This window comes from Marinomonas foliarum, from assembly GCF_003337275.1.
In the GTDB taxonomy this organism is placed as follows: domain Bacteria; phylum Pseudomonadota; class Gammaproteobacteria; order Pseudomonadales; family Marinomonadaceae; genus Marinomonas; species Marinomonas foliarum.
Genome location: NZ_QPJQ01000012.1, coordinates 1 through 99,313 on the forward strand (window position 1 = coordinate 1; position 99,313 = coordinate 99,313).

At 43.9% G+C, this 99,313-nt stretch carries 88 protein-coding genes and 1 pseudogene; 49 read left to right on the forward strand and 40 right to left on the reverse strand.

What is annotated here, in order from left to right:
- Nucleotides 1–68: 68 nt before the first annotated feature.
- Entirely contained in the window at nucleotides 69–641 is a 573-nt protein-coding gene (locus tag DFP77_RS08100) for a TRAP transporter small permease (protein WP_258861088.1), read from the forward strand.
- Nucleotides 638–1,897, forward strand: a complete 1,260-nt coding sequence (locus tag DFP77_RS08105; RefSeq protein ID WP_114411786.1) for a TRAP transporter large permease — start codon at nucleotides 638–640, stop codon at nucleotides 1,895–1,897. The genes DFP77_RS08100 and DFP77_RS08105 overlap by 4 nt, the downstream gene beginning before the upstream one ends.
- 269 nt (nucleotides 1,898–2,166) lie before the next feature.
- Here the strand turns inward: DFP77_RS08105 and DFP77_RS08110 are convergent, their stop codons facing one another.
- The 4 genes from DFP77_RS08110 to DFP77_RS08125 form a co-directional block, all read right to left on the reverse strand.
- Nucleotides 2,167–5,376 (reverse strand): efflux RND transporter permease subunit, encoded by a 3,210-nt coding sequence (locus DFP77_RS08110; RefSeq protein WP_114411787.1) that lies wholly within the window; start codon nucleotides 5,374–5,376, stop codon nucleotides 2,167–2,169.
- Nucleotides 5,373–6,557, reverse strand: a complete 1,185-nt coding sequence (locus DFP77_RS08115; protein WP_114411788.1) for an efflux RND transporter periplasmic adaptor subunit — start codon at nucleotides 6,555–6,557, stop codon at nucleotides 5,373–5,375. The genes DFP77_RS08110 and DFP77_RS08115 overlap by 4 nt, the downstream gene beginning before the upstream one ends.
- The gene (locus DFP77_RS08120; RefSeq protein WP_114411789.1) at nucleotides 6,557–7,933 is read right to left on the reverse strand and encodes a TolC family protein; all 1,377 of its coding nucleotides are present in this window, start codon (nucleotides 7,931–7,933) and stop codon (nucleotides 6,557–6,559) included. The genes DFP77_RS08115 and DFP77_RS08120 overlap by 1 nt, the downstream gene beginning before the upstream one ends.
- Before the next feature lie 137 nt (nucleotides 7,934–8,070).
- Nucleotides 8,071–9,519 (reverse strand): aminotransferase-like domain-containing protein, encoded by a 1,449-nt coding sequence (locus DFP77_RS08125; RefSeq protein ID WP_114411790.1) that lies wholly within the window; start codon nucleotides 9,517–9,519, stop codon nucleotides 8,071–8,073.
- 248 nt (nucleotides 9,520–9,767) lie between these two features.
- Here DFP77_RS08125 and DFP77_RS08130 point away from each other — a divergent pair, with 248 nt between their 5' ends.
- The 4 genes from DFP77_RS08130 to DFP77_RS08145 all read left to right on the forward strand — a co-directional run bounded on the left by DFP77_RS08130 (nucleotide 9,768) and on the right by DFP77_RS08145 (nucleotide 11,436).
- Entirely contained in the window at nucleotides 9,768–9,974 is a 207-nt protein-coding gene (locus DFP77_RS08130; protein ID WP_114411791.1) for a YjiS-like domain-containing protein, read from the forward strand.
- Nucleotides 9,971–10,591 carry a LysE family translocator gene (locus DFP77_RS08135; RefSeq protein ID WP_114411792.1) on the forward strand — a complete coding sequence of 207 codons (621 nt, stop codon included), beginning with the start codon at nucleotides 9,971–9,973 and terminating at the stop codon, nucleotides 10,589–10,591. The genes DFP77_RS08130 and DFP77_RS08135 overlap by 4 nt, the downstream gene beginning before the upstream one ends.
- A gap of 33 nt (nucleotides 10,592–10,624) precedes the next feature.
- Nucleotides 10,625–10,951, forward strand: coding sequence for a GIY-YIG nuclease family protein (locus tag DFP77_RS08140; RefSeq protein WP_114411793.1), 327 nt, complete (start codon nucleotides 10,625–10,627; stop codon nucleotides 10,949–10,951).
- 86 nt (nucleotides 10,952–11,037) lie between these two features.
- Nucleotides 11,038–11,436 carry a VOC family protein gene (locus DFP77_RS08145; RefSeq protein WP_114411794.1) on the forward strand — a complete coding sequence of 133 codons (399 nt, stop codon included), beginning with the start codon at nucleotides 11,038–11,040 and terminating at the stop codon, nucleotides 11,434–11,436.
- Here the strand turns inward: DFP77_RS08145 and DFP77_RS08150 are convergent.
- The 4 genes from DFP77_RS08150 to DFP77_RS08170 all read right to left on the reverse strand — a co-directional run bounded on the left by DFP77_RS08150 (nucleotide 11,411) and on the right by DFP77_RS08170 (nucleotide 16,626).
- Nucleotides 11,411–13,390, reverse strand: a complete 1,980-nt coding sequence (locus DFP77_RS08150; protein ID WP_114411795.1) for a RecQ family ATP-dependent DNA helicase — start codon at nucleotides 13,388–13,390, stop codon at nucleotides 11,411–11,413. The two genes, DFP77_RS08145 and DFP77_RS08150, sit on opposite strands and share 26 nt — an antisense overlap.
- Nucleotides 13,387–14,391 carry a serine/threonine protein kinase gene (locus DFP77_RS08155; protein WP_114411796.1) on the reverse strand — a complete coding sequence of 335 codons (1,005 nt, stop codon included), beginning with the start codon at nucleotides 14,389–14,391 and terminating at the stop codon, nucleotides 13,387–13,389. Before DFP77_RS08155 ends, DFP77_RS08150 begins: the two co-directional genes overlap by 4 nt.
- A gap of 185 nt (nucleotides 14,392–14,576) precedes the next feature.
- A complete protein-coding gene (locus DFP77_RS08165; protein WP_258861089.1) occupies nucleotides 14,577–15,824 on the reverse strand; it encodes a response regulator in 1,248 nt (415 codons plus the stop codon).
- Nucleotides 15,825–15,975: 151 nt separating this feature from the next.
- Entirely contained in the window at nucleotides 15,976–16,626 is a 651-nt protein-coding gene (locus DFP77_RS08170) for a 2OG-Fe dioxygenase family protein (protein WP_114411798.1), read from the reverse strand.
- Between the two features lie 222 nt (nucleotides 16,627–16,848).
- Here DFP77_RS08170 and DFP77_RS08175 point away from each other — a divergent pair, with 222 nt between their 5' ends.
- Nucleotides 16,849–18,420: a methyl-accepting chemotaxis protein gene (locus DFP77_RS08175; RefSeq protein ID WP_114411799.1), complete on the forward strand. Its 1,572-nt coding sequence runs from the start codon at nucleotides 16,849–16,851 to the stop codon at nucleotides 18,418–18,420.
- A gap of 45 nt (nucleotides 18,421–18,465) precedes the next feature.
- On the opposite strand, the gene glgX is transcribed toward DFP77_RS08175, so the two are convergent.
- From glgX to DFP77_RS08195, 4 genes are all read right to left on the reverse strand, one after another.
- Nucleotides 18,466–20,505: a glycogen debranching protein GlgX gene (gene glgX, locus DFP77_RS08180; protein ID WP_114411800.1), complete on the reverse strand. Its 2,040-nt coding sequence runs from the start codon at nucleotides 20,503–20,505 to the stop codon at nucleotides 18,466–18,468.
- A 46-nt stretch (nucleotides 20,506–20,551) separates the two neighbouring features.
- Nucleotides 20,552–22,747, reverse strand: a complete 2,196-nt coding sequence (gene glgB / locus DFP77_RS08185; RefSeq protein WP_114411801.1) for a 1,4-alpha-glucan branching protein GlgB — start codon at nucleotides 22,745–22,747, stop codon at nucleotides 20,552–20,554.
- A 26-nt stretch (nucleotides 22,748–22,773) separates the two neighbouring features.
- Entirely contained in the window at nucleotides 22,774–25,899 is a 3,126-nt protein-coding gene (locus DFP77_RS08190; protein WP_114411802.1) for a phosphorylase b kinase regulatory subunit alpha/beta, read from the reverse strand.
- Between the two features lie 223 nt (nucleotides 25,900–26,122).
- Nucleotides 26,123–27,736, reverse strand: a complete 1,614-nt coding sequence (locus DFP77_RS08195; RefSeq protein WP_114411803.1) for a methyl-accepting chemotaxis protein — start codon at nucleotides 27,734–27,736, stop codon at nucleotides 26,123–26,125.
- A gap of 285 nt (nucleotides 27,737–28,021) precedes the next feature.
- Here DFP77_RS08195 and DFP77_RS08200 point away from each other — a divergent pair, with 285 nt between their 5' ends.
- The 3 genes from DFP77_RS08200 (at nucleotide 28,022) to DFP77_RS08210 (ending at nucleotide 29,910) form a co-directional block, all read left to right on the forward strand.
- A complete protein-coding gene (locus DFP77_RS08200; protein ID WP_181858517.1) occupies nucleotides 28,022–28,396 on the forward strand; it encodes a YqaA family protein in 375 nt (124 codons plus the stop codon).
- A 67-nt stretch (nucleotides 28,397–28,463) separates the two neighbouring features.
- Nucleotides 28,464–29,144, forward strand: a complete 681-nt coding sequence (locus DFP77_RS08205) for an SPOR domain-containing protein (RefSeq protein ID WP_258861090.1) — start codon at nucleotides 28,464–28,466, stop codon at nucleotides 29,142–29,144.
- An 85-nt stretch (nucleotides 29,145–29,229) separates the two neighbouring features.
- Nucleotides 29,230–29,910: a hypothetical protein gene (locus DFP77_RS08210; RefSeq protein ID WP_114411805.1), complete on the forward strand. Its 681-nt coding sequence runs from the start codon at nucleotides 29,230–29,232 to the stop codon at nucleotides 29,908–29,910.
- A gap of 61 nt (nucleotides 29,911–29,971) precedes the next feature.
- Here the strand turns inward: DFP77_RS08210 and DFP77_RS08215 are convergent, their stop codons facing one another.
- The 3 genes from DFP77_RS08215 to argC all read right to left on the reverse strand — a co-directional run bounded on the left by DFP77_RS08215 (nucleotide 29,972) and on the right by argC (nucleotide 34,115).
- Nucleotides 29,972–31,585, reverse strand: a complete 1,614-nt coding sequence (locus tag DFP77_RS08215) for an NAD(P)/FAD-dependent oxidoreductase (RefSeq protein ID WP_114411806.1) — start codon at nucleotides 31,583–31,585, stop codon at nucleotides 29,972–29,974.
- Between the two features lie 107 nt (nucleotides 31,586–31,692).
- Nucleotides 31,693–33,108: an SLC13 family permease gene (locus DFP77_RS08220; RefSeq protein WP_114411868.1), complete on the reverse strand. Its 1,416-nt coding sequence runs from the start codon at nucleotides 33,106–33,108 to the stop codon at nucleotides 31,693–31,695.
- A gap of 68 nt (nucleotides 33,109–33,176) precedes the next feature.
- Nucleotides 33,177–34,115 carry an N-acetyl-gamma-glutamyl-phosphate reductase gene (argC, locus tag DFP77_RS08225; protein WP_114411807.1) on the reverse strand — a complete coding sequence of 313 codons (939 nt, stop codon included), beginning with the start codon at nucleotides 34,113–34,115 and terminating at the stop codon, nucleotides 33,177–33,179.
- Between the two features lie 283 nt (nucleotides 34,116–34,398).
- On the opposite strand from argC, the gene DFP77_RS08230 reads away from it, so the two are divergent.
- Nucleotides 34,399–34,767 carry a Fis family transcriptional regulator gene (locus DFP77_RS08230; protein ID WP_114411808.1) on the forward strand — a complete coding sequence of 123 codons (369 nt, stop codon included), beginning with the start codon at nucleotides 34,399–34,401 and terminating at the stop codon, nucleotides 34,765–34,767.
- On the opposite strand, the gene DFP77_RS08235 is transcribed toward DFP77_RS08230, so the two are convergent.
- The 4 genes from DFP77_RS08235 to aguA form a co-directional block, all read right to left on the reverse strand.
- Nucleotides 34,764–36,632: a cation:proton antiporter domain-containing protein gene (locus DFP77_RS08235; RefSeq protein ID WP_114411809.1), complete on the reverse strand. Its 1,869-nt coding sequence runs from the start codon at nucleotides 36,630–36,632 to the stop codon at nucleotides 34,764–34,766. The genes DFP77_RS08230 and DFP77_RS08235 overlap by 4 nt on opposite strands.
- A 62-nt stretch (nucleotides 36,633–36,694) precedes the next feature.
- Nucleotides 36,695–37,234 (reverse strand): menaquinone-dependent protoporphyrinogen IX dehydrogenase, encoded by a 540-nt coding sequence (gene hemG / locus DFP77_RS08240; RefSeq protein WP_114411810.1) that lies wholly within the window; start codon nucleotides 37,232–37,234, stop codon nucleotides 36,695–36,697.
- A 187-nt stretch (nucleotides 37,235–37,421) separates the two neighbouring features.
- Nucleotides 37,422–38,399, reverse strand: coding sequence for a GTPase RsgA (gene rsgA / locus DFP77_RS08245; protein WP_114411811.1), 978 nt, complete (start codon nucleotides 38,397–38,399; stop codon nucleotides 37,422–37,424).
- Nucleotides 38,400–38,689: 290 nt separating this feature from the next.
- Nucleotides 38,690–39,799 carry an agmatine deiminase gene (gene aguA / locus DFP77_RS08250; protein ID WP_114411812.1) on the reverse strand — a complete coding sequence of 370 codons (1,110 nt, stop codon included), beginning with the start codon at nucleotides 39,797–39,799 and terminating at the stop codon, nucleotides 38,690–38,692.
- 417 nt (nucleotides 39,800–40,216) lie between these two features.
- On the opposite strand from aguA, the gene DFP77_RS08255 reads away from it, so the two are divergent.
- Nucleotides 40,217–40,489 carry a hypothetical protein gene (locus DFP77_RS08255; protein ID WP_114411813.1) on the forward strand — a complete coding sequence of 91 codons (273 nt, stop codon included), beginning with the start codon at nucleotides 40,217–40,219 and terminating at the stop codon, nucleotides 40,487–40,489.
- Nucleotides 40,490–40,557: 68 nt separating this feature from the next.
- On the opposite strand, the gene DFP77_RS08260 is transcribed toward DFP77_RS08255, so the two are convergent.
- Nucleotides 40,558–41,910 (reverse strand): sigma-54 interaction domain-containing protein, encoded by a 1,353-nt coding sequence (locus tag DFP77_RS08260; RefSeq protein ID WP_258861091.1) that lies wholly within the window; start codon nucleotides 41,908–41,910, stop codon nucleotides 40,558–40,560.
- Nucleotides 41,911–42,063: 153 nt separating this feature from the next.
- Between DFP77_RS08260 and DFP77_RS08265 the strand changes: the two genes are divergently transcribed.
- The gene (locus DFP77_RS08265) at nucleotides 42,064–42,540 is read left to right on the forward strand and encodes a hypothetical protein (protein WP_114411815.1); all 477 of its coding nucleotides are present in this window, start codon (nucleotides 42,064–42,066) and stop codon (nucleotides 42,538–42,540) included.
- Nucleotides 42,541–42,618: 78 nt separating this feature from the next.
- Here the strand turns inward: DFP77_RS08265 and DFP77_RS08270 are convergent, their stop codons facing one another.
- Together DFP77_RS08270 and hisA are read right to left on the reverse strand one after the other, a co-directional pair.
- A complete protein-coding gene (locus DFP77_RS08270) occupies nucleotides 42,619–43,410 on the reverse strand; it encodes a hypothetical protein (protein WP_114411816.1) in 792 nt (263 codons plus the stop codon).
- 113 nt (nucleotides 43,411–43,523) lie between these two features.
- On the reverse strand, nucleotides 43,524–44,285 hold the full coding sequence (gene hisA, locus DFP77_RS08275) for a phosphoribosylformimino-5-aminoimidazole carboxamide ribotide isomerase (RefSeq protein ID WP_114411817.1): 762 nt from the start codon (nucleotides 44,283–44,285) through the stop codon (nucleotides 43,524–43,526).
- Between the two features lie 140 nt (nucleotides 44,286–44,425).
- Here hisA and arfB point away from each other — a divergent pair, with 140 nt between their 5' ends.
- From arfB to DFP77_RS08360, 17 genes and pseudogenes are all read left to right on the forward strand, one after another.
- A complete protein-coding gene (gene arfB / locus DFP77_RS08280) occupies nucleotides 44,426–44,839 on the forward strand; it encodes an alternative ribosome rescue aminoacyl-tRNA hydrolase ArfB (RefSeq protein ID WP_114411818.1) in 414 nt (137 codons plus the stop codon).
- Between the two features lie 50 nt (nucleotides 44,840–44,889).
- Nucleotides 44,890–45,345 (forward strand): GNAT family N-acetyltransferase, encoded by a 456-nt coding sequence (locus DFP77_RS08285; protein WP_114411819.1) that lies wholly within the window; start codon nucleotides 44,890–44,892, stop codon nucleotides 45,343–45,345.
- Nucleotides 45,346–45,364: 19 nt separating this feature from the next.
- On the forward strand, nucleotides 45,365–45,568 hold the full coding sequence (locus DFP77_RS08290) for a DUF1289 domain-containing protein (RefSeq protein ID WP_114411820.1): 204 nt from the start codon (nucleotides 45,365–45,367) through the stop codon (nucleotides 45,566–45,568).
- 190 nt (nucleotides 45,569–45,758) lie between these two features.
- Complete coding sequence (locus tag DFP77_RS08295; protein ID WP_114411821.1) at nucleotides 45,759–46,340, forward strand: DedA family protein; 582 nt, start codon at nucleotides 45,759–45,761, stop codon at nucleotides 46,338–46,340.
- Complete coding sequence (locus tag DFP77_RS08300) at nucleotides 46,337–47,470, forward strand: D-alanine--D-alanine ligase (protein ID WP_114411822.1); 1,134 nt, start codon at nucleotides 46,337–46,339, stop codon at nucleotides 47,468–47,470. Before DFP77_RS08295 ends, DFP77_RS08300 begins: the two co-directional genes overlap by 4 nt.
- A 29-nt stretch (nucleotides 47,471–47,499) precedes the next feature.
- Nucleotides 47,500–48,054: a hypothetical protein gene (locus DFP77_RS08305; protein ID WP_114411823.1), complete on the forward strand. Its 555-nt coding sequence runs from the start codon at nucleotides 47,500–47,502 to the stop codon at nucleotides 48,052–48,054.
- Between the two features lie 2 nt (nucleotides 48,055–48,056).
- A complete protein-coding gene (locus DFP77_RS08310) occupies nucleotides 48,057–48,842 on the forward strand; it encodes an NRDE family protein (protein WP_114411824.1) in 786 nt (261 codons plus the stop codon).
- A gap of 19 nt (nucleotides 48,843–48,861) precedes the next feature.
- Entirely contained in the window at nucleotides 48,862–49,305 is a 444-nt protein-coding gene (locus DFP77_RS08315; RefSeq protein ID WP_114411825.1) for a YHS domain-containing (seleno)protein, read from the forward strand.
- 23 nt (nucleotides 49,306–49,328) lie between these two features.
- A complete protein-coding gene (locus tag DFP77_RS08320; RefSeq protein WP_114411826.1) occupies nucleotides 49,329–49,781 on the forward strand; it encodes a hypothetical protein in 453 nt (150 codons plus the stop codon).
- 2 nt (nucleotides 49,782–49,783) lie between these two features.
- On the forward strand, nucleotides 49,784–51,571 hold the full coding sequence (locus tag DFP77_RS08325; protein WP_114411827.1) for a bifunctional lysophospholipid acyltransferase family protein/GNAT family N-acetyltransferase: 1,788 nt from the start codon (nucleotides 49,784–49,786) through the stop codon (nucleotides 51,569–51,571).
- A 313-nt stretch (nucleotides 51,572–51,884) separates the two neighbouring features.
- Nucleotides 51,885–53,459, forward strand: a complete 1,575-nt coding sequence (locus DFP77_RS08330; protein ID WP_114411828.1) for a cytochrome ubiquinol oxidase subunit I — start codon at nucleotides 51,885–51,887, stop codon at nucleotides 53,457–53,459.
- 1 nt (nucleotide 53,460) lies between these two features.
- Nucleotides 53,461–54,597: a cytochrome d ubiquinol oxidase subunit II gene (gene cydB, locus DFP77_RS08335; protein WP_114411829.1), complete on the forward strand. Its 1,137-nt coding sequence runs from the start codon at nucleotides 53,461–53,463 to the stop codon at nucleotides 54,595–54,597.
- A gap of 61 nt (nucleotides 54,598–54,658) precedes the next feature.
- Complete coding sequence (cydX, locus tag DFP77_RS08340; protein WP_110573853.1) at nucleotides 54,659–54,769, forward strand: cytochrome bd-I oxidase subunit CydX; 111 nt, start codon at nucleotides 54,659–54,661, stop codon at nucleotides 54,767–54,769.
- Nucleotides 54,770–54,774: 5 nt separating this feature from the next.
- On the forward strand, nucleotides 54,775–56,550 hold the full coding sequence (cydD, locus tag DFP77_RS08345) for a thiol reductant ABC exporter subunit CydD (protein ID WP_114411830.1): 1,776 nt from the start codon (nucleotides 54,775–54,777) through the stop codon (nucleotides 56,548–56,550).
- Nucleotides 56,510–58,177, forward strand: coding sequence for an amino acid ABC transporter ATP-binding/permease protein (locus DFP77_RS08350; RefSeq protein WP_114411831.1), 1,668 nt, complete (start codon nucleotides 56,510–56,512; stop codon nucleotides 58,175–58,177). The genes cydD and DFP77_RS08350 overlap by 41 nt, the downstream gene beginning before the upstream one ends.
- Nucleotides 58,178–58,887: 710 nt before the next feature.
- Entirely contained in the window at nucleotides 58,888–59,961 is a 1,074-nt protein-coding gene (locus DFP77_RS08355; RefSeq protein ID WP_114411832.1) for a DUF6602 domain-containing protein, read from the forward strand.
- A 68-nt stretch (nucleotides 59,962–60,029) separates the two neighbouring features.
- Nucleotides 60,030–60,128, forward strand: a pseudogene (locus tag DFP77_RS08360) (DfrA family trimethoprim-resistant dihydrofolate reductase); the annotation flags it as partial.
- 131 nt (nucleotides 60,129–60,259) lie between these two features.
- Here the strand turns inward: DFP77_RS08360 and DFP77_RS08365 are convergent.
- Entirely contained in the window at nucleotides 60,260–61,732 is a 1,473-nt protein-coding gene (locus DFP77_RS08365; RefSeq protein WP_181858518.1) for a transporter substrate-binding domain-containing diguanylate cyclase, read from the reverse strand.
- A 409-nt stretch (nucleotides 61,733–62,141) separates the two neighbouring features.
- Here DFP77_RS08365 and DFP77_RS08370 point away from each other — a divergent pair, with 409 nt between their 5' ends.
- The 6 genes from DFP77_RS08370 (at nucleotide 62,142) to trxC (ending at nucleotide 66,932) form a co-directional block, all read left to right on the forward strand.
- The gene (locus tag DFP77_RS08370; RefSeq protein WP_114411834.1) at nucleotides 62,142–62,687 is read left to right on the forward strand and encodes a helix-turn-helix domain-containing protein; all 546 of its coding nucleotides are present in this window, start codon (nucleotides 62,142–62,144) and stop codon (nucleotides 62,685–62,687) included.
- A complete protein-coding gene (locus tag DFP77_RS08375; RefSeq protein WP_114411835.1) occupies nucleotides 62,684–63,406 on the forward strand; it encodes an AzlC family ABC transporter permease in 723 nt (240 codons plus the stop codon). Before DFP77_RS08370 ends, DFP77_RS08375 begins: the two co-directional genes overlap by 4 nt.
- Before the next feature lie 2 nt (nucleotides 63,407–63,408).
- Nucleotides 63,409–63,744 carry an AzlD domain-containing protein gene (locus DFP77_RS08380; protein ID WP_114411836.1) on the forward strand — a complete coding sequence of 112 codons (336 nt, stop codon included), beginning with the start codon at nucleotides 63,409–63,411 and terminating at the stop codon, nucleotides 63,742–63,744.
- A gap of 89 nt (nucleotides 63,745–63,833) precedes the next feature.
- Nucleotides 63,834–65,369, forward strand: a complete 1,536-nt coding sequence (locus tag DFP77_RS19665) for a ParB-like protein (RefSeq protein ID WP_205115270.1) — start codon at nucleotides 63,834–63,836, stop codon at nucleotides 65,367–65,369.
- A gap of 276 nt (nucleotides 65,370–65,645) precedes the next feature.
- Nucleotides 65,646–66,335 carry a hypothetical protein gene (locus tag DFP77_RS08390; RefSeq protein WP_114411837.1) on the forward strand — a complete coding sequence of 230 codons (690 nt, stop codon included), beginning with the start codon at nucleotides 65,646–65,648 and terminating at the stop codon, nucleotides 66,333–66,335.
- A 150-nt stretch (nucleotides 66,336–66,485) separates the two neighbouring features.
- Complete coding sequence (gene trxC, locus DFP77_RS08395) at nucleotides 66,486–66,932, forward strand: thioredoxin TrxC (RefSeq protein WP_114411838.1); 447 nt, start codon at nucleotides 66,486–66,488, stop codon at nucleotides 66,930–66,932.
- Nucleotides 66,933–66,956: 24 nt separating this feature from the next.
- Here trxC and DFP77_RS08400 read toward each other — a convergent pair whose 3' ends face one another.
- The 7 genes from DFP77_RS08400 to rnt all read right to left on the reverse strand — a co-directional run bounded on the left by DFP77_RS08400 (nucleotide 66,957) and on the right by rnt (nucleotide 76,384).
- Complete coding sequence (locus DFP77_RS08400) at nucleotides 66,957–67,214, reverse strand: YfhL family 4Fe-4S dicluster ferredoxin (RefSeq protein WP_114411839.1); 258 nt, start codon at nucleotides 67,212–67,214, stop codon at nucleotides 66,957–66,959.
- A gap of 10 nt (nucleotides 67,215–67,224) precedes the next feature.
- Nucleotides 67,225–68,628, reverse strand: a complete 1,404-nt coding sequence (trhP, locus tag DFP77_RS08405) for a prephenate-dependent tRNA uridine(34) hydroxylase TrhP (protein ID WP_114411840.1) — start codon at nucleotides 68,626–68,628, stop codon at nucleotides 67,225–67,227.
- Nucleotides 68,629–69,067: 439 nt separating this feature from the next.
- The gene (locus DFP77_RS08410) at nucleotides 69,068–71,236 is read right to left on the reverse strand and encodes a TonB-dependent siderophore receptor (protein WP_114411841.1); all 2,169 of its coding nucleotides are present in this window, start codon (nucleotides 71,234–71,236) and stop codon (nucleotides 69,068–69,070) included.
- A 229-nt stretch (nucleotides 71,237–71,465) separates the two neighbouring features.
- Nucleotides 71,466–71,726: an HP1242/YdcH family protein gene (locus DFP77_RS08415; RefSeq protein WP_114411842.1), complete on the reverse strand. Its 261-nt coding sequence runs from the start codon at nucleotides 71,724–71,726 to the stop codon at nucleotides 71,466–71,468.
- A 228-nt stretch (nucleotides 71,727–71,954) separates the two neighbouring features.
- Nucleotides 71,955–75,203 carry a DUF748 domain-containing protein gene (locus DFP77_RS08420; protein WP_114411843.1) on the reverse strand — a complete coding sequence of 1,083 codons (3,249 nt, stop codon included), beginning with the start codon at nucleotides 75,201–75,203 and terminating at the stop codon, nucleotides 71,955–71,957.
- A gap of 42 nt (nucleotides 75,204–75,245) precedes the next feature.
- Complete coding sequence (locus DFP77_RS08425) at nucleotides 75,246–75,686, reverse strand: YbaN family protein (RefSeq protein ID WP_258861092.1); 441 nt, start codon at nucleotides 75,684–75,686, stop codon at nucleotides 75,246–75,248.
- A gap of 29 nt (nucleotides 75,687–75,715) precedes the next feature.
- On the reverse strand, nucleotides 75,716–76,384 hold the full coding sequence (gene rnt, locus DFP77_RS08430) for a ribonuclease T (protein WP_114411844.1): 669 nt from the start codon (nucleotides 76,382–76,384) through the stop codon (nucleotides 75,716–75,718).
- Between the two features lie 95 nt (nucleotides 76,385–76,479).
- On the opposite strand from rnt, the gene DFP77_RS08435 reads away from it, so the two are divergent.
- The 5 genes from DFP77_RS08435 to DFP77_RS08455 all read left to right on the forward strand — a co-directional run bounded on the left by DFP77_RS08435 (nucleotide 76,480) and on the right by DFP77_RS08455 (nucleotide 81,211).
- Entirely contained in the window at nucleotides 76,480–77,367 is an 888-nt protein-coding gene (locus tag DFP77_RS08435) for a flagellar protein MotY (protein ID WP_114411845.1), read from the forward strand.
- 201 nt (nucleotides 77,368–77,568) lie between these two features.
- Nucleotides 77,569–78,801: an argininosuccinate synthase gene (locus tag DFP77_RS08440; protein WP_114411846.1), complete on the forward strand. Its 1,233-nt coding sequence runs from the start codon at nucleotides 77,569–77,571 to the stop codon at nucleotides 78,799–78,801.
- A gap of 178 nt (nucleotides 78,802–78,979) precedes the next feature.
- A complete protein-coding gene (locus tag DFP77_RS08445; RefSeq protein ID WP_114411847.1) occupies nucleotides 78,980–79,873 on the forward strand; it encodes a ribokinase in 894 nt (297 codons plus the stop codon).
- Nucleotides 79,874–79,919: 46 nt separating this feature from the next.
- Nucleotides 79,920–80,861 (forward strand): nucleoside hydrolase, encoded by a 942-nt coding sequence (locus tag DFP77_RS08450; protein ID WP_114411848.1) that lies wholly within the window; start codon nucleotides 79,920–79,922, stop codon nucleotides 80,859–80,861.
- Nucleotides 80,862–80,938: 77 nt separating this feature from the next.
- Complete coding sequence (locus DFP77_RS08455; RefSeq protein WP_114411849.1) at nucleotides 80,939–81,211, forward strand: RNA recognition motif domain-containing protein; 273 nt, start codon at nucleotides 80,939–80,941, stop codon at nucleotides 81,209–81,211.
- A 47-nt stretch (nucleotides 81,212–81,258) separates the two neighbouring features.
- Here DFP77_RS08455 and DFP77_RS08460 read toward each other — a convergent pair whose 3' ends face one another.
- The 10 genes from DFP77_RS08460 to metG all read right to left on the reverse strand — a co-directional run bounded on the left by DFP77_RS08460 (nucleotide 81,259) and on the right by metG (nucleotide 93,041).
- Nucleotides 81,259–81,585, reverse strand: a complete 327-nt coding sequence (locus DFP77_RS08460; protein ID WP_114411850.1) for a hypothetical protein — start codon at nucleotides 81,583–81,585, stop codon at nucleotides 81,259–81,261.
- A gap of 178 nt (nucleotides 81,586–81,763) precedes the next feature.
- Nucleotides 81,764–83,089 carry an omega-aminotransferase AptA gene (gene aptA / locus DFP77_RS08465; RefSeq protein ID WP_114411851.1) on the reverse strand — a complete coding sequence of 442 codons (1,326 nt, stop codon included), beginning with the start codon at nucleotides 83,087–83,089 and terminating at the stop codon, nucleotides 81,764–81,766.
- Between the two features lie 143 nt (nucleotides 83,090–83,232).
- Complete coding sequence (gene nth / locus DFP77_RS08470) at nucleotides 83,233–83,868, reverse strand: endonuclease III (RefSeq protein ID WP_114411852.1); 636 nt, start codon at nucleotides 83,866–83,868, stop codon at nucleotides 83,233–83,235.
- A gap of 242 nt (nucleotides 83,869–84,110) precedes the next feature.
- Nucleotides 84,111–84,878 carry an electron transport complex subunit E gene (locus tag DFP77_RS08475; protein WP_239544272.1) on the reverse strand — a complete coding sequence of 256 codons (768 nt, stop codon included), beginning with the start codon at nucleotides 84,876–84,878 and terminating at the stop codon, nucleotides 84,111–84,113.
- A gap of 9 nt (nucleotides 84,879–84,887) precedes the next feature.
- Nucleotides 84,888–85,505, reverse strand: a complete 618-nt coding sequence (rsxG, locus tag DFP77_RS08480; RefSeq protein WP_114411853.1) for an electron transport complex subunit RsxG — start codon at nucleotides 85,503–85,505, stop codon at nucleotides 84,888–84,890.
- The gene (gene rsxD / locus DFP77_RS08485) at nucleotides 85,505–86,563 is read right to left on the reverse strand and encodes an electron transport complex subunit RsxD (protein ID WP_114411854.1); all 1,059 of its coding nucleotides are present in this window, start codon (nucleotides 86,561–86,563) and stop codon (nucleotides 85,505–85,507) included. Before rsxD ends, rsxG begins: the two co-directional genes overlap by 1 nt.
- Entirely contained in the window at nucleotides 86,564–89,521 is a 2,958-nt protein-coding gene (gene rsxC / locus DFP77_RS08490; protein ID WP_114411855.1) for an electron transport complex subunit RsxC, read from the reverse strand.
- Nucleotides 89,521–90,117, reverse strand: a complete 597-nt coding sequence (rsxB, locus tag DFP77_RS08495) for an electron transport complex subunit RsxB (RefSeq protein WP_114411856.1) — start codon at nucleotides 90,115–90,117, stop codon at nucleotides 89,521–89,523. Before rsxB ends, rsxC begins: the two co-directional genes overlap by 1 nt.
- Before the next feature lie 9 nt (nucleotides 90,118–90,126).
- Nucleotides 90,127–90,708: an electron transport complex subunit RsxA gene (rsxA, locus tag DFP77_RS08500; RefSeq protein ID WP_012069258.1), complete on the reverse strand. Its 582-nt coding sequence runs from the start codon at nucleotides 90,706–90,708 to the stop codon at nucleotides 90,127–90,129.
- Nucleotides 90,709–90,989: 281 nt separating this feature from the next.
- Nucleotides 90,990–93,041 carry a methionine--tRNA ligase gene (metG, locus tag DFP77_RS08505; protein WP_114411857.1) on the reverse strand — a complete coding sequence of 684 codons (2,052 nt, stop codon included), beginning with the start codon at nucleotides 93,039–93,041 and terminating at the stop codon, nucleotides 90,990–90,992.
- Between the two features lie 241 nt (nucleotides 93,042–93,282).
- On the opposite strand from metG, the gene apbC reads away from it, so the two are divergent.
- The 8 genes from apbC to DFP77_RS08545 all read left to right on the forward strand — a co-directional run bounded on the left by apbC (nucleotide 93,283) and on the right by DFP77_RS08545 (nucleotide 99,246).
- Nucleotides 93,283–94,353: an iron-sulfur cluster carrier protein ApbC gene (gene apbC / locus DFP77_RS08510; RefSeq protein ID WP_114411858.1), complete on the forward strand. Its 1,071-nt coding sequence runs from the start codon at nucleotides 93,283–93,285 to the stop codon at nucleotides 94,351–94,353.
- Nucleotides 94,354–94,362: 9 nt separating this feature from the next.
- Nucleotides 94,363–94,950, forward strand: a complete 588-nt coding sequence (gene dcd, locus DFP77_RS08515; protein WP_110573774.1) for a dCTP deaminase — start codon at nucleotides 94,363–94,365, stop codon at nucleotides 94,948–94,950.
- A gap of 911 nt (nucleotides 94,951–95,861) precedes the next feature.
- Complete coding sequence (locus DFP77_RS08520) at nucleotides 95,862–97,067, forward strand: hypothetical protein (RefSeq protein WP_220235528.1); 1,206 nt, start codon at nucleotides 95,862–95,864, stop codon at nucleotides 97,065–97,067.
- Nucleotides 97,068–97,131: 64 nt separating this feature from the next.
- Entirely contained in the window at nucleotides 97,132–97,602 is a 471-nt protein-coding gene (locus DFP77_RS08525) for a hypothetical protein (RefSeq protein WP_147270552.1), read from the forward strand.
- A gap of 39 nt (nucleotides 97,603–97,641) precedes the next feature.
- On the forward strand, nucleotides 97,642–97,935 hold the full coding sequence (locus tag DFP77_RS08530; RefSeq protein WP_114411861.1) for a hypothetical protein: 294 nt from the start codon (nucleotides 97,642–97,644) through the stop codon (nucleotides 97,933–97,935).
- 2 nt (nucleotides 97,936–97,937) lie between these two features.
- Complete coding sequence (locus DFP77_RS08535) at nucleotides 97,938–98,243, forward strand: DUF6804 family protein (RefSeq protein ID WP_114411862.1); 306 nt, start codon at nucleotides 97,938–97,940, stop codon at nucleotides 98,241–98,243.
- A 103-nt stretch (nucleotides 98,244–98,346) separates the two neighbouring features.
- Entirely contained in the window at nucleotides 98,347–98,727 is a 381-nt protein-coding gene (locus DFP77_RS08540; RefSeq protein WP_114411863.1) for a DUF7668 domain-containing protein, read from the forward strand.
- A gap of 120 nt (nucleotides 98,728–98,847) precedes the next feature.
- Nucleotides 98,848–99,246 carry a hypothetical protein gene (locus DFP77_RS08545; protein WP_114411864.1) on the forward strand — a complete coding sequence of 133 codons (399 nt, stop codon included), beginning with the start codon at nucleotides 98,848–98,850 and terminating at the stop codon, nucleotides 99,244–99,246.
- Nucleotides 99,247–99,313: the final 67 nt, after the last annotated feature.

The following is a 99,313-nucleotide window of genomic DNA, read 5'->3' on the forward strand; positions in this document are numbered from 1 at the left end:
CTGCTTTATCTGTGGTAAGAAGAAGTGTATCAACTTCAGCAGTTGGCTTCTTCTACACCTGATTTGCAGTGTCGCACTTATTATCTGAATTTAGGCTGATTAGAGTTTCAGACACTCTAGTTCGGGTTGAAGGCTTTTTCGCGGCAATTTTGGCTGCCATTGTGACCTTACTGATATTGTTAAATATTTTTAGTAGAACGTTAGGGATGGCCTTGTATTGGGTTGATGAAATGGCGATATATGCCATGGTGTGGATGTGTTTTATCAGCACTTCAATGATTCTTAAAAAACGTCAAAGTGTTGCGGTGACTATCCTAAGTGAATACCTGGGAAAAACGAATCGCCAAAGGTTAGAGAAATTCAGTGATGTGATGGTATTGGTGTTTGCGCTACTCATGTTAGTGCTTTGTTTTAAATGGTATGACCCGATTAATGTCATTGCTGCAAATTTCGATCTGCAAAGCTTTCAGGCAAATACCTTTAATTTTATATACGCAGAAAAAACCAACACACTTGAGCTAAAGAAATTTTGGATCTGGTTAGTAATACCGATATTTTCTTTATCCCTCACAGTGCATGCCTTAAATAATCTCATTCATGGCTTAGAACCTACTAATGATGAATCAGGAGACAGGGTGTGACGTTATCTGTATTTTTTATATTATTGTTTTTGTCCGTGCCCATTGCTTTAGTGCTCGCGCTAACAGCACTTTGGTATATCTACGACTCAGGTAATTTAGTGCTACTAGATTCCTATCCACAACAGATGTTTAGTGCGATTGAAAGCTACGGTTTACTGGCAATTCCTTTGTTCATGTTAGCTGGTGAGTTAATGAATGAAGGCGGACTAACATCCCGTTTAATTAACTTAGCTCGTATTTTTGTTGGCGGGTTTAGAGGTGGACTTGCTTATATAAGCCTGGTCAGTAACATGATGATGGCTGCGATAATGGGGTCTGCCGTATCACAGATTGCGATCATGTCCCGAGCGATGGTGCCAGCGATGGAAAGAGAGGGCTATGACAAACCCTATGCGGCGGCAATAACGGCAGCAGGCGGCTTACTGTCTCCCATCATACCGCCGTCTATGCTTTTCGTTCTTTTTGGCGTGTTGGCTCAAGTACCGATTGCCGAGATGTTTATTGCCGGTATTGTACCCGGATTGATTTTGTCATTCATGTTCTGCCTAGTTATAAGCATTATGGGAATCATCTATGAATACCCCAAAGGTGAGTGGCCTAATAAAAAACAAGCATTAAATTATTTATTGATGGGCATTCCAGCGGGCATGATTCCTATCATCATTGTGCTTGGTATCTTTTTAGGACTGGCAACACCAACGGAGTCTGCAGCACTAGCGTCTTTAAGTGCATTACTGATTGGCAAGTATGTATATAAAGATCTTAAGTACTCACAGCTTTTTGATATTCTCAAGCGCACGGCGATGAACTCCGGTATGGTCTTAGTACTGATTGCTGCAGCGGGCGTATTTGGTTGGGTTATTATTTTTGAACAAGTACCTCAGCAACTGGCCACTTGGATAGCGAGCAAAACGAACGACCCATTTATGTTTCTATTGATGATTGTCGCTATGCTGCTATTGGTCGGAATGGTGATAGATGGCGTTGCAGCTTTGATATTAGTTGTCCCGATTTTACTGCCGATTGCGCAAACACAATATGGAATAGATGCTTATCAATTTGGCGTAGTAGTGTGCCTAACACTGGTATTGGGGCTATTAACACCACCCGTGGGGGCTGGATTATTTGTCTCTTCAGCCATGACTGGTGTGCCTCCAATGAAAGTGTTTATGTCTTTGCTGCCATTTTTGTTTGTTGTGATATTGACGATTATCTTACTAAGTTGGAAGCCTTATTTGGTTACCGTATTTTTATAGACCTTGTCTGGTTTTTTTAATGAATCACGTTCAGGCGTTAATTTTTGAACTGTTGGATTCGTGTGATTCATTGCCCCCTTAAAACTTTGCAGGAGCGACGATATTTATTTAAATGGCAAACGTTGAGCTACTCGTTTATAAAACTTGTTGTACGCTGATGCACCTTTGACTAGCAAAAGTACTCTAAGAGAGTCTGCTGCGCTTGCCAATAAATGGCACAGAAAAGCCAAGAGACCGTTGAATAAATCAGGTCTCTTGGCCTGTTTGTCCTACTCGCCTTCGTTAGCTGGTTCCAACGCATCCGCAGCCTTATTTTTTAATCGATAAATGAGCAGATGAATATCTTCTTTGATCATCAATAAAACTGGGATCAAAATCAGTGTAATGACAGTGGCAAACATTATGCCGTAAGCGAGAGAAACTGCGGCAGGAATCAGCATCTGTGCTTGCCTTGAGGTTTCCCACAGAATGGGGATCAAGCCAGCAAAAGTGGTAAAAGATGTCAGCAATACTGCGCGCAAGCGGCTTCGACAGGCAAGGCTAATGGCTTTTTTAACGTGACTCGTTTCGTAGCGTAGGTCGTTGAATCGCGACACTAATAATAGACTATCATTTACCACAACACCGCTTAGCGCAAGTATGCCATTCAGAGAAAAAATCCCCAGAGCTAAGTTGTTCATCCAGTGGCCTAACAAGGCACCAATTATCCCAAATGGAATCGCCATCATAATGATAAGTGGCTGCGAGTAAGATTTTAATGGTATCGCCAATAGCCCATATATAATTAAAAGTGCGATAAGGAACATTTCAGACATAGATGATTGTGTTTTTTCTCTTTGCTCTGCTTCACCAGAGAAAAAGATAGAAACACCGGCAAACTGACGCTTCATCTGTGGCACCACGGCACTTCGCAAGTACTCAACTACTTCAGTTGATGACATGGTGTCTTTATCGACTTCGGCAGATAAATACAAAGAGCGTTTACCATCAATGCGAATAATACGTGTTTCAGCATCTTGTTGAGACAATGTGGCGACAGCAGAAAGAGGAACCCGCGTACCGTCATCCAAAACAATCTTGGTATTCATGACCGCAGCGGGGGATTCTTTTTGGTCGTTGGGATAACCAAGGCGAACCTCTACCTCTGAGTTATCTCGCTGGTATTTTTGTACGACTTGACCATCAAAATTCCGTGCTACTTGAGTGGCGAGGCCACTGGTGGATAAACCTAATAAGCGCCCTTGATCTGTCAGATTTAAAATTAGCCTAGATTCGGTAGGGGTGTTGTTTTGCTCAATCCCAGTGACAGCAGGAAGAGTGGCTAACTGTTTTAATAATTCTTCCATAGCGCCATCTAGGACACTGGTATCATTGCCACGCAGCTCAATTTTCAATGCATCGACGGTTTCACGAGCGCTGCGAATACGGAGGTTTTTTACGCCTTCAGGCATGCCTGCAAACTGCTGCCATTTGCTAGCGAATTGCGCCGAAGTATAGGGTCTATTCTCGTCGAGTTCTATGCGAATGTTACCGGACTGATCATCGCTTGCGGTGACTTGGATGTTCTTGATAGCAACATCGCCCTTGGTTTCTTGGGCTTCTTTGCTTATTTCTGAGTTGCTTGGTTTTGTGTTTTTTGGCGTACTGCGTAAGGCAATGTCTGCTTGATAGGCTTTTTGCTCTAGTTCGAATAAGGTTTTGTTAGTCTGTCCATAGCTAACATCGTTGTACATGGTCAATGTACCGCGAACTGTATCTCCTGGAATTTGAGGGAAGAAGCTCATACGAATCGCGCCAGTAAATGGCATAGAAATGACCAATATAAAGACAGCTATAAAAAGCAGGCACACCGCGTATCTATAATTGAGCGCTAGTTCTATGGTTGGGCTATAAACACGATTACTGAACCATTGTAAGCCGGAATCTGCTCCATGTTGAACCATGGCCCATGCTCTAGATAGTGGATTGGTTTTAGTCGATTTTTGGGTGTTTATGTGGGCAAGGTGAGCAGGCAAAATAAGCTTGGATTCAATGACTGATAGGATTAAACAAATTGCCACCACGGTTGCGAACTGAGCATAGAGTTGGCCTAAACGACCTTCGATATTGGACAACGCCCAAAAAGCAGCAACGGTGGTGAAAACCCCAAAAAGTGTGGGCACCGCTACCATCATGGTGCCTTTAATCGTGTTGCCGATAGTGTCGCCTTCTTTGGAGCGAACGGTATACACGCTTTCCCCCACGACAACAGCATCATCGACGACTATGCCTAATGCCATGATAAAACCGAACGTTGTGAACATGTTTAAGGTTAGGCCGACATTCTCTGTTCCCATGAAAAATAGAGTACCGAAGAAAATAAAAGGCAGCCCCATAGCAACCCAAAATGCCACGGTAACATTTAGAAAAATTGCTAATAAAATGAATACTAGCAATACGCCGGTGACGGCGTTTCCTATCATTAAGTCAAGACGTTGATTAATGGATTCACTGCGATCATACCAAGTGCCAAGCGTTACATTGGCCGGTAATCGTCCGCTGTCTTCCCAATCCTGAATAACCGCCTTGGCACCGATAACCGAATTGGATATGTCGTTTTTTCCCGTGGTTAAAACCTGAATGCCTAAGCTGTTTTGACGGTTAAAACGCGATAATACGTATTCATCTTCATCGAAAGCATCGCGTATAGTGGCAATATCTCCTAATAATAGCTTCCCACCCGAGCTATTATATTGCACTGGAATACGAGCAAATTCGCTTTTCATGTAGGCTTGCTCGGAAGCGCTAATGGTGAGGTAGATTTCTTCATCACGTAGTGTGGCTACTTGGGCTGGTGATGATTCTGCATTGATGGCTGTCGCTATATCAGACAAAGTAAGCCCATAGGCTTCTAAGGCGTTCTTGTCGAGATCAATCATGATGGTTGGGTCTAACCAACCAGAAATAGACGTTGAGCTAATGTTCTCGTTCGCCAATAAATCCGATTCCAGCTCGTCAATCAGTTTTTGGAGCGTGCGACGATCCGCGTCACCATATAGTTGAATCCAAATAGCGTGCTCTTCTCGAGTCGCCTTACTGACAACAGCTGGATCCGCTTCATCAGGGAAGGATGAAATTTGGGCGACTTTGTCTTTTACATCGTCAAACAGTGTGTCGATGTCATAGCCATCTAGCATTTCTACAGTGGTGCTGGTGGCGCTGGCGGTGGAAGATGTGGTGATGTTTTTAATGCCAGATACACCTTGCAAGGCTGTTTCTAAGGGAATGGCGATGCCTTCTTCGTTTTCTTTTGCTGAGCCACTGTCGTTACTCACCGAAATAGCAATTCTGTTTGGCGTTAAGCTGGGAAAGGCCTCTTTATTGATGGAGCCCATGTTTAGAACGCCTAGGCTAATGACTAAAATGAGTAGTAAATTGGCAGCAACAGGGTTATTGGCAAACCATGGAATAATCCCTTTGGGTTGATCAATAGGAGTCATTGTTTCGCGCCTTTATTTACTGGTACGGTCAATGACTTGACGAGGGTGCCTTTTAAATAGCTGTTGTAGGGCTGAACAATCACTTGGTAAGCGTTGCTAAGCATATTGGTCGGAACTTGGATATAAACGTATTTTGAATCGACAAAACGTGGCGTGGTTTCAAAAGCGGCAAGACGACTGTTTTCGTCGATATACCAGATTTCACTTTTTTGGCTAAGTGCGGTGTTGGGTAATTTCCACAGGTTATCGAGTTGTTTTCCTTGAATAGAAACTTCAACAAACGCCCCTGGCAGTAAAATAGGTGTTTGGCTCAAAGGGTTATCAAGACTAACTAATAGGCTTCGCATCCGAGTGGTTTCATCAATATGTTGATTGACACTAAGAATCCTGCCTTGCCAAGAGTCTTGTTTATCCATACTTGAAATTTGTACGGGCCAGTTATTGTTTAACAGAGTTTGCATGTCGGGGAGTTTCATCCAATCGTTATTGGATAAGTCGATTTTTATGTCTGCTCGGTCGGTGCTGTAAAGCGTACCTATTTCACTGCCAGAACTAATGAATGAGCCAAGTGAAACTTCGCGAGCTACGACTAAGGCATTAAAGGGAGCAGTCAGTTTTGTGTGTTGCAGTTTAGATTTTGCATTGTTTAATTCGGCTTTTGCGGCATCAAGCTCAGTTTCTGCTGCAGCAAGTTGTGGCATTCTTAAAACGAGGTCAGAATCGGGGTCACCATTAAAGCCAGCGGCTTCCCATTCAGCTCTGGCTTGCTCGCCTTGACGCATTTCTTCTTTCAACGCCAGATTCGCGGCCGCTAGCGAATTTTCTGCGCTGGCAACATTGCTGTTTAGTTCCGTGTTTTGCAGTTGAGCTAACACATGGCCTTTACTAATGACTTGCCCTGCTTCAAATTGATTTGATAAGCGGGTGATTTCGCCGCTGACTTGACTGGTCATCATCAACGCATATCTTGGTTTTACGATGCCTGAAGCCTTAATAGTGGCAGCGTAGCTGTCTGCTTTGGCCGTGAGGGTGGTGATCTCAAGGGCTTGCTCTGGTGTGGCAGGTCTCGGTGTTTGTACTCTATTTTTTTGTGCATCCATGGCGCTGGTGACATACAGATACACGCCAGCAATCGCAGCGCCAGCTAATAATAACGTGATCCACTGTGAAAGATGTTTCATTAAGGTTTTACTCCAAGCCCGAGTGCGAGCCCTAAATCGACTCTATTTGATAGTTGCTGATAAATTAAGTTGTCTAACTGCGCTTCTAAATTAAATGCTGTGGTTTGGGCATTGATTAAATCACTTAGTTCAACTAAGCCTGAGCGGTATTTTTTTTCATACTGAGTTAAGTTCTTTTTGCCACTACTCAGGGCATCTTTTATGTGCAGTACTTGTTGCGCTAACACGCGTTCTTGCCCTAGGGTATTTTCAATTTCATTGACTGCGGTAAGCAGTGTTTCGCGGTAATCTTGATAAGCTTGAGCTGTTTCCAACTTAGCAATTTCTGCCGCGGCTTTAAGTTGCCCCCCCTGATAGAGTGGTTGGGTAATTTGAGCGAGTAAAGACCAAATGGGAGAGCCAAATAAAGCGGCACTGGGTGATGATGCTGTGTCACTTAATGTCGCGCTCAAGCTGATGCTAGGAAGCATGTCTTTATACGCTACCGAAGTGTTTAAATCAGCGGCTTCAATGGCCAGGTAGGCGGCTTTCAAGTCTGGACGACGCTGCAAATTCTGCTGTGGGAGTTCGCTTAGGCTCATTATAACGTTGGGATATTGTGAATTGGCTACAAAGCTTGGAAGGCTGCTTTCTCCCAAATACAGCTGCAAATTACGCTTTTCAATTGCAAGGTCTTCTTTGTATTCGGCTAAATCTGCTTTGGATTGGGAAGTAGAAGTGCGGGATTCATCCATTTCTTCTAGCGTGCCTAAGCCATTTCTAAAGCGTTTTAGGATCAGTTTTTCATTTGACTCTAATAAGGCTAAGCGTTTTTGTTCGATATTTATTGCATGCTGTTTGGCGGTAATTGAGAGCCAGGACTTAATAACATTCGCCACTAATGTATCGCGGCTGGCCTGATAGAGCGCTTCATCACTGGCGAGAGATTTTTCAGCAGCTTGCTCTGACTGAGCGAGCTTTTGCCATAAATCTACTTCCCAACTTATCCCTATGTTGGCTTTATATGAGGTGTCACTGCCTTCAGCTCTGTTGCCTGAAAAACCAGCTTCGACGCTAGGAAGTGAATTGCCTTGCTGGCTTTTTATACTCCATAAGCTGGCTTGTAAAGTGAGTTGGGTTTTCTGCAAACTTGGATTTGCCTCTAGTGCTTTGTTTATTAGCTCGTCGAGTTGTGTATCGGTTATCAAATCGGTCAAATAACTGGTTGGAGCGACGTTGTCCATTGATTGCCATTGAGAGCTTGTCGATTTGCTCACTGAGTCTAGTTCTTGCTGCGCTCTGTCAGCATAATCTTCACGTTGCTGTGAACTGCTACAGGCTGCTAATACCAAGCTGAGGCTTAGTATTGTGATGTTTAAGAAAGACCGTTTGAGCATTAAAGTTATCCTAGTGAAAAGGGACTAGTTGGTGTTGTATTTATACGCTAGTTTGATATATCCAGTGAATGCGTTTTAGGATTATGTCGTCTTTAAATTAATGCCTTAAGAGTATTTGCGTTTCTTTACATTGGATCTTATGTCAAAACAGAGATCTCTGATTCACTGCGTTTTATCCTACTGTCGAAACTACGCAAAATAGCCGCTAATGCCTTGATTGCCCATTCTCTTTTTTCCTGATTTTGCTCGCTGAAATTCAACCTAAAGCAGTTTCGATATTTGCCAGTTGCTGAAAATAACGGCCCTGGGGCAAAGCCCACACCTTCTTCGCGACAACGTTGGACTAATTTCATCGTATCGATACTTGGATGGAGTTCAACCCACAAAATAAAACTACCAACAGGGAAGCTGACTCTGGTGTCATTGGGGAGATGTATTTTGATTGCATTGAGCAAGTGGTCACGTTGTTGCTCGTAGTTATGTCTCATTTGACGTATGTGTTTGGCATACCCACCTAAGCGGATAAATTTTGCGATCGCTAGTTGCGGAAGTACAGGACACATAGAACTGCTGACGTATTTTATATGGGTGACTTTATCCCGATAGCGTCCAGGTGCAATCCAGCCGACGCGCATGCCTGGGGCAATACTTTTGGAAAAGGATGAACACAGTAAAACACGCCCGTCAGTATCAAAGGATTTGATCGTTTTTGGGCGAGGGAACTGATAAGAAATGTCGCCATAAATATCGTCTTCAATGATGGCAATATCGTAGCTTTGGGCTAGTCTATAGAGCTGTTCTTTTTTGTCTTCTGGCATTGTGTAACCCATTGGATTATTACAAGTTGGAGTTACAAAAATTGCCTTAATAGGCCATTGATCGAGTGCCAACTCTAGGGCTTCTAAACTAATGCCTGTTTCTGGGTGCGTTGGGATCTCCATCGCTTTAAGATTTGCCGCTTTGATCGCCTGCATGGAGCCGTAAAAGCTTGGTGATTCTATGGCAATAATATCGCCAGGTTGTGTGACAGCTCGTAGACAGACAGACAGCGCCTCTTGGCAGCCAGATGTGACAACAATATCGTCTGGGTGAAGTTGGCAGCCAGAGGCTACAGCAAGGCGGCAAAGTTGTACGCGCAGTTCCTCTGATCCTCGAACGTCCGCATAACCTAACCCCAGTTCCGGTTTCTGTTTTGTTAAGTCAGATAATGTTTTTAGCAAAGGTTTTAAGGTCGAGGCTTTCATATCTGGCATGGCGTGCTGCAGTTGTACGCCTTTGTTGCCGCTACGATTCATTAACATGTTGAGTACTTCTTCCCATTGGGAGACTTCCAAAGGGCGCTGAGGTGGTCGAGAAATACTGGGTAAATTGTCCTTTTTGGGCACGCAGACAAAGTAGCCAGACTTTGGACGTGCTTCCACTAACTGTTCTTGCTCAAGCTGTCGATACGCTTCTTGTACGGTAGAAATGCTGACGCCATGTTCTTGCGCCAATTGTCGTACCGAAGGTAATTTATCGCCAGACTTATAAAAGTCATGCTGTATGTGTTCGCGTAAGCGGGTCGCAAGCTTTTGATACAGGGTCATTGTCTTTCCTTTGAGGCTCTTTTTTGTCTTTTTAGCTGTGTCTGTATGGATTATATAAGGATAAATAGCCGTAGATTACCATACAGATTTGAGTTTATTTTGCCATACAGGTGGATTGAATGGAGATCTGTGTGTTTATTAAAGTGGTTTTCTGAGGCTGTATTGGTTTTCTCCCTTCTCTTAAAGTAGTTATTCATACACACAGCACTCATGAAACAAATCATGGTGCGATTTAGAAGGAGAAGGTTATGTTAATCGTTAGCTTATTTGTTTGTATTCAGCAAAGTGTCGAACGCTTTCAAACACGTAAAACACTTGCAAAACTCACTGCAGAGCAACTGAATGACATTGGCATGACCAAAGAACGTCAACAAGTAGAAGTGTCTCAGGCAACCGTTCTAAAGCTACTACGTGATATTGTTCTGTTGATGAAAAGCAACAGGAGGGCCCAATGATTGATTCCTCTTTTTTCTTGGCGCTTGCCATGTTTGCGTTTGTTACTTCTGTTACGCCAGGGCCTAATAACATAATGTTGCTGGCGTCTGGCGCGAACTTCGGTTTTCGTCGAACGCTCCCGCATATGTTTGGTATTGTATTGGGTGTAGCCTGCTTATTGCTTTCTACATTGTTGGGGTTAGGGGCATTGTTTACCTTATATCCTCCGCTTTACGGTGTGCTCAAATGGGTCGGCTGTGCGTATCTGTTGTGGTTGTCATGGAAAATAGGCAGTGCGCCGGTTGGGAGCCTAGAAAGTAAGCAAGAAGATAAAAAGCCTAAAGCGATACCAATGCGCTGGTGGCAAGCTTTGTTGTTCCAATATGTGAACCCTAAGGCTTGGATGATGGCAATTGGCTGTGTAAGCACCTTTGCCATAGCAGGTGATTTGTATGCTTTGTCCGGCTTTTGGATTATTGTTCTGTTTGCAGCAGTAGGTTTTCCGGCTATTTCTGTGTGGGCTTGGGCAGGTATAAAAATTCGCCAATGGCTGACAGATGGAAAACGGCAGCGATTATTTAATCTGACGATGGGCATAGCGACAGCATCAACACTGTTTTTAATTGTTGGTAGTTAATTGTGGGTTATTAAGTGCTGAAAAGGGATTAAGGTGATAGAAAATCAAGAGCAGAAAGCGTCTTTGAGAGAATCTCAATGGAGTCTTTATATGATAAAGACTCGTTTAAACACGCTTTATACTGGTATCAGTACCGATGTGGAGCGTCGCTTTAAAGAGCATTCTGGCAGCAGTAAACGTGCTGCTCGGTATCTTCGAGGAAAGGGGCCGCTAGAATTAGTTTGGTCCCAGTCCGTAGGTTCTAAGAGCGAGGCATTGATTCTAGAATGTCGAGTCAAAAAGCTGAATCGCCGGCAAAAATTAAGTCTAATTGATGGTGGTATCGAGCTTGCTGCTTTGCAGCCAAAAACAGATGAATAAAGCGTGTTTTCTTAGCTTGTTTTTCTAAGGGATCATTCGTAGCATGTTATGTCATTTGTAGTGCTTTCATAGGGAGGCAAGGGACTATGATTAGTCACATTGACCACATAGTATTAACCGTTGCAGATATAGATAGAGCGGTCGCTTTTTACGAATCCGTGCTTAAGCTTGAGTCATTCACCTTCGCCAATGGCAGAAAGGCTGTGCGTTTTGGTCAGCAAAAAATTAATTTTCAAGTGCTCGGTCAAGAGCTAAGAAATCATGCAATGGAAGGTGCTGGTGATGTGTGCCTTATAACAAGCTGGACGTTGGAAGAGGTGGTTGCTCATCTAAAAGCCAATAAGGTCATGATTCTTGAAGGCCCTGTGTCTAAATCCGGTGCACAAGGGCCAATCCAGTCTGTTTATTTTAACGATCTAGATAACAATCTGATTGAAGTTAGTGTCTATGAAGAGCCACTTAGCGATGATCAAGAAGCTGAGTAACCGCCTCTAGAACCGATGAATAACTCCTTTCCTCATAAATGCCAAATCCACTTAGTTGGCGAGCTTTCATCTTAGTAAAAATAGGTTGTGTTAATCCTGTTAGAAAACGAGTGATTAACACAGCAGTAATCTGTGTCGTTGGACTTTTGCTACTAAGTTGTTGGGCAAATTCTCTGGCGTATTCTGCGATATCACTTTGCCAAGCGGTTGAGTCTTGCTCATCCGTTGGTTGTGCAAACACCAGAACCTTTCCTCTGCAAACCGAACAATGGCCGCAGTGCTCGGGTGAATGCTGATCACCAAAGTATCGAGCCAAATTGTTATTCAAACAGCGATCTAGTTGGAAAAAGCGAATCATGGTGGCGATTCGCTCTACTTCCGTGTTTTGTTTTTCATCAACATATTGATGCAACTGGTTAGCCAAAGTCTGGTGATGAAAATGCTCTGTATGCACTTCATAGACGTCAGTTAAGCCTTTACTTTCTAGAGTAAGGACGTTGTTATCTGCCGCAAATTCTAATATTTCTAGTACATCGCCTCGAGATAATCCCGCTTCGTTAAATAGCTTGTCAAAATCAGGTGTGCCCCAGATTTTTTTATATTGAACCCCTTTCAATAATGCTTGGTAGGCGGCTTGCCATTCATCGGGAATACGGTTAGCAAACGCGGTTCGATCGCCTTCCCATTTTAGTCGGACGTCAGAGTAATAGGTGTATTTTGCAGTAAGGACATTGAGCAGCTCTAGCTGTACCAATAGTGTTTTTAATGGCAAAGCTCTGATGTTGGTCTGCATAGATAAACTATAAGACTGAGTTTCCCATAGTGAGTTCACATCATTGTATGAAGACGTGGGTTGGGTGGTCTGTTCTGTAATACTGCTGAGCAGTTTGTCTATGTCTTGTGGTTCTGGTGTATCTCCATAGACAAAGTTTTCGAGTGTACTTAGGCCTTCAAGACTGGCGAGTAGTGCGCAGCGGCTAGGCTGGCGATCTCGACCAGCACGGCCAATTTCTTGGCTGTAGTTTTCAATGGATTTTGGTAAATCAAAATGCACAACGAGCCGGATATCCGCTTTGTCTATGCCCATACCAAACGCGATGGTTGCGACAATGATGCGAGTTCTGTCAGCCATAAAATCGGCTTGAATAATGCGTCGCGTATCACTGTCTAACCCTGCATGATAAGCCGTGGCAGAGTAACCGCTGGCTTGTAAATGGCGAGCTACATCTTCTGCCGTTTTCTGTTGGGTCACATAAACTATCCCTGCGCCTTGGGTATCGTCGATTAGGTTTTTTAAGGTATCAAGCTTATTGCTTCTTTGGATAGGAATTAGATCGATATCTAAATTTGGACGGTAGAACCCCGTTTGCACTATGTGTTCCGGTCGGATGGCAAATTTTTGTGCCATATCTCGTTGAACTCGACGTGTTGCGGTTGCGGTCAATAAAAGCACCAGAGGAATCGCTAGCTCTTGTTGGTAAGAGGGCAGCTTTAGATAATCCGGTCTAAAGTTATGACCCCATTCAGAAATACAGTGTGCTTCATCAACAACCAACATAGAAATAGGGATATGTTTAATAAAGCGGCGAAAACGCTCATTCTTAAAGCGTTCCACAGAGATCATTAAAATTTTAATCGATCCGTCTTGAACGCCGGACATGACAGCCTGGCTTTCGTCTTTGTTTTGGCTGGAATCTAAACAGGCAGCATTGATACCTTTTGATGTTAGAAAAGCCAATTGATCATGCATTAGGGCAATTAATGGTGAGATAACCAAGGTTAAGTTAGGTAGTTGTGTCGCTGTAAATTGGTAGCATAAGGATTTACCTGATCCTGTCGGAAAAACCGCCAGAGAAGAGTGCCCAGATAGGAGCTGCTCTATTGTTTGCTGTTGTCCCTCACGGAACTCACCAAAGCCAAAAAGTGAATGTAGGTTTTGTTCTAGAGAGATCATCGAGAAATTTGCCCCCATTCTAATTCGCAACTTTTTAATTCGTTTAAATGATTTATCCAATACTCTTCAGAACCAAACCATGAAAACGCTTTGACGAATGCCGGATCATGCCAGCGGCTCTGTAGCCAGGCAGCATAGCTGATTACACGTACACTTTTAAAGACATCAATCAAATCCAATTCGCGCGTTTCAAAAGGTAGATAAGATTCATAACCTTCAATTATTTCGCTTAACTGCTGTCTGGGGTTTTCAGTTTGCGTGATGTGTAGCCAGAGGTCTTGTACTGCAACGCCATTTTGGCAATCATCAAAATCCAATAGGTGAAATTGTCCTTCATGAAGCATGAGGTTGCTGCGGTGGCTGTCGCCATGTATTGGCCTAAGCTGAGTTGGCCAATATGTTTGGATTCTGGCCTCGCTTAATTCTCTTAGTTTGGCTATTTGTTTTATATACAGGGGCTTAAGCTTTTCAGGTAACTGCAGCGCTTTTGGTAAAGGGGCTTTGAGAAGCGTGTTGCCTGTTAAAATTTGATTGGTTGCTGCATCCATTTGAGCTAGCGGAGAAACGTTTATTCGCTCTAGAAATGGCCTTGTTGATAGCGTTTGATGTAGTTGTCCAATCAGTTCGCCAAGTTGGTATAGCTGATCTAGATTGTCTGCTTCAGGGTGTTGTCCAACCAATCTTGGGTATAAGCAAAAATGCATGTCATTATGTTGAAATAAGCTGGCACCATTAAACTCTAGTGGCGCCACTACTGGAACACCGGCCGCTTTCAGTTTGAGTAGGGTTTGGTGTTCTTCCTGAATTTGTGCTTCGTTCCATCGTTCAGGCCGATAAAATTTTGCAATGACGGGGGAGCTATCTTCGATACCAATTTGGTAGACGCGGTTCTCGTAACTATTTAGTGGGTAAATGCGCGAATCACTCCACAAGCCAGTGGATTCCACTGCATCTAAAATGGCATCCGGAACAAGAGTCGAGAAAGAATGGGTTGCCGTCATAAAGGAGTACTCTAATGCTAAAAAAAGAAATGTCGATGACCATAACGATGTGCTCGAATTATAGCAAGCCGAGGCGTTTTTTTAGCGTGTGTTTTTGTGCATTTGAAAGTGCTGAGGCGTGGTTGTTGATAAGGAAAACGATAGAGATCAAAAAGCGTTTATTCCTTTTTGATCTCTTGTGGAAATTAAGCGATGCCTAGTTTTCTTTGTAAGGTTAACTCTTGTTCTCGTGTGATTGATGAGGCTTTTCCTGACGCGATGAGTTGCTTCCATTGCTTCCAAGATTTAATAGCATCTTCTCGACGCGAACGGTGTAGGTACTGCTGAACTTCTACACGGAAAGAGTTCGTAACGGCAGTTGGGTTGTCTTTCCCTAACTGTCGTAACCTTGTCAAAGAGCGCTTTAGCTTCTCTGCTATTTGCGGATCTTGAGCGTCATTTTCCTGGATCGCAATAAGGCATTTTAAATGTTCATAATAGTATTCTATTTTTTCATGCTGAGTGTTTCTTGTTGAACGAATGACTCGTGAATAAGCTTGTTCAGCCGTTTTCCATTCTTTTATTTTAATGCTCAGCTTTCCAAGGCGTTTGGTTCTTGCCAGGGATCTAGGTGATACTTCTAGGCTTTTTGCCATGGCTTTCTGGGCCCCTTGGAAGTCTCTTAATTCTTCATGAGCATCAGCAAGGTTATCGTAAGCGGGTAGAAAGTGACGACTAATATTAATGGCTTTTTCTAGGTTCTCTATCGCAGACATTGGCTGCTGTAAACTTAAGTCACATTGGGCAACACCAAAGTACGCCCAAGAAAGCTCTTTGTTCTCCTTGAGCACTCCCATGTAGTGTATTTTGGCTGCTTTATAGTCTGTTCTAGAAAGTAGCGATTCCCCAATTGCCTTTAGGCATAAATTGCGATATTGGGGATATTTGTTCATGATGGTTTTGGCTTCTTTTTCCATCTTTTCATAATTGTCGTTGTTTCGACTTTCATACACAGACGAAAAGATGCTCTTTTGTTTCTTTATCCGGTCTAGTCTTCGATGCAACGTTGATGGCGTGAAGGGCTTCACCATATAGCTGTCAGGTCTGTGTTCTAGGGCACTCGACACGCTATCATAACCTGTGTCTGCGGTTATCATTATGAAAATATTGGAATGGCTGAGCAGATTGTTTTTTCTAGATATTTCTAACACTTGTTGACCGTTAATTTGCCCACCAAGGTTGTAATCAGAAAGAATAATATCAAAGCTTTTCGCTTCCATGCGTTTAAGCGCGCTTTGTCCAGAGGCTTCAAGTTCTATGTTTGTATAGCCTAAAGAAAGCATCATAGATTTCAGCATTAGGCGCATTTCGTTCATGTCTTCAATAATTAAGACGGTCTTCTTGCTGACATCTTCTTTGACCGCTTTAGTATTTTTTGTTGGTGTACTTGTCACAGATTAACTTTCCCTAGTTTGAGTGCTTACAAAACAACGTGAATATTTACAAAAAATTACAATCGGTGTTTTATATCACGTTTTATGGGAGCTACAAAGTACTTTTAGTTCAGTAATTTGGAAAATTAAGGGTCTTAAACCTGTTCATTATTTAATGCACTATATTTGCTGTGAGAACAAAAATATCCATATACCCCAATTCGCCATTAATTGGTTGAATAGCTTGAGCGCTATGGAAAAATTTACGGTCGTTCAGGACTACAAATTCGCCATGATCAAAGCTATGACTTATCAATGCTGGGCTGTTTTTCTTTAGGTGAACATTGATGTTTCCACCTTTAATGTTGTGGCGCTGCATGACGTAAATACCAATTCTGTCAAAGCCATCTTGGTGAATGCCTTCGGGGGCAACTTCTGCGCTTTTATGGTCGGCAAAAATACGTAACTGGTGAACCTCAATTGGCGTACTATCGGAAACACTGGCCATTTTCTGAAAATAGTGAAACAACTCAATAAATGCAGGATCGACTACGGTCTTGTCGTCTATCTCTTCATATTGACGCACAACATTGCCCTGAAAGTGATTAATACTTTCATCTTGGACAAACGCTTGTGCAGGAAGGCGCTGTAGAGAACCTTTTTCAACGGTAAAGCGTGAATAACGACGTAGGCGAAACTCGCCATCTGCGTATGGATTGGGTGGTAACCGTTCAAAAGAAGGAGTGAGGTGGTTAACGCTATCAGGGCTAAGCTGCCCAAGCTCAAGATAAAAAGGCTCAGTAATGGATTTATTAGTCATCATAGTGTTGTCCTCATTACAGTCGTTGGCAGATCGTGCGCAACGTTATTATTGTAAGACCGCTTTGTGGGCGACTTTTTAAGTTTAGCTCTAACGTGCGAAAAGGGTAGCTATTTATGCTGAATTTTAGGCTACGACTTTAGTCTTATGATCCTTGTTTTGTGTTGACCTTAATTTGCTGCCGTTAAACACTAGATAATATAAAAATTAGAATAAGGGAAGATAATGATTTATTTCCAATTTGGCGGAGCATTGGGGCTTTTGGTTCTGTTTGTTTTCGGCTATTCACAAGGCTCTATACCGCAAGACTTAGCTCTAGTTGGAATTATTTTATCCATTTTTGTGTTTGTCCCGAATCTTGTGCGTGGCCGTAAAATGTCTAATCGTCATGCTAATGAATCGGGCGAAGAGGTAAATACATCTGAGGTAGTATTTTCAGATATGAGCAAAAAAGTAACTCATGCCACCTCTAAAATGGCGATGGGAGCCGCTGAAGTTTCTTACTTTGTTGATACTTTAAGTAAAGACATCCATCTTACTAGCGATGACAGCGAACAGATCACACAAGCCGTAGTCACTCTTTCAGAAACCGGATTAACCTTATCAACCAATCTGGGGCAGCTGGCTGTCACCATGACTGAAACCGCTAAATCCAGCCATATAGCCCAAAATGCCTTGTCGCAAAGTGCCGAACAGATTCATGAGCTTACTGAAAAAGTACAAACAGCCAGTGAGCAGCTGGCTCTTTTAACTAAAAGCGCCGATGACATAGACAGTATCACAGCTGTTATAAAAGCGGTTTCAGAGCAAACCAATTTGTTGGCGCTTAACGCCGCAATTGAAGCTGCTCGGGCAGGCGAGCAAGGTCGAGGTTTCGCTGTTGTGGCAGATGAAGTACGAGCATTGGCGGGTAAAAGTGCCGATGCTTCAGAGCAAATATCACGATTATTGAGCGATGTTCGTCAAAATAGCCAATTAACAAACAATGAAATGTCTTCATTAAAAGAACTGACTGAATCATTATCTACAACGCTCTTAGGGGAAACTCAGCGCTTTATTTCGTTAACAGAAGAAGTACAGCATGCCTCTTTAGTGCTATCTGAAGTGGAAAGTGCAGGTGAAGAGTTGGGAGCGACCAGTACGCAAATTAATGGATCTATTTCCCGTATTAGTACCTCCTTGCATGATATTTCAGAACGCAGTGATCGATTATCTAAAGAAGCTTCAAGTTTAAGTAATGGCGCAGAAGTGGTTTTTCGGGAATTAGATAAAGTGGATCAATCTTTGTTTTTTTCCACATTGCTTAATGAAGCCAAAGCAGCAGCGCAAGCCATTGGCCGTCTATTTGAAGAGGCGATTGAAAAAGGTGAATTGACTCAGCAAGCCGTGTTTTCCAGAGATTATCAACCTATTAGTAATACGAACCCACAAAAGTACAGTACACCTTATGATGCATTTAGTGATCAGTTTTTCCCTACGGTGCAAGAGGCCTTATTAGAAAAATATCAGCACGTTATGTTTGCAGGAGCGGTGGATGTGAATGGCTATTTTCCAACTCATAATCAAAAGTTCAATCAGCCATTAACCGGTGATTATGAAAAAGATTTAGTGAACAACCGTTCTAAGCGTATTTTTAATGATGCGACTGGCAGTCGATGCGGCGCTCATACAGACAGCTTTTTGTTGCAAACCTATAAGCGAGATACTGGTGAAATTCTTCACGATCTCTCTGTTCCCATTTTTGTGAATGGTAAACACTGGGGTGGTTTTCGCATGGGCTTTAAGCCTGAACTTTGATCTTGACTGTTTCACGAAATCAACACTGTGTTCGCGTTAAGTCGTTTAAAATCGTCCGATAAACACACCACGATAGGCGCAATGGAGTTCGTTATCCACAATAGATAATCCTGGTGTTTGATAAAGCGTTTCAAGTTCAGTGCCTGAGTTAGGCAGTGGGACACTAAGTGGTGAGTCATCGTTATAGAAGGCGATCCAGAATGTATTCGAGTAATCAGAGGGCGTCAGTGTTAATGCAATAAAATGACGCTGTTCGTTAGCCCAGTTTTCGATCGTCATTGCCTCGCTCTGTTCGTTAAGCCAGTGAATCTTGTCTGCTGATGTATGCTGGTAAAGTGGGTCGTCTTCTAAGCGTATTTCCGCCAAGATTGGGTAGGTTTTGCGCAAGGTCATTAAGGTTGATATGGTGTCTTGAATCACTTTTCTAGCATCCGTTATTTCGCTGTTAGCGTCTTGCCAATGTTGCCAAGTGATCTCGTTATCTTGGCAATAAGCGTTGTTATTGCCTTGCTGCGTATGAGATAACTCATCACCACCCAAAATATGCGGAGTGCCTTGGCTCAACAATAATGTTGCCATATAGCAAAGCTGCTGATTTAGGCGTTTTTCTTGAATCTCTTTATCATCTGTTTCGCCTTCCGCGCCAAAGTTCTGGCTAATATTATCGCCATGGCCATCACGGTTTTCTTCCATATTGGCGAGGTTGTGACGGTGATGATAAGACACTAAATCTTTCATTGTATAGCCGTCATGGTAGGTGATGTAATTGACCGAATTAAGCGCGCTTTTTTGGCCTTTATGAAAGTAGTCTCTTGATCCCATTAGGCGAGTAGCGAATTCAGGAACGGAGCCACGGTCACCACGCCAAAAACGGCGAACAGAATCCCGATATTGATCGTTACATTCCAGAAAACCTCGTGGAAATTGCCCTACTTGATAGCCATTTGGACCAATATCCCAAGGTTCCATTACCAAGCTGGTTTCGCTTAAAACAGGGTCTTGCAGAATGGCTTGTAGCAAGGGGGCTTTTGCTGAAAATTCATGGTCAGTTCGGCCCAGGTCAACGCCTAGATCAAAGCGGAAACCATCCACACCCATTATCTCAACCCAATAACGCATACTGTCGCAAATCAAACGGATGCTTGTGGGGCTATAAGTATCAACACAATTGCCACAGCCGGTGTAATTCAGATATTGCCCGTCTTTATGTCGATAATACCGAGCATTGTCTAAACCGCGATAGCATACGCTAGATTGGTCAAGTTCGCTTTCCGCTGTGTGGTTGTAAACCACGTCTAAAATCACTTCAAAACCCGCTTGTCTAAGTCCGTCTATCATTTGTTGGAATTCAGTAATAGGGTCTTTTATTGCGTAACTGGGCTCCACTGCAAAAAAACTAATCGGGTTATATCCCCAATAATTGTTGAGCCCTAATTGCTGAAGGTGACGCTCTGTCATAAAGCTAAAGCACGGCATCAGCTGGATGGTGGTGATATTTAGCTTTTTTAAATGCTCAATACCAGCCGAGGAGATAACGCCTAAATAAGTCCCTTGTAGTTCGCTTTCAATCGGCAGGTTTTTGCTGAATCCTTTGACATGCAATTCATACAAGGCGCGGCTAGAAGGGGTGACATTGACGCGAGCAGGGCGCTCCGACAGAGGTTTGATATCTCGTACAATGGATTTAGGTACGCAATGGGCGGAATCGCTTTGGTGTACTTGGCCCTCTTTGGTGATCGCGGCTTGGTCTTCGTGCCAGATGAGCTTTGCGCTAAGCTCTTTCGCGTAAGGATCAATCAGTAGTTTTTGTTCATTGTATAGCAGCTGCTGTTCTGGTTTGAAGTCACCTTTGGCTCTTAGCCCATACTGTTGACCTTCCTTTAAACCAAGTACTTCCATGTGCCAAATACCTTTGTGCTTATTGATAAATGGTAGTGGTTCTTGTTCTTTGCCGTCTGGGGCAAATAAGCATAGGTACAGTTGATGAGCATCTTCAGACACAACAGCGAAATTAACGCCATGCTCAGTGACCGTTGCACCTAAAGGAAAAGAAGAGCCATTGGAAACTTGGTACGCTTGGTTCATGAAGACCTCTAGATGCTATTCGGGTTACGGTTGCTTAGTGTTGCTTTTAAGATTCGCCCAGCCATTTTAACAGTACACCAGAAAGTGGTGGTACTTGCAGCTCAATGCTTTGATTACGACCGTGGCTAACAGAAAACTCGGTGCTGTACTCTTTAATTTGAGCATAACCACTGCCAGTGTAGTGCGTATCATCAGTATCCATAATAACTTGATAGCGACCGGCTCTAGGAACGCCAATACGGTAGTTACCATGCGGGGTCGGGGTAAAGTTAATGATAGCAACAGTGTGCTCTTCACTGTCTTTTGCTTTACGAGCAAAGGCTAAAATACTGTTGGCACTGTCGTCGTAGCTGATCCACTCGAAACCATAGTGAGAGTGATCGTACTGTAGGCTTGGCTCATTTTGGTACAGGTGGTTCAAGTCTTTCGACAAGGATTGTTGGGCTTTATGAAAATCAATATCCAACAAGTGCCAATCCAAAGAGCGTTCATGGCTCCATTCTTGGCCTTGAGCGAATTCATTCCCCATAAAATTGAGCTTTTTGCCTGGGTGAAAATACATATAAGCCGAGAAAGCGCGCAAGTTGGCGAATTTTTGCCAAGCATCGCCGGGCATTTTTGCAATCATTGAACCTTTGCCATGGACGACTTCATCGTGAGAAATAGGCAAAACAAATTGTTCATCGTAGGCATAAACCATACTAAAGCTGAGTTCGCCTTGATGGTGTTGACGATAAATTGGGTCTCTTTTGATATAGGTAAGAGAGTCGTTCATCCAGCCCATATTCCATTTAAAGCCAAAACCTAGGCCATTCATGTAAGTAGGCTTAGAGACACCCGGAAACGCTGTGGATTCTTCAGCTACTGTAAAGCAGCGAGGATGATTTAAATACACGGTTTCATTTAAACGGCGTAAAAAATCAATGGCTTCGTAATTGTGGTTACCACCGTCTTTGTTTGGAATCCATTCGCCGTCTTCACGGGAATAGTCGAGATAGAGCATGGACGCAACGGCATCGACACGTAAGCCATCAATATGGAATTCCTCAAGCCAATACACAGCATTACTGATGAGATAATTTACTACATGGTCTTTGCCAAAATCGTAAATTAAAGAGTTCCATTCAGGGTGCCAGCCTTTTTTAGGGTCTGGGTATTCGTATTGTTTAGAGCCATCAAAGTTCGCTAAACCGTGGCTATCGGCAGGAAAATGAGCGGGAACCCAGTCCATAATCACACCGATATTGGCTTGGTGCAGCGCATCGACTAGGGCTTTAAAGTCTTCAGGTGTACCAAATCGAGAGGTAACCGCGTACAAACCGACGGGCTGATAGCCCCATGAACCATCGAATGGGTATTCAGTAATCGGTAAAAGCTCAACATGGGTGTAGCCCATTTCTTTAACATAAGGCACCAGCTGGTCTTTGATTTCAAGATACGTCAGTGGCTGATTGTCGTCACTGCGACGCCATGAACCAATGTGCAGCTCATAGATACTCATGGGTTTTTCGTAAATGTCTTCAATTTTACGGTTTACCCAAGCTTGATCTTGCCAAACGTGTTTATTATCAAAGCAAGTGACGCTGGCAAACGATGGGAACTGTTCGATGCGATGTGCATAAGGGTCACTACGATGTGGAAGAACGTCACCGTTTTTGGAGCGAATTTCGAATTTGTAGCGAGCGCCATGGTTCACATCAGGAATAAATAAGCGCCACACACCATCGCCATTACTCGACATTGGATGAATGCGACCATCCCAAGCATTAAAGTCCCCCACCACAGAGACTGAACGCGCTGCAGGAGCATAAACGGCAAAACGTGTTCCTTGGATAGTAATTTGGTCATTCACTTTAGCACCAGCACGAATAGCACCTTGGCTTTTGTATAAGCTGGCTTGATGGTGTTCTGGGTCTACAAAGGTGGTGTTAGGAAATTGATAAGGATCAACGAGGGTGTATACGCTGCCATCTTTGTAGGTAATTTCGAGACGATAATGAAAGCGTGTGGTGGTTTTTGGCCATTCAGCCAGAAAGAGGCCTTGATTATCGGTCTCGCTCATTTTGGTAAGCTCTTTGTCTGAATCGATAGCCAATACTCGTATAGAGGCGGCTTCTGGCTGCCAGACGATTAAAGATAAACCTTTCTTAGAAGGGGATTCTTGTAGTCCCAAACAGCCAAATGGATCTGAACATTGTGTGTTCAGCACATCATTTGTGAGGGCGTTTTTGATTAGATCCATTCACTTCTCCAGCAAGAGTGAGCCTATTAACTCGATGAGTGTTGGTGCTGATGACTGTGAAGTTTGCTCACTGCCCAACGCAAATATTGGTTTACTTTATTCGGTGTTATTTGTGCGAACTCATCTAGAGCCGCCTCGGCCCAGCTTTCTTCTGGATGCTCTGCTTGGTGTTGCTTAGCATGATCCAACGCGGCTTGGGATACGAGAACCGGTAAGTTTATTTCTTGCTCAAATTTACAATTTTTGTGTTGCTGGCAGAACCGTATGAAGGCATACAATCCTTCAAAAATAAGACTTTTATACCAGCTCGGATGAATATCTGATGTTAGTGTTTCTATCAGGAGGGCGAAGGTATCTTCACCAGGTGTCATCGAACTTAGGGCGCGCTTACAGTCTAATGCAGTGTTACTTTGCACATCACCAAAGACGATCGTATTAGCGTTACTTAGGCTTTCCCAGAGTTGCAACAACATAGATTCTGGTAATTTGGTAATCATACCTTGCTCTGAACGCCAGTCGAACCAATCCACATCTTTCATTTTACTCTGCGCATCGGTCGTATTGTGATAACGCATGGTATTTGCAACGTGTGCGAATTCGTCGTGCTTTTGTTGTAACACTTGTTTGAGTGCTTCGTAAAGCTCACTTGGGGAAACCTTTGATAAAGTGTCAAAAACAGGTGCATCATCTTCAGGGGCAAATTGTCGAGCGCAAAGCATCGCCAAGTTGTGAATACGAATTGTGCGCACCCCAGAGAAAAACTCAGGATGAACTTTAATCAAGGTACCTGCGATCGCCACCAATTCATGACAAATAACCAAGCCAATCGGGGATGATGAGACGCTTTTTAACATGTCCAAAATAACGTCTTGATGCAGCGGTGAACTGATGTCCAGCTCGGTTTCAGGCGTTTCTCCGATGACCAGTAAACGCTGTCGAACGGTAATATCCGCAATATACGTGGCCAAGTCAGTAGAGGGCTTTAGCACCAAAGAATACAAGCGTCGAGCTGAGTGCCAGTCTTCTGCAAGGAGCGCTTGGAAATAGACACTATTTAATACCTTATAGGCGGTAGCTGCAGGGTTTGAATTTGGTATCGTATTCATTAAGGCCCTGCGAGCACCTAACTCCATAAGACAATCGATCGCTTCTGCCATGCTTGGAGTGTCGATAAATCTGGCCAGCAGATTATCTGTTTCAGCTGTTTTTATCTCTGCAACATCGTAAGGTTTAGGTTTGTCTGATAATGGCCAAGGTGCACCATGAACCGGCAATTTTGCAGATAAGGATTGCTGGTTAGTGGCATTAATAATAATGGATCGACGGTTACCTGACTTAAACGCATTTTTAGCCGATTGTGGAATAACCCGGAACTCTTCATGCTCTCGCTTTTGTAACAAACGGATAAATTCAAACAGTTCATCGCTGCCTTGCATGTCACTCATGGCTTCGTCTATGAGTATGCTAAAAACCGCATTGGCTTGGTAATACCAGTGTTCGGCAATTATCTTAAGTTCGTTACGAATATGCGCTTGAAAAAGAGCTGGGTCCACTTTTCGGTAGTCTTTGTCTTCGTTCTGAATCCAAGACAAGCATAAATAGCTTTCGCCATCGATATTAAATGCCTGAGACGTGGCTAAGCTGTTTAATGCGCGATTTGGGCGACCGGTTAAGCCTAGCGCTTCAGAATCACCAAGGTGTTGGTAGGTTTCAACTAACTGATCTGCACTGATGGCCTTAAGCGGTGCAATATCATCCAGTGTTTGGCATAAACAACCCGCGTCCAGTAGCTTTTGTTTTACTTTGTCGTTTTGTGCCAATATCACCATGGAAGTGGTGACTTTGTTTGGTCTGTGCTGAACACGGTGTAATCCAAGTGGATCGAGGTCGTCAGTAGTGATGAGCTCTTCATCGAGCATTTTACCAACTAAAAATAAGCTTTGCGCCCAAACCAAAGGCAAGTTGTCGTTTGGCACGCGTTTTTGTGAGCCTGGTTTTTCTTTCTCCGCTAAAATATTTTCTTGCGGCACATAATACAGTTCAGGAAGCAGCATTTGGCCATCTTTCTCGACCATGAGAGACTCAAGTTTATGACGATAGAAGTTGGCGCTTTCCCAATCTCTGGCAAACAAACGATCAATATAAAGGTAAGTAAAGAATAGTGGCCATTCTGATTCGATGTGCTCGAAGTTAATCAGCTCATCGTATTCGTAGTAAATACGGCTTTGGTCCTCAAGCTCGGATTGGTGACCGTCTAACAAAAAACGCTTACAGCCATATTCGCCACCTAATTTATTGATGATTTCTTTACGTGTGCGGCGAGTTAGTTTTTCATCGTTTACCGCAAAGGCAGGGAAGCCAATGATACTAAGAATGGCGCTGTCGACTTCTTTTGAGCGAGACTCTTTCGGTAACAAGGATTGTAATACAGAGCCTGCACGAGCAACGGCGTCTGCAAAGGAATGGACTACCGCCCATTCCGGACCTTCTTCACCAAATAAATTTAGTCCATCCATTGCTTCCATGGCGGCTTTTGCCATACCAACCGAGCTAGCGTTTATTTCAGCTTTGCCATTGTTTACCTTATTTCCTCGTTCCCAGATACCGTAATCTGGAGTTCGATAAGTACGAGAAATATAATAAATGAGGTTTTGAATAAAGTTGAATTCATCTCGCGAAAATATGAGTTTGCTGCCAGCTGCGGTCATTTGCGCCAGCATTAGCAAATAAAAGCTGGTGGCATCAATTTGTAAATGCCCCCAAGCGTCATCTGCTACGGCTTCTAAACCAGTTTTTGTATCATACTTGGCATGTAAAGCATCTTTGGGATCAAGGCTGTGTTTGAATGCCTCTACTTTATGGGATTGACGCATCATGGCGAACAACAGGCCACGCATCATCTTTACGCAGGCAAATTCAAGCTCGTGCGCGCGCTTTTGAGGATTGGATGCGCGTTTATAGGCTAGGTGTAAAGCCCATACTGCCTGAATGCTGTAAACGTTATCTCGCACCCAAGCATCGGTATAGTTACCGTGATTATTAATACTGGTACTGGCTGGAAAAAGCCCTGTGACAGGATGCTGGCGGGACAAGATCACCGCTTGAATATGTTGATAAAGAGAATCTAGCTTATCTTGATTATCAGACGCCATGTTCGATCCTTTAAAAAACGTACCGTTAAAGACCTGTTGCCCAATCCAAACGTGATGAATGGAGTAGGTTTAAATCACTATACCCAAACTTAATAGGACTCACCAATAAGTTAAAGTAGTAAAGAGACTTCTTTCTTACATAACGTATAAAAAAGTCGCGATTTTAACGAAATCCTATTTCTATGCACGATATAAGAGCAAGAAGTGATGGCAATGTTTCATTTTAGGTACTGAACTGGTGAACAAGTTGGCGCAGCTGACTGGCACATTGTTGCAGGTTATTAACAGAAGATTGGATATCTTTTGAGTTATGGTTGGTTTCTTCACAAATGCTGGCGATACTTTCGAGTGTTTGATACACGGTTTGTGAAGACTCAAATTGACGTTCAGCTGCTTGGCTTATATCGCCATTGAGTTTAGATATAGATAACACGCCATTGGCTATTTCAGAAAATGCTTGCCCTGCCTGAGAGGTTTGCTCAGCACCTTGGTTTGCCGTATTGCGAGCAGATCCCATGACTTTGACTGTATCTAGTGTTTGTTGTGTAAGCTGCTCTATAAGCCCACCAATTTCAGTTGCAGCTAATTGTGAGCGCTGTGCAAGTTGACGAACTTCGTCTGCCACTACGGCAAACCCTCGGCCTTGCTCGCCGGCGCGAGCTGCTTCAATGGCTGCGTTAAGGGCCAGTAAATTTGTTTGATCAGCCACTTCGCTAATAATGCCTAATCGATCGCTAATATGAGTGACATCTTCTCGCAATTTTTGGATTTGCAATGCAGCTTCGCCAACTTCCACAGACAGTTGCTGTATGTCTTGGTTAGCCTTGTCCATAACGCCAAGGCCTTGCTTAGAATGTTTGCCAAGTTCTTGGGTGGTCGTATTGGCACGTTCAGCAATGGACAGTGTGTCTTCTACTGAGGTCATGACACTTTGCATTAAGTCCGTTGCTTGGCCTGTATTTGATAGCTGCTTGGTAACGCCTTGGGCTGTTTTTGTCGTAGATTTATTGGTTTGATCGACAATACTGTCTAAGGTTTCACTGGAATGGCTAACGTTACGTACAATAGATTGGAAATCGTTCATCATGCTATTAAAAGCACGGGCCATTTCTCCCATTTCATCCTTGCCTGTAAATTCCACTCGCTGTGTCAAATCGCCTGAATGCTGTACTGACGTCATAGTTTTACATAGAGACGTTACTCGACTAGTCACTAGGTGAATAATGTAAAGAGCAGAGCCGCCGACCAGTACCGTTAACACACCGACAAGAATGGCATAATCCACCAGAGCAACAAGAAAGAAATCTATGACTGCGTTTAGTGACGCAGTGGCAATAATAGTCATTTTCCACGGCGTAAAAGTAGACGCTGTAGCAATCATTTTATGTGTAATATTGTCGTTGCCCTGGTACTCAAATTCTATTGGTTGATAGTTATTAGTGGTGGTGGAAGTTGGTGTTTTTAACACATTTTTTAAACTGGTTGGCAGTGTTGTGTTTTTATAGGAAGTAGGTGAACTCAGTAGTGACTGGCTGCCTTGATCAATTATCCAGAGGCTTTGTTGGTCTCCATATTTGAACGATGACAATAGCGCCATGGCGTGTTGTTTGGCCTGAGTTTCGGTTAGTTCACCAGATTTTTGCTTTTCGTAAAATGGCGTCAACGTAGTATTGACGATATTTAAAATATCTTGAGTTCGATCTTTACGGGCGTCTACGTGACTATTAAACAAAGAAGTGAGAGAAACAAGAATTAACGCTGCCGTTCCCATGGACATCAAGGCAATAATTGCCCATAGCTTGTAACGAATTTTGATATCATTAACGCGTTCTAGCATGCCTGCTCCGAATAGATGAAATATTTTAGAGTAGTTTTAGTAAACCGAACGTGAGCTCAGAATATAGTTTCTGCTCATTAAGGAATGAATTGAATAGATAAATGTGTAAAAGCATTTTCCACAGAGTAATCGTTTTTATGCTAATTGCCTAGTTGATAAAATTGAGCTGGATCAAGGTTTTGTTATTTATAAATTAATATTTCAATAAGAGAATAGGTTGGCAATATTGTGTGGAGTTACCTATCTGTATTTCTAGTATCCTTTTTTTCAGCAACGATTTTGCCTATGGGATCAGAAGGAATACTACTTTATTATGCTAGCGATGCTTCATTATCGATATTTTTATTATGGAGCTTGGCCAGTTTAGGTAATACCTTAGGTGGTTTAACTAACTGGCTACTAGGGCGTTATTTAATTCGTTTTGAAGGTGCTAAGTGGTTCCCAATAAGCGCAACTTCTCGCCAGAAAGCCGAGCATTTTTTCAATCGATATGGCATGGTTAGTCTGTTATTCACTTGGCTTCCTATTGTTGGTGATGGGATTGCTTTAGTATCAGGTGTGTTACGAACACCTATTTGGTATTTTTTACCCTTGGTTTTGATTGGCAAAGCGGCCCGTTATGCCTTAATTTTGTTGGGGCATCACTTACTATTTACCTGACAGCTCATAATTTGATAGCTCAGATGAAAGTAAGCGAATAGCCTAAATGATGTACACGGAGAATATAATGATGGAAACATCCCAGAAATTACTTGTTGTTGCTATTGCAGGCTTATCACTTGCCGCTTGCTCATCAGTGGATGAAAAGAACACTTTCATGACCTATAACGATTTGCAGGACAAAGTGCGTGCTCACGATGAACAGTGGCAGGCAATTCAACCTAAATTAGAACGCCTTGATGCTTTAGAAGCTGAACTTGCCGCATTGAAACAAGAAGATACAGGCAATATGACTGAAGTTTCAGCAGAAGAAAACCTGATTACTGGTGAGAGCATGGCAGCCGTTGATGTGGCTCCAGCAGTCACGCCTGCTTCGGATATGGACGATTCAGGCATGAGTACAAGTATCGCCATGGAAAGTGCTGCTGCGCCAGTTGTTACCGCCCCCGTAGCATCAGCACCTGTAGCGACGCCAAAATCAGATTATGGTGTTCAGGTTGCCGCTTATCTAAAAAGGGAAGACGCTATTATTGGCTGGCAAGCTATGCAAAAAAAATCCCCTACGTCATTTGAAGGTTTAACTCCTCTTATCAATGAAAAAGAGGTAAATGGTCGAATTATGTATCAAGTGAAAGTGGGACCATTTAATAGTAAGTCGTTTAGCTCTGACTTTTGCAAGATGCTAAAAGAAAAGGGCGGAGACTGCTTACTGACTCAATACAATGGACAAGCTTTCAGCGTATATTGATTTAGAGCCAAGTTAAGTTCGGGTAGATAAACCATGAGACTACCCCGAGCAAATGTTTTATAGCTTACTTTAAAGTTGCCACTATATGATTTTTGAAGAATATTCTCAGATAGTTAAGGACTTTGTGCATGAAGCAGGGTTGTCATTAACGGATAGTTTTGATGATGTTTGCAGGGCGCAGGATGCGTTAATTGCCGAGATTGTTGGCCGCGGCGCGACAATAGCTGGCTGGAAGGTCGTTAACAAAGATGGTGTGATTATCCTTTCTCCCATTTTTGATTTCCAAGTGTTTTCTTGCATGGGAGAGAAAATTTCTCAGCAAGCTATTCGTGGCACTGAGCTGGAAGTATGTTTTCAGCTAGCGGTGCCAAGTTCTGTTGATGCGGTCGAAGGCGTCGTTGCAGCGTTAGCTCCCTTAGCTGCGGTGGAGCTAATTCGTGCAGGGATCCATCCCTCGAATCATTTGTCCTGTGATTTTTATTTTAACTACGGTGCGTTTGTTTCCTCGAAAAGTATTGCTGGAACCTTGAGCTTTGAAGGTGGTGGTAATGACTACACTTTCTCAGCAAACATTGATGAACTGGTTGCTGAGAAAAAAGACATAGTAGCGCAGGGGATACTTCAGTGTATTCATCGTGGTTATGGTAATAAAGACTACTTTTTTATTACTGGGACCTTGAATGGTCTAGCGGATGTTACGGATTCTTTAGGTGAGAATACTGTTATAAATCAGGGCGAGAAGCTTATTTGTTTTGATGTGATTTAATCTATATTGATATCAAAATACTCAACGGGAATGCAGCGAAATCTGCATTCCCGTTTTCGTTTTACACTGAAGCTTTCGTGTTAATACTCAAGGCCATGGCTTCGGCGATTTTGATACCGTCGATGGCTGCTGACATGATACCACCTGCGTAGCCAGCGCCTTCACCCGCTGGGAATAAGCCTTTAGTGTTGATGCTTTCTAGGCTGTCATTATCGCGCTTGATGTTGATCGGCGCAGACGTGCGAGTTTCTACACCAGTCAATAAGGCATCGTCGAAGGCAAAACCACGGATTTTCTTATTGAAGGCTGGAATTGCTTCGCGAATTGCTTCGATACAAAAATCTGGCAATGCATCTGCTAAGTTAGTGAGCTTAATACCCGGCTTGAAAGAAGGCTCCACTGTGCCTAGTGCTTTCGGTGTTTCATTACGCAAAAAAGCACCGACTGTTTGAGCTGGCGCATCGTAGTTGCTACCACCCAACTCATAAGCAAGACTTTCTAATTTGCGTTGGAATTCGATGCCAGCAAGCGGTCCCCCTGGGTAGTCAGAAGGATCAATGCCCACCACGATAGCGCTGTTGGCGTTACGTTCATTTCGAGAATATTGACTCATGCCGTTGGTGACCACACGATTCTCTTCCGATGTGGCCGCAACGACGGTGCCGCCAGGGCACATGCAGAAGCTGTAAACGGAACGACCATTTTTACAGTGGTGAACCAGTTTGTAATCCGCCGCACCCAGAATCTCGTTACCCGCATTTGGACCAAAACGGGCTTTGTCGATAGACGATTGCTCGTGTTCGATACGAAAGCCCACAGAGAAGGGCTTGGCTTCAATGTACACGCCTTTGCTGTGCAGCATCTCGAAAGTATCACGAGCACTGTGGCCAATTGCGATGGCGATGTGTTTGGAATGCAGTTGTTCACCATCCGCAAGCGTCACACCAGTGACTTGACCGTCTTCGATATGTAAATCATCAACGCGACAGCTGAAACGAATCTCACCACCTAATTCAATAATCTGTGCGCGCATTTTCTCGACCATGGCAACCAGCTTAAAGGTACCAATGTGAGGTTTGCTGACGTAAAGGATTTCGTCCGGTGCGCCCGCGGCCACAAATTCGTTTAGTACTTTACGACTGTATTGTTTAGGGTCTTTCACTTGGCTGTAGAGTTTACCGTCAGAGAAAGTACCCGCGCCGCCTTCACCAAACTGTACGTTGGATTCAGTGTTCAGGATTTTTTTACGCCAAAAACCAAAGGTATCTTTGGTACGTTCACGTACTTCTTTACCACGCTCCAGCACGATTGGCTTGTAACCCATCTGCGCTAAAACTAAGGCGGCTAACAAACCACAGGGGCCAAAACCAATCACGATAGGACGTTCAGTCAAGGTTACTGGTGCTTGTGCAACGGGATGATAATTTAAGTCTGGTGTTGCTTTAACTTGTTGGTGATCGACAAACTGGCTAAGCAACTCTTCATTGCATGTCGTCTCAACATCCAAGGTGTAAATCAACATGATGTTGGTTTTCTTGCGCGCATCGTAGCCACGACGAAAGACGTTAAAACTAACGAGTTTCTCTGCTGGAATTTCAAGCATGGATAAAATCGCGTTTTCTACTGCGCTAGCGTCGTGATCAAGAGGAAGTTGGATATTGGAAAGTCGTATCATAGGAATCAATAATTAGAATGCTGGGTAAATGGCTAATAGCGGGGATAATACGACATTTTCGCGTAAAAAGCTGTTATCAAATGGAATCACCTTGGGCTTTTTCTTGCTTAAAACATTCCCAGAATATGCCACCAAAGGAAGTTCAGTGGCAGTAATACAAGACTTGTTAGCACAAAGGTTGCCAAGCATACTTTTGTGACAGCGCTGATCGATAAATTACCGAGTGCAATAGCCGTGATAAGCGGTGGTGCTTGGTAAGGCAATAAAACATTGGAAAAGGCCAATACTTGCGTCATGAGTACCGTATTAGTTGATAGGCCTGTAATGTCAGATAGATGACTGGCCATAGGCGTCATGATGGCAGGTACGCCCGATAAGTTCATGACAACGGCGACGCAGGTCGAAATAAAAGTGAGCAAGCTCAAATTTGTGAGTGGAGAATCGGGCGAGAAATGGACTAAGGTGGTGAGATAGTTTACTAAAACATCACCTAGGCCTGAATAAGCAATGATAGCGCCAAGGCCAATTACGCCGGCAGTAAAAAACAGCGTGCCGTACTGAAGGTCTTTATCTAAACAGTGCTTACTCGTTACGCCAAGCTTGGGCCAGAGGCAAATGGTAGCAGCGACTAAACCTACCCAGCCAGCAGATATATGATGAATAGAATCAGTAAACCAGAAAGCAAAACAAACACACAGTATGAGCAATAAGCGCTTCTCTACTGTACTAATAGTAGTTTTCTCTATTGATGTTTGTATAGCTGGATTAGGGTCTCTATCAGGAAATAGCCAGAGAATCACACTGACTGTAATAATAAGCTTACCGAATCCCAAGACAGGGAAGTGGAGAAGCAAATAATCCCAATAGGAAAATGGTGTGTTGTATAGCGCTTCAACCATACCAGATAAAAGCATATTGGGGGCGTTAGCAGGCAAAATAGAGAAAGCAGGTGAAAACGTACCAAATGCCGCCGCCAGTAACATACCCTTTCGACCATTAGAGTTCTCATCATAGCCAAAGTGATTGGCTAGATAAGCAATAATAGGAATGATTAACACAACTCGGCCAACGCCGGACGGTATAAGAAAAGCCAACCCCATCCCGAAGAGAGCAATTTTTATAATTGTTCCCTGATAACTGTTGCCTAAAATCACCATAAGCACACGGGTTGCTCTAACGTTGAGACCCGTGTGATTGATGGCTGCCCCAAATACCATACCACTGAACAAAAGCCAGAAAGTAGAAGATGTAAAACCCGCAAAAACCACTTGGTTAGGTGCTAGTCCTGCAGAGGTAGAGACAGCAAATAAGCCAAGTGCAGGTAAATAAGCAGGAATAAGAGAGGTTGCCCAAAAGGCGATACAAATAAACAACAGCGCTGCGACCAGGGTTTGGTTCAACGTAAGAAATGGGTAGCAAAGTGCTCCAACAGCAATTGTCAGCGCAAACACTAAATACAGCTGCCAATTAGGTTTGCTGGGGGATTGGCGGGCTATCGCTGAAGCGTTGTTTTTATTATGCATTAAAGTGCTCAAATTGAATAACATGAGATCTTCGTTAAAGTAAATATAACGAAGATCTCATGTTTTTATTAGCGAAGATTAACGGCGGTTGCCTCGTCAAACCCTAACATGATGTTGAGGTTTTGTACGGCAGCGCCAGAGGCCCCTTTTCCAAGGTTATCTAGTTTGGCGACAAGTATGCCGGATTTATTGCCGGGCTCACTTAGAACAGATAATTCGATTTGATTGGTATCTTCAAGCCCATGAGGTGTCAAAAATGGCGCTGCACTGTCCGCAATGGCATTAAGCTCATTAACTGTCACAAAAGTATCGTTAGCATACACTTCAGCCAGTTTCGCTTGTAGTTGCGCCATGGTAACGGTGTCTTTGAGCTGGATAGGCAAAAATGTCAGCATACCTTGGCGGAAATTACCCACACTTGGAACGAAAATCGGTGCGTTATCCAAGCCTGACCACTTTTTCATTTCGGCTAAATGTTTGTGGTTGAAAGCCAAACCGTAGGCGCCAAACACAGGAACCTCGTTACCACTTTCAAAACGATCAATTAATGCATTACCACCGCCACTATAGCCAGATACAGCGTTGATAGAATAATCATAAGACGCAGGCAGTAATCCAGCCTCAACCAAAGGCTTCAATAACAAAATCGCGCCTGTTGGGTAGCAACCAGGGTTAGACACAAACTGCGCGTTTTTGATTTTTTCACGCTGGGTAGTATCAAGTTCAGGTAAACCGTAAACCCAACCATCTGCAACACGGTGAACAGAGCTGGCGTCTAAAATACGACAGCCTTCTTCTTTGGCTAAAACAACGCTGTCTTTGGCCGCATCATCTGGTAGGCAAAGTACAGTCACATCCGCTTCTTTCATCAGACGACGTTTTTCTTCTACATCACGTTTTTTATCTGGATCGATACTGATGATTTCAATATGCGGGTGTTTTACAAGGCGATCTTTTACTTGAAGACCGGTAGTGCCTGTCTCGCCATCAATAAATACTTTTTTCACAGCGTAATTCCTTACTGGGTGTCTTATCTCAATGCAAAAGCAGGGCGTTTTGACGCATATCTGCTTTTCTATCGACTAGTTAAGAGGGGGTTCTATCGTTACAAATAGTGTAATGCATCAAGGTGCGACTGAATAGTTGATAAAAACGCTTAATTTTTAAAAAGTTTGTTTATCTTGACCCGATGTTTTGTTCTGTCTCTCTTAGGTTATTGAGTTAGTAGCCTTGGTTGAGTCTTCACGAGAGGTTACACTTCCTGCTTGTTCATCTTTACTCTGTATTTTTATGAAGAAGTCTGACAAGAAAATCGATAATGCACTAAGAAGTGCGCTGACCAATGTATGTGAAGCGGCGCTTGGAAAGGTTGACGGTTTTGTTTGGTTAACGCATGTCGTTAATTACAATGCATTCCCAAATTCGTTAAAGATCATTTGCGTGTTTGAAACAGATGAGGCTCTTGCCAACGCCATTGGCGCTAAGCAGGATGACTTTTTTTATTTGCTTATTAACCGTGAGTTAAGCGCTGTAAATATTCAATTGAATAAGCTTCGTCAGCAGGTGGGCTTTGATACAGAAGAAGCCTGCGAGCGTTCCCACGGTGGGAAATGGAATGAACGACTCGCTAAGCTACAACCGAGTATGAAACTACATTAATCTGTTTGATCTTGAATGTCTTTCATGGCTTTCTGGAGCTGTGGATTCTTCTCTTCCAAATATTTTCTAAGCCGAGCAATAAAGACTTTATTTTCGTGGGATGGTACGCCGATCTGATGGGCATCGGCAACTTCTACCATGGATACTTTGTCATGTTGGCTAAATACATCGATCATCTGCTCTGCTTTGTTATGAGAGATTCCTAGTGCCTCAAAGGCTGATCGGCCCATGCGCAAACTACTGTCGAAGTTTTCACGGATAATGTCTCGACAGCCAGACGCCCATAAGTCGTAGACGTGATTATTGTCGAAAGCCCTCGCAATGATGTGTACATCAGGGTGGCTTTCTCTAACGTATTTGACGAGCTTGGTGATTTGCTCTGGATCATCAATAGCAATGATCAATAAGGATGCCTCGTCTATGCCGGCAGCTTGTAGTAAGTCAGGTCGAGTCGCATCACCAAAGTAGTTTTTAACACCAAAGTTTTGCAGTGCTCTTAGTCGTTTCACACTGAAATCAATCACCGTTGAGTGATAACCGGCCAATCGCAGCAGATTGTCTATTGTGCTGCCCATTCGTCCTGAGCCAGCAATGATGATTTTATTATCATCAGGCATATCTTCGTCGTGCGAGCCCGCTGTTTGGTCTGTGGCATAGCGTGGTGCGATGATGCGATCATAAATAATGAATAATATGGGGGTGAGCAACATAGAAAGTGCCACTACCAGCAGTAAAACATCGGCCACATCTTGTGGGATTACGGCATTGCTGACAGTAAAAGACAGCAATACAAAGCCAAACTCACCTGCTTGGGCAAGGCCAAGAGCAAACAGCCATTTATTCGAGCCACGAATGTGAAAAAGTCGACCTAAGATCAGCAGAGTGACGCCTTTTAATAAAATAAGACCGATGGTTAGTCCAAAAATAGAGGCAAAATCACTAAACAATAGAGAAAAATTGATACCCGCACCAACGGTCATGAAGAAGAGCCCCAGCAACAAACCTTTAAATGGCGCGATATCGCTTTCTAACTCATGCCGATAAGGCGAGTTAGCCAACACCACACCCGCTAGGAAGGTGCCAAGAGCTGGAGACAAGCCAACCAAAGACATAAGCAGTGTGGTGCCAATCACGAACATCAATGCGGTTGCGGTAAACAGCTCTCTTAATTGAGCTACTGCGATAAAGCGAAAAATAGGTGTTGCTAAAAAGCTACCGCCCAATACCACAACGCCAATAGCGCCTATCGTGATTAAAGCAGTTTGCCATGCTTCTAAGCCATCTACCAAAGAGACAGAGTGGCTTTCCCCCTGAGACGCGGCTGCTGCATTGCTTAAAGAAGCGATTAATTCTGGTGTAGCGAGCAAAGGAATAAAAGCTAATATAGGAATGACTACTATATCTTGAGCGAGCAAAACCGCAAAAGAAGATTGACCGCCATCAGACTTCATTAAGCCTTTTTCGGTCAAGGTTTGAATAACAATGGCAGTAGAAGAAAGTGCGAGAACCAAACCTATGGCCAAGCTGGTGCGCCACTCTTGATTTAAAAACATCCCAATCCCCGTAATAAAAAGGGCAGTTAGTGTAACTTGTCCGCCCCCTAAACCGAGTAATTTGGATTTTAATTCCCATAATTTCTTGGGATTCAGCTCAAGACCAACAATAAATAGCATTAAGACGACGCCTAGTTCGGCAAAGTGCTGAATGGAGACGATATCTACTTCGAGCAGCGTCAATAGAGGGCTGATGATAATGCCAGCTAATAAATAACCTAAAACAGAGCCTAGGCCGAGCCGCGATGCGATTGGGACAGAAATGACTCCCGCAACCAAAAAAATAAAGGTTAACAGCAAGGCATCAGTCATTATGTCGTTTCCTTATCATGTTCTTAAGAAGAGAATGTTCTCATCTATATCAGGCGTTTTCGCTATTGGGTTGGCTGCATATCGCAAACCGCTTGAGCAAACTGCTCAACACTATTCCAGTTAGTAAACTCCATATTGGTGGAGGGATCAGTTGGTCCTTTAGTCATCCACATAATAAAGCGAATCATATTGCGGTCGATGAAACCGTATTTTTGATAGTTTAATTTACCTGCAAATACGCCCTGGACAGTTGGCTGCCAATCTAGTTGCGCTAAAAGTTTAATGATGTACGGGTTGGTCGCAGGTTGGCATTTTTCAGGTTTACGAGCCACTAGGTTAACGGTGAAAAACGCGCTGAGTTTGCTTTCAAGCAGCGCTTTATTTTGCTCAATAAAATCAACAACGATTTTTTGGTGTTTGCCATAACGAATGCTAGCACCGATTACTATTTTGTCATGGTTTGTTAGAGTGTCAGTTGTGACTTCTTCGACAGGTAAAAGCGTAACCGAGTGATCTTGACTCTCGATGATAGCTTGCATTTTTTTGCTGATCTTTGTGGTGTGGCCGTCTGTGGTAGAGTAAATCAATAGAGTATTAGACATGAAGATTCAGAAAAGCTGCCTCAGTTGGAGTGGGAGAAAACGTATCGAGGCCTTGTTATAAACACTCAATGGCTTGCTGTAAAGGGAAGAGGCATTGCTGGTGGCTTTTAATTGTAGAAAACATAAAAAAAGCGGACTGTGTTTAGCAGTCCGCTTTCTGTTTGTCTGTTGGAATATGTGCTCAATATTACTCGGCAGAACTGTGCTTTCTGGCGCGAATGTCAGATTGCGCACTGCGATAGAACTTTTCTTGTGGCTTGGATTTAGTCACTTGATCGTCATCACCGTCTTCGTTGCGAAGTAATAAGAAATCTGCAACGCGCTGTTCGTCAATTTGGTTCGCTTTGACCGCCGCTTTAATGGCGCAGCCTGGCTCACCTTCGTGGCGGCAGTCAGTGAAACGACATTGCTTCTCAAGAGCAATCATATCTGCAAAGTTGGCAATCGTGCTGCTATCAAATTCAGCCAGTTGTAATTCACGCATGCCAGCTGTATCTAATAAGATAGCGCCGGATGGCATGATCTTTAAGGCACCAGAATCGCCAATGTTCCTTTGAGCTTTGCCTTCAGCTGTGGTCTGCATCAAGGTGTTGATCAGTGCGGATTTACCAGAGCCAACCGCGCCTAATAAAGCAATAGTTTTGCCTTTCTTAAGCAAAGGCGATAGGCAGCGTAGGCTGTCAGCATCCAAAGCATTAACAGTTTCTACGATGAGCAGTGGATCAAGCTTTTCTACTTGGGCACGTTTTTCTGCAGCGTCTTCGCAGGTATCTGCTTTCGTTAGAATCACAACAGCGTCAGCTTGAGCGTTATGGGTCAGTTCCAAATAACGTTTGATCAAGGTGAGATTGAAATCTTGATTTAATGCGCAGATTAAAAACACAGTATCTATATTTGAAGCGATATTTTCAAATGTAGAGCTAGATTCTAAAAGGCGTAAAAAGTTGTTATCTGTATCGGCAACAACCCAGTCACCGATTGCCATATCTGGCATATCTAAGTGGTCTTCTAAAGTGAAAAAGCCAGATTCAGTAACAAGCTCGTAGTTACTGCCTGTTTTAGAGCAGATACGTGCAATACGGTTAGATTCTAAATCATCCAATGATAACTGTTGTTGAAAGTAAGCTTGCCAGCCTAGATCCAATAAAGTAAACGTGGAATCCATTAATATTACCCCAAGCGAAATACGCCATCGTAAATTAGAAGCAATACGCTTCAATTAGTACAACCGAACATTAACTATTATGTTGATGTTCTAGCCAAAAAATATACAAAACACCAATGCGTTATGAAGCATTTTTAAAAGGCGTTACTCTGCCACATTAGCACAGTGGGAGTAAGCTACAAACAGAAATATTACCCTTATAACCAAGGCGGATTTTGGTCTCTTTTATGTCAGTGTCCAAGCAAAAAGATGTCGCTAAGAGATAATCAATTAAAATGTATTAAAGGCTGCTACGTTGCTTTAATCACGCACTTCTTAGGAACCTGTTGGGTAATGCAATGAATGTTTCCGCCACCTAACAATATGTTGCGCGCGTAAACGCCTATTAGTTTATGATCGGGAAACGCTGTTTGCAGAATTTGTTGTGCTTGTTTGTCTGTGCTAATGCCAAAGATAGGAAAGACAATATGATCATTGGTTATTAAAAAATTGGCATAAGAAGCTGCTAGGCGTTCTCCTGCTTGACGATTCATCGAATCACTCTCTATTAGGTTTTTGGCTTCGTCTTCTGAAACAAATAGTGGTCCTGGTAGTGGGAGTTTAATAATCTCTAGTGCTCGACCTTTTGCATCATGGCATTGGCTGAGTACTTTTAGTGCCGCTTTACTAATTGCGTACTGCGGGTCACTTGGATCTTCACAATCTGTTAACGCAACCACGCCTGGGCGAATGACGTGCATGATGTTATCGACGTGGCCATTTGTTTCATCGTTATAAAGGCCGCTTTTAAGCCAAATGATTTTTTCAACATTCAAATAGGACTTTAGTAGGTCTTCAATGTCTTCTTTGCTTAAATTCGGATTACGACTTGGGTGGAGTAAACATTCTTCAGTTGTATAAAGTGTGCCTTCGCCATCCACATGAATAGAGCCTCCCTCTAGAATAAGAGGGACAAAATAGACGTCGTCATTGGTAACCTCAGCCATTTTTTCAGCAACAGCATTATCTTGTTCCCAAGAATCGTATAAACCGTCTAGCTCGCCACCCCATGCATTAAACTCCCAGTTATTCGCTCGGCGTTCACCCTTGTCGTTAACAACGTAAGTAGCGCCTATATCACGCATCCAGCAATCATCCGATGGAATCTCAATGACTCGGATATGGCTTAGTAGTGCACGGCGAGCCTCATCAAAATGTTTTGCGTCGACAATAAAGGTCACATCGGTTGCTTGAGCAATAGCTGTGGCCACCGCAACAAATTCAGCCTGAGCTGGTCTACCGTTATCTCGCCAATTATCCTCGCGGGTTGGCCAAGCCATCCATACTTGCTCTTGCGGTTCGTGTTCCGCAGGCATGCGAAATCCATCTAGTCTTGGTGAGGTAGAAAGCGACTGGCTCATAGGGGATCCTTCGTTAAGCTTGAAAACCTTTTTAGGATAAAGGTTTTCGCCAATTCTATGGGAGAGGCACAAACATTCAAGTGGATTTTTATCTATTTTGCTGTAAATGAGTTGTTAGGGTCACATTTCTTCCGTCTTTACAATTGCTCGACGGAAAGGCTTACCGAGGATTTTTGTAAAAAATACTGGATAGAGGCTAGCTAAGTCAGCTTATTTTATAATGAATTTATAATATTTCTTTATTTATCAATTGGTTATGGATTAACCTGAAAACTGGCATGGCCTTCGCAATAGTCTTAGGGAATCAACAGCAAAGGCCGAATGTATGGTGCTTAGCTGATTGAGTTAATTAGTGAGGCGACAGGCAATAGTGCTGAACGTCCTCAATATTTTAGAAGTTAAATGGAGGTTACCATTATGAATATTAAACGCACTCTACTAAATACTGCTTTGGTTCTTGTTACTGCTGGTACATTGGCTGCATGTGATCAGAGCTCTGATGACAACAAAGTAGAAGACGCAATGTCCAATGCTGGTGATGCTGTTGAGCAAACTATGGATGATGCTGGTGATGCGCTAAACAACGCTGGCAATTCAATTGAAGACACCATGACCGATACAGGTAACGCCATCGAAGATAAGTGTGAAGAAGCAAAAGAAGGCATGAACGCCAAAGACACTGATTGCTAAAATGAGCAGAAAAAAGGCCGAGTGATCGGCCTTTTTTCTAACATTTTTTAAATGTGGCTTTTATTGCTTTATAAAAAGTCAGTCTGGTCGTATTTATCGAGCTTGTTATAGAGCGTTTTGATACTGATACCAAGTTGATTAGCTGTATCCGTCCTGTTGCCTTCGTTATTTTTGAGGGTTTTTAAGATGGCAATTCTTTCGATGTTATCAAGACGCATTCCAAAAGGAATGCCAGACGTTTTATTGGTTTCAGCTTGGCTATTAAGTGCATTGGTAATTAGGTGTTCTGGGAGAATGGTTTGATCCGCCAAAATATAGGCACGCTCAATAGCGTGTTTTAGTTCACGGACATTACCAGGCCAAGAGTATTGGCCAATTTTCTCTAGGCTTGAGGCTGATAGTTGCTTTTGTTGACCATCTTGCGCGTTTCGGTAAGCCAAAAAGTGTTGTGCCAGACCGCATGCGTCGCCTTGTCTGTCTCTTAATGGCGGCGACATAATAGGGAATTGCGCTAGACGAAAATAAAGATCTTCACGGAAGATATCGTCACGAATAGCGTCACTTAGTACACGATTAGTCGCGGCAACAATTCGAACATTGGTTTTTTTGACTTGCTGAGCGCCAACGGGTTTGTATTCACCGCTTTCAAGTACTCGTAGTAGTTTTACTTGATACTCAAAAGGCATTTCAGTGACTTCATCCAAAAATAATGTTCCGCCTTCTGCTTGCTCGAAAACGCCTTGGTGATCTTTATGTGCGCCAGTGAAAGCACCTTTAACGTGACCAAACAGTTCGCTATCAATCAGCTCTGGGCTTAGTGCGCCGCAGTTGATTGCAACAAATGGACCTTCTGCTCGCGGACTAACCACGTGCAGAGTGTTGGCAATGAGTTCTTTACCTGTGCCACTTTCTCCAATGATGAAGGCGTTGGTGTTGGTGCTGGCTACTTTGCGGATGGTTCGATAAAGCGAATGCATAGCGCAAGAAGAGCCGACTAGTAAACCAAATTGGTCTAGGTAGCTTGCTTGCGGATTATTGTATTGCATTGGCACATTTAGCTCGTTGAAGACTTCATTAAGTGAAGATTCAACCGACTTAACGTTGAATGGAGCACGATAGTGAAATCCAGCGCCTTTTTGAATAAGGCGATCCAACATTGGGTCTGGTTCGCCCTTACTGAAAAAAAGAAACTCGGTTTGAGAAAGTAGTGGGTGATCAACGAGTCCTTGCAGTGAATCGCCATCGGCAGGGTTCACTTCAATAATGGCGACATCACATTGGCTAATAGCAAGTTGTTGCAGCCAGCTTTCTTCTTGATAGCTGACGTTCAATTCATATTGTTGAACGCCTTTTAGCGCTAGCAAGTCTGAAGCCAATAATGGATCTTGAACATGCAAAAAGAGCTTTGGTAAAGACATCATCGTTTTCCCTGAATGAATAGAGTGCAAATTTGTAGGGCCATAAAATCATAGGCCTACAGGTGATCAAAGGGGTAAGCCCATGACTTTTCATGAAACACGGTATTAATCATCCGTATTTGCACAAAGCTCACCCTTTTTTGAAAGGAGCCAGTGGTGATAAATGATAGAGGTTTAGCGACAAGGTCACTGTCAAATAAAGACACGGGGTTGATTTATGACATGATCTCTATGTGTTTTGATGGTTTTTTTGCTAATGTGACCTTGTCTGAACAGGTTGACAACACGCTTGATAAACATGGCTTTAAGAAGCTGTCTAATTTGTTTCGCCGCTTGGCCGATCGGCTACTCTCTTTTGTTGGTAATGTGCTGGAAGACTCAAAGCTGATGACCCAAGATGCAGGTCGTATTACCAGTGAATATTTGGCGGCGCTTAGTGCCAATACAGGTCAGGATCTCGTGAATCGTGTAATGCTGGTAAATGAGCAGGGTTTAAAAAGAATAGAGGCGTTGCTACGACAGCTAGGTGACAAGGTCTTTGCCAATATCATCGCAGATTATTTGGTCTTTTTACGAAGAGGATTGGATAACGTGAAGCAATGGCGTAGTAACGCCAAGGTCATTCAACGCTAGAGTGGTAGTCGTAGGAATTGTATAACCCACGAAACTGGCCTAATTGTTGTGACAGTTAGGCCATATGCCTAGATGGGGTTATTCGTCATCCACGACTCTAAAGTCTAACCTACCAACAATAGAACCTTTATTGTCATGGGTAGCAACCGTAAAGTCAGCATCATTTTTCTCTCTATTAGGATTGATTGTCGCAATAACCTTGTTATTCACAATCAACTGATAGGTTTCAGAAAAAGTAATGTTCAAATCTTCTGACTTTGGGTCTTCAAACAGAATATTATCTTTTAATCGAATTGCTCTACTTTCGCCACGGATCCATTGGCCAACCAAAGGTTGTGCTTTAAAGGTTTGGTTGCCATGGGTAATGGTCGTTTCAGACAAGAAAATCCGAATCAAATCTCCGTTTAATGCCACTTTCTGGCGATCATCAACACGCGCATTCAAAGAGGCCAATGTAGAGTTTGTTTTGCTCACATAAGAGCGAAGCTGCTGAGTTGCATCATTTATCTGGTTAGAAGATAAGTTGTTAACGTTGGAAATGCTTGGTAACTGAGGCGCTTTCCCTGTACGGTTTGTGAGTTCTGTATAGTTTGCTTTAGCCAATGCTTGTTGAGCTCTAAGCTGTTTGGTCAAACTATCAATCGAGCTAACATTGTTAAGCGGATTCGATGTGCTTTCGTTTGATGTATTGTCGTTAGTAGAAGTAGTCGGTGCGACATCTGTTGATTTTGTAGATTCTACCGGCGTGTTGTTTGACACGTTTTGATCGACACTGTCTGTTTTAGACGTTGATAAGTCTTGAAAAATTGGCATCGAGCAGGCGCTAATGAAGAGCGTTGCAAGTAAAAGGCCAGAACGAAGTATAAGCATTAACTAATCCTGAGATTAAAGGCGAAAAAATAGACCACTAAGTATGAGGTATGGCGGGTGCTATGTCGAGAAAAGCGTTAGAGACAAGCAAAATACTTGCCTCTAACGTTAGTTTATTGTTGAGATTGATTCCACAGGATGCATTCGTCCAGTGTTACGCCTTGTCCGCCAAAAATATCTAAAGCGCTACCTATGGTCAGATCGACTTTCCCAGAGGACAATTCGCTGACACGTTTAAGGTCAGATAAAGAGCGAGCACCTCCAGCATAGGTCACAGCAACCGGACAACCTTGGCCTAGCAACTGGACCAATTCTTCATCAATGCCCGCTTGCAAGCCTTCAACATCAGCTGCATGGATCAAAAATTCATCGCAATGGTTTGCCAATTCAATGAGATTTTCTTGGTTAACTTGTGTCGAAGTAATGGTTTGCCAGCGATCTGTGGCAATGTACCAGCCATCTTTTGTACGGCGGCAACTTAAGTCTAAAACCAGTCTCTCAGTGCCTGTTTCACGTTTGATTTTATCTAATCTGTCCCAGGAAAACTCGCCATTTTCAAACAAATAAGAGGTCACAATGACGTGAGAAGCACCAGCATTTAAATAACTTGCCGCGTTATTGCTGTTAACACCTCCGCCAAACTGTAGGCCGTTCGGGTAGGCGCGCAATGCACTAAGCGCTTCTTCTTGGTTACCCTTACCTAAGGCAATGACATGCCCACCAAGTAAGTTATGTTCTTGGTACATGTGGGCATAATGTTCTGCGTTAAATTCGCTGATAAAGTTTTCAGTGGCGCCTTTGTCATTCAGGCTGCCCCCTATAATTTGCTTAACCTTGCCTTGGTGTAGATCGATACAAGGGCGGAACTGGGTCACAAAAAACTCCTATTAGGTCTCAAATATTTCGGCGATTGTAACTGATAATGTACAGAGAAACGATGCGCCAAAGCAAACACTTCTTAAGCCTGTTACAATGGCCAATTAAAATAGATACCTAGACAGAATAAAGCAATCTTATGCTGCAAATTACTCTCGCCGTGGCGATTCCAGACCACGAAATAGAACTAACCGCTATTCGAGCACAAGGTGCAGGCGGCCAAAACGTCAATAAAGTCTCTTCTGCTATCCACCTAAGATTTAATGTGGCTGCTTCGTCGCTCCCTGAATTTTATAAAGAGCGTTTGTTGGCACTAAATGACTCTCGATTAACAAAAGAGGGTGATATTGTGCTTAAGGCACAACAACATCGCACACAGGAGTTAAATCGAGAAGACGCATTAGCAAGACTGAAAGAGCTGATTCTTGAAGCAACTCGGGTCCAAAAAGCACGTCGACCAACCAAACCAACACGTTCTTCACAGAAAAAACGCGTTGATCAGAAAAAGCAAAAAGGGCAAATTAAAAACTTACGCCGGAGCAATTGGGATTAATCAACTCACTTCATCGTAAGGCTAGTGGAGATAGGATAGTGCTAAGAAAAATGCGCCAAGAAGAATTTCTCAGCTATCGTGATTATTTTATCGCCGATTACAGTCAAGAAATTTCATTAAATTATAGTCGTACCATGGCGGATTCTGTCTCGATAGCGGAACAAGATTTGCTGCGCAGTTTTCCTGATGGTGTTGAAAGCAAGGGGCAGGAGTTAGTCTGTATTGAAGCTAAGGTAGCTGGCCAGATTATTGTGGTTGGGTATCTTTGGTACACCATAAACATAGAAGACCAAACGGCGTTTATTTGCGATTTTTATATTACCGAGCCTCATCGCAGTAAACAATTTGGTAGACATGCCATGAGTGAGCTTGAAGAACAGCTTAAAAATAACGGTATTCATCAGATAAAGCTCAGAGTGGCTTATTATAATAAACGCGCCTTTGCCTTATACGAAAAAATAGGTTTTGTGGTGACCGGTTATAATATGTCTAAGAACATTGTCTAAAAGTAGTGGTCTGCAAATTATGTCAGAAACGCATAAAACCGATCCCAATATAAAAAGCCCTTGTATTCGTCAGTGCTGCCTTGATGACGACGAGATTTGTGTGGGGTGCTATCGAACCATGAAGGAAATCATGGTTTGGCAACAATCAGATCAAAGTGAGAAATTAGCTATTTTGGCTAATTGCTCAATACGAAAAAAGAAGCACGACTTCCTACATCCTTAATATTCCCTCAGCTATTTTCAATATTTACTTCCTCGCCTTTACCTTATTTCGCGTATTCAATTCCGCTTTAAATTCATTTTTCAAATTTCTTTGTAAGAAAGTGATATCTGCCCACGTCTAATCTTCAGAAACAGAATATGAGCGCTTGGACCTTTCCAAGTTTTTAGATGATATAGGTAGGTAACTTACCTTGATTGCAGAATTACAAGTATGGCTAACATCGGGAACAGCGTCGCTCACCTTGTTGTGCGTTGGTGTTGTGCTCTTGTCCTATTTACTCGAAGACCTTGCCATCGCAACAGCGGCGACCTTGTCTGCCCATGGGGACTTGCCTTCATCACTTGCCTTAATGTCGATTTTTATCGGCATCGCGACAGGGGACTTGGGCTTGTATGTCTTGGGACGTTACGCCCGAAAAGTCAGATGGTTACGCTATCGAGCCTTAACCAATTCTTCGTTTAAAGTCGTGAGACAAAAGCTGATCCAACGTGCTTTTTTGAACCTTTTCTTAATTCGTTTTATTCCCGGCTTAAGAACCATTGGTTTTACCTTAAGTGGTTTTCTCGTCATTCCGTTACCTGTCTTTTTTAGTGCTGTTCTGCTTGCTACTTCTATTTGGACGCTGGTGGTGTTCACACTGATTTATCAAATAGGCAGCAGTGTTTTTATGCAGGTGTCAGAACTGAAATGGCTGCTTATTCCTGTGGCATTTGGCCTGTTGTTTTTAATGAATCGTTTTCTTAATAAATCGTTTACGCGAGGTATGTCATGAGTGCCATGGTTGAGGGGCAGTTCATTGCGCCAAATAGAATTAATGCTGGAATGCCGCTACTCCAAGTTGAAGAGGAAGCGAGTATTTCACCTTATGAATTCATGCCGAGCTGGTTTTTTTACGCCCCAGTTGTCGTGCAGAGTTTGTTTCTTGGGCTGCGTCACGGTGATGTTTGTTTACCTTTAATCGCTAACCCAAGCATCAAGTTGAGCGGCATGGTGGGCGAATCCAAAACAGACATATTGAATTTGGCTGGTCCGGTAGCCAAGAAATGGATCGAACCTTTTATTACCCTGACAAAAAACCAAGAAAGCGTTGCTGTGCAATTCGAAAACGCACAGCAAGCAATGGACGTTGCTCAGTTGTCATTTCCCATTGTGGCTAAGCCTGATTTAGGTTGTCGTGGTGTTGGCGTCAAGCTACTGAAATCCGCAGCGCAACTTCATGAATATATTGAAACGTTTCCTACCTCCGCTCAGTTTCTACTGCAACGTAAAGCGCCATATCAAGCGGAAGCAGGCGTCTTCTATGTGCGTTATCCAGGGCAAGAACAGGGCGAGATTATTTCCATCACCTTGAAATACGCCCCCAGTGTCGTTGGTGACGGCACGCACAGTTTGAGACAGCTGATTGAGCGTTGCCCACGAGCCGGTCAGTTAGCGCATTTGTATTTCCCACGTCATACACAAAAGCTGGATTGGATTCCCGCAGACGGTGAGGAATATCCTCTCGCGTTTGCTGGCAGTCACAGCCGTGGCTCGATTTTTCGTAATGGCAATCAATACATCACGCAAGCATTAACGCGAAAATTGGATGAGATCTTAAAAGACGTTGATGGCTACTACTACGGCCGTTTAGACATCAAGTTTGCCGACATTGAGTCTTTCATGGCAGGCGAAAACTTTTCCATTTTAGAAATGAATGGCGCGAGCAGCGAAGCGACCCATATTTGGGACCGCAATACCAGGTTATCCGAAATTTTTAGCACCTTGCTAAAGCAGTATCGAATTTTATTCGAGATAGGTGCCTTGCAGAAAAAGCGTGGTTTTAAATCACCGACCATTCGAGCTTTGTTAAAAGCGTGGCGAGAAGAAAAAGCACTTATTCAGCATTATCCGGCTACTGATTAAATTAAGAGACGTTCTTGTAAGGAAAACCTATGCAATCGGTATTGAAAAAAAGACAAGTCAGAGACTTCCCAGCAGCGACCTATACGCCAACGGTGCAAGGTTGTCTTGAGGTGTTTGCTCAGGCTTCTCGTTGTTTGCAGATGCTCGACGATGACGCTTATCAAGCGTCGATGAAGCCTGTGGTGAACAGTTCTATTGGTGAGCATTTTCGTCATTGGTTAGATGTCTTTAATGCCGTTTATCAAGCGGGAATAGTGATTGATTATAACCAACGTCGTCGTGGTCATAGGGTGGAAACATCGCGCTCTGTTGCCTTAGTTGAAATCGACGAGCTGACAAACTGGCTTACTGGCTTATCGGAAAAAGAGCTTAAGAAAAACGTGAATGTTTTGACCGGAGTCTCTGTTTTGCATACGCAAGCCTGTCTCATGTCTTCGACCTTGGAGCGCGAAATTACTTTTGCGGCACTGCATGCGAATCATCATTTTGCCATGGTGAAAGTGGCCGCCAGTTTAATGAATAAAAGTATCGATGAGGACTTTGGCATTGCGCCAGCCACCGCAACGTTTTTAAGAGGCCAATAATTATGTGTTCGGTTTCTTGGTGGATTGATGAATCAGGTTATCAATTATTCTTCAATCGTGATGAGCAAAAAGCACGAGCTCCCGCCTTGTCGCCTCAGTCTTTTGCTCTGCAAGGCATCCAAGTTCTCATGCCGATTGATCCTGTGGGCAAGGGTAGTTGGATTAGCTTAAACGAGGCCGGTGTGTCTTTGTGTTTACTCAATAACTATCAAGGCAAAACGCCGTCAGGCCAACTGACGAGCCGTGGGCAATTGGTCAAGCAATTATCCAGTGCTACAGGGCTTGCCCAAATTGAATGGCAGTTTGCTCAGCTGGACCTGCAACAGCTTGCCCCTTTTACCTTGCTGGCTTTTGAGCTGGGTAATAGCAAGGTTAGAGAGTTTCAATGGGATGGTGAAAACGCATCGATTCTTTATGCCCAATCACCGCATTTTTCGTCTGCAGTGGAGCTAGAAGGAGTCACGGCCTATCGACAATCCGTCTATGAGGAACTCGCTGTCGAAAGCGCTGACGATTTGCTGTTGTTTCATTCTCAGCACCATCCAGAGCAGTCTCATTTCTCGGTTTGTATGCACAGAGAAGATGCTCAAACCGTGAGCTTCACTCGCATTCAGGTCGCAAAAGACAATTTTCAAATGAGCTATGTGGCCGGATCGCCTTGCTCGAATTTAGCGCCACAAGCGTTGGCGTCTCAGAGCTATTGTTTTCAAGACAATGGTTTTCAAAGCAATCGTTCTCAAGACACGTGTTTTCACGAAAAGGTTTCCCTCGTTACTGGTTCTTATTAATCAAAATTTAGGAGTTGTTATGACGCGTTTAATGATGTTTTTAGCCGTGTTTATAAGCAGTTTTGCCCTAGCGCAAGATGAGATTTATACCGGCTATTTTAGTAATAAAGCACTTAGCGGCTATGACACGGTTGCTTACTTTACGGACCAAAAACCGGTCGAAGGCAGTTCCAAGTTCGTCACTGAATATAAAGGCGCTGATTGGTATTTTGCCTCGCAACAGCATCTCGATATGTTCAAAGCTGAACCGGAAAAATACGCTCCGCAATATGGTGGCTATTGCGCTTGGGCTGTGTCTGCCAAGAATGACTTCGCCTCTTCTGATCCAAAAGATTGGGCCGTGGTTGATGGCAAGCTGTATCTGAATTATGACGACAACATTAAACGCAAGTGGGACCAAGATCCTGTGTTGCACATCAAACAAGCGGATGCCAATTGGCCAAGCCTGATCGGTAAAAAATAATACTTATAAATAGGGTCAATAAAATGAATAAGCAAATTGTGAAATATGTACCAACGGTGTTTATCGCCTTTGTGTTTGTGCAGTCGCTGTTTTTTAAATTCACTGGTTCCTACGAAACCGACCATATCTTCGGCGTGTTGGGTACTTGGTCTGGCTTGGAATTCTTCGGTCATTACGGTGGCTACATTCTTGGCGTGGCCGAACTGATTGCTGCTGTTTTGCTCTTTACTCGTTGGCATGGTTTGGGGGCTTTGATGGCAATGGGCATTATGAGTGGTGCGATTATTTTTCACCTATTTACTCCGCTTGGCGTAGTGATGCCTGAGTTTAATGCAGCCGATGAAGTCGTCGGCAATGACGGTGGTTTGCTGTTTATCATGGCGTGTTTGGTTTGGTTATGTGCGGTGTTTTTATCGCTTCGGGATCTTAAAAATCCACAAGGCATCCTAAACAAAATTATCAAGAGCGGAGTCTGATTATGTTGGCCAGTCCTTTTCGTTTAAAAAGAATCACGCCATTTGGCGTTGGAGAATCCGTTCTTGAATGGGCGACAGGACTCGCTAAATTAGATCGCTTGTATCAACAAAGGCCCAGCAGCCAGACCAGCTTTGAATTTATGCGTTACACCCTCGAAGCGTTGAACATTGATTATTCCATTGCCAAAGGTGCCGCTGAGAATATTCCCCAAAATGGGCCTGTGGTAATTGTTGCCAACCATCCTCTTGGCGCGATTGAAGGTGTGGTCTTGGCAGACCTAGTTGGACGCGTTCGCAGTGATGTAAAAGTACTGGCCAATGAGTTACTCAAGCGTTTGCCAGAAATCAGTGACTTATTTATTGGCGTGGATGTGTTTGGCGGTAAATCGGCGCAACGCACCAATGGCAAGGCGATTCGAGATGCTCATCGGCATTTGGCTGAGGGCGGTGTGTTAATTGTTTTTCCTGCAGGGGAAGTGTCCACTTATCCGAAAAAATCTAATGATCAGTCAGCAGAAAAGTCGATAGAAAAGCAGGCGTTAGCCGACATCGAATGGAGTCAGTCGGTCGCTAATTTCTTAAATCGCAGCGAAGCGACGACGGTGCCGATTTTTATTAATGGCAAAAATAGCGAGTTGTTTTATCAAGCCGGTCGTATCCATCCTTTGCTACGAACCGCTATGTTGGGCCGAGAACTGCTTAATAAAAAATCCTCAGTCATTGAGATTTCTATCGGCAGTGCTATACCGTTTGCGGAAGTAAGCCAGTTTGAAAGCAATCAAGATCTTGTCAGCTACTTACGTTTGAATACCTATTTAATGAGCCCTCAACATGCTCAGGAATCGGTTGTCCAAGATGACAACAAAGATTTACCCATCATCGAGCCGATTGATCCGAGTCTTTTAGAGAATGAAATTGCCAATCTGCCAGGCGATATGCTGTTGCTGAAGCAAGGTGAGTTCAGTGTTTATTGCACTCCGACGCAATCTATCCCTTTGCTGATGCAAGACATTGGCCGTATCCGCGAAGAAAACTTCCGCGCGGTGGGCGAGGGTAGTGGTTTGGCCTGTGACGTGGATGAATACGACCTTTATTATCATCAATTGTTTGTTTGGCATCATGGCAATAAAGAAGTCGTCGGGGCTTATCGCATGGGGTTAGTGGATAAGCTTATTGAAGCGCATGGCTTAAAAGGGTTGTACTCACGCAGCTTGTTTAACTATGACCAAGCGTTTATCGATAGCCTAGATCACAGCATTGAGATGGGGCGTTCGGTTGTCGCAGCTAAGTATCAAAAGAATTTAAATTCGCTGCTCTTGCTATGGAAGGGGATTGCTACCTTTGCTTCTCGCAACCCAAAATATACGCATTTATTTGGCCCTGTCAGCATCAGTAATGAATACAGCCATACGGCACGTCAATTGATCGCTGCAACCTTGTCGATTCATTATTACGATAAAGAGAAAGCCTGCTTGGTGATGCCATCGACGCCACTGCGCAACAGCGGTTCCGTGTTTTGGCAACCTAATTTGTTGTCTTCCTTGGCGAGTGTCACCTTGCTGTCTAAAGTCTTATCGCGAATGGAGCAGGGCAAAGGTTTGCCCGTATTGATTCGCCAGTATTTAAAAATGAACGGTAAGCTGGTGTGCTTTAATGTCGATCCAGCTTTTCATAATTCACTGGACGGCTTAATTGTGGTGAATTTAAAAGAGGTGCCTTTGTCTATTTTGGCAAAATACATGGGACAAGAGGACGCTAAGCGATACTTAGAAACAGTCTTGAAAAAATAGCCCAAGAGATAGCAATCATGGTGGCTGAACGAAATGCGTCACAGCCTCCATGATCATGTTTGGTTTTTTATCTTCAAGTTTTAGAACCCTTTCATCACCTCTTCAAACAATCTTTTTTACTACTTATTCCTTTCACTCTCTTTATCTTGATCTAACGCAATGTTTCAAATCAAAACAGCACTCATAATCTGGCCTTATAGTAAGCCTTGAAATGTTTTGAGGCTTCGGTGGGCGTTGGATAACAAGAACACTCAATCAAGTAAGTGTCTACGATCGTCTTTTTTTCTCAATCAAATGAATGGGTTGAAGCTATATGATTAACGAAGCTGTAGTGGATTTATCGCGATTTCAGTTTGCTTTCACTGCTCTGTACCACTATTTGTTTGTCCCTTTAACACTAGGGATGGCTTTCTTATTGGCAATCATGGAGTCTGTCTATGTAATTACCGGTAAGCAAGTCTACAAAGACATGGTGAAGTTTTGGGGTAAACTTTTTGGTATTAACTTTGCGCTAGGTGTAACAACGGGTTTGACAATGGAGTTCCAGTTCGGAACGAACTGGTCTTACTACTCTCATTACGTTGGCGATATTTTTGGTGCACCTTTAGCCATTGAGGGCTTGATGGCCTTCTTCCTTGAGTCGACATTGGTTGGTTTATTTTTCTTTGGCTGGGATCGCCTCAGTAAAGTGAAACATTTAATGGTGACTTGGGGCGTAGCGCTAGGTTCTAACTTGTCAGCTTTGTGGATCCTGATCGCCAATGGCTGGATGCAAAATCCAGTAGGATCAGAGTTCAACTACGAAACCATGCGTATGGAGCTCGTCGACTTTGGTGCTTTGATATTAAACCCAGTGGCGCAGGTGAAATTTGTTCACACCGTATCAGCAGGCTACACAACAGGGGCGATGTTTGTTCTGGTTATTTCAAGCTACTACTTATTGAAAGGCCGTGACCTTGCGTTTGCTCGCCGTTCTTTCGCTATCGCTTCAGCGTTTGGTTTAGCGTCTATCTTGAGCGTTATCCTTCTAGGTGACGAATCTGGTTACGAGCTAGGCGAAGTGCAAAAAGTGAAATTAGCAGCGGTTGAAGCGGAGTGGGAAACACAAGAAGCACCAGCAGACTTCACCTTAATCGGCTTTCCAAACCAAGAGCTTGAAGAAACCGAGTTTGCTATCAAAATTCCTGGGCTAATGGGCTTGATCGCAACACGCTCTCTAGACAAAGAAGTAACAGGCATCAAAGAGCTGAAAGAGCATAACCGCCAACGAATTATCAATGGTATTTATGCCAACCAGTTGCTTGAGAAGTTACGCAGCGGTTCAACGGATCCGCTAGTAAAAGAAAACTTCGAGAAAGTAAAAGACGATCTTGGTTACGGATTGTTGGTAACAGCATTCAATGAAGACATGAACAAAGTGACATCTGAAGAGATCGATCAAGCGGTTGAATACTCTATTCCGCAAGTTGCGCCATTGTTCTTTGCCTTCCGCATCATGGTCGGCTGTGGTTTCCTAATGTTGTTTGTCTTCGCTGCTGCTTTTTACCAAAACGCGCGTCGTCGCATTGGTCAAAGTCCTTTGTTCCTGAAATTTATCGTAATTTGTTTACCACTTCCTTGGATTGCCAATGAAGCAGGTTGGTTTGTTGCGGAATACGGTCGTCAGCCTTGGGCTATTGGTGAAATATTACCGGTTCATGTTGCGGTCTCTAGCTTAACAGCCACAGAGATCTGGATCAGCCTTGCAGGCTTCGGGCTTCTTTATACAGCGTTCTTAATTGCTGAGATGTACTTGATGATTCGCTTTGCGAAACAAGGCCCTTCTAGCTTGCATACTGGACGTTACGCACTTGAACAAGAAACGGCTCAGCTAAAACAAGGGGTGTAAGATGGATTACGAATTATTAAAAGTGATTTGGTGGGTGTTGATCGGTGTTCTACTGATTGGCTTCTCCGTGACAGACGGTTTTGACATGGGCGTTGGTAGCTTGTTGAAAGTGATCGGTGGTACGGATTCAGAACGCCGTATCATGATCAACTCGATTGCGCCTCACTGGGACGGCAACCAAGTTTGGTTTATTACAGCAGGCGGTGCGTTATTTGCTGCTTGGCCTGTGGTGTATGCGACAGCCTTCTCTGGTTTCTACTTTGCCATGTTGTTGGTATTGGCGGCGCTATTCTTTCGCCCAATTGGTTTTGACTACCGTTCGAAACTGGAAAATACCAAATGGCGTACAAGCTGGGACTGGGGTATCACTTTTGGTTCGGCTGTTCCGCCAATCATTTTCGGTGTAGCGTTTGGTAACTTATTACAAGGCGTGCCGTTCGAATTTGATCAATACATGCGTGCCACTTACACCGGTTCTTTCTTTGCTCTGCTAAACCCATTTGCGATTCTTTGTGGTTTGGTCAGCTTGTTAATGCTAATGACGCAAGGCGGTGCTTGGTTACAAATGAAGACAGATGATGCGCTACTTGAAAAAGCCAGTCGCATCACTGCAATTACCGGTGCATTAGCTGCTGTGTTGTTCATCTTGGCGGGTGTGTGGTTGGCTTATGGTATTGATGGTTATGTTTTGACCAGCGCTATCGATGGCAATGCAGTGGTAACACCTTTGATGAAAACAGCCGAAGTTCAAGCTGGTGCTTGGTTGGCTAACTATGACAAAGTGCCTGCACTTATGTTGGCTCCGCTTATCGGTATTGCAGGCATGTTGTTCGCAGCACTGACTGCCGTGCTGAGAAAAGGCGCCTTGTCTTTCTTGAGTTCCTCTTTGGGTATTGCCGGCATTATTGTTACAGCGGGTGGGTCAATGTTCCCATTCTTGATGCCGTCTTCAAGTTTTCCAAACATGAGTTTGACTATGTGGGATGCGACATCTAGTGAAAACACCATGATGATTATGTTTGTGGTGGCTTGTATCTTCGTACCGATTGTTCTGGCTTACACGTTATGGAACTACTTTGTGATGTATGGTCGTCTGACTAAGAAACACATCGAAGAAAACAATCATTCACTTTACTAGTCATTGATATAGAAGATAGAGCGCTTTGGGCTCTGTCTTCTAGCAATAAGAGGAATAAGTTATGTGGTATTTTGCTTGGGTTCTAGGCGTATTGTTAGCCTGTTCGTTCGGTATTGTTAATGCCGTATGGTTAGAATTTAGCGGCTACGAAGGTGAAGAGGAGCAGAAGTAAACCCAATGAAACAGCACAAGGAAACAAAAAAGGCGCGTCGAGCTGGCCGAGTGAAAACATCTGAAGGTGTATTTTTAGATGAACTAGCCAGTCAGCAATCATCAAAGTATCGAATTGCTCAAGGCTTTGGTGTGTTGTTTGCAGTGTCTTTGGTGTTGCAAGCTTGGGCGTTAGCGAATGTGTTTTCAGACATGGCGCTACACCAGTCTTTTTCCTTGTCTCTTTTAGTCTTGGGGTTATTTGCTCTATTACTACGTGCCTTGGCGAACTTTGGCCGAGAACGTATTTGCACCAGCGCAAGCCGTGATATTCGTTACGGCTTGCGACGTAAATTGGTGTCGCATCTGACAAACCTTGGGCCAGCGCGCCTAAGAATAGAAGAGGATGCGGCGCTTTCTACTCGTGTTTACGAACAAGTAGATGCGTTAGACGATTTCTTTAGTCGCTATAAACCGCAAGTGTTTATGGTGACCCTAATTCCTTGTGTGATCCTACTGTCTGTTGTTTCTATTTCTTGGATCGCCTTCTTTGTTTTCATGATGACCGCGCCTTTGGTCATTATCTTCATGATCTTTGTGGGTCATAAAGCCGCGCAAGCCAACCGTCGTCAATTCAATGTCTTGGCCATGTTGTCCAATCAGTTCATGGACTTAAGCCAAGGCTTATCAGAACTCAAACGCCTTAACAGAACTGGCGAAGCACGCGAGCGTTTGTCCGACAGTGCTACTTCATACCAAAAGACAACCATGGGGGTTTTGGTATTAGCGTTTTTATCAACGGCTACGTTAGAACTTTTCGCGTCATTGTCTATCGCCATGATTGCCTTGTATTTAGGGCTTGGCTTATTAGAAATCTTACCATGGCAAGTGGGCAGCTCCCCCGTTACCTTGACGCAAGCTATGTTTCTTTTGTTGCTTGCGCCGGAATTTTATTTGCCGCTACGTCAGCTTGGTAATGACTACCATGCGAAACAAAAAGCCGAAGCCGCCGCGACGGATTTGTTAGATATCCTACAAACACCAGTGCATGCATCCACTTCACACCAAGAGAACACTGGATTAGCTTTTTTAAATACGTTGAAATCTATTCAATTCAAAGACTTGAGCTGGCAGGAAGAGGGGCGTTATCGACTCGCGCCAATTACGGCCAATATTGCCCAGGGCGAACGAGTTTGGCTGAGTGGTGAATCGGGAGTGGGTAAATCCAGTCTATTGCATTTGTTACTAGGTTTTGAAGAAGGCTTTGATGGGCAGTGCTTGATCAATGGTCAGCCATTCTCAGAATTAAACTTGGCTTCTTGGCGAGCCAAACTGGCTTGGTTGCCACAAACACCGGAATGGGTAAACGGCAGCATTCGTCGTAATTTACTCTTAGGGCTGGGTGGCAAAGAGGGCGCAGGGCTACCACATGAAGAAGAGATACAAACAGCGCTCATAAAAAGCCAGTGCGACGAATTTATACAGCTGCTTCCCGACGGGTTAGATACCAAACTAACCGAATTAGGAGCAGGGCTTTCTGGCGGGCAAATGCAGCGACTTTCTATTGGCAGAGCCTTATTATCAAAAGCCGATTTATGGTTACTCGACGAGCCTTGCTCTGGCTTGGATAACGACACAGCACAGGCGGTACTCGACACACTTAAAACCGCATCTCAAGGCAAAACCCTATTGATCGTCAGCCATGATACACATCCGATTGCATGGGCAGACAAACATTGGGCACTAACAAAAGGAGGTTTGCATGAGCATTTACGCAAAGAAAACCACGAAGTTATCGCTTAAGCGCCTTTTATTAGCCAATCCTTGGGGCTTTGTTATTCCTCTGTTGACTGGTGTGGCTGCCACCTTAGCGGGTGTTGGGCTATTGGGGCTTTCTGGTTGGTTCATCTCCGCGGCAGGCTTGGCAACAGCGTTGGGCGGTGCATTGGTGTTTAACTACTTAACACCCGGCGCCATTGTTCGAGGGCTTGCGATCCTCAGAACCGCAGGCCGCTATGGCGAACAAGTCACAGCGCATAATCACCTGTTGGGGTTACTGCGCACTTTGCGCCTTTGGGTGTGGGATCAGCGAGTTGCCAAAGATGCTGCGAACCTTCATCAACAAAGCCGTGGCGACTTGCTACAGCGCCTAGTCAGCGACTTGGATCAAATTATTCGCTGGCCCTTGGTGGTGTTTTTACCTTGGGTGTATGCTGTATTAGCTTATGTTGGCGTGGCGATTTTGGCCTATTTCATTCTGCCAGCTTTGTTGTGGCCGTTATTGATTGCTGCAGTGTTACATGTCTTGGTGGTGCCTTATGTTTGTGGACACTTCGCCAGCCATGCAGTGCATGTAGGTCAAATATTGGGTGTACATCGTCGTAGCCGCTTTGTTAGTTTTTTTTCGGCACTGATTACCTTAACCATTCGAGGCCACTGGGAAGACTACGCACAGCGTCTTGATCAACTGGATGAACGCCAACGCAGAACCGAAATCCGTATTCAACAAGCAGTGAGCCTTGGGCGATTATTGTCTTATGGTGTGACCATCTTACTCATCGCCAGCAGCTTCTATTTACTCAGTGCCTTTACCCCAGAAACCCAACGCTGGACCTTAATAGATGGCGTGCAGGGCACTTGGGTTGTCGGTTTTTCTTTAGCTTTGTTAGCCGTAAATGAACTGGTCTTGCCCTTGGTGCAATCCTTCGTCGCCCAAGGCCAGTCGCAAGTTGGTCTACGTCGACTCAACCAGCTTCACCACGATACTGAGCCAATGTCCGAAAAGACGATCCCACAGATCGAGCAACTTTTGTTTAAACAATGGCGCGGCTATCACGCTCCTAGTGGTTTGGGCAGCCAAGTTACTGATATTAAAGTAAACCATGGTGAATTTGTTTGGATCCGAGGCGCAAGTGGCTCAGGCAAATCCACCTTACTCACCTCCATTGCCGGTGACTGTTTATCCACTGGCGACGCCTTTATTAATGACGAGAAATACTCTGTATACAACAACCCAACGTATCAAGCACAACTAAGCTACTTGCCACAATCGCCGTATGTTTTCCAACAAAGCATCGCCGCGAACTTACTGCTTGGCAAACCTAACGCCAGCGACGACGAACTCTGGTCTGTATTAGAAGCCGTCGCCCTAGCCGAATGGGCACGCAACCTACCCAATGGTCTAGAAACCTTACTCAGTTCCCAAGGCCGCAACCTTTCAGGAGGACAGCGCAAACGCCTCGCCTTAGCACGCCTGCTGCTAAGACAGTCTCCCGTCTTACTGCTAGACGAACCATTCGACGGACTCGACAAAGCCACCATAGAAACGATTTGTCACTCGCTACAGAATGACTACAAACCAGATATCCTAATCCTTGTCAGTCACGTTGGAAGTCGCCTCGGCAACAACGCCAGAGTTATAGAGCTGTAGCCCTATGACTCCCTAGCTAATTGTAGGGCATCATGAGCGCAGCGTGATGTGCCGCTGAAAGCGAAGCTTTCATTGTAGGTTGCGGCTTAAGCCTGATGCGGAGTTCATGTTCCATTCAAACGCTTTGTATTCCCAACCTTTTTTCCGCACTTTAATTCAGGGAGAAGCTGAGCGGGTAACTTTTGCCAATCGATGCAACGCTTTCATTGAAAGCAAAGCTTTCATTATTGACACTTAATCCCCCGCGTAGACACGTCATTTCCCACAAGGGGACAAGCGCCCGCGAAGGCGGGAATCAAGCACTTATGGTCTAGAGTTGGTGCTCTTTGAAGTTGAATTGATTTCATTTTTGGATGAAAGTTAAAGCGTAATTTATGGGGGCATATACAGTTTATTTTTTAAAGTGAACTTTAATTGCGCGTTTAGCTATTTTAAATAAACCAGTTGTGCGCGTTTTGTACTGGAGGTAAGTGAGAAAGTCCTCTAATATCAATGAATAAGGATTCGTAGAGCTAAAATAACGCGCTGTGGATAAAAGGAATAACACGCATGCTCGTTTTTCTTGGTTTAGACTTTGTTGATATCCATATTAATGTTTTTAAAGTCAGTAATTTATAGAGACATTAAGAAGATTTTAAAGATGTGTAAATGCGCATGCGCACTATTAAACTGTTAGCTGTACAAAGAAAAAATCCAGATTAGGGAAGTTAATGAGCATCATATCTGAAAAATTCAGCGCAAAAATATCAGCCTTAAAGGTTGAGTTTGAGAGTAATAAAGAGGTTGTTCATCAGGGGGTTAAAGGTGGGTTAAATGAAAGCGAGCTTTCTGATCTAATAAGAGAAGTTATTCCAAAGAGATATAAGCTGACAAAAGGGATTATTGAAAACTCAAGGGGAGATCAGTCAAATGAAACAGATATTCTCATCTATGATGATGAGATACTTCCTTCATATATGAAAAATGAACTGACCTTTGTCCCTGTCGAAGCTGTGAAGTACAACTTTGAAGTTAAAAGTGGTTTGAATGCAAATGAACTAAAAACCACCTTAGCTAAATTTGAAAGGTTTAAAGCTATTGGTGGAGTGTCACCTACCGTACTTTTCTCATTCTCTAGCGATATTGATGGAAGTGAACTTAAGCGGTTAAAAAAATACGACAAGAACTTCTTTACCAATCCTGCCATTACCGTTTTATGCACTTCCACTAAAAGTTATTACTTTAAAAGTGTCAGCAAGCATTATCTTAAAGACTGTATTAGTAATTCAGAGTTTTTAAAGTTGTTTCAGGATGCCTCTGAGCTCGATTTAGATGGTGCAATTGAGGGCATGCGAGAATTGATGTCAAACGATGTCGCTTTATCTCAAATGAATCGTTCGCAATTTGCATTATGCATTCAGGGGATGATGCGAATGAATAGTCATTCTGCAGATATTGATGGCAAAGAGCTAACAATCAATGGACTGAAGTATAGTGATATCACGTTTAATATTCATAAGTGGGTTGGAGTTGAGGTAGATAGTAACGAGGTCGAGCTATCTTTTCTTTCTGGTGTCTCGAATACATTGTCAAAAGGAAATTTTGGACAGTATTTATTACATTCAGCAGCGCATGAACCCAAGATTTTTGCAGTATGCTACGAAGATATGTGGGGGAATTTAAGCTGTCAGGATTTCGATGAAAATGGATTGAGCTATGATAGCGATCAGGTTGTATTCAGTTTTCAAACCAGTGAAGAATCAAGCAAAATATTATTTAATATTTCAGAGAAGGAAAGCAGCTAACAAGTCAAATCACGTGGACTTCGCTGCGCTCCGCCGGTGTTTGAGGCGTTAACCCTCACTGGAGTCGCATGAAATTATCGTTAATCGCAGCAGTTTCTGAAAATGGTGTAATAGGTTCAGGCTTAGATATACCTTGGTCTGTTAAAGGTGAGCAGTTGCTGTTTAAAAGGCGATAATTGGGGGAAGAGTAAAATTAAATAAATAGAATGGCTACAAACAGATAAGGTAGCGAAAAAATAGCTAGTAAGAATAGAAGAGGGTGTTTTAATTTTATACTGACCCTCTTTTAAACAAATAATTACCCAGAGATGCTTTCGTGCCAAATGGCGACACGATTGCGGCCTGCATTTTTAGCTTGATACATAGCCAGATCGGCGTTATGCAGTAGCTCATCAAACGTTTCAGCGTGTTTCAAAGACTCTAAGCCGACGCTAATCGTTGAGAAGTGCAAAGCGTTTTCGGCACATTGGATTGACTCTTTTTCGACACACTCCCTAAGCTGTTCAGCCACTAAGTACGCCTCTTCTTGGTCAATCATTGGGAGGAGAATTACAAACTCTTCACCACCAAAACGGCCGATATGCCCGATGTTCTTGGCACTCAATATGTCACGGCAGACATTTACAACAGCCCTGATCACTCTGTCCCCAATCTCATGGCCGTATTGATCGTTAACTTGTTTAAAATTATCAATATCAATCATCAATACGCTAAAGGGCAATCCTTCATCCAGGCATTTTTGATAATCGATTTGTGCCATTTCCAAAATAGCACGGCGATTATAAGTGCCCGTTAAAGCATCGGTTGTGGCGAGTTTTTTGAGCTCTTTCTCTATCTTTTTTTGCTCTTCAATACGTTGCGTTAGCCGTTGCATTTTAAGTCTTGCTCTTTTCCGCAATGCCCAACTAAATAGAACCAATAGAATAGCTACCAAGCCGACTAAAGCGGCGATAAAGAGATAGTCCTTTGTGGAAGAGCGATTATTAGATGAATCTAAATTAATCCAATATCGATATATATCCCGCTTCTGCTGTGCGGTAATGCTGTCTAAACCTTTTTGCATGATGGACAACAGCGGCGCCCAGTCATCTCGAACTGCAAAACGTAAACTCCATTCAAAACCGGATTCTCCCACAACTTTAAGATTGGTCAGTCCATTTTTTTCAATGTAGTAGATTGCTGCTGCGTTGGAAGCGACGATCGCATCCGCCGCTCCATAAGAGACCATGCGCAGCCCTGTTTCGATATCAGGGACGGCTAACGTATCCAGTTGTGGGTATTTTTCTTGTAAATGTTCATAAGATGCATAATTTTGGATGCCGACGACTTTCTTGCCTTCGAGTGCTTCGATGCCTTCTCCAACAAACTCACTGCGGACAATAATTACGGCCGGCAGGCGTATATAAGGCCTAGTAAACTGCATATATTCGCTGCGTTCTGCGGTTTTCTCTGCGGCACCCCACATATCAACTCTACGTGCGCGTCCTTCAGCTACCACAGTTGTCCAGTCAGGAAACTGCACAATTTCTAGCTTTAACCCCAAGTCAAATTGCTGATCTATTATTTGAATAAAATCAGCTGTAATACCTTGGTATTCATTGTTTTCATTGAAAAATTCAACTGGAGGATAATTGGGTGCGGGAGCAAAACGAATAACAGGCTGATCTGCCAACCACTGCCGTTCTTCGGGCGTTAATATATCTTGTCCATACAGCATCCCAGCCACACTGAATAGAAGCAGATATAAACCGCCGAACAAGCTTCTAGTCAAAAATGGACTTCTCTTCATAACATCCTTATGAATAAGGCATCTACGGGCCAAGATACGAGTATTGAATTACTGTTTCTTATACTAATTCAATGATCCCTCATTGACCATCCCAGAAATGCTAATTTAAAAGTGGACAGTTTAATCCAATGGAAATTCATCGAAGAATTAGGGTCAGAGTCAAATTAAATACTTATAAAGTGTAGCCTTGTAGTCTGACAGCGCTACCACCGTCAAAATTCCCCACAAACCCAGATAGGGTAAGCCTTAAGAGCACGAAAAGCTCTATTAACAGACGTAGAGCTTTTTCCTGATTCTCTCTATTAACTAACTCCCATTTCCCACAATTACATTGACTTTCTTTTGTTCTTTATATAGAACGTTCTATATAAAGAACAATGTTGGAATCATGATGAATAAACCGATTCTCGGCTCGTTGGGTCGAAATATACAAAAATTGCGTATGGCAAAGGGGCTGTCTTTGTCTCAGCTTGCTTTGGATGCGGGGCTGGCGAAGTCCAATTTGTCGCGTATTGAGCAAGGCGAGGGCAATCCGACAATAGAAACCATTTGGCGTTTGGCGGTACAGCTGGATACGCCTTTTGGGGATCTTATTGCCAGTTTGGAATCCACTGTGGGTGAAAATGGGATTCAGGTTCGGTTAATTGACCAAGGTCTGAATAATCCGCGAGTGGATGTGTATTGGATGTCTTGTGCACCACACACGATTAAGCAATCAGAGCCGCATATTGCTGGGACGATGGAAACCATTACTTTAATCAGTGGTGAGTTGTTGGCGGGGGAAAGTAATGACTTGCGGCAGTTAGAGATCGGCAAGGTGCATACGTTTGCGGCCGACGTTGAACACAGTTATCAAACGGGCGATGAATGGGCGACAGTAATGATGGTCATTACCTATGCAAAACAGGGCAGCGCAAAGCACGAGGTTGAATCATGAGTACGACAACCCAAACCCTTGCAGGAACGCCTTGGAAACAAGGTGTAAAAGACGCGATTCCACTGTTAGGCGGTTACATTCCTGTGGCGATTTCTTTTGGTCTGATTTCCGTTCAGTCTGGTTTTAGCGTGTTAGAGACTATTCTGATTTCGGCCTTTATTTATGCTGGCGCATCACAGTTTCTTTTTGTTGCTATGGCTGCTTCTGGCGCGCCGTTATGGTTTGTGGTCATCATGACACTGCTAATCAATGCTCGACATGTTGTTTATGGACCAAATCTCTCACCTTACTTAAACCAAGATAAGAAGTGGTTGCCATTAATGCATGGTTTGACGGATCAGATTTTTGCGCTGGCTCACGCACGTTTGCCTCAGCTTCCTGATCAGGCCCGTATCGGCTGGTACACAGGCGCAGCGGTGTTGGCTTGGTTGAGCTGGATTGCAGGAACCGCACTAGGTGCTATTGCGGGTGGAGAATTGACGCAACGCTGGCCATTAATCAATGATGTTTTGCCGTTTGCATTGCCCGCTTTGTTTTTCGTTTTAATTGTGCCGCGCTGTAATAATCGCTTGTGGACATTAACGATCGCTTTGTCTGCTGTTAGTGCTGTTATTTTGAAAGTGTTAGGTTTCCCAAATGTCGCTATTCCGTTAGCAGCTTTGTGTGGCGCAGCCTTGTTCTACGCTTTGAAAAACCAGCGCAATATGGGAGGGCAATAAATATGGATATGTCTATGTGGCTGGCGCTCGTCAGCATTGCCATTGGCACCTATTTAATTCGTCTTTTACCGTATATTTGGATGAAGCGAAGCTTGGCGAAAAGGCAAACGGAGGACTGCATCGGATCCATGCCGACTTGGTTAACGATACTAGGCCCAACCATGATCGCTGCAATGTTTGGCACTTCTTTAGTACCGACACATTCTGATACCTTGTCTTGGTTAGCGACTGGCGTCGGGATACTGATTACTTACGGTGTGTGGACGCGAACTCGTTCAATGGGGTTGCCTATTTTATGTGGTGTAGTGGCATTTGGAATGGTAACGCTTGTGTTTTAGTAAGGTGGATTATGAAGGCACCCCGACACTTACTTGTAACATCTCTCGATTAAGATATCTGTATTCTTAATCAAATATGAGGGACGGTGATGTCTTTTAAAACGCTTTTAGCCAGTGCTTGTGTTGTTAGTACTGTTGCTCTGCCAGTTTATGCCAATGATGTTCATCAAGGGGATGTGGTTGCGGTAACTTTGAGTGAGTTACACCCAACCCAACCTGCGGTTGGTTATGATCAGATAATGTATAAGTTAGGCCGTTTCCAGTTTGATCGTGAAAAGCTTTTTGATGAAATATGTGAGGCGAATGGGCAAAAAGGCGTCACTTCTTTTTCTGAAAATGCTCATCCCAATGTACCAAGTACGTTTCAATGTGACGAAAAAATCGGTGCTAATAAAAAGGATATGAAGACCATTGTTGTAGCGCCGAATGGCGAGTATTACTTAACGGATGGTCATCATACTTTTAATGCTTTTTACCAAATGGCTGAGGGCGGAGCGGATTTTCGTGTCAATGTTGTAGTAGATAAAGATTACAGTGATTTAAAAGATATGTCGCAGTTTTGGCAAGCGATGGAGAAAGACGGCAATGTCTGGTTGTATGGTGCAAAAGGTGAAGCCATTGTTACCGATCAGTTACCTAAACAACTTGGTATCCATAACTTTGCCAACGACCGTTATCGTGGGCTGATGTATTTCTCTCGTGACGTCGGTTGGAATAAGCCAAAGCAGCCAGTGCCTTTTTTAGAGTTTTACTGGACGAGAGAGTTACGTAAAAAAGTGGATTTAGATGATTTCGATTTGAATTCTATGGATGGTTATGCCGAGGCAATTAAAGCGACCAGTAAGGCAATTCTGTCGATGAATACATCGAATGTTGGTGAGTCTAATCTCTCGGTAAAAGAGATGGGGCAGTTTAGTGAATTCAAGCAAAAAGGCTTGGATAAATTGCTAAAAAAAGGCGGTAAGGTCGATTATATGCTGCGCTATAAAACCAGTGCTTCTGGGAATGGCTTGAGCTATGACTTGTCTGTGAAACATGCGCCAACTTTAAAAATGCTTGATACAACGACCCTTGCGGCAAATATGAGTTATAACGATTACCCAGCGGTCAGCCAAGACGGTGACATTAATGCCATTGTGGAGATTCCAGCAGGTACATCGGCGAAATGGGAGTTGAGCAAAGAGCACGATAACCAAATTATTTGGGAATACAAAAAGAATAAGCCTCGTATCGTTAATTATCTTGGCTATCCGGCAAACTACGGATCTATCCCTCGTACGGCTTTACCTAAAGAGTTTGGTGGTGACGGCGATCCACTTGATGTGATTATCTTGGGTCAGTCTGTACCGCGTGGAGAAGTGGTTCCAGTACGTTTGATTGCGGTAATGAAGATGATTGATGATGGTGAGCAGGACGATAAATTGATCGGTGTGCTAACGAACGAATCGCCATTTTCTGGTGTGACTAGCTTGCAGCAGTTAAATGCTGATTACCCAAATGTCACGGATTTATTAGCGACTTGGTTCTCTAGCTATAAAGGCGCTGATGGCGGTATTGAGATCAGTGGTTGGGGCGATGAAAAAGCCGCTCAAGCTATTTTGAAAGCAGCACAAGAACATTTCTAATCGGTCTAAGCTGAGTGTTGATCTTTCAACACTCAGCTCTTTTTAAGACCCATACCAATGGTTTAGCTGTATAAATTGCCAAAGCTCATTGCGTTCGTTTGTTGACGCTTGTATCAATATATTTGCTAAATTCATTTCCTCCTATGCATAGCATCTTACTTCTACACCCTGTACATTGGTTGTTCGACCTGTTCATTTTTTAAGGTTTTTTATTGGCTAATTAAAACGCCTATCAGTGTTATTCCCTGCAATATGGCGTTCAAATAGGAGTGCTAGATGCAAGTTACGTTTTCCGTTCAAATCGATTCCTTTAAGAAAATTAGCAAGATTCCAAACGCGTGGTCTGACGAAGATTATCGTGCTCTTTTGAGCATTATGGATTTCGAGGATGACGTAGAGAAGATGGATGCGGCAGAGCTGCGCGAGATGTGCATGATGTCACTCAATGACCTTGGGCCTGCGGACGCCGCCAAGGCTGTAATGACGCATTTATTTCCAGAGTTGGCAGAAGGCAAAATAGACCAAGTCAGCCACGATATGGTGGATGATCGTTCATGGGAAGAGTATGCCGACTGTCTGCTACATGAGCGTTTCTTTAATGCGTATGGTTTATTGCGTGAAGCTTTTAATGGCATATTTGCGAACCCTACTGGTGTTGAGCTTGCGCTGACAGTAACCGCGGGTCATGCAGAAGATATGGCGATATTTGATGAATCGTTGCATTCATCCATTGTGCGTTTATTGGCGAATGGGCAAGGCGATGATGCGCTGATTAATCGTTTATACGAAGACCAAATTAAAGGCACGCACTTCCCTGAAGCGCCTGGGCTTGTTTGGCAGCTTAAGCAAGTGGCAGACGAAGGTACAACCCGTCAGTTTTGCTTGGTGAGTTCCTATTTTTGGATGGAGAACTTCGAGCAGGTGGAAAGCTTTGAAGCTGAAGCTCATGCGGATGTAGAAGAATAGCTTAGTGGTGTGAGTTTAATTAGGCTACTAAGGCAAAGAAAAGCGGATCAAATGATTCGCTTTTTTTATTTTCAAGGTTGGCAAGCACGCCGTATTTCGATTTAATCTCGTTCTGTTTATGAATGAAAGCACTTAATCACGAGGCTCAAAATGACTAATTCACCGATCCAAATCGTTTGTCAAAGCTGCAGAACAAAGAACCGTGTGCCGAAAGACAAGCTGGGCAATAAGCCTCTTTGTGGCAAGTGTAAAAAGCCTGTTCTTTCAACACAACCCATAATGGGCGGTGATAATAATTTTAGACGCTACATCAATGATAATGACCTTCCTGTTGTGGTGGATTTTTGGGCGTCTTGGTGCGGACCATGTCAGCAATTCGCGCCTATTTTTGAACAGTTAGCCAGTGAAATGTCGACAAAAGCCTGTTTTGTAAAATTAGACACTGAAGAGAATCAAACCACAGCGGGTAGCTTTAATATTCGTTCCATTCCGACTTTGATGATCTTCCATCATGGCAAAGAAGTCGCTCGCTTGTCAGGCGCTTTACCGAAAGCACAATTTCAGCAATGGTTAGCGCAGAACTTGCCAGCGGCTTAAGATGTTTTGGATATTGGCAGGACGTTAAACGCTGGTATCAAAATGCATCTCAACAAACTTTTCATATAGCGCTTCTTCTGTTTCGCGTCTGTCTGGGTCGGGTTTAACACAGTCGATAGGGCAGACGGCGACACAGGTGGGTTGGTCGTAGTGACCAACACATTCTGTGCATTTATCTGGATCGATAACATAAATCTTCGCGCCCATGGTGATGGCGTCGTTTGGACATTCGGGTTCGCACATGTCGCAGTTTATGCATCGGTCGTTAATGAGTAATGCCATGGCTTTGCCTCTATACCGCCGCGCTAGCGTGAGGTTGGCGAGTGGTCTGTCCGTCCGGTAGGTTTCTCATGAGGATGCCCATGGAGGCATCGATGCCTTGCGGGCAAGGGATAGACACCACATGGCCACTGCCTTTTGCCACGTCGATAGGGCGACCTTGTTTGTCGTTCAGTTCGCCCAATGCAAAAGTGACATTGCCTTGCGGTGTCATTAATTCCAACGAGTCACCAACACTGAAGCGGTTCTTCACTTCAATAGTGAGTGAGTCTTCGTTGGTTGCAATGACTTCACCGACAAACTGCTGTTTGTCACTGATGGAGTTACCTGTTTCATAGTTTTGCAGATCCACATGACGATGGCGTTGTAAGAAGCCATCGGTGTAACCACGGTTTGCTAGGTTGTCTAAGCTGCTCATGAGACTGGCATCAAATGGGCGACCCGCGACGGCATCATCAATGGCTTTGCGATAGATTTGTGCTGTTCTTGCACAGTAATAAAATGATTTGGTGCGGCCTTCGATTTTCAGAGAATGCACACCCATTTTTACGAGTCGCTCAACGTGTTGAATGGCACGTAAATCTTTTGAGTTCATGATGTAAGTGCCATGTTCGTCTTCGAAGGCTGGCATGTATTCATCTGGGCGGCCGCGTTCTTGCAGTAAAAATAGCTGATCTGTTGGTTCTTGTACTTGAACAGAAGCCTCTTGAATTTGCACGGTAGGTGTTTGGGCTTTCAAGGGTGCGCCGCTGCTGGCGATGATTTGACCTGTCTCGTCTTGCGTGGCTCCGTGGGCGTTGTATTCCCAGCGGCATGCGTTGGTGCAAGCGCCTTGGTTCGGGTCGCGTTTGTTCATGTAGCCAGACAATAAACAACGTCCAGAATACGCCATGCATAATGCCCCATGAACAAAGACTTCCAGCTCCATATCGGGCACTTTAAGGCGAATTTCTTCGATCTCATCCAGTGATAGTTCACGGGATAAAATAACGCGGGAAATGCCTTGTTGCTGCCAGAATTTCACGGTTGCCCAGTTGACCGCATTGGCTTGTACAGAAAGATGAATGGCTTGATCGGGAAAGGCTTCGCGAACCATCATTATTAAGCCTGGATCGGACATGATCAGCGCGTCTGGCTTGAGATCAATCACCGGCGTTAAGTCTTGCAAGTAGGTTTTCAATTTCGCGTTATGCGGCGCGATATTGCTGACCACGTAGAGCTTTTTGCCCAGCTCATGGGCTTCATTAATGCCAATGCCCAGCTTTTCCAAGTCAAACTCGTTATTGCGTACTCTTAAAGAGTAGCGCGGTTGCCCTGCGTAAACGGCGTCTGCGCCATAGGCGAAGGCATAACGTAGGTTTTTTAACGAACCTGCTGGAGAGAGTAATTCTGGCATGAAGGCTTTTTCTTGAGACATGAGGTTCACCGATCGATCAAAACGGGCGGAGTTTACCTGCGTGTTGATCGAACTCAAGCTCTAAGGGCGGGATTAATCGTCTAATTAAGACCCGTTTGATCTAGGTCAAAATACCTATCTGGAATGAGGCGTTTTACGGGTAGCCAAACGAGCAAAACCCCCTCCCAGCCTCCCCCTTAGCAGGGGGAGGAGCTAAGGGCATATTCTAGTCCCTTCCCCTTATTAAGGGGAAGGTTAGGATGGGGGTGTTACTATGTCTGCAAATTCACTACCTCCCAGCCTCCCCCTTAGCAGGGGGAGGAGCTAAGGGCATGTTCTAGTCCCTTCCCCTTATTAAGGGGAAGGTTAGGATGGGGTTGTTACTTTGTCGCAAATTCACTACCTCCCAATCTCTTAGTAGGGGAGGATTTGGCGGGCTTTATTTCCTCACTTTTGTTGATTAAAAATCGTAAGCAGCAGAAAGGTAAACGCGACGACGTTCGCCGACGAATGAACCAATTTTTTCGGTAAAGCCGCTGACAGCGTATTCTTTATCAAGCAAGTTTTTGATGTTTAGCTGGAATCGCCAATCTTGCCATTGTGTCTGCCATGACATGTCGTAGACGGTGTAAGGTTTTACGGTTTGGCCTTGGCGGTTTATCTGGTCGCTAACGAAATCGGCTCCAAAGGCAATAGAAGAATCTAAGTTCGGGAAGTCGTACCGTGTCCACAAACCGAGTTGGTGATAAGGCGTGTTAGCAAAACGATCACCGTTGGCATATTGAATGCCGTCAGTCGCTTCTTTTACGATGGTGTCATTGTAAGCGTAACTTAAGTTGGCTACCCAACGAGGGGTTATGTCTGCCATGACATCTAGCTCAACCCCTTGACTGCGAACTTTACCAAAGGAAACCAGCAAGTCGCTGTCATTTGGGTCTTCTTGTAGGATGTTTTCACGGGTGATGTGGTAAGCCGCTAGGTTTACGTTTAAGCGGTTGTTAAACCAATAACTGCGAACACCGACTTCAATTTGTTTGCTGTCTTCTGGGTCAAATAAGCGGCCATTGGCTGATTTTTGTTGGTCTGCGGCGTCTTGTGGGACGAACCCAGTAGAGAACGACGTATAAGGTTTCCAGTTGTCATTGATTTTATAAGTAGCACCAATTCGGCTGGAGTAGCCGGTGTCGTTGTAGTCTGCTTTTGTGGTCCCTGTTTTTACTTTGTAACCGTCGTACTTCTCTTCAATCCGATCAATGCGAGCGCCAGCGAGTAAGTCTAGTTGATTGGTTACTTTCCATTGATCTTGAACATACAAACCAATTTGATCCGTTGTTGTGGTTTCATCGGTTTTTAAGTGCATGGTGTAGCTATTAACATCATCTTGGCCGTAGATAGGGTTAGTTAGGCTAAGATTGGAAACGCCATCGGCTTTGTTTGCATAGCTGTATAGAAAGCTATTTTTCTGGTGGAAATAGTCGCTTCCGACTAGCAGAGTATGATCGCCTAATTCGGCGATTAAATTACCTGCAAGCGTAATGCCTTTGCGAGTACGGACTTGGTCACGATATTGTCGTTGCGTGGTATCTGCTGTGCCGTCACTGTTGCTGTCTATTAGCTTGCTGATTTCATGATATTTCTGGTTTTCAGTGTTTTCGAAATAGCGAACAGAGAAGTTACTGTCTAGCCATGAGTTGATGCTGTGGTCTAGGCGAGTCTGAAAGACTTGTGCGTCCAGCTCTTGGTAATCACTTTTTTCGTTATTATTCCAAGAAGTATCCGCTAAGAAGTTACCATCGTCATCGGTTGGAATGCCGCGTAAACGTGCTCCAGAAATGTGTTGATGAATGTCTGTGTACTGAACGGTAAGCGTGTTGTTTTCATCCATGTCCCAAGCGTAACCAAGATCTATAATCTGGTTTTCTTCTTCCACATTGTTACGGTATGAATCTTGTCCGTCTGAGTAAATGCCAACACGGTAGCGTTGTGAAGCGTCTTTATTAGCTGGGCCAGATGATTCCACGCTGCCGCTCAAAAAGTCTTTATTGCCAGCGCTGACTTTGAGGGTGTTTTTCTGCTCATATGTCGGCTTTTTGGTTACATAGTTAATGACACCGCCAGGTTCACCCGCACCGTAGATTGCACCAGATGGGCCCTTGAGGACCTGTATTTGCTCAATAGTAAAGAGTTGTGGAATGGAAAAATCACCGAATGGGTCGCCTTTAAGGCCGTCGTAGAGCACTTCGTCTTGGCTAAAGCCTCGTAACGTCACAGTGGATACGTTGTTTTGCGACATGCCAGATATTGAGCGATACAGGTCGGTGATTTGTCGTGCAGCTTGGTCTTGAATGAGAGCTTCTGTTACCACTTGAACAGACTGAGGTGTTTCATCAATCGGCGTGGCGGTGCGAGTAGCAAGTGCTGCTTCATCTTCCTTGTAGTAAGACAGTGCGCGGCCTTGCACCTGAAGCGTTTGTAGCTCTATGTTGGATCCATCCTTAACGTTGTTATCTCCATCATTGAGGTAACTGTCTTGTGTGATGTCATTTGCGGTATTTTCAGCAAAAATCACAGTAGAAAAAACAAGCGCACCACAGGCTTGCATCATCATTAAGGTGGTTCTTAATGTCATAGGTAAACCAAGAGTAAATGAGTAAGTTGCGTATGTTAATGTTTATGATATTCATTTACAAATGAGAATAAATTTACAAAAGTTTCAAAATACAAATGATGTGCTTTTTTATATCAAGACAGTATTCATTTCTCATACGATAGTGCGAGATGGTGCTGAAAGCGTGTGCTGTGAAGGAAGGTAAGAGGCAGAACAGCAAATAATAGAAGCCATTCTGCCAGAGGATTAGCTAGGCTTTTTCAGCCGCTAGTCTGGTGGCTTTTATATAGCCCTGAAGCGTATCTTTTAGCTGAAGTCGCTGCTTCTTCAGCTGTTCTTCTTCTGTAGTGCTCGCAGGAATGATTTCTTGCTCCATTTTTTCGACAGATTTGGTGAGATGGTTATATTCGTCGTAGAGTTTCCTGAAATGCGCATCATCCATTTTTAGTTGATGGATATCCTCTTTGAATTCAGGGAATTCGTTTACCAGAGCATGATCTTCAATCGGCATAACTGTCTCCTTTAAGTATTTACTTTAAGTTTAGGTTAGCCTACTTAAGCAGTTGTGCACTTGATGCTTGTCAGGCTTTCCTTAAATAGTTATGGCTTGTTATTGGTGAATTTCAATGATGACGCATTCAGTTTATGGAAGAGTCCATAGTTTGCTGGGGGATTTGCTTTTTTTTGACAAAAAAACCGCAGTGGCTCGCGCCACTGCGGTTGTGTTTTGGGAGAAGTGTTAGAAGTTTAACTCTACTCTTGGCTTGCTGCTTCGAGAAAGGTCAACTTCAGGTGTGCATAGGTAGACACGAGAAGATGCGATACCTTCGTTGACCAAATAGTCTTTTAGGTTATCTGCGCGTTTTTGCGCTAAGTTGATAGCCTCATCTCTGGTGTCTTGGTCGATGGACACGGGTGGTTTCTCAAGACCTAAATCAAGGTAGCTTGTTATAGCACATGCTTTTAGCTGACTGTCTTTTTTGTCTTTCATTAGCGCTACCAGTTGTTCAAGGAAGGCGTCTTGAGCGTCATTTAACTGTTCGTCCTCAGCTTCAAATATTAACGGTTCGACACGAATTTTTAGTAGCTGATCACCTGCAAACTGCGCGATGCTAATAACATTGGCGTAAGGAATGAAGGTTTGCATCAAGTAGGTGCTAGAGGCGGCATAAAGCGCCTTTTTAACTGGTAAGAATAAGAAATCTGTCCAGCCAAACTCAGGGTTTTCTATGTCACCAGAAAGCGGGATATTCAAATCAATATTGTTGTCTCTGTCTTTCAATACACTAACGGCAATATTCAGAGGTACGGCACCGGCTTTCATTACTGAGTTGCTTTCTTGGCGGCCACCTAAATCAAACTCCCTTAGTACTATGTTTGAGCTGCCATTTAAAACGCCGTCTTTTGCATTGAGCTTGAGATCTAAATCCAATTGCCCAGAATCAATTTGATAACCTAGGACATTGGCGATGTAAGAAGAGAAGGGCGGTAATTCTGCCTCGTTCACCACAACTTCAGTGTTTAACGTTAGCTTGTCGGCAAGTGGCCAAATAGTCGCATCGGCTTGTAATGTTGTATATTTGCCGTTGCGAGCTTTAAAAGCAAAGACAGTTGCTTGGTCTTTTTTCGTGGTATTTAGGTCTCGCAGAGACAATGTTTCTATGTCTAGTGCGCGTTTTAGCATGGGAGAAATGCTTTTATCTTGGAAGTAAAAGCGAGATTTTCCTGTTGTATCGTATGCGTCGAGAATGACGTAGTAAGGTGCTTTAAAGGCCGTGTCTTGTTCGTTCTCAAGTGTGCTTTTAGCATCTTCGACTCTTGGTACTTGTGATTTTTGAGTGTTTTCTGTAGGGGCTTTTTGCTCTTCCGCTTCAGTAAACACCAGGTTTTCAATATTCTGTTGAGCATCCAGCATTAAGTTAATATCAAGCGCGTCTGCGGTGATTTTTTTGATATCTGCACCATCTTGGTTGGCTTTTAATCGCTCTACTTTAAGGCTGTTTAGATGGCCTAGCGCGGGTAAAACTGTTTTATCATTTTGTGCGCTGATAAGTTCTGAGAAAGTGAAATCCATAATGCTTAATTGTGATAAGGAAGCCTCAAAGTCGCTGTCTTGTTGGGTAAATGAAAGGCTGTTGATATCCGCGTTTTTCCATGAAGCAATGCGCTTATTATTGGTTAACTTGCTGTCTAGAGATTCACTGCTGAAGTTAAGGTTAATACCTTCTACACGTGGTGCTTCTTGACCTGCTTGATCGACATTGAGCTGATCTGCTGTCAGGGTTGCAGCACCAAGGGAAACATGTTTCTCGTCACTTTGGGTGGCATTTAATCCTTTAATATCGATCGACAGTTTAGAGTTTTGTGCCGACAGGCTGTCGCTGTCTTTTTGTAATGCTAGCGTATTAGATAGATTGAATACGTCGTAGTTGGCGGTATTTCCCGCTTGCTGAACAGTTAGTTCATTGCTTTGTACGTCAGCAATCAAAGAGGCTGTCATAGCTTCTGTTGAATCCATTGAAAAAGCTACTTCGTTCAAGGCTATTCGCAATTGTTTGTTCTGGACGGCAAGACTGTCTAGTGACAGAGCAAGCTCATTTAAGCCCAGCTCGGTAGAGGCAAGGTTAGCCGTCAGACCAGTTTCTTCATCCTGTTTGACATCAAAAGGTGCTTTCAGTGTTAGGTCGTTAAATTCTACTTGTTGTTGCGCTTGGGTAATAAGTGATTTGCCTAGCTGCACATCAAGATCGCCTGTTGCGGTTAAGCCTAGTTCATTTTGTTTTACATCAAAGGGTGTGCTTAGTTTTACGCTATTAAGTTTTGCGTTAAGGTCTGCTTGCGCAAAAGCTGGCATGTCCAGTTGCATATCTAGCTTACCTTTTGCGGTTAAGTCCGCATTATTTCGCGAAACATCAAAGGGAACGTTTAGGGCCAGTTTCTCAAGTTGTGCTTGCAACTCCCCTTGGGCAAAGGATGACTGGCTGGATTGGAGGTCCAAAGTACCTATCGCCGTTAATTGCTCAGCAGAAACAAAATGGATATTGGCTTTTGAAAGTGCCAGTGATGTGGACTTTGTGGTGGCTTTGTCTTGCTCGTTTAATGGCAAATCAAGGTTGTTGATTTGAGCATTCAGCGAAAGATTTTTAATATCAAAAACAGGTGCGTTATTAACGAGTTGTTGTGAAAATTGTAGGCTAGCTTCTAACTCCAACTGTCCTTTTCCTTTATTGTACGGCGCAGGTAGAAAGTGACGAAAGCTCTCTATCAGAATACGTGTATTTTGGATAGAAAGGTCGGCGCTGGCTTGTTCTGGTGAGTAGTCAAATTGGCTGTCTAATGACAATGCAGTGTCATTCAATAAGGCTGATAGCGCAATGTCACCTTCCCATGTCAGTTCCTGACCAGAAAAACCTTCGATGGATAAATTGCTAATGGTAAGCGTATCGGCTTGTGCTGGAACGTTTAAATCTGGTTGACGAGACAGTTTGACTTGGCTGTCAGTGAAGGTGAAAGCAGGTAGTTTTATAGACCAAGGCGTACTGGTGTTTTCTTCAGTTTGTTCTGTGTCAGTGACTTCTTGTTCAGGCTCTTGTTGATCTTCTGGTGTGGCGAATTGCGACGTATTAATACCGGCCACTATCCAGTCTTTTTCTTGTTGAGTGACTAGCAAGTTTAAGCCGTCGATCTTAGCTTGTGATATATGGACAGTTTTAGTGAAGAGTGGCCATATTTCAACTTCAACAATGGCACGCTTTAATGTGAGTGTGTCTTGGCTCTTGTCATTAATGACGATGTTTTTTAAGTCTATTTTGGGCGGAAAAAAATCAACAGATAGTTTGCCGACGGTGAGATCTTCACTTTGTTCTTGGAAGTAATTTTTTAGGTAATATTCCGCAATAAATGGCGTGACTAACCAAGTGAGGGTGATTAAACCTGTCAAAGCGGCAAAAGGATAAAAGACAAAGTGTCGAAAATGTCGGCGTGTCATAGAATAAAGTGCCTTTTAAAAAATAAGTAATAGGTGAATAGTTTAAGCTTCTTCGTCTTTTTCTTCGGCAATATTTTTACTTTCAGACCGTAAAGGTAAGCGTAATAAATACGTTGTCACACACAGACCAATAAAGACAAGTCCAATCGTCGCCCAAATACGCGAAACAATAAAGATCGAAATGGCCATTCCTGCCCACATAAAAATGATGGCTCTGTTTCTGGCTTTTTTGGGGATACCATCGGAAGATTGCCAATCATTGATTATTGGTCCAAAAAACTTATGCTCAATGAGCCAAGTGTGGAAACGTTCGGAGGATTTTGAAAAGCACCAAGCCGCCAATAGCACCAATGGTGTAGTGGGGAGTAAGGGGAGAAAAATACCAATAATGCCAGTGATGAGAGAAAACCACCCTAGCATTAAATATAAAATTCGCTTTCCTTGCATAAGCTTGCCCACATAATGGTCAGAGAAAACGGGCATGAATGAATCAGCCCGTTTTTATTATGGCGCTATTTTCCTGAATGGAAAATAGCTTCCATACTATTTTCTGCTTCGTTTTCAACCAGTGGCCAGCCGCCAAGGCGTTTTAAACGGTTTACCATTTCACAGAATAGCTCTGCGGTTTTTTCGGTATCGTATTTGGCAGAGTGTGCTTCTGCGTTGCTAAACGGAATAGACGCTGCTTCACAGGCTTTTGCTAATACTGTTTGTCCAAACACCAAACCGGCTAAACTGGCGGTGTCAAAGCTAGAAAAAGGATGGAATGGATTGCGTTTTATATCCACTCGCTCAATGGCGGCGTTTAAAAAACCGTGGTCAAATGCGGCATTATGACCAACAAGAATGGCACGTTTACAGCCAACAGACTTTAGCTCTTTTCGAACTTTGCTAAACATTTGGCCAAGTGCTTCACTTTCTGGCATGTCTAGTCTATCGGGTGCAAAAGGGTCTATGCCTGTAAAGTCTAGCGCTGCTTTTTCAAGGTTTGCGCCTTCAAACGGCTTAATCAAAAACTCTAATGTTTCGTGGATATATAAGTCGCCATTTTCATCCATTCTTAGGATACTGGCTGCCATTTCTAACAAAGCATCTGTTTTTTGATTAAAGCCTGCGGTCTCTACGTCGATAACAACAGGTAGGAAGCCGCGGAATCTATCTTTGATTTCATGGTTTGACAAAAGAAGGTCCTTAATTCTGCCGCTTGATCAACAGTAACGGTATACAATAGGATCGGATCATAACACATTTGATAATGCTTGAACGAGATGTCTAAATGGGAATTCCCCAACAACTTCTAATTCGCACCACTTTTTTATTGCTGGCTTGTGCTCCCTTTGCACAAGCCAATGCCATAACCCATTACCAATCCGGAATTACGAATTCTGAATGGTTGCTTACGGGGGATATTTTTTCGTGCAGTTTAACGCACCCAGTCCCTAATTATGGTGAAGGCCACTTTATCAAAGAAGCAGGCGAGCCGATGAAGTTTATTCTTCAGCCACGAAATGAAAAATTAGGCCCAGGTCAGGTGTATATCCTGTCGCAAGCGCCAGATTGGTCTCCGGGCACTAAACCAGAAACCTTAGATATTCTTCCTTATCCTGGATACGGGTTAACTGTTGAAGTTGGTGGTAAGGTAGCTGAGCGTATGCTTAGCAGCTTGGACCGAGGCCGTCATCCCGTGGTTGCAGGTACCGCATGGGAAAATAACCGCGAAACCGTGGAAGTAGGGTTGTCTAATATTAACTTTGCGCCAGCCTATAATGAATTTAGACGTTGTTTAGCTAGCTTGTTACCCGTTAACTACGATCAGATCGCTAGAACAGCGGCTTTGTTTCCGACGAATGGCGTAAATCTGACAGATCGTATTCGCGCACGTCTGGATCTGGTGGCTTTGTACGTATCGTCGGATCCTACGGTGGAATACATTTATATTGATGGTCACACCGACATTATCGGTTCTCGTCGAGACAACCGTGAGCTTTCCAAAGTTCGTGCGGAAAAAGTTACGGCTTATTTGTTAGAAAAAGGCGTGCCTGCGGCAAAAATCATTTCGCGATATCATGGCGAGCGTTATCCATCTGCTAGCAATAATAGCAGCCAAGGTCGAGAGCGTAACCGACGTGTGACAATTCGTTTGGAAAAAAATGACGCAAGTTGATTCATAAGTTTTCCGTTCGTCTTTAATTTCTTAAAAAGCCCCGTTTTAGCGGAATTATCTGCGTGAAACGGGGCTTTTTACTTGCTAAGCAAGAATCGAAATCTTACACTTGTAGCCCCTTTTTTAAATTATTTGCGCCGCCATGTACTGGTTTGAAGGCATTGGCGTGGGAGCGCGAGCTCGTTGAGGAGAATAGAGATAATGTCTGACGTGAAGAAGGTAGTGCTTGCCTATTCGGGCGGCCTAGACACTTCGGTAATCGTGAAGTGGCTTCAAGAAGAGTATAACTGTGAAGTGGTTACCTTTACCGCTGATTTGGGTCAGGGTGAGGAAGTTGAACCAGCTCGCGCTAAAGCTCAAGCGTTGGGTATTAAGGAAATCTACATTGAAGATTTGCGCGAAGAATTTGTTCGTGACTTCGTTTTCCCTATGTTCCGTGCTAACACTATTTACGAAGGCGAATACCTTTTAGGTACGTCTATTGCGCGTCCTTTGATCGCTAAACGCTTGATTGAGATTGCCAATGAGACAGGCGCTGATGCGATTTCTCACGGCGCAACAGGTAAAGGTAACGACCAAGTACGTTTTGAGCTTGGTGCTTATGCATTGAAACCTGGAGTTAAAGTGATCGCTCCATGGCGTGAATGGGACTTAACGTCTCGTGAAACTCTAATGGCGTACTGCGAGAAGCACAATATTCCAGTTGATTTTTCAACTAAGAAGAAAAAATCTCCTTACTCTATGGACGCCAACCTACTGCACATCTCTTTTGAGGGTGATCAGCTGGAAGACCCGTGGACAGAGCCAGAAGATGATATGTGGCGTTGGTCTGTATCTCCTGAAGATGCGCCAAATGAAGCAACTTACATCGAAATCGGTTACGAAAAAGGCGACCCAGTTTCTATTAATGGCGAAGCTATGTCTCCTGCAACCATCTTGGAAACATTGAACAAGGTTGGTGGCGCGAACGGTATTGGCCGTGTAGACATTGTTGAAAACCGTTTTGTTGGTATGAAAGCACGTGGTTGTTATGAAACCCCTGGTGGCACCATCATGATGCGTGCACACCGTGCTATTGAGTCTATTACGCTAGACCGTGAAGCGATGCACTTGAAAGACGAAATGATGCCTCGTTACGCAAAAATCATTTACAACGGTTTCTGGTGGTCTGAAGAGCGTCGCATGATGCAAGCGATGATCGATGCGTCTCAGAAATATGTTAACGGTACGGTTCGTCTTAAATTGTACAAAGGCAATGTTACAGTTGTTGGTCGTCAATCTGAAAACAGCTTGTTCGATAGCTCTATCGCAACATTTGAAGACGATGCTGGTGCTTACGACCAGAAAGACGCAGCAGGCTTTATTAAGCTGAATGCGCTTCGTATGCGTATTGCAGCTCAAAAAGGCCGTGGCTTTCTAGATAACGACAAGTAATTCTTGGTCGTTTTAGAAAATTAAGCTTTTAAAAAACGCTCCGTTCTTGCAGAATTGGAGCGTTTTTTATTTTTGTACACTTGGTCAATGTTTGTTCGTCGATCAACTGAGTTTATCGCTTAATATGTTTGTTAGGCTTGTATACCGAGAAGCATGTTCGCACTGAAGGAAGGGAATAATGGCAATATATAACGTAGGCTCGATTAACCTCGACCATCTTTATCAGCTTGATCACTTTGTTCGACCTGGCGAGACAATGGCATCAGACAGCTACCAGTGTTTATTGGGGGGAAAGGGCGCGAATCAATCAGTGGCGTTAGCAAAAGCGGGCGCGGATGTGAAACATGTCGGCGCGCTTCATCACAGTGACCAAGCGGTTATTGATCAGCTTGAATCCCTTGGTGTCAATACAGACTTGATTAAGCGGGTAGATGTGCCAACCGGTCATGCGATTATTCAGCTAACTAAAGAGGCAGAAAACTCGATTATTTTGTACCAAGGCGCTAATCATGCGCTGACAGAAGAACAAATTGATAATGTGCTTTCTAATGCGAGTGAAGGTGACTGGGTGTTGTTGCAAAATGAAACAAACCTGATCGAATATACCATGCGCAAAGCGCAAGAGAACAAAGTTAAGGTCGCATTTAATCCAGCGCCTATGGATGCAGAATTAACGCGCAACGTGCTGGATTTAGTCGACTTGCTGATTGTTAATGAAGTAGAGGCAATGGATCTGATTGGTACTGCGGATATAGACAGCACCATTGACGCGTTTCCAAAAGTTTACCCAGAACTTGCTGTGTTGATGACCCTTGGCAAAGCGGGTGTTTGCTATTTTGATGGGGAAGAGCATTTATCTGTAAAAGCTTTCTCCGTTGAAGCGGTTGATACCACTGCAGCGGGCGATACCTTTATTGGCTTTTGCTTGTCTTCTCTAATGAATGGTGAAGATATGGCGCGGGCTATTACTCGTGCCTGTGCAGCATCCGCTATTTGCGTAACTCGCTTAGGAGCAGCTTCTTCCATTCCAACACAAGATGAAGTGACGGCCTTTCTTGCCAAGAACAGTTAGCCAAAATACACAGCCAACAACGAATAGTTAAAAGAGGAATTTAAACATGGCTCGTAAGATTATTATTGATACAGATCCTGGTATAGACGATGCAATGGCGATCTTTTTTGCCTTTCAAGCACCACAGCTTGAGGTGTTGGGTCTAACGACGACATTCGGTAATGTGTCAGTGGATTTGGCAACGCAAAATGCCATTACATTGACTGAAATTGCGAAAGTAAATGTGCCTGTTGCTAAAGGCGTTGCCGTACCAAGTAAGATAGCGCCGCGTCCGCATCCTGACTTTGTGCATGGTGCTGATGGTTTTGGCAATATCAATTGGCCAGCGCCGCAAGGCAAGGCAATTGAAAAAGGCGCTGCGCAATTTATTGTTGATACTGTTCGAGAGTTCCCAGGTGAAGTGACTATTATCGCGCTTGGTCCGCTAGGTAACTTGGCAAAAGCGCTTGAGCTTGACCCAGAAGTAGCCAACTTGGTTGATGAAGTTGTTCTAATGGGCGGCACTGCTATTGAATATGGTAACGTATCGCCAGTGGCAGAAGCGAACATCATGAATGACCCGCATGCGGCAGATATGGTGTTCACTGCAGCTTGGCAGGTGACTATGATTGGTCTAGATGTTACGCATCAAGTATTACTTGATAACAGTGTTTTGGATCGAATCAAGCAAGCGAATCCTGCAGAAGGTGGTTTCTTGTATGACTGCGCTCAGCATTACATCAATTTCTACAGCAGTCGTTTTGATATGGATGGTTGTTACTTCCATGATGCATCGACGATTGCTTATGTAATGGATCCAAGTATTTTTGGTGTCGAGCTTGGCGCGGTGCGTGTTGCTTGTGAAGGCATTGGTATTGGACAAACTATTTTTGCACCACAAGGAATGAGCTTCCCTGAACCACATTGGACAGATGTACCAATGACGCAGGTTTGTATGGAAGTAGACAGCAAAAAATTATTAACCTTGTTTGAGACAACCTTGTCTTAAACCGTTAGAATGGCGCAATCAAACTTGAAGGCATGGAGCATAACGTCCGTGCCTTTTTTATTTATAAAGAGAAATATATGAAATTATTAGTAAGAAACCTTGCCCGTAACACGACAGAAGAAGAGCTAAGAAGCTTGTTTGCCGTTCATGGAACGTTGCAGTCTTGTACTATCGTTATGGACAAAGAAACGGGTGAATCTAAAGGCTTTGCCTTTGTTGAAATGCCAAAAGTTGGTGAAGCGAAAGTTGCGATCAAAACGTTAAACGGCATGGATGTTGATGGTTCTAAAATCCGCGTTAAGAAAGCCGAAGAAACAGCGAAAAAAGCGGACAGTGACGACGCAGAATAAAACTCACGCCTAGTTATCCGCTATCCTAGCTTGTCTACTGCTGTGAGCTAGGAATGAGCGTCAGCGAACTCTTTGATAAAGTTCACGTCTTTATCTGAAATAGTATGGTAAGACAGTTTTATATAGTGCTTATTATGCTCGTTAAAGACATCCAGTTGCGGGTCACATAATACTTTTAGCGTGGCTATTTTCCCCTCATGAATTGCTTTCAACTCTAGCTTCACCATTTTAGACCCTTGTAAACCTTCAGGTGCTTCCACTTCTATCATTTGTGTTGATATGTGTGTGCAATGAATAGACATGGTTTTGCCATTGGTTAAATACAATGTGCCTGTCCAAAAGCAGCGAACGTAAGGCGAATGTGAAATAGACATTGTTCTATCCTTTACTGGGTGAAGATCCAAGGGCGTTGATGACTTTTCTAGGATAGCCATTATAGTGCAAGATGCTAGACAAGTGATAGCTAGATAAAACTGATATGAATCAAGGTGTTGCTGGGAACTTATTGGCAACACCTTGATTAGAGTGTATTACTAAGGCTGGTAGCGTCTGTTAGTTTTGTTGCTTAATTGTCTCGCCCAGAGCATTGATTAGGCTGTCGATTTCGGATTGCTCTGTTGTAAATGGCGGTGCTAATTGAATAGTATCAGCACCATAACGTACATAATATCCTTTGTCCCACATAGCCATAGCGATTTGGAACGGACGTTTCGCTGGCTCGCCATCGATTGGCGCAATAGTAATACCTGCGGCAAATCCATAGTTACGAATGTCTGTGATCATAGGGCTGGCGTCTTTCAGCTGGTGGACGCTGTTTTCCCAGCTTGAACTCATGCTGTTAACACGTTCAATCAAACCTTGTTTCTTGATTTCATCAAGTGATGCTAGCGCCGCGGCACAAGCAATAGGATGAGCCGAATAGGTGTAACCATGAGGGATTTCCAGCATGTAGTCAGGGCCGCCGTTATCCATAAAGGTATCGTAGATCTCTTGTTTGAAGGCCACAGCGCCCATTGGTATAACGCCATTGGTTACTTGTTTTGCCATGGTAATCACGTCAGGCGTTACACCAAAGGCTTCAGCACCAGTTTTGGCACCCATACGACCAAAAGCCGTAATGACTTCATCAAAAATTAACAAGATATTGTGCTGATCACAGATTTCGCGCAAACGTTGTAAATAGCCTTTCGGTGGCACAATCACACCAGCAGAACCTGACATGGGTTCAACAATCACTGCGGCGATGTTAGACGCATCGTGCATCATGATTAGGTTTAGCAGGTCATCAGCGCGCTCTTTGCCTTGCTCTGCCATGCCCTTGGAAAACTCGCTGCCTGGAACTTGTGTATGAGGTAAGTGATAAGATTCTAAACCTTGGCCGTAAAGCGTACGGTTCGCCGGAATGCCACCAACACTGAAGCCTGAAATCCCCGCACCATGATAACCTTTGGCACGACCGATGAATTTGGTCTTGGTGCCCATGCCTTTCTTACGCCAATAGGCGCGAGCTACTTTCAATGCCGTATCGACAGACTCAGAACCAGAGCCGGTAAAGAAAATACGGTTTAGGCCCTTAGGCATAAACTCGGTAATTTGCTCTGCTAACAAGAAAGACTTCTCGTGGCCGAATTGAAAAGCAGGGGAGTAATCGAGGGTTTTAACTTGTTGAGCCACTGCTTCATTAATCGCGGGGTTGCTATGTCCCAAACCACACGTCCACAAGCCAGACAGACCGTCAAAAATCTTTCTGCCATCACTGTCGGTGTAATAATTGCCCGCAGCAGAGGTGATAATGCGAGGATCTTTTTTGAATTGACGATTGCCTGTGTAGGCCATCCAATGGGCATCAAGCTGGGCTTGGGTTAAGCGGTGACTCATGGCATTTTCCCTCTAACAAATGAAATCTTAATAGAGTAAGAATGCCGAGCCGGAAAGGTTTAATAAATGTGATGTTATTTAATTTTAGGTTAGTCTTTGCTTAACTAAAAATAGAAGCTTAATTGAATAACCAATACAGGTGTTTAAGTAGAGGTCTTTTCTTTAAATTCGCACAAATCTTCAATAATACAGGCATCGCATTTAGGTTTGCGGGCCACGCAGATGTAGCGACCATGCAAAATCATCCAGTGGTGAGCGTCCAAAAGAAATTCCTTTGGCACAAATTTCAGTAGCTTCATTTCCACTTCTAAGACGTTCTTTCCCGGTGCTACCTTGGTGCGATTACCAAAACGAAAGATATGCGTATCCACCGCCATGGCCACTTGTCGAAAAGCGGTGTTTAGAACCACGTTGGCGGTTTTGCGGCCAACACCAGGAAGGGCTTCCAGTTCTTCACGCGTTTCTGGTACAGCACTGCTGTGCTTTTCGATCAGAATCTGGCAAGTTTTGATGGCGTTTTCGGCTTTGGCGTTAAATAAGCCAATGGTTTTGATATAGCTTTTTAAGCCATCTACGCCAAGGGCGAGCATGGTTTCTGGCGTGTTGGCCACAGGGAAAAGCTTGCGCGTGGCTTTGTTGACGCTAACATCAGTGGCTTGGGCGGAGAATAAAACCGCAATCAAAAGCTCAAAAGGCGAGTTGTATTCCAGCTCAGTTACGGGATTTGGGTTTTCAGCTCGTAAGCGAGAAAAAATCTCGTAGCGCTTGTCTTTGTTCACTTTTTATAACCTTTATTTAATTTAATACCCCCTCCCAACCTCCCCCTTGGCAGGGGGAGGGGCTTAGAGCTTTTTATTCCTTCCCCTTATCTTCAAGGGGAAGGCTAGGATGGGGTTGTTAATTTTTTAACCCCCTCCCAACCTCCCCCTTGGCAGGGGGAGGAGCTTAGAGCTTTTTATTCCTTCCCCTTATCTTCAAGGGGAAGGTTAGGATGGGGTTGTCTTGATCTTGGTGTAAAGTGTTAACTTACTTGCCCGGTCACGCGAACACGTTTCGATGCACTTGGGCCATCTTTGGCTTTTTGTGCGGCAATACGTTTTTTCTCGCGTTCGTCTAGGTAGTTTTTACCGGCAATCAGCAATCCTAGGCCAATAAATGCTCCAGGCGGTAATACGGCAAATAATACGTTTGGATAGTTATCAAAAACAACGATTTTCCAGTGAATTGCCATGTCGCCGAATAGAAGCTGCATATCGGAAAACAGTGTACCTTGTCCAATTAGCTCACGCATTGCGCCCAAGGTGACAAGGATAAACATGAAGCCCAACCCCATCATGAAACCATCAAGCGCAGAAGGAAGCACAGGGTTGCGGCTGGCAAAGGCGTCAGCACGTCCAAGAATCGCACAGTTGGTCACGATAAGCGGGATAAAAATCCCCAGAATTTGATAAAGCTCGTAAGTATAAGCCTGCATGATTAATTCGATACAGGTGGTAAACGACGCGATAATCATCACAAAAGCTGGTAGGCGTACCGCATCCGCAACGTAGTTACGAATGATGGAAACCGCAATGTTGGAACCGACCAATACAACCATGGTCGCCAACCCAAGTCCTAAAGCGTTAACCACTGTACTGGTTACCGCCAACATAGGGCACAAGCCAAGCAATTGAACTAAGGCCGGGTTGTTTTTCCAAATGCCGTTATAAATGATTTCAGCGTAATTCGCGCTTGGCTTGCTCGCTTCTTGAGTAGCCTCACTTTCGGCCGCTTCTGAGTTCGTTGTCATGGGGCTATCCTAATACGCTAACAGCGTATCTTTGTGTTGATCAAAATAAATTAGCGTGTTCTTTACAGCGCGAACGACGGCGCGAGGAGTGATGGTCGCACCGGTAAATTGGTCAAAATCGCCACCGTCTTTTTTCACACCCCAAGCCTTTAAACTCGGGTTTTCTAACGACTTGTTGGCAAAGCTTAAAATCCATTTGGACTTTTTAAGGTCAACCTTGTCGCCAAGCCCTGGTGTTTCTTTATGACTAATTACACGGCTACCTGTGACGACACCGTTTTTATCAATGGCAACGAGCATATCTAAATTGCCATTATAGCCGCGTGGTGCAATGGTTTCGAAGATGATGCCAGAGACTTCGCCATTTTTACGAGCGATGTGAATTTTTATGCCTTCTTCGCTGCCAAGTAATGGATCAGCAGGTAGTGTCGCTGTGTCTTTGGTTAAATCATTGTCGTATAAATCAGCTGGCAAGATTTCATTGAAAGCTGAAATTTGCGCATCCAAAATATTGTTCTTGATGGTGTGATCTGTCAGCTGATGAGTAGTGGCGATAAGGCCAGCAGTCAGCACAGCGAAAATAGCCAAACCTAAACTATTGCGACGAATAGAGGCGAACAATTCCATTAGTTATCCTCCCCAACTTTTAAGCCGGTTTTGGCTTTTTTATGCCCATATGTTCTTGGTTGCGTGTAGTAATCAATTAATGGTGCTGAGAAATTCATTAGCAAGACGCCAAATGCAACGCCGTCAGGGTAACCACCCCAAGAGCGAATAATGTAAATCAAGATGCCAATGCCAGCGCCATAAATCAGCCTGCCGCGATTACTGGTACAAGACGACACAGGGTCAGTAGCAATAAAGAAGGCACCGAACATGGCTGCGCCAGTGGTTAGCTGAAAGAAAGGCGTTGCCGTATTGCTTGGGTCAAACAGATGGAATACGCCAGCCATTACCAGTAAAGCACCCAATAGTGCCGCTGGCGTGTGCCAAGTGATAATGCGTAACCATATCAGCCCAAGGCCACCGACAAGATACGCTGCGTTTACCCAAAGCCAGCTGTTTAAGCTGGGCCCTTGAAGAGCAGCAATGCTGCTAAAAGCGGCTTGCGAATCTAATAGGTCTTTGTGTTTGAAGCCATCTAAAGGCGTCGCCATGGTGTAGCTATCTATCACGGGTAAGTGATGGAAAATAGCTTGTAAGCTTTGCATGAAAGACAGTGTTTCACCAGCCGGGATCATGCTTTGCACGCCAAGCCATTGGCTCATAGGAACAGGAAAAGACACCAATACAATGGCATAACCGACCATGGCCGGGTTGAATGGGTTGTTGCCCAAGCCGCCATAAAGTTGCTTGGCAAAGATAATCGCAAACGCCACCGCTGTCACCGTGACCCACCAAGGCACAACGGGAGGCAAGGCAACGCCTAACAGCACTGCGGTTAATAGGGCGCTGTAATCTTTCAAGAAGAAACCGACAGCACGACGACGAACCGCCAAAATAGCTGCTTCACTTAATAATGCAGTGATGCAGGCGATCATTAGGTTAATTAGCGTGCCCCAGCCAAATAACCAAGTCTGCACGACTATGCCAGGAATGGTCGCTAAAATGACCATCTGCATCACCCAAGAGGTGCGACGTCCTGCACGTTGTGTGTGGGGGGAGGTGATCCTCAATAATGCCATTTAACGATTCTCTTGCATGTTAGTTTGCGAATGAATAAGTTTTTCTAACAAAGTTTCGGCGCTCTGCAGACGTTGTTCAGTGGCTACAATTTCTTGTTTAATGTTGTCCGCTTCTTCTGGTGAGCTTTCTAAACGCTTATTCAATTTGTTGATTTGAGCTTTAGCTAAAGCTACGGCGATTTTTTCTTTTTTAATCTGCGTCGCTAGATCCATTTCAGGCTCGACTTTGGCTTCACTGTTAGCTGCTGTTTTCTCTACAGGCGTAGAAACGGAAGTAGCTGATGTGCTTTCTTCTGCTTCAAGCGCGGCGAGCTTTTGTTGTGCCTCAATGAGCTTTTTAGGCCACTCCGATGCTTCTATCTCGCTTTCGTCTTTGCCTTGGTCTTTTAAAAGCTGAATGTTTTTCTCGGCTTTCTTAATGCCGGCCTTAGCAATAGCTAGGTCGATCTTGCGTTTTTTAGCGGCATCCGCATCGATGTTAGCGGTGGCAATTGGTGCACTTGTGACTGTTGCGACAGAGGGTGCTGTTGCCTCAGATGCCTGTTCCTTCTCAAGTCCGGCGAGTTTATCCTGTGCCTCTTTTAATTTGCTCGGCCATTCCGACGCATTGATTTCAGCCTCGTCCTTGCCTTGCTCTTTCAGGAGCTGAATGTTTTTCTCGGCCTTTTTAATGCCAGCCTTGGCAATGGCTAGATCTATTTTGCGCTTCTTAGCTGCGTCGGCATCGACGTTGGTTTCAGGTTCTGCTTTTACTGGAGCCGCTTTGGGTGCTGCAGCTTCTGGGTTAGCTAAGGTTTTTTCCAGTTCATCTGCTCGCTGCTGGGCTTCTTGTAATTGCTGACGAATCGCTTCGATTTCAGGCGCGTTTATTTCTTCTGCCTTTTTCAAGGCTTTTTCGACTTTCTTCACCGCCGCTTTGGCAATGGCGGCATCGATTTTTAGCTTTTTCAATTCATCACTAATTGCGGCTTTTGGTTCGGCTGCGGCGGTGTTTGTGCTTGCCTGAGTGCTTTCACTTAGCTTGCTTACTGTGTCTTGTGCGGCTTTTAGATCGGTTTCAAAAGCGCTGACCTTGTCTTTCAGCTCTTGATCGTCTGGTGTCTCAACAAGTTGCTTTTGTAGTTTCTTCAGTTTCACGCCAATCAAGGCTACGTCAACTTTGGCTTTTTTCAGCTCGTCGCTCACAGGCGCAGGGCTTGCTTTGGCGGTATTTGTCGCTGGAGCGTCAGGCGCTGCGCTTGTCATTTGCGCAAGCTGTTCTTCCAGTGATGCAATGGCTTTTTCTTGATCAGTGACTTGCAGTTGCAAGTTGTTGATCTCTTCCACGTGTTCGTTTTCTTGCGCTTCAAGCAGTTGTTTCTGTAGCTTCTTCAGTTTGGATTTGCCAATGGCGATATCGACTTTGAGCTTTTTCGATTCGTCAGTTGTTGCAGGCGCAGCGGCGGCTGTTGGAGCGGCTTTTTCTGGTGCTGCTTTCTTTTTGTCTGTGGCTTTGTTGGATGACGCTTTTTGGCGAGCTAGGCGTTTGGCCTCTTTCTCTGCTGCTTCTGCGTCTTGGCGAGCTTTACGGGCTTCAAAGCGTTGCTTCGCCAAGTCTGATTTGACATTGGCTTCACGAGCTTCACGGATGCTGCTTTTGGAATGACGGTAATATTGCACTAGCGGAATGCTGCTTGGGCAAACATAAGAGCAAGCGCCACATTCAATACAATCGAATAGGTTATGGTGTTCGGCTTTTTCGAATTCTTGGCTTTTACTGAACCACAATAACTGCTGAGGCAATAAGCTGGCAGGACAGGCTTGTTCGCACATACCGCAACGGATGCAAGCTTGTTCTGGTGCCGGCGCCGGCAGTTCTTTTTTGCTGGCGGCTAAAATACAGTTACTGGTTTTCACAATCGGCACAGCGGCTGAATCTAAGGTGTAGCCCATCATTGGACCGCCCATGATCAAGCGGCTGAGTTTTTTCGGCTCAAAATCGGCGTATTCCAATAAATGCGCTACTGGCGTACCGAACAGTACTTCGACGTTTTGTGGAGCTTTCAGCGCATCACCCGTTAAGGTGGTAAAACGTGAAATAAGTGGTTTGCCGAGCGTAATTGCATCGTGAACTGCCACACAGGTGCCGACGTTTTGACATAAAACGCCGATGTCTGCCGGGTATTGTCCACTTGGGACTTCTTTGCCCGTTAATAGCTGGATTAATTGCTTTTCGCCGCCAGAAGGGTATTTAGTTGGCACAACCGCAATTTGAATTTGGCTGTTGCGTTCACTCAAGATGGCTTTTAATGCCGCAATGGCGGTGGGCTTATTATCTTCAATACCAATGACAATGTTATCTGCCTCAACAAGGTGTTGAAGTATCTCGATGCCTAACACTAATTCTAAGGTTTTTTCACGAATCAACATGTCATCAGCGGTGATGTAAGGTTCACATTCTGCCGCGTTAATAATGAAATGCGTCAGTGGATTCTTGTGGGCACCTTGAAGTTTTACCTGCGTTGGGAAGCCTGCGCCGCCCATGCCGATGATGCCCATTTCGGACAAGTACGCCAATACATCGGTTTTGCTGATGTCTTGCCAATTGTCCAGTGGCTCAAGGGGGGTCCATGTCTCATTGCCATCTGGCGCGAGGATAATACAAAGATCGCTTAAGCCTGATGGATGAGCAATAAGGCGCTCTTCAATAGCGGCAATCGTGCCAGAAGTCGGCGCATGTAAAAAGCTGCTCAAAAAGCCATTGTTAATGGCGATGGTTTCGCCTTTTAATACCTTGTCACCCACTTTGACTAACGGGCGAGAGCTCTGGCCAATGTGTTGGCCAAGCGGCAAAATAAGCTCGTTAGGTAGGCTAGGTTTACCCAAAGGTAATTGCAGAGATTGCGTTTTGTTTTCTGGTGGATGAATACCGCCATGAAAAGAAAAAACCTGAGCTGTTTGTAGTTTTGCTGCTTGCATCAGTGCGTCACCTCCGCTTGGCGGTCGGTGGCAATAACGTTTAATGACGTTGCCGCGATACCTTGCGGCTTATCCCAAGACCAAGTTTTCGCTGTCACGCCTACTTCTACCATATCAATACAATCTACAGGGCAAGGCTCGACACAAAGGTCACAGCCTGTGCATTCATCCGCTATGACGGTGTGCATTTGTTTGGCCGCACCTAAAATCGCGTCCACAGGGCATGCTTGAATGCACTTAGTGCAGCCGATGCATTCGTCTTCACGAATTACCGCGACACGCTTCGCACTTTCGGTGCCGTGGTCGCCATCTAATGGAACAGCTTCCACATCTAATAAATCGGCTAAGGCTTGAATGGTGGCTTGACCGCCTGGAGGGCAATGGTTAATGGCTTCGCCGTTGGCAATGGCTTCAGCATAAGGGCGGCAGCCAGGATGACCACATTGGCCACACTGTGTTTGTGGTAGAAGAGCATCAATTTGATCAACGATTGGATCGCCTTCTACATGGAAACGCACATTGGCGTAACCCAAAATAGCGCCAAAAATAAGCGAAAGGAGTACTAAAATTCCGATGGCGAGTAAAACAGTCAACATGGTCGGCTCCTAAATCTGTACAAGGGCGGTGAAGCCCATGAAAGCAAGAGCCATAAGACCAGCGGTAATCATGCCGATGGCAGAGCCTTTAAAGACAGTCGGAACATCAGCAACGTTAATACGTTCACGCATGGCAGAGAACAAAATCAACACGAATGAGAAACCAACCGCGGCACCAAAACCATAAAGAATGGATTCAACAAAGCCATTTTGTTTGCTGATGTTTTGTAATGCCACACCCAATACGGCGCAGTTAGTCGTGATAAGGGGTAAGAAAATTCCTAATACTCGATAAAGTAATGGACTGGTTTTATGAACCACCATTTCAGTGAACTGCACAACAACAGCGATCACTAAGATAAAAGAGATGGTTTGTAGGTATTCAAGACCAAATGGCTGAAGTATGTAGGTGTAAGTTAGATAACTGCACAGGCTCGACAAGGTTAAAACAAAGGTCGTCGCCATTGCCATGCCAATCGAGGTTTCTAGTTTCCCAGACACGCCCATGAAAGGGCATAGGCCCAAAAACTGAACCAGTACAAAGTTGTTAACTAGAATGGTACTGACCAGTATCAGGAGATATTCAGTCATTTCACGTCCAAAATATGTGGTGAATATAGTGTGATATCAGACACTTTTGGATAAAAGCATCTGTGAGCGTAACTATACCAATCTGCTTATAACTAACAAAGCTAAAAATCTCACATTTTTAGTCCGATTAAGTATATAGATAATAGGTTACGCTTATATAATTTCGATTTATGATTCTCTATTAATGCCAATGCCCACCTTATTAATAATCTTTCTTATTTACTAAGGTGAGCACTGGTTTGTATCGCGTTTATTGGCTGTTTAGGCCGATGCCCTGCGGCTTACATCACGCGTTGACCAGGTTTTGCGCCAGCGTGAGGTTCTAGTAGGTAAATTTCTTCACCGCCAGGGCCTGCCGCCAATACCATGCCTTCTGACATACCAAACTTCATTTTGCGAGGTGCAAGGTTGGCCACCATGACAGTGTGTTTGCCTTCTAGGTCTTCTGGCTTATAAGCAGACTTGATACCAGAGAATACAGTGCGCGTTTCGCCACCAATGTCTAAGGTCAATTTTAGCAGCTTATTGGCTTTTTCGACGTGCTCGGCTTTCACGATCAAGGCGATGCGCAAGTCCACTTTCGCAAAGTCATCGAAATTGATTTCTGCTTCGATTGGCTCTTTGCTTAGTTCTGTTTCCGCTTGAGCCGGTTGCGCCGCTTCTTTTGCTGCGGCTTCAGCCGCTGCTTCAACTTTGCCTTCTTCGATGATGGCATCGATTTGTGCTTGCTCAATACGACCCATTAGTGGCTTGAATTTGTTCACCGTGTTGCCAAACAACAACACGCTGCGGTTATCCCATGTTAGTTCTTTGCCTAAGAAAGCTTCTGCGTCAGCCACCATATTTGGCATGACGGGTTTCAAGTAAGTTGCCAGGATGCTGAATAAGTTCAAGGCGACCGTACAAACGTCCTGAACCTTCGGCAAAGTCGCTTCGTCTTTTGCCAACACCCAAGGAGCTTGCTCGGCTATGTATTCATTCGCTACGTCAGCAAGGCGCATGATTTCACGAATGGCTTTGCCGTATTCGCGGCCTTCAAAGTGCTCGGCAATGACATCGCCAGCGTCAACGAAGGATTGAATCATCTCCGCTTCGCTCACGTTACTCGTCAATTGCCCATCGAACTTCTTATTGATGAAGCTCGCTGTACGACTCGCGATGTTAACCACTTTACCCACGACGTCTGAATTCACGCGCTGTAAGAAATCGCTCAGACTGAGGTCGATATCGTCAACACGAGAGTTAAGTTTGGCAGCGTAGTAGTAACGCAAGTATTGCGGGTCCAAATGTTTCAAGTAAGTGCGAGCTTTAATAAAGGTGCCGCGTGACTTAGACATTTTTTCGCCGTCAACGGTGACATAACCGTGTGCATTGACTGCTGTTGGTGTGCGGTAGCCAGCACAATCCAACATAGCAGGCCAGAACAAAGCATGGAAATTGATAATGTCTTTGCCGATGAAGTGGTAAAGCTCGGCGTCGGAATCTTTCGCCCAGTAATCATCAAACTCCAAACCTTCGGTGCGATCACACAGGTTTTTGAAGCTCGCCATGTAACCAATTGGTGCGTCTAGCCAAACGTAAAAATATTTACCCGGTGCGTCTGGGATTTCAAAACCAAAGTAAGGTGCATCACGGCTGATGTCCCATTCTTTCAAACCAGAATCTAACCATTCAGATAGCTTGTTTGCCACTTGGTCTTGCAAGGTGCCGCTACGTGTCCATTTCGCTAAGAAATCTTGGAAGTCTGGCAATTTAAAGAAATAGTGTTCTGAGTCTTTCTCAATCGGGGTCGCACCAGAATAAACAGAGCGCGGATTGATCATTTCCATTGGCGTGTAAGTCGCAGAACAGACTTCACAGTTATCGCCGTATTGATCTTCTGCTTTACACTTAGGGCAAGTACCCTTGATGAAACGATCTGCAAGGAACATTTCTTTCTCTGGATCGTACGCTTGCACGATAGAGCGTACCGCGATTTTTCCATTGTCACGAAGGGCTTTGTAAATGCTGTTTGAGAACTCACGGTTTTCGTCAGAATGCGTTGAGTGGTAATTATCGTAACCAATTAGGAAGTCGTTAAAGTCAGCCATGTGTTCTTGGCGAACACCGTCGATCAACTCTTCTGATGTAATACCTTGTTGCGCGGCTTTGATCATAATCGCCGTGCCATGTGCGTCATCCGCACACACTGCTGTACAAAGATGGCCGCGCATTTTTTGAAAACGCACCCAGATATCGGTTTGGATGTGTTCCAGCATATGCCCCAAATGGATAGAACCATTTGCATAAGGAAGGGCGCTGGTGACTAAAATTTTGCGTTGCGTTTGTGCCATTTTTGATAAGCCTGCTGGATTAAAAAAGGTCGGGTATTCTATCAATAATTAGGCGTAGATGACGAATGAATAAAGCGCTTTAAAGATAGATTATCTAAGAAAAGCGACATTATAAGTCTCAATCCCGCGTGTGCAAGCGCTAGTCTTCTTTCTAAGTCTTGCTTTTCTGCAATTTGCCCCCACACTTGGCTCAACGTTATAAAATAAACACTCTTTAAATTACGCCTTACTAGGAGCCCCCATGCTAACTGATGCCCAACTACAGGCGACTTTAGAAACCCTAATCGATGACAACAGCGGCCAACCTTATGGTGCTGTTTGGAATGTGGTTGCAGACGACAGCCGAGTTCATGTCACTTTAACGCTTGGCTACCCAGCGCAAAAACAACAAGCTCAACTAGAAGCTAAGATCAAAGAACTCTTGGGTGATTCTCGCCACTTGGTACTAGACATTGACTTTCAAGTTAAAAGCCAAGCCACACAAGGCAGCATTCCTGGGATGAAAGGTGTAAAGAACATCATCGCTGTGGCGTCTGGCAAAGGCGGCGTGGGGAAATCCACCACCACGGTTAACCTTGCTCTTGCTATGGCAAAAGAGGGCGCTCGTGTTGGTATCTTGGATGCGGACATCTACGGTCCAAGCCAAGGCATGCTGCTAGGGTTTGAAGAGGGTACTCGCCCACAAGTCCGTGACGAGAAGTTCTTCATCCCGCCAACGGCATTTGGTGTACAAGTGATGTCCATGGCATTTCTAACCACCAAAGACACGCCAGTTGCATGGCGTGGTCCTATGGTGACTGGTGCTTTGATGCAGATTTTAACGCAAACTGATTGGGATGATCTTGATTACCTATTTATCGACATGCCACCGGGTACAGGCGATATTCAACTGACCCTAGCGCAAAAAGTCCCCGTTGCCGGTTCAGTTGTGGTTACCACACCGCAAGACATCGCTTTATTAGATGCTCGCCGTGGTATTGAAATGTTCAACAAGGTAAACATTCCAGTGTTGGGCGTGGTGGAAAATATGTCGACACACATCTGTTCTAACTGCGGCCATCACGAAGCCATTTTTGGTGACGAAGGTGGTGCTAGCCTAGCAAAAGAATACGATGTTAATGTATTGGGCAAACTGCCACTGAGTCTAGCGATCCGCGAACAGAGTGATGCAGGCCGACCAATCGTGGTAAATGCACCAGAAAGTGATACGGCAGGCATTTATCAGTCGATTGCACGCAAGCTTGGTGCTACCCTTGCATCCCAACAAAATGAACAAATAGCGATGCCTATTATTGGCATGAGCGACGATTGAGGAAAAGTAATGCGTTTGTGTGACCGAGATATTATAAAAGCCCTAGACGAAGGTTCTATTGTTATCGAACCACGCCCAGATAACAGCGTGATCAGCGGCGTCTCTGTTGATTTACGATTGGGCAACTCGTTTCGCGTCTTTCAAGGTCACCCAGCGCCTTATCTTGATCTAAGCAGCTCGAAAGCTGACTTAAGCAAAGTCATCGAATCCGTCATGAGCGAGGAAATCCTAGTCGAAGATGGCAAACCTTTCTTCATCCATCCGGGCGAACTCGTACTTGGCGTCACCAAAGAATCCGTCACCGTACCTGACAACCTAGTTGGCTGGCTCGACGGACGTTCTTCCTTGGCACGCCTTGGCTTAATGGTTCATGTAACCGCACACCGCATCGACCCAGGTTGGAGCGGCGGCATCGTGTTGGAATTCCTCAACGGCGGCAAACTACCCATCGCCCTCAGCCCAGGAATGACCATCGGCGCCATCAACTTCGAAACCATGTCGGGTTCTGCGGATCGTCCTTATAACAAGCGGGATAACGCAAAGTATAAAGACCAAACCTCAGCGGTTGGTAGCCGGATCTCAGGTGACAAATCCTAGATCTTTTTTAAGATCGACTAGAAAGAGGCCTCGGCCTCTTTTTTTGTTTTTATAAGGTCAAATAGTTACTTCTCAGCGATTCCTAGTTTGCAAGCTTGGTTCCGCTCTGCTGAGCGGGCTAGTTCCTTCCCCTTTCTTCAAGGGGAAGGTTAGGATGGGGTTATTTCTTTGGGTTTTAAAGGATATTTGTTACTTCTCAATAGCTCCGAGCTGCAGGCTTTATTCCGCTTTTTAATTCAGGAAAAAGCTGAGCGGGTAACTTTTGTCCAGATCCACAAAACTTACCAAAAATTCGCTTTATCGGGCTATCGCCCAAACGTCTCATTCATATTGTTTAATACAGGTTTAGCAAGACGATTTTTACCGTAAGGCTTAGATGGTTTATTTAGTGAGAGATGGTTCGTTAAACAATGACCCTGAAACTCCATAAAGTCGCGCAATCGGGATTGCGTCGAACTGACTTCTTCGTAGCTAATCGTCTGCAAATTTATACCCGATACCGTAATGCTAATCGTAGGGCGCGATGAGGGAGGTACGACCGTGATCCGCCGGAGAAAGTGAAGCTTTCATTGTCTGAAACCGACTTTATTTTTGGATGAAATTTAAAACACAATTTATGGGTGGATATACAGTCTATTTTTGAGATGAAGACATTTTTGCTCGTTTAACCATTTTAAATCAACTGGTTGTGCGCGTTTTGTGCTGGAGGTAAGTAAGAAAGTCCTCTAATATCAATGAATAAGAATCTACAGTGTAGAAATAACGCGCTGTGGATAAAAGGAATAACACGCATGCTCGTTTTTCCTGTTTTAACTTTTGTTGATATCTCTATTTATGGTTTTAGAGTCAGTGACTTATAGTAATATTAAGAAGGTTTCCAATCTGTGTAAACGCGCATGCGCATTAACAAAATGTTAGAAGAGCAAGGAAAAATAAGCAGAGTGCGAGAAGTCAAACTAAAAGAAAGAATCATGGGCTATTCGGTTTCTCCAGCTCGCAGCGGGGAGATGGCTCAAGTGCAGTATATGGGAGCAACCTCAACGGAAGATGGGGATCTCCATATTAAGTACCTAGAAGGTTTTCCTCAGACGATTCTTTCAATGATAGATGAAGGTATTACACCAGCTGATATTAAATCAATGGTTGTCCTTATATCTCATGATCTTAATGCGAAAGTTTATATCAATGAGCTTGAAGTATTTGGATATGTACATGTAAAAGCTAAGAAAGTAGATAAAGGTCAAGCACTCAAGAAAGATGACATATCTGGATTTGAACGGATAAAACTGGGTGATATCGAGTTTCCTGATGACCATGCATATTTTTGCGTACTATCTCTTGGTTGGGATAAGGCCTACATATTCGATTTTTCACCACTCGATGACCAGAGTTCAAGAAAGATCGAGTATGATGTGGAGAAATTTATAGGTTCGTACTTCTCATATCTTTCATTTAAAACAATCCACAAAATATCAGATTCTGACTGGGACCAGATTTTAAAACAAAATTGGTTCCCTTTTTTCTCTCTAAAGTTTTCTACAATCGAGTCAATTATAAATTACGTTAGGGCCGGATGGGATATTGACGATCTCATAAATACGATAGAGATTGATACGCTAGAACATCTTCAAAACTGGACTCCTGATTGGAAGAAAGATGAAGGCTTGGCTCCATTTGTTGATTTTTTAGAACGGGCAATAGAAAGGCATAAGTCTGAAGATTTTATCAGTAGCACCTCTATTATCTACCCTAAAATCGAAGGACTAATTAGGCAAGAATTCATCAAGGATAATCCGGGTAAAGAGGGGCGTAGACAGAATATGCTTGTTGAGCACATAACAGAGAAGACTCAGTATACGTTGTCATCGCTTACAACATATATACCTGACAGATTCAAAAGATATCTTGAGGAGTGCTATTTCAAAGACTTTATTGCATCAAGCCAGAATAATCAGGTTAGCCGTCACTCAGTTGCTCATGGAGCAAGTTCAATTGAGCAGTATGGAAAAAAAGAGTCATTAGTAGGGTTGTTAGTGTTTTCACAAATAGCTCAATACATCAAACAGTCTTCTAACAAGTCAAGCAACACGGACGCTGCAAGCAGCGCCGGTTCTTGAGGCGTTAAGCATCAAAGTAATGGAATCAATTAAATTAATCTTAGCTTTTTGGAATTATCGCTTCATGTCGAGTTGCGAAGTAATAGCTTGGGCAGACGAAGAGATAAAGGCTGTAGACGAGCCTAGTGATGATTTGATCACTTTATCCCTAAAAGGGCCAGAGATGCTCACTAAGCTTCCGGGGGACGAATTCCCACGATCTACCAATTTGCCTTATGAAAAAATATTCGCGATCAAAGCTTCTATATTGGATACATCTATAAAAGAAGAAAGGGATAAGTTTATTTCTTGGATGTTAGGTTCCTGCCGAGGCTTAAGTTTAGATATTCCAGAGGTAAGACTTGCCTATGATTACGAGCATATTAGCTGGGACTGTGATAATCCGAAGAAAGCTGACGAGATGTTTGATGAATCGTTTCGTAATATGCTTAGTAATTGGAATGAGCAGACTGAAGAGTTAGAAGGCAAATGCTTAACAAATCAATCAACTACGCGCATTCTGCGCCGGAAGCAGCGAAGCTGCTCCGGTTATTGAGGCGTTATGTGCAACAAGCACTAATCAAGGAGATAAATAATGCAAGCGTTGTTAGGTATCGGTGGGTTCATCCTTTTTATGGGATATGGCATTCTGCAAATAGTTGCGGGATATGTTGGTATTGATTTTCATTTTGGTGCCGTCTGGGCTGGCGTAGCTATCGTTGCAGCTTTGATGTTTCGCTTCACGCTTCCAATTACAATCGGGGCTTTCTTTGGCGCAATGGATGTTTGGGGCTGGCATTGGGGTTTTGCTGCATTGTTTGCCGCTCCTGGTCTGGCATTTTTAATACCAGGAGTCATCCTTTCAATCATAGAGGGTGTGAAACGGTAATTATGCCAAAAACACTTATATACATTGCCGCAGGGTTTCTGTTTGTTGGCGTATTACCATTGCCATATGGCTACTACATGTTGTTGCGGTTTATAGCTTGTGGTGTATTTGCATGGGCGGCATACATCGCTTTCGAGAAAAATGAAAATGTCTTACCTTGGGTTTTTGTTGTTTTAGCTATTGTGTTTAACCCAATAATAAAAATTCATTTCCCCAAAGAAATGTGGGTAATCATAGATTTTTCCTCAGGGCTGCTATTGGTTCTTGTAAGTGGCAAGATTCAAGAGAACGGCAAACAAAGCACATAACAATCACATGCACTCGGACAGTAAAAAGCGCCGCTCCTTCCTCGCTCTGCTTTTTACCGCCGGTGATGTGAGGCGTTATATGCCCTCGAAGGATCTGAGTTGAATGGAAACGAATAGTGTAATAAAGAATAGAGAGGCAGAGCTTCCAATACCATCTAAATGGCGAAGCACTATTGCTAAAATAGTCGACGCTTTGGTTGCTAAAGATTACGTTTTACGTTCTGTTGTTCCAAATTCAGAGCTAAGAAGCCCAGATGTAGCAAGTCAGATGAGATCATATATAGAAGATTATGGCGAAAAACTTATATCATTATCTGAAAAGTGTTGGGATTCATCAGTATATATTTGGCAAGGCAAAGACTGGCTGGCATTAGTTGATTTGTCGACAGATAAAGAAGAAGTTAGCGACTTGGTAATGCAGCTATCTATTTCCGAGCTTGAAGCTGATTTTAAATTTACTGTCGAGATGGTGTATGTGCCGTAATGGGCATATAACAAACAGTTTAAAAGCGGACAAAATTCAGTTGGCTGGTTTCGCTCCGCTTCACATTATAGCCAACCAAATTTTGCCTTTTAACTGAGGCGTTAACTGCTAGGAGAACTCATGGACATAGCGGTAAAGATATTCCAAGTCCTGTTTTACATTACAGGGTCTACAATTGCTGTTTTAACTTATATAAAGGCTAAAAATGGATTATTAAATTCGGTCAACACAGAATATCAAAAGAAAGTTATGGAGCGGTTAAGCCAGCTTTCTTCTGAACTGTATGATGAGTTCGACCAAAGTTCAGATAAGTTTTGGGCAAAAGAAGATCAGGCTAAAGAAGTTTTGAGCCAACTGCATGAGCTAATTATTCCTCACAAACACGAGATAATTACGAATAAAGAAATTCATTCAGGCTTTCGCTTACCATCAAAATTTGAAGAGCTAGATCAATTTTTAAATAAATTAAAATCTGACCCATTTATCCCTAGGGAAACTGCGATTAAGTCCCCAATATGAGACAATGCCGATCTGACCATTACCTCAAGACCGAATGACATGAATCAGCTTTCCTTCGCCGATACCG

Coding starts and splice junctions, on each gene's coding strand:
- DFP77_RS08110 (WP_114411787.1), bottom strand. CDS start 5,376: ATGACTCCTATTGATCAACCCAAAGGGATTATTCCATGGTTTGCCAAT.
- DFP77_RS08115 (WP_114411788.1), bottom strand. CDS start 6,557: ATGAAACATCTTTCACAGTGGATCACGTTATTATTAGCTGGCGCTGCG.
- DFP77_RS08120 (WP_114411789.1), bottom strand. CDS start 7,933: ATGCTCAAACGGTCTTTCTTAAACATCACAATACTAAGCCTCAGCTTG.
- DFP77_RS08125 (WP_114411790.1), bottom strand. CDS start 9,519: ATGACCCTGTATCAAAAGCTTGCGACCCGCTTACGCGAACACATACAG.
- DFP77_RS08130 (WP_114411791.1), top strand. CDS start 9,768: ATGTTAATCGTTAGCTTATTTGTTTGTATTCAGCAAAGTGTCGAACGC.
- DFP77_RS08135 (WP_114411792.1), top strand. CDS start 9,971: ATGATTGATTCCTCTTTTTTCTTGGCGCTTGCCATGTTTGCGTTTGTT.
- DFP77_RS08145 (WP_114411794.1), top strand. CDS start 11,038: ATGATTAGTCACATTGACCACATAGTATTAACCGTTGCAGATATAGAT.
- DFP77_RS08150 (WP_114411795.1), bottom strand. CDS start 13,390: ATGATCTCTCTAGAACAAAACCTACATTCACTTTTTGGCTTTGGTGAG.
- DFP77_RS08155 (WP_114411796.1), bottom strand. CDS start 14,391: ATGACGGCAACCCATTCTTTCTCGACTCTTGTTCCGGATGCCATTTTA.
- DFP77_RS08170 (WP_114411798.1), bottom strand. CDS start 16,626: ATGATGACTAATAAATCCATTACTGAGCCTTTTTATCTTGAGCTTGGG.
- DFP77_RS08175 (WP_114411799.1), top strand. CDS start 16,849: ATGATTTATTTCCAATTTGGCGGAGCATTGGGGCTTTTGGTTCTGTTT.
- glgX (WP_114411800.1), bottom strand. CDS start 20,505: ATGAACCAAGCGTACCAAGTTTCCAATGGCTCTTCTTTTCCTTTAGGT.
- glgB (WP_114411801.1), bottom strand. CDS start 22,747: ATGGATCTAATCAAAAACGCCCTCACAAATGATGTGCTGAACACACAA.
- DFP77_RS08190 (WP_114411802.1), bottom strand. CDS start 25,899: ATGGCGTCTGATAATCAAGATAAGCTAGATTCTCTTTATCAACATATT.
- DFP77_RS08195 (WP_114411803.1), bottom strand. CDS start 27,736: ATGCTAGAACGCGTTAATGATATCAAAATTCGTTACAAGCTATGGGCA.
- DFP77_RS08200 (WP_181858517.1), top strand. CDS start 28,022: ATGGGATCAGAAGGAATACTACTTTATTATGCTAGCGATGCTTCATTA.
- DFP77_RS08205 (WP_258861090.1), top strand. CDS start 28,464: ATGATGGAAACATCCCAGAAATTACTTGTTGTTGCTATTGCAGGCTTA.
- DFP77_RS08210 (WP_114411805.1), top strand. CDS start 29,230: ATGATTTTTGAAGAATATTCTCAGATAGTTAAGGACTTTGTGCATGAA.
- DFP77_RS08215 (WP_114411806.1), bottom strand. CDS start 31,585: ATGATACGACTTTCCAATATCCAACTTCCTCTTGATCACGACGCTAGC.
- DFP77_RS08220 (WP_114411868.1), bottom strand. CDS start 33,108: ATGCATAATAAAAACAACGCTTCAGCGATAGCCCGCCAATCCCCCAGC.
- DFP77_RS08230 (WP_114411808.1), top strand. CDS start 34,399: ATGAAGAAGTCTGACAAGAAAATCGATAATGCACTAAGAAGTGCGCTG.
- DFP77_RS08235 (WP_114411809.1), bottom strand. CDS start 36,632: ATGACTGATGCCTTGCTGTTAACCTTTATTTTTTTGGTTGCGGGAGTC.
- hemG (WP_114411810.1), bottom strand. CDS start 37,234: ATGTCTAATACTCTATTGATTTACTCTACCACAGACGGCCACACCACA.
- rsgA (WP_114411811.1), bottom strand. CDS start 38,399: ATGGATTCCACGTTTACTTTATTGGATCTAGGCTGGCAAGCTTACTTT.
- aguA (WP_114411812.1), bottom strand. CDS start 39,799: ATGAGCCAGTCGCTTTCTACCTCACCAAGACTAGATGGATTTCGCATG.
- DFP77_RS08255 (WP_114411813.1), top strand. CDS start 40,217: ATGAATATTAAACGCACTCTACTAAATACTGCTTTGGTTCTTGTTACT.
- DFP77_RS08260 (WP_258861091.1), bottom strand. CDS start 41,910: ATGATGTCTTTACCAAAGCTCTTTTTGCATGTTCAAGATCCATTATTG.
- DFP77_RS08270 (WP_114411816.1), bottom strand. CDS start 43,410: ATGCTTATACTTCGTTCTGGCCTTTTACTTGCAACGCTCTTCATTAGC.
- arfB (WP_114411818.1), top strand. CDS start 44,426: ATGCTGCAAATTACTCTCGCCGTGGCGATTCCAGACCACGAAATAGAA.
- DFP77_RS08285 (WP_114411819.1), top strand. CDS start 44,890: ATGCGCCAAGAAGAATTTCTCAGCTATCGTGATTATTTTATCGCCGAT.
- DFP77_RS08290 (WP_114411820.1), top strand. CDS start 45,365: ATGTCAGAAACGCATAAAACCGATCCCAATATAAAAAGCCCTTGTATT.
- DFP77_RS08300 (WP_114411822.1), top strand. CDS start 46,337: ATGAGTGCCATGGTTGAGGGGCAGTTCATTGCGCCAAATAGAATTAAT.
- DFP77_RS08305 (WP_114411823.1), top strand. CDS start 47,500: ATGCAATCGGTATTGAAAAAAAGACAAGTCAGAGACTTCCCAGCAGCG.
- DFP77_RS08310 (WP_114411824.1), top strand. CDS start 48,057: ATGTGTTCGGTTTCTTGGTGGATTGATGAATCAGGTTATCAATTATTC.
- DFP77_RS08315 (WP_114411825.1), top strand. CDS start 48,862: ATGACGCGTTTAATGATGTTTTTAGCCGTGTTTATAAGCAGTTTTGCC.
- DFP77_RS08320 (WP_114411826.1), top strand. CDS start 49,329: ATGAATAAGCAAATTGTGAAATATGTACCAACGGTGTTTATCGCCTTT.
- DFP77_RS08325 (WP_114411827.1), top strand. CDS start 49,784: ATGTTGGCCAGTCCTTTTCGTTTAAAAAGAATCACGCCATTTGGCGTT.
- DFP77_RS08330 (WP_114411828.1), top strand. CDS start 51,885: ATGATTAACGAAGCTGTAGTGGATTTATCGCGATTTCAGTTTGCTTTC.
- cydB (WP_114411829.1), top strand. CDS start 53,461: ATGGATTACGAATTATTAAAAGTGATTTGGTGGGTGTTGATCGGTGTT.
- cydX (WP_110573853.1), top strand. CDS start 54,659: ATGTGGTATTTTGCTTGGGTTCTAGGCGTATTGTTAGCCTGTTCGTTC.
- cydD (WP_114411830.1), top strand. CDS start 54,775: ATGAAACAGCACAAGGAAACAAAAAAGGCGCGTCGAGCTGGCCGAGTG.
- DFP77_RS08350 (WP_114411831.1), top strand. CDS start 56,510: ATGAGCATTTACGCAAAGAAAACCACGAAGTTATCGCTTAAGCGCCTT.
- DFP77_RS08355 (WP_114411832.1), top strand. CDS start 58,888: ATGAGCATCATATCTGAAAAATTCAGCGCAAAAATATCAGCCTTAAAG.
- DFP77_RS08370 (WP_114411834.1), top strand. CDS start 62,142: ATGAATAAACCGATTCTCGGCTCGTTGGGTCGAAATATACAAAAATTG.
- DFP77_RS08375 (WP_114411835.1), top strand. CDS start 62,684: ATGAGTACGACAACCCAAACCCTTGCAGGAACGCCTTGGAAACAAGGT.
- DFP77_RS08380 (WP_114411836.1), top strand. CDS start 63,409: ATGGATATGTCTATGTGGCTGGCGCTCGTCAGCATTGCCATTGGCACC.
- DFP77_RS19665 (WP_205115270.1), top strand. CDS start 63,834: ATGTCTTTTAAAACGCTTTTAGCCAGTGCTTGTGTTGTTAGTACTGTT.
- DFP77_RS08390 (WP_114411837.1), top strand. CDS start 65,646: ATGCAAGTTACGTTTTCCGTTCAAATCGATTCCTTTAAGAAAATTAGC.
- trxC (WP_114411838.1), top strand. CDS start 66,486: ATGACTAATTCACCGATCCAAATCGTTTGTCAAAGCTGCAGAACAAAG.
- DFP77_RS08400 (WP_114411839.1), bottom strand. CDS start 67,214: ATGGCATTACTCATTAACGACCGATGCATAAACTGCGACATGTGCGAA.
- trhP (WP_114411840.1), bottom strand. CDS start 68,628: ATGTCTCAAGAAAAAGCCTTCATGCCAGAATTACTCTCTCCAGCAGGT.
- DFP77_RS08410 (WP_114411841.1), bottom strand. CDS start 71,236: ATGACATTAAGAACCACCTTAATGATGATGCAAGCCTGTGGTGCGCTT.
- DFP77_RS08415 (WP_114411842.1), bottom strand. CDS start 71,726: ATGCCGATTGAAGATCATGCTCTGGTAAACGAATTCCCTGAATTCAAA.
- DFP77_RS08420 (WP_114411843.1), bottom strand. CDS start 75,203: ATGACACGCCGACATTTTCGACACTTTGTCTTTTATCCTTTTGCCGCT.
- DFP77_RS08425 (WP_258861092.1), bottom strand. CDS start 75,686: ATGCCCGTTTTCTCTGACCATTATGTGGGCAAGCTTATGCAAGGAAAG.
- DFP77_RS08435 (WP_114411845.1), top strand. CDS start 76,480: ATGGGAATTCCCCAACAACTTCTAATTCGCACCACTTTTTTATTGCTG.
- DFP77_RS08440 (WP_114411846.1), top strand. CDS start 77,569: ATGTCTGACGTGAAGAAGGTAGTGCTTGCCTATTCGGGCGGCCTAGAC.
- DFP77_RS08445 (WP_114411847.1), top strand. CDS start 78,980: ATGGCAATATATAACGTAGGCTCGATTAACCTCGACCATCTTTATCAG.
- DFP77_RS08450 (WP_114411848.1), top strand. CDS start 79,920: ATGGCTCGTAAGATTATTATTGATACAGATCCTGGTATAGACGATGCA.
- DFP77_RS08455 (WP_114411849.1), top strand. CDS start 80,939: ATGAAATTATTAGTAAGAAACCTTGCCCGTAACACGACAGAAGAAGAG.
- DFP77_RS08460 (WP_114411850.1), bottom strand. CDS start 81,585: ATGTCTATTTCACATTCGCCTTACGTTCGCTGCTTTTGGACAGGCACA.
- aptA (WP_114411851.1), bottom strand. CDS start 83,089: ATGAGTCACCGCTTAACCCAAGCCCAGCTTGATGCCCATTGGATGGCC.
- DFP77_RS08475 (WP_239544272.1), bottom strand. CDS start 84,878: ATGACAACGAACTCAGAAGCGGCCGAAAGTGAGGCTACTCAAGAAGCG.
- rsxG (WP_114411853.1), bottom strand. CDS start 85,505: ATGGAATTGTTCGCCTCTATTCGTCGCAATAGTTTAGGTTTGGCTATT.
- rsxD (WP_114411854.1), bottom strand. CDS start 86,563: ATGGCATTATTGAGGATCACCTCCCCCCACACACAACGTGCAGGACGT.
- rsxC (WP_114411855.1), bottom strand. CDS start 89,521: ATGCAAGCAGCAAAACTACAAACAGCTCAGGTTTTTTCTTTTCATGGC.
- rsxB (WP_114411856.1), bottom strand. CDS start 90,117: ATGTTGACTGTTTTACTCGCCATCGGAATTTTAGTACTCCTTTCGCTT.
- rsxA (WP_012069258.1), bottom strand. CDS start 90,708: ATGACTGAATATCTCCTGATACTGGTCAGTACCATTCTAGTTAACAAC.
- metG (WP_114411857.1), bottom strand. CDS start 93,041: ATGGCACAAACGCAACGCAAAATTTTAGTCACCAGCGCCCTTCCTTAT.
- apbC (WP_114411858.1), top strand. CDS start 93,283: ATGCTAACTGATGCCCAACTACAGGCGACTTTAGAAACCCTAATCGAT.
- dcd (WP_110573774.1), top strand. CDS start 94,363: ATGCGTTTGTGTGACCGAGATATTATAAAAGCCCTAGACGAAGGTTCT.
- DFP77_RS08520 (WP_220235528.1), top strand. CDS start 95,862: ATGTTAGAAGAGCAAGGAAAAATAAGCAGAGTGCGAGAAGTCAAACTA.
- DFP77_RS08525 (WP_147270552.1), top strand. CDS start 97,132: ATGTCGAGTTGCGAAGTAATAGCTTGGGCAGACGAAGAGATAAAGGCT.
- DFP77_RS08530 (WP_114411861.1), top strand. CDS start 97,642: ATGCAAGCGTTGTTAGGTATCGGTGGGTTCATCCTTTTTATGGGATAT.
- DFP77_RS08535 (WP_114411862.1), top strand. CDS start 97,938: ATGCCAAAAACACTTATATACATTGCCGCAGGGTTTCTGTTTGTTGGC.
- DFP77_RS08540 (WP_114411863.1), top strand. CDS start 98,347: ATGGAAACGAATAGTGTAATAAAGAATAGAGAGGCAGAGCTTCCAATA.
- DFP77_RS08545 (WP_114411864.1), top strand. CDS start 98,848: ATGGACATAGCGGTAAAGATATTCCAAGTCCTGTTTTACATTACAGGG.